At 71.0% G+C, this 113,732-nt stretch carries 101 protein-coding genes and 1 pseudogene; 51 read left to right on the top strand and 51 right to left on the bottom strand.

The window, feature by feature from the left end; translation table 11 throughout:
• Positions 1–201 (top strand): annotated as a pseudogene (locus LWF15_RS26735) (hypothetical protein); the annotation flags it as partial.
• Between the two features lie 169 nt (positions 202–370).
• Here LWF15_RS26735 and LWF15_RS26730 read toward each other — a convergent pair.
• The 5 genes from LWF15_RS26730 to LWF15_RS26710 form a co-directional block, all read right to left on the bottom strand.
• Positions 371–532, bottom strand: a complete 162-nt coding sequence (locus LWF15_RS26730; protein WP_232813699.1) for a hypothetical protein — start codon at positions 530–532, stop codon at positions 371–373.
• 29 nt (positions 533–561) lie between these two features.
• On the bottom strand, positions 562–5,634 hold the full coding sequence (locus tag LWF15_RS26725; RefSeq protein ID WP_232813698.1) for a hypothetical protein: 5,073 nt from the start codon (positions 5,632–5,634) through the stop codon (positions 562–564).
• The gene (locus LWF15_RS26720; RefSeq protein WP_232813697.1) at positions 5,631–6,497 is read right to left on the bottom strand and encodes a DUF4132 domain-containing protein; all 867 of its coding nucleotides are present in this window, start codon (positions 6,495–6,497) and stop codon (positions 5,631–5,633) included. Before LWF15_RS26720 ends, LWF15_RS26725 begins: the two co-directional genes overlap by 4 nt.
• A 66-nt stretch (positions 6,498–6,563) precedes the next feature.
• Complete coding sequence (locus tag LWF15_RS26715; RefSeq protein WP_232813696.1) at positions 6,564–7,604, bottom strand: aminoglycoside phosphotransferase family protein; 1,041 nt, start codon at positions 7,602–7,604, stop codon at positions 6,564–6,566.
• On the bottom strand, positions 7,601–8,980 hold the full coding sequence (locus tag LWF15_RS26710; protein WP_232813695.1) for a helix-turn-helix transcriptional regulator: 1,380 nt from the start codon (positions 8,978–8,980) through the stop codon (positions 7,601–7,603). Before LWF15_RS26710 ends, LWF15_RS26715 begins: the two co-directional genes overlap by 4 nt.
• A 794-nt stretch (positions 8,981–9,774) precedes the next feature.
• Between LWF15_RS26710 and LWF15_RS26705 the strand changes: the two genes are divergently transcribed.
• The 6 genes from LWF15_RS26705 to LWF15_RS26680 all read left to right on the top strand — a co-directional run bounded on the left by LWF15_RS26705 (position 9,775) and on the right by LWF15_RS26680 (position 13,837).
• Entirely contained in the window at positions 9,775–10,155 is a 381-nt protein-coding gene (locus LWF15_RS26705; RefSeq protein ID WP_232813694.1) for a hypothetical protein, read from the top strand.
• A gap of 87 nt (positions 10,156–10,242) precedes the next feature.
• Entirely contained in the window at positions 10,243–11,313 is a 1,071-nt protein-coding gene (locus LWF15_RS26700) for an acyl-CoA dehydrogenase family protein (protein WP_232813693.1), read from the top strand.
• A complete protein-coding gene (locus tag LWF15_RS26695) occupies positions 11,310–12,077 on the top strand; it encodes a PIG-L deacetylase family protein (protein WP_232813692.1) in 768 nt (255 codons plus the stop codon). Before LWF15_RS26700 ends, LWF15_RS26695 begins: the two co-directional genes overlap by 4 nt.
• 4 nt (positions 12,078–12,081) lie before the next feature.
• Positions 12,082–12,639 (top strand): class I SAM-dependent DNA methyltransferase, encoded by a 558-nt coding sequence (locus LWF15_RS26690; RefSeq protein ID WP_232813691.1) that lies wholly within the window; start codon positions 12,082–12,084, stop codon positions 12,637–12,639.
• The gene (locus tag LWF15_RS26685) at positions 12,636–13,445 is read left to right on the top strand and encodes a glycosyltransferase (protein WP_232813690.1); all 810 of its coding nucleotides are present in this window, start codon (positions 12,636–12,638) and stop codon (positions 13,443–13,445) included. Before LWF15_RS26690 ends, LWF15_RS26685 begins: the two co-directional genes overlap by 4 nt.
• Positions 13,442–13,837 carry a hypothetical protein gene (locus tag LWF15_RS26680; RefSeq protein ID WP_232813689.1) on the top strand — a complete coding sequence of 132 codons (396 nt, stop codon included), beginning with the start codon at positions 13,442–13,444 and terminating at the stop codon, positions 13,835–13,837. The genes LWF15_RS26685 and LWF15_RS26680 overlap by 4 nt, the downstream gene beginning before the upstream one ends.
• A 6-nt stretch (positions 13,838–13,843) precedes the next feature.
• On the opposite strand, the gene LWF15_RS26675 is transcribed toward LWF15_RS26680, so the two are convergent.
• Positions 13,844–14,581 carry a RibD family protein gene (locus tag LWF15_RS26675; protein ID WP_232813688.1) on the bottom strand — a complete coding sequence of 246 codons (738 nt, stop codon included), beginning with the start codon at positions 14,579–14,581 and terminating at the stop codon, positions 13,844–13,846.
• Positions 14,578–15,804 (bottom strand): helix-turn-helix domain-containing protein, encoded by a 1,227-nt coding sequence (locus LWF15_RS26670; RefSeq protein ID WP_232813687.1) that lies wholly within the window; start codon positions 15,802–15,804, stop codon positions 14,578–14,580. Before LWF15_RS26670 ends, LWF15_RS26675 begins: the two co-directional genes overlap by 4 nt.
• A 453-nt stretch (positions 15,805–16,257) precedes the next feature.
• Here LWF15_RS26670 and kdpF point away from each other — a divergent pair, with 453 nt between their 5' ends.
• The 8 genes from kdpF to LWF15_RS26630 all read left to right on the top strand — a co-directional run bounded on the left by kdpF (position 16,258) and on the right by LWF15_RS26630 (position 27,416).
• Positions 16,258–16,347, top strand: a complete 90-nt coding sequence (kdpF, locus tag LWF15_RS26665; RefSeq protein WP_232813686.1) for a K(+)-transporting ATPase subunit F — start codon at positions 16,258–16,260, stop codon at positions 16,345–16,347.
• Positions 16,347–18,011: a potassium-transporting ATPase subunit KdpA gene (gene kdpA, locus LWF15_RS26660; protein ID WP_232813685.1), complete on the top strand. Its 1,665-nt coding sequence runs from the start codon at positions 16,347–16,349 to the stop codon at positions 18,009–18,011. The genes kdpF and kdpA overlap by 1 nt, the downstream gene beginning before the upstream one ends.
• Positions 18,012–18,033: 22 nt before the next feature.
• Positions 18,034–20,130, top strand: coding sequence for a potassium-transporting ATPase subunit KdpB (gene kdpB / locus LWF15_RS26655; protein WP_232813684.1), 2,097 nt, complete (start codon positions 18,034–18,036; stop codon positions 20,128–20,130).
• A gap of 10 nt (positions 20,131–20,140) precedes the next feature.
• Positions 20,141–21,013: a potassium-transporting ATPase subunit C gene (locus LWF15_RS26650; protein WP_232813683.1), complete on the top strand. Its 873-nt coding sequence runs from the start codon at positions 20,141–20,143 to the stop codon at positions 21,011–21,013.
• Between the two features lie 8 nt (positions 21,014–21,021).
• Positions 21,022–23,571 (top strand): sensor histidine kinase, encoded by a 2,550-nt coding sequence (locus LWF15_RS26645; RefSeq protein WP_232813682.1) that lies wholly within the window; start codon positions 21,022–21,024, stop codon positions 23,569–23,571.
• Positions 23,568–24,239 carry a response regulator gene (locus LWF15_RS26640; protein WP_232813681.1) on the top strand — a complete coding sequence of 224 codons (672 nt, stop codon included), beginning with the start codon at positions 23,568–23,570 and terminating at the stop codon, positions 24,237–24,239. The genes LWF15_RS26645 and LWF15_RS26640 overlap by 4 nt, the downstream gene beginning before the upstream one ends.
• Before the next feature lie 59 nt (positions 24,240–24,298).
• Complete coding sequence (locus LWF15_RS26635; RefSeq protein WP_232813680.1) at positions 24,299–25,519, top strand: geranylgeranyl reductase family protein; 1,221 nt, start codon at positions 24,299–24,301, stop codon at positions 25,517–25,519.
• Between the two features lie 532 nt (positions 25,520–26,051).
• Complete coding sequence (locus tag LWF15_RS26630) at positions 26,052–27,416, top strand: helix-turn-helix domain-containing protein (protein ID WP_232813679.1); 1,365 nt, start codon at positions 26,052–26,054, stop codon at positions 27,414–27,416.
• Here the strand turns inward: LWF15_RS26630 and LWF15_RS26625 are convergent.
• Positions 27,307–27,993: an HAD family hydrolase gene (locus tag LWF15_RS26625; RefSeq protein ID WP_232813678.1), complete on the bottom strand. Its 687-nt coding sequence runs from the start codon at positions 27,991–27,993 to the stop codon at positions 27,307–27,309. The genes LWF15_RS26630 and LWF15_RS26625 overlap by 110 nt on opposite strands.
• Positions 27,994–28,273: 280 nt before the next feature.
• Between LWF15_RS26625 and LWF15_RS26620 the strand changes: the two genes are divergently transcribed.
• Positions 28,274–28,621, top strand: coding sequence for a hypothetical protein (locus LWF15_RS26620; protein ID WP_232813677.1), 348 nt, complete (start codon positions 28,274–28,276; stop codon positions 28,619–28,621).
• Here the strand turns inward: LWF15_RS26620 and LWF15_RS26615 are convergent.
• Complete coding sequence (locus tag LWF15_RS26615; RefSeq protein ID WP_232813676.1) at positions 28,515–29,822, bottom strand: Bcr/CflA family efflux MFS transporter; 1,308 nt, start codon at positions 29,820–29,822, stop codon at positions 28,515–28,517. The two genes, LWF15_RS26620 and LWF15_RS26615, sit on opposite strands and share 107 nt — an antisense overlap.
• Before the next feature lie 124 nt (positions 29,823–29,946).
• Here LWF15_RS26615 and LWF15_RS26610 point away from each other — a divergent pair, with 124 nt between their 5' ends.
• From LWF15_RS26610 to LWF15_RS26585, 6 genes are all read left to right on the top strand, one after another.
• On the top strand, positions 29,947–30,252 hold the full coding sequence (locus tag LWF15_RS26610; protein WP_232813675.1) for a hypothetical protein: 306 nt from the start codon (positions 29,947–29,949) through the stop codon (positions 30,250–30,252).
• Positions 30,253–30,329: 77 nt separating this feature from the next.
• On the top strand, positions 30,330–30,740 hold the full coding sequence (locus tag LWF15_RS37820; protein WP_232813674.1) for a TOBE domain-containing protein: 411 nt from the start codon (positions 30,330–30,332) through the stop codon (positions 30,738–30,740).
• 36 nt (positions 30,741–30,776) lie between these two features.
• The gene (gene modA / locus LWF15_RS26600; protein ID WP_232813673.1) at positions 30,777–31,559 is read left to right on the top strand and encodes a molybdate ABC transporter substrate-binding protein; all 783 of its coding nucleotides are present in this window, start codon (positions 30,777–30,779) and stop codon (positions 31,557–31,559) included.
• A gap of 2 nt (positions 31,560–31,561) precedes the next feature.
• Positions 31,562–32,392 (top strand): ABC transporter permease, encoded by an 831-nt coding sequence (locus tag LWF15_RS26595; protein WP_232813672.1) that lies wholly within the window; start codon positions 31,562–31,564, stop codon positions 32,390–32,392.
• On the top strand, positions 32,389–33,501 hold the full coding sequence (locus LWF15_RS26590; protein ID WP_232813671.1) for an ABC transporter ATP-binding protein: 1,113 nt from the start codon (positions 32,389–32,391) through the stop codon (positions 33,499–33,501). Before LWF15_RS26595 ends, LWF15_RS26590 begins: the two co-directional genes overlap by 4 nt.
• Positions 33,502–33,737: 236 nt before the next feature.
• Positions 33,738–34,448, top strand: a complete 711-nt coding sequence (locus tag LWF15_RS26585) for a molybdopterin-dependent oxidoreductase (protein ID WP_232813670.1) — start codon at positions 33,738–33,740, stop codon at positions 34,446–34,448.
• Here LWF15_RS26585 and LWF15_RS26580 read toward each other — a convergent pair.
• Positions 34,425–34,820 (bottom strand): hypothetical protein, encoded by a 396-nt coding sequence (locus LWF15_RS26580; RefSeq protein WP_232813669.1) that lies wholly within the window; start codon positions 34,818–34,820, stop codon positions 34,425–34,427. The two genes, LWF15_RS26585 and LWF15_RS26580, sit on opposite strands and share 24 nt — an antisense overlap.
• A gap of 193 nt (positions 34,821–35,013) precedes the next feature.
• Positions 35,014–36,564 (bottom strand): tetratricopeptide repeat protein, encoded by a 1,551-nt coding sequence (locus tag LWF15_RS37815; RefSeq protein ID WP_232813668.1) that lies wholly within the window; start codon positions 36,562–36,564, stop codon positions 35,014–35,016.
• A 516-nt stretch (positions 36,565–37,080) separates the two neighbouring features.
• Between LWF15_RS37815 and LWF15_RS26570 the strand changes: the two genes are divergently transcribed.
• Positions 37,081–38,526, top strand: coding sequence for a polysaccharide biosynthesis tyrosine autokinase (locus LWF15_RS26570; RefSeq protein ID WP_232813667.1), 1,446 nt, complete (start codon positions 37,081–37,083; stop codon positions 38,524–38,526).
• A 257-nt stretch (positions 38,527–38,783) separates the two neighbouring features.
• Positions 38,784–39,071 carry a hypothetical protein gene (locus tag LWF15_RS26565; protein WP_232813666.1) on the top strand — a complete coding sequence of 96 codons (288 nt, stop codon included), beginning with the start codon at positions 38,784–38,786 and terminating at the stop codon, positions 39,069–39,071.
• A 63-nt stretch (positions 39,072–39,134) separates the two neighbouring features.
• Here LWF15_RS26565 and LWF15_RS26560 read toward each other — a convergent pair whose 3' ends face one another.
• Both LWF15_RS26560 and LWF15_RS26555 read right to left on the bottom strand, forming a co-directional pair.
• Complete coding sequence (locus tag LWF15_RS26560; protein WP_232813665.1) at positions 39,135–40,802, bottom strand: hypothetical protein; 1,668 nt, start codon at positions 40,800–40,802, stop codon at positions 39,135–39,137.
• A gap of 566 nt (positions 40,803–41,368) precedes the next feature.
• Positions 41,369–42,466, bottom strand: coding sequence for a S1 family peptidase (locus tag LWF15_RS26555; RefSeq protein ID WP_232813664.1), 1,098 nt, complete (start codon positions 42,464–42,466; stop codon positions 41,369–41,371).
• A 238-nt stretch (positions 42,467–42,704) separates the two neighbouring features.
• Here LWF15_RS26555 and lpdA point away from each other — a divergent pair, with 238 nt between their 5' ends.
• Entirely contained in the window at positions 42,705–44,105 is a 1,401-nt protein-coding gene (gene lpdA / locus LWF15_RS26550) for a dihydrolipoyl dehydrogenase (protein ID WP_232813663.1), read from the top strand.
• 171 nt (positions 44,106–44,276) lie between these two features.
• On the opposite strand, the gene LWF15_RS26545 is transcribed toward lpdA, so the two are convergent.
• The 3 genes from LWF15_RS26545 to LWF15_RS26535 form a co-directional block, all read right to left on the bottom strand.
• Positions 44,277–44,471 carry a hypothetical protein gene (locus LWF15_RS26545; protein ID WP_232813662.1) on the bottom strand — a complete coding sequence of 65 codons (195 nt, stop codon included), beginning with the start codon at positions 44,469–44,471 and terminating at the stop codon, positions 44,277–44,279.
• 250 nt (positions 44,472–44,721) lie between these two features.
• On the bottom strand, positions 44,722–46,131 hold the full coding sequence (locus LWF15_RS26540; RefSeq protein ID WP_232813661.1) for a GH1 family beta-glucosidase: 1,410 nt from the start codon (positions 46,129–46,131) through the stop codon (positions 44,722–44,724).
• A gap of 410 nt (positions 46,132–46,541) precedes the next feature.
• Positions 46,542–46,883 (bottom strand): hypothetical protein, encoded by a 342-nt coding sequence (locus LWF15_RS26535; protein ID WP_232813660.1) that lies wholly within the window; start codon positions 46,881–46,883, stop codon positions 46,542–46,544.
• A 181-nt stretch (positions 46,884–47,064) separates the two neighbouring features.
• On the opposite strand from LWF15_RS26535, the gene LWF15_RS26530 reads away from it, so the two are divergent.
• Positions 47,065–48,729, top strand: coding sequence for an alpha-amylase family protein (locus LWF15_RS26530; RefSeq protein WP_232813659.1), 1,665 nt, complete (start codon positions 47,065–47,067; stop codon positions 48,727–48,729).
• A 54-nt stretch (positions 48,730–48,783) separates the two neighbouring features.
• Here the strand turns inward: LWF15_RS26530 and LWF15_RS36825 are convergent, their stop codons facing one another.
• Positions 48,784–49,653, bottom strand: coding sequence for a siderophore-interacting protein (locus LWF15_RS36825; protein ID WP_352396630.1), 870 nt, complete (start codon positions 49,651–49,653; stop codon positions 48,784–48,786).
• Positions 49,654–49,736: 83 nt separating this feature from the next.
• Positions 49,737–50,645 carry an HNH endonuclease family protein gene (locus LWF15_RS26515; RefSeq protein WP_232813658.1) on the bottom strand — a complete coding sequence of 303 codons (909 nt, stop codon included), beginning with the start codon at positions 50,643–50,645 and terminating at the stop codon, positions 49,737–49,739.
• Positions 50,646–50,772: 127 nt separating this feature from the next.
• Here LWF15_RS26515 and LWF15_RS26510 point away from each other — a divergent pair, with 127 nt between their 5' ends.
• From LWF15_RS26510 to LWF15_RS26495, 4 genes are all read left to right on the top strand, one after another.
• Positions 50,773–51,156: a YkvA family protein gene (locus tag LWF15_RS26510; RefSeq protein ID WP_232813657.1), complete on the top strand. Its 384-nt coding sequence runs from the start codon at positions 50,773–50,775 to the stop codon at positions 51,154–51,156.
• 103 nt (positions 51,157–51,259) lie between these two features.
• On the top strand, positions 51,260–51,496 hold the full coding sequence (locus LWF15_RS26505; protein WP_232813656.1) for a hypothetical protein: 237 nt from the start codon (positions 51,260–51,262) through the stop codon (positions 51,494–51,496).
• Between the two features lie 166 nt (positions 51,497–51,662).
• Positions 51,663–53,969 carry a polysaccharide biosynthesis tyrosine autokinase gene (locus LWF15_RS26500; protein ID WP_232813655.1) on the top strand — a complete coding sequence of 769 codons (2,307 nt, stop codon included), beginning with the start codon at positions 51,663–51,665 and terminating at the stop codon, positions 53,967–53,969.
• A gap of 194 nt (positions 53,970–54,163) precedes the next feature.
• Positions 54,164–54,472, top strand: a complete 309-nt coding sequence (locus LWF15_RS26495) for a hypothetical protein (protein ID WP_232813654.1) — start codon at positions 54,164–54,166, stop codon at positions 54,470–54,472.
• Here LWF15_RS26495 and LWF15_RS26490 read toward each other — a convergent pair.
• Positions 54,457–55,077, bottom strand: a complete 621-nt coding sequence (locus tag LWF15_RS26490) for an arsenate reductase/protein-tyrosine-phosphatase family protein (RefSeq protein WP_232813653.1) — start codon at positions 55,075–55,077, stop codon at positions 54,457–54,459. The genes LWF15_RS26495 and LWF15_RS26490 overlap by 16 nt on opposite strands.
• A gap of 233 nt (positions 55,078–55,310) precedes the next feature.
• Between LWF15_RS26490 and glgB the strand changes: the two genes are divergently transcribed.
• The gene (gene glgB, locus LWF15_RS26485) at positions 55,311–57,680 is read left to right on the top strand and encodes a 1,4-alpha-glucan branching protein GlgB (RefSeq protein ID WP_232813652.1); all 2,370 of its coding nucleotides are present in this window, start codon (positions 55,311–55,313) and stop codon (positions 57,678–57,680) included.
• Between the two features lie 46 nt (positions 57,681–57,726).
• Positions 57,727–59,697: a M13 family metallopeptidase gene (locus tag LWF15_RS26480; protein ID WP_232813651.1), complete on the top strand. Its 1,971-nt coding sequence runs from the start codon at positions 57,727–57,729 to the stop codon at positions 59,695–59,697.
• A 51-nt stretch (positions 59,698–59,748) separates the two neighbouring features.
• Here the strand turns inward: LWF15_RS26480 and LWF15_RS26475 are convergent, their stop codons facing one another.
• From LWF15_RS26475 to LWF15_RS26455, 5 genes are all read right to left on the bottom strand, one after another.
• The gene (locus LWF15_RS26475; protein WP_232813650.1) at positions 59,749–60,975 is read right to left on the bottom strand and encodes a 2-dehydropantoate 2-reductase N-terminal domain-containing protein; all 1,227 of its coding nucleotides are present in this window, start codon (positions 60,973–60,975) and stop codon (positions 59,749–59,751) included.
• A 296-nt stretch (positions 60,976–61,271) separates the two neighbouring features.
• A complete protein-coding gene (locus LWF15_RS26470) occupies positions 61,272–62,240 on the bottom strand; it encodes a tetratricopeptide repeat protein (protein ID WP_232813649.1) in 969 nt (322 codons plus the stop codon).
• A gap of 37 nt (positions 62,241–62,277) precedes the next feature.
• Complete coding sequence (locus LWF15_RS26465; protein ID WP_232813648.1) at positions 62,278–63,267, bottom strand: hypothetical protein; 990 nt, start codon at positions 63,265–63,267, stop codon at positions 62,278–62,280.
• A complete protein-coding gene (locus LWF15_RS26460; RefSeq protein WP_232813647.1) occupies positions 63,264–63,854 on the bottom strand; it encodes a hypothetical protein in 591 nt (196 codons plus the stop codon). The genes LWF15_RS26465 and LWF15_RS26460 overlap by 4 nt, the downstream gene beginning before the upstream one ends.
• Before the next feature lie 2,763 nt (positions 63,855–66,617).
• Positions 66,618–66,971, bottom strand: coding sequence for a thiamine-binding protein (locus tag LWF15_RS26455; protein WP_232813646.1), 354 nt, complete (start codon positions 66,969–66,971; stop codon positions 66,618–66,620).
• Between the two features lie 214 nt (positions 66,972–67,185).
• Between LWF15_RS26455 and LWF15_RS26450 the strand changes: the two genes are divergently transcribed.
• Complete coding sequence (locus LWF15_RS26450; RefSeq protein ID WP_232813645.1) at positions 67,186–67,983, top strand: hypothetical protein; 798 nt, start codon at positions 67,186–67,188, stop codon at positions 67,981–67,983.
• Positions 67,984–68,063: 80 nt separating this feature from the next.
• On the opposite strand, the gene LWF15_RS26445 is transcribed toward LWF15_RS26450, so the two are convergent.
• On the bottom strand, positions 68,064–69,212 hold the full coding sequence (locus LWF15_RS26445) for an acetyl-CoA C-acetyltransferase (protein WP_352396632.1): 1,149 nt from the start codon (positions 69,210–69,212) through the stop codon (positions 68,064–68,066).
• A gap of 228 nt (positions 69,213–69,440) precedes the next feature.
• Between LWF15_RS26445 and LWF15_RS26440 the strand changes: the two genes are divergently transcribed.
• The 5 genes from LWF15_RS26440 to LWF15_RS26420 all read left to right on the top strand — a co-directional run bounded on the left by LWF15_RS26440 (position 69,441) and on the right by LWF15_RS26420 (position 74,238).
• The gene (locus LWF15_RS26440) at positions 69,441–70,262 is read left to right on the top strand and encodes an Fpg/Nei family DNA glycosylase (RefSeq protein ID WP_332879933.1); all 822 of its coding nucleotides are present in this window, start codon (positions 69,441–69,443) and stop codon (positions 70,260–70,262) included.
• 71 nt (positions 70,263–70,333) lie between these two features.
• Positions 70,334–70,783 carry a methylmalonyl-CoA epimerase gene (mce, locus tag LWF15_RS26435; protein ID WP_232813642.1) on the top strand — a complete coding sequence of 150 codons (450 nt, stop codon included), beginning with the start codon at positions 70,334–70,336 and terminating at the stop codon, positions 70,781–70,783.
• A gap of 361 nt (positions 70,784–71,144) precedes the next feature.
• A complete protein-coding gene (locus tag LWF15_RS26430; protein WP_232813641.1) occupies positions 71,145–72,407 on the top strand; it encodes a coiled-coil domain-containing protein in 1,263 nt (420 codons plus the stop codon).
• A 116-nt stretch (positions 72,408–72,523) separates the two neighbouring features.
• Entirely contained in the window at positions 72,524–73,876 is a 1,353-nt protein-coding gene (locus tag LWF15_RS26425) for an AI-2E family transporter (protein ID WP_232813640.1), read from the top strand.
• On the top strand, positions 73,873–74,238 hold the full coding sequence (locus LWF15_RS26420) for a DUF952 domain-containing protein (protein ID WP_232813639.1): 366 nt from the start codon (positions 73,873–73,875) through the stop codon (positions 74,236–74,238). The genes LWF15_RS26425 and LWF15_RS26420 overlap by 4 nt, the downstream gene beginning before the upstream one ends.
• Here LWF15_RS26420 and LWF15_RS26415 read toward each other — a convergent pair.
• Positions 74,230–74,802 (bottom strand): SigE family RNA polymerase sigma factor, encoded by a 573-nt coding sequence (locus LWF15_RS26415; RefSeq protein ID WP_232813638.1) that lies wholly within the window; start codon positions 74,800–74,802, stop codon positions 74,230–74,232. The genes LWF15_RS26420 and LWF15_RS26415 overlap by 9 nt on opposite strands.
• Positions 74,803–75,392: 590 nt before the next feature.
• Here LWF15_RS26415 and LWF15_RS26410 point away from each other — a divergent pair.
• On the top strand, positions 75,393–77,078 hold the full coding sequence (locus LWF15_RS26410) for a S8 family peptidase (RefSeq protein WP_232813637.1): 1,686 nt from the start codon (positions 75,393–75,395) through the stop codon (positions 77,076–77,078).
• Positions 77,079–77,154: 76 nt separating this feature from the next.
• On the opposite strand, the gene LWF15_RS26405 is transcribed toward LWF15_RS26410, so the two are convergent.
• Genes LWF15_RS26405 through LWF15_RS26395 form a run of 3 tightly spaced genes read right to left on the bottom strand, consistent with a single transcriptional unit; the run spans position 77,155 to position 79,237 of the window.
• Positions 77,155–77,817 carry a hypothetical protein gene (locus tag LWF15_RS26405; protein ID WP_232813636.1) on the bottom strand — a complete coding sequence of 221 codons (663 nt, stop codon included), beginning with the start codon at positions 77,815–77,817 and terminating at the stop codon, positions 77,155–77,157.
• On the bottom strand, positions 77,814–78,851 hold the full coding sequence (locus tag LWF15_RS26400; protein WP_232813635.1) for a hypothetical protein: 1,038 nt from the start codon (positions 78,849–78,851) through the stop codon (positions 77,814–77,816). Before LWF15_RS26400 ends, LWF15_RS26405 begins: the two co-directional genes overlap by 4 nt.
• Positions 78,851–79,237, bottom strand: coding sequence for a PadR family transcriptional regulator (locus LWF15_RS26395; RefSeq protein WP_232813634.1), 387 nt, complete (start codon positions 79,235–79,237; stop codon positions 78,851–78,853). The genes LWF15_RS26400 and LWF15_RS26395 overlap by 1 nt, the downstream gene beginning before the upstream one ends.
• A 192-nt stretch (positions 79,238–79,429) precedes the next feature.
• Between LWF15_RS26395 and nucS the strand changes: the two genes are divergently transcribed.
• Entirely contained in the window at positions 79,430–80,125 is a 696-nt protein-coding gene (gene nucS, locus LWF15_RS26390; RefSeq protein ID WP_232813633.1) for an endonuclease NucS, read from the top strand.
• A 2-nt stretch (positions 80,126–80,127) separates the two neighbouring features.
• Positions 80,128–81,243, top strand: coding sequence for a quinone-dependent dihydroorotate dehydrogenase (locus LWF15_RS26385; protein ID WP_352396634.1), 1,116 nt, complete (start codon positions 80,128–80,130; stop codon positions 81,241–81,243).
• A 53-nt stretch (positions 81,244–81,296) separates the two neighbouring features.
• Here LWF15_RS26385 and LWF15_RS26380 read toward each other — a convergent pair whose 3' ends face one another.
• Positions 81,297–81,611, bottom strand: a complete 315-nt coding sequence (locus LWF15_RS26380) for a type II toxin-antitoxin system PemK/MazF family toxin (protein ID WP_232813631.1) — start codon at positions 81,609–81,611, stop codon at positions 81,297–81,299.
• A gap of 21 nt (positions 81,612–81,632) precedes the next feature.
• Positions 81,633–81,941, bottom strand: a complete 309-nt coding sequence (locus LWF15_RS26375; protein ID WP_232813630.1) for a hypothetical protein — start codon at positions 81,939–81,941, stop codon at positions 81,633–81,635.
• A 177-nt stretch (positions 81,942–82,118) separates the two neighbouring features.
• Here LWF15_RS26375 and LWF15_RS26370 point away from each other — a divergent pair, with 177 nt between their 5' ends.
• The 5 genes from LWF15_RS26370 to LWF15_RS26350 all read left to right on the top strand — a co-directional run bounded on the left by LWF15_RS26370 (position 82,119) and on the right by LWF15_RS26350 (position 88,215).
• Entirely contained in the window at positions 82,119–83,048 is a 930-nt protein-coding gene (locus LWF15_RS26370; RefSeq protein ID WP_232813629.1) for an FAD-dependent oxidoreductase, read from the top strand.
• Between the two features lie 92 nt (positions 83,049–83,140).
• Complete coding sequence (locus tag LWF15_RS26365) at positions 83,141–83,518, top strand: YciI family protein (RefSeq protein ID WP_232813628.1); 378 nt, start codon at positions 83,141–83,143, stop codon at positions 83,516–83,518.
• On the top strand, positions 83,515–84,699 hold the full coding sequence (locus LWF15_RS26360; RefSeq protein ID WP_232813627.1) for an RNA polymerase sigma factor: 1,185 nt from the start codon (positions 83,515–83,517) through the stop codon (positions 84,697–84,699). Before LWF15_RS26365 ends, LWF15_RS26360 begins: the two co-directional genes overlap by 4 nt.
• A 375-nt stretch (positions 84,700–85,074) precedes the next feature.
• Positions 85,075–86,901, top strand: coding sequence for a DUF1800 domain-containing protein (locus tag LWF15_RS26355; protein WP_232813626.1), 1,827 nt, complete (start codon positions 85,075–85,077; stop codon positions 86,899–86,901).
• Between the two features lie 36 nt (positions 86,902–86,937).
• On the top strand, positions 86,938–88,215 hold the full coding sequence (locus LWF15_RS26350) for a DUF1501 domain-containing protein (RefSeq protein WP_232813625.1): 1,278 nt from the start codon (positions 86,938–86,940) through the stop codon (positions 88,213–88,215).
• Positions 88,216–88,282: 67 nt separating this feature from the next.
• Here LWF15_RS26350 and LWF15_RS26345 read toward each other — a convergent pair whose 3' ends face one another.
• On the bottom strand, positions 88,283–90,163 hold the full coding sequence (locus tag LWF15_RS26345; protein ID WP_232813624.1) for a Na+/H+ antiporter: 1,881 nt from the start codon (positions 90,161–90,163) through the stop codon (positions 88,283–88,285).
• Positions 90,164–90,233: 70 nt separating this feature from the next.
• Positions 90,234–90,617, bottom strand: a complete 384-nt coding sequence (locus tag LWF15_RS26340) for an STAS domain-containing protein (RefSeq protein WP_232813623.1) — start codon at positions 90,615–90,617, stop codon at positions 90,234–90,236.
• Positions 90,618–90,829: 212 nt separating this feature from the next.
• Here LWF15_RS26340 and LWF15_RS26335 point away from each other — a divergent pair, with 212 nt between their 5' ends.
• A complete protein-coding gene (locus LWF15_RS26335) occupies positions 90,830–91,177 on the top strand; it encodes a hypothetical protein (protein ID WP_232813622.1) in 348 nt (115 codons plus the stop codon).
• Between the two features lies 1 nt (position 91,178).
• Here LWF15_RS26335 and murA read toward each other — a convergent pair whose 3' ends face one another.
• Entirely contained in the window at positions 91,179–92,462 is a 1,284-nt protein-coding gene (gene murA / locus LWF15_RS26330; protein WP_232813621.1) for a UDP-N-acetylglucosamine 1-carboxyvinyltransferase, read from the bottom strand.
• A gap of 151 nt (positions 92,463–92,613) precedes the next feature.
• Between murA and LWF15_RS26325 the strand changes: the two genes are divergently transcribed.
• The gene (locus LWF15_RS26325) at positions 92,614–93,207 is read left to right on the top strand and encodes a cob(I)yrinic acid a,c-diamide adenosyltransferase (RefSeq protein WP_232813620.1); all 594 of its coding nucleotides are present in this window, start codon (positions 92,614–92,616) and stop codon (positions 93,205–93,207) included.
• Between the two features lie 50 nt (positions 93,208–93,257).
• Here the strand turns inward: LWF15_RS26325 and LWF15_RS26320 are convergent, their stop codons facing one another.
• On the bottom strand, positions 93,258–95,459 hold the full coding sequence (locus LWF15_RS26320; RefSeq protein WP_232813619.1) for an MMPL family transporter: 2,202 nt from the start codon (positions 95,457–95,459) through the stop codon (positions 93,258–93,260).
• Between the two features lie 132 nt (positions 95,460–95,591).
• Here LWF15_RS26320 and LWF15_RS26315 point away from each other — a divergent pair, with 132 nt between their 5' ends.
• Genes LWF15_RS26315 through LWF15_RS26305 form a run of 3 tightly spaced genes read left to right on the top strand, consistent with a single transcriptional unit; the run spans position 95,592 to position 98,573 of the window.
• Complete coding sequence (locus tag LWF15_RS26315) at positions 95,592–96,971, top strand: sensor histidine kinase (protein WP_232813618.1); 1,380 nt, start codon at positions 95,592–95,594, stop codon at positions 96,969–96,971.
• Positions 96,972–96,973: 2 nt separating this feature from the next.
• A complete protein-coding gene (locus LWF15_RS26310) occupies positions 96,974–97,633 on the top strand; it encodes a response regulator transcription factor (protein ID WP_332879932.1) in 660 nt (219 codons plus the stop codon).
• A 4-nt stretch (positions 97,634–97,637) separates the two neighbouring features.
• A complete protein-coding gene (locus tag LWF15_RS26305; protein ID WP_232813616.1) occupies positions 97,638–98,573 on the top strand; it encodes a DUF4097 family beta strand repeat-containing protein in 936 nt (311 codons plus the stop codon).
• Positions 98,574–98,903: 330 nt separating this feature from the next.
• Here LWF15_RS26305 and LWF15_RS26300 read toward each other — a convergent pair whose 3' ends face one another.
• The 16 genes from LWF15_RS26300 to rho form a co-directional block, all read right to left on the bottom strand.
• Positions 98,904–99,347 (bottom strand): DUF2550 domain-containing protein, encoded by a 444-nt coding sequence (locus LWF15_RS26300; protein ID WP_269810857.1) that lies wholly within the window; start codon positions 99,345–99,347, stop codon positions 98,904–98,906.
• Positions 99,348–99,374: 27 nt separating this feature from the next.
• Positions 99,375–99,590 (bottom strand): F0F1 ATP synthase subunit epsilon, encoded by a 216-nt coding sequence (locus tag LWF15_RS26295; RefSeq protein WP_408624071.1) that lies wholly within the window; start codon positions 99,588–99,590, stop codon positions 99,375–99,377.
• A 196-nt stretch (positions 99,591–99,786) separates the two neighbouring features.
• Positions 99,787–101,250, bottom strand: a complete 1,464-nt coding sequence (gene atpD / locus LWF15_RS26290; protein WP_232813613.1) for a F0F1 ATP synthase subunit beta — start codon at positions 101,248–101,250, stop codon at positions 99,787–99,789.
• A 49-nt stretch (positions 101,251–101,299) separates the two neighbouring features.
• Entirely contained in the window at positions 101,300–102,193 is an 894-nt protein-coding gene (locus LWF15_RS26285; RefSeq protein WP_232813612.1) for a F0F1 ATP synthase subunit gamma, read from the bottom strand.
• 31 nt (positions 102,194–102,224) lie between these two features.
• A complete protein-coding gene (gene atpA, locus LWF15_RS26280; RefSeq protein WP_232813611.1) occupies positions 102,225–103,862 on the bottom strand; it encodes a F0F1 ATP synthase subunit alpha in 1,638 nt (545 codons plus the stop codon).
• 149 nt (positions 103,863–104,011) lie between these two features.
• Positions 104,012–104,845 (bottom strand): F0F1 ATP synthase subunit delta, encoded by an 834-nt coding sequence (locus LWF15_RS26275; protein WP_232813610.1) that lies wholly within the window; start codon positions 104,843–104,845, stop codon positions 104,012–104,014.
• The gene (locus LWF15_RS26270) at positions 104,845–105,438 is read right to left on the bottom strand and encodes a F0F1 ATP synthase subunit B (RefSeq protein WP_232813609.1); all 594 of its coding nucleotides are present in this window, start codon (positions 105,436–105,438) and stop codon (positions 104,845–104,847) included. Before LWF15_RS26270 ends, LWF15_RS26275 begins: the two co-directional genes overlap by 1 nt.
• A gap of 43 nt (positions 105,439–105,481) precedes the next feature.
• Positions 105,482–105,691, bottom strand: coding sequence for an ATP synthase F0 subunit C (atpE, locus tag LWF15_RS26265; RefSeq protein ID WP_232813608.1), 210 nt, complete (start codon positions 105,689–105,691; stop codon positions 105,482–105,484).
• Positions 105,692–105,774: 83 nt separating this feature from the next.
• On the bottom strand, positions 105,775–106,569 hold the full coding sequence (gene atpB / locus LWF15_RS26260) for a F0F1 ATP synthase subunit A (protein WP_232813607.1): 795 nt from the start codon (positions 106,567–106,569) through the stop codon (positions 105,775–105,777).
• A gap of 361 nt (positions 106,570–106,930) precedes the next feature.
• A complete protein-coding gene (locus LWF15_RS26255; RefSeq protein WP_232813606.1) occupies positions 106,931–107,377 on the bottom strand; it encodes a hypothetical protein in 447 nt (148 codons plus the stop codon).
• Positions 107,374–108,699 (bottom strand): glycosyltransferase family 4 protein, encoded by a 1,326-nt coding sequence (locus LWF15_RS26250; protein WP_232813605.1) that lies wholly within the window; start codon positions 108,697–108,699, stop codon positions 107,374–107,376. Before LWF15_RS26250 ends, LWF15_RS26255 begins: the two co-directional genes overlap by 4 nt.
• Positions 108,696–109,355 carry an L-threonylcarbamoyladenylate synthase gene (locus LWF15_RS26245; protein ID WP_232813604.1) on the bottom strand — a complete coding sequence of 220 codons (660 nt, stop codon included), beginning with the start codon at positions 109,353–109,355 and terminating at the stop codon, positions 108,696–108,698. Before LWF15_RS26245 ends, LWF15_RS26250 begins: the two co-directional genes overlap by 4 nt.
• Before the next feature lie 48 nt (positions 109,356–109,403).
• Positions 109,404–110,273 (bottom strand): peptide chain release factor N(5)-glutamine methyltransferase, encoded by an 870-nt coding sequence (gene prmC, locus LWF15_RS26240; protein WP_232813603.1) that lies wholly within the window; start codon positions 110,271–110,273, stop codon positions 109,404–109,406.
• A 1-nt stretch (position 110,274) separates the two neighbouring features.
• Entirely contained in the window at positions 110,275–111,384 is a 1,110-nt protein-coding gene (gene prfA, locus LWF15_RS26235; protein ID WP_232813602.1) for a peptide chain release factor 1, read from the bottom strand.
• A gap of 161 nt (positions 111,385–111,545) precedes the next feature.
• Positions 111,546–111,764: a 50S ribosomal protein L31 gene (gene rpmE, locus LWF15_RS26230; RefSeq protein ID WP_232813601.1), complete on the bottom strand. Its 219-nt coding sequence runs from the start codon at positions 111,762–111,764 to the stop codon at positions 111,546–111,548.
• 150 nt (positions 111,765–111,914) lie between these two features.
• Positions 111,915–113,732: transcription termination factor Rho (gene rho, locus LWF15_RS26225; RefSeq protein ID WP_332879931.1), on the bottom strand; the 1,818-nt coding region annotated here is incomplete at its 5' end.

Here is a 113,732-nt window from a genome sequence, read left to right as displayed (position 1 = left end):
CCCGGCCACACCAGTCCCGGCCACACCAGTCCCGGCCACACCAGTCCCGGCCACACCAGTCCCGGCCACACCAGTCCCGGCCGCACCAGTCCCGGCACCATCGGCCCCGGCACCATCGGCTCCAGCACCCGGCCCAACCACACCGACCCCGGCCACAGTCGTCCCGGGCACCCCCGTCCCGGCGCCACCAGTCCCGGCTGACGCTGTTTCCGTGCCGTCCGCCGGAGACTTGCCGGTCCGGCTAGCTGCTGCCTCGCTCATCGCCGTGCCCCTACCGTCATCGTCATTTCTGCACCGTCGTCTTCCGGCCCCAGCCGCCATCCTGGCTCAGACCGCGCCCCTGACCATGGAGCACGCTCCTCAACCGGGCTCACGCCCCGGCCCCGGTCCTGCCCACCCCGACCGAACTCGCGGCCCAGTTCATGGCCCAGTTCACGACCGAACCCGCCACCGAACTCACGGCCAAGTTCACGATCGAACGCACCGCCGAGCCCACCGCCGAGCCCGCCGCCGAACTCACGGCCGGACTCACGGCCGAACCTGCTGCTGACTCCCGAACCTTCACCGCCTCACCCCCGGACGTCCGGTCTCGAGGGCCGCCATCCGGGGCTCGTCACCGGCCAGCACCCGTTCCCAGGCGCGGCGGTACAGCTCTCGCACCGACGTGACCGGCACCGCCAGGTGAAGCGGGGACGAGCCGTCTGGCTGCAGCCCGAGCAATGGCACCTTCCAGGCCTCCAACGGCAGGCCTGGGGCCTTCACCGGGAGCCAGGCCGTGGGCAGGAACACGCTGCGCCCGGCCCGGGCCCGCTTGCCCTCGACCACCAGCCCGGCCTCGAGCAAGGCAGCCGTGGCCGTCTTCAGCACCTTCGGCGCCCACCCGTTCCACGTGCGGACGTTCTTGTCTGTCGGATCGGGCAAGGCCAAGAGCTGCAGGTACAGACGCGCGGCCTCGGTGCCGAGGTTGTGGTGCTGCGAGACCTCGGCCACCAGTTCGGGCACGCTGACCAGTGGGTCCTGCAGCCAGGCCAGCTCGGTTCCCGCGGTCGGCTCGGCCCGCACCTCGTCGATCAGCCGGGCCAGTTCACCGCTGCGGGCGATCAGCAGCGGCGCCGACTGGTAGCTGGGCAGGGCCCGGGCCAGCTCGAGCAGCGGCTCACCGCCCGCGTCGAGCTTGGCCGGGCAGACGAACACGGCCGAGTTCCAGCCCCGGCTGAGCAGATGCCCCACCTCTCCCAGCGGCACCACCTCGACCGGCTGGTTCGGCCCGTCGGAAACAGGTGGCAGACCGTAGACCTGACGCAGGCCCTCGATCCGGCTGCCGTCGCCTTCGAGGAAGGTCAGCAGCAGGTCCGGATTGGCCAGCCGCTGCTGCAGCAGGTCGTACACCCGGGGCAGGACCGCCCGGACCGAGTCGCCCAGGGGCAGCCGGTAGGCCAGCCAGAGCAGGGCGATCACCGTGTCGGCCAGATGCTTGGCCCGGAACCCGGCGTCGGTGTCGCTCTCTTCCGGCTCCTGCACCAGCTGGTTGTCCCGGACGGTGAACCGCAGGTCGGTGGTGAGCCAGGGTGTGGATTCCGGGCCGACCATGCCCTGCAGGACCGCCGCCGGATCCTTGGCTCCCGTCCACGCGCTCTTACGGGCCGCGGAGAAGTCGGCCACCAGCGCGTCGGGTACCGGCACCCGGCGCCCGAACAACTCGTTCCAGCCATCGGCCAGCCGGGCCACGTCGGGCCCCTTCTGCCACAGGTCGGCCGGGCTGTCCGGCATCGCCAGCGACAGCAGGTGCAGTCGCGCGTCGGTGGACAGCAGGCGGCTCAGACTGTCGCGGGCCGTCTTGGCCTCGGCCACCTTCAGGCCGAGCAGCTCACGCAGCGGCTTGGGCAGGAAGTTGTTCTCGTAGACGTCGATCCGGACCAGACCGGCCAGCAGCAGGGCGGCCTCGGCGCGGGTGACCCCGGTGGCCTGCGCCAGCTCTTCCACCGCCTCGGGACGCCACGGGGCCGGCCCGCGTTCGGCCAGCAACGCCAGCAGTTCGTTCAGCCGGCCCGCCCCGCCCCAGCCCCGGCCCTCGCGTGAGGCCGAGATGCCGTACCCCTTGACCGGGCCGAAATCGCCGGGCTCAGAGACATGTTCCACGGCATGGATCACCCCTCGGTAGCCACCGGCGAACCACTCGCTGTCCGAGCTGATCACGAAGGCCTGACCGCCCTTGGTGGGCAGCAGGGTGCCGAACGGGGCCAGCCCTTCCCGGGCTCCCTGTGGGGTGGTCGTCTTCTCGACCGTCAGCGTGAGCCGGCGCCAGCGCCCGTCCGCCTCGGCCAGCGGTGTCTCGGCAATGGCCGCGAGCAGCGCCGCAAGTGCGGGGCGGTCTTCGACGGCGGTGGTGACCAGCGCGGCCCGCAGGGCCAGCGCCCCGAGCCCACCGACGGCCAGCGTCCAGTCGACCGAGGTCTGGGCAACCCCGGACTCCAGCCCGGCCAGCTTCTTCGCCCCGACACCGAGCTTGGCCAGAAGGCCCTTCCGGGGCTGCCCGGCAAGGGTTTCCACCACGCCGCGGAGACTGGCGATCGCCGACTCACCGGAATTGTGGTGGCTGCCCCAGTAGTAGCTGCGGTGAGTCGTCAGCCCGCCGAAAGCCCGGCGCAGATCGGTGTCGGGCACCGAGGAGGGCACCTGGACCCCCACCGGGGCCGGTGCCGCAGGCAGCTCACCCTTCTCGCCGATCTCGGTGGCCGCCGGAGGGGGCGACGCCGTCTCGACCACCGCCGTGTTCACCGGCCGGGGCAGCGCCTCAAGCCTCTCCACCTGCGCGAGGGCGAGCTCGACCACCCCGGCGACCCCGAGAGCCAGCCTTTCACCGGTGATTTGGGGCAGGACCTTACGCACCGCCTTCTCGGCCTTGCCTCTACGGGCGGCGTCGAGCAGGGCCCGGGCCTGCTCGACGGTGATCGATCGCAGGGCTGCAGAGCCCTTCTCGTCCCGGGGGCGCAGCGCGTGCCAGAAGGCCAGCGGCGGCACGTACGCGGTGCCCTTGGCGTACTCGGAGCCCGCCGACGTGAAGTTCGCCGTGAACACCCGGCTGCCCCGGACCGAGCCGTCGGTGAAGGCCAGGCCGTGCCCGTGCCCGTCGGGCATCAGGGCGGCGGGCTCGCCACCACCCGGCATGCGGATCGGCCCGACCGCCGCGGGCCCTGGCCGGCCCCGGGCGGCACCGATCAGCGCGGGGCTGAGCCGGGCCGAGTCTCCACCGGCCGAGACCGCCTCGCAGGAGCCGTCGGCCAGCCGCACCGAACGCCAGCCCAGCAGGCCGTCGGACGTGCCGAAAGGCGTTGCCTCCAGACCGGGCTGGAGCGGGGCCAGGACACACCAGCCCTCGACCAGCTCGGCCCCCTCGCCCTGCAGACCGGCCTCGAAGAAGGCCGGCCGGGAGCGACGGCCGCCGTCGCCGGTGGCCGGGTCGAACTCGCGCCAGGACCGCCCCTGGGCCCCCTCCTCCAGCCGCCACCAGCCCGAGCCGTCGGTGGCCACCTCGCGGGACTTGGCCAGCGCCCGGTCTCCGCCCACCAGCGGGCGGCCTCCGGCCGTGCGCCCGCCCTCGGGCAACGGCAGGCTCGTACCGAAACGGCCGATGTGCTCGTAGTACAGGGACCCCGGGACGGTGAACACCTCACCCGGCCGGTTGCTCCAGTAGCCCGCCGTACCGTCGGGCCCCTCCCAGAGCACCCGCAGCTGACCATCCGTGTAGGCGACCTGCCACCGCCACGGGGTCGAGGTGCCGGGAGGCAGCCGGAAGGTGTGCCGCAGCAGCACTTCCGAAGGACCGACCACCACGGCCATCACCTTGTTGTGCAGGATGAGCGCGGGCCAGGCCTCGGTGACCGAGAACGCCGGCTCCGTCCAGCCGTTGGGATGCGGCTTCGGCACCGGGAACTCGGCCACCGCCTCTTCCAGGGCCGGCCAGCCCAGCTCGTCGACCAGGCCGATGCGCAGGGTGCCGGCCAGTGCGGCGGCGACGTCGGCCCCGGCGACCTCGTCCCGGGCCTGCGGGCGCACCCCGAAGACCTCGCCGTGCCAGACCGGCCGCATCCGGTCGAGTGCGTCGATCAGCGCGGGCAGACCACCCTCGGCCGTCTCCTGCGCGGCCTCGTCCAGCCAGCTCTCGAGCAGCGGCCGGGTGCCCCTGGTCTCGTAGAACACCCGCAGGTCGGCCAGCGGAATGCGGGTGTCCTCGGTCTGCTGGTAGCCACGCCGCCCGGCCAGGGCGTCGCGCAGCCCGAGCCGCAGCGGCTCCTGCGCCCAGCCGGCCTCGGCCAGGCAGGCCAGGTCTCGCCGGCCCGGTGACGTGTCGCTCTGCCAGCGGCCGAGCGCGAAGTGCGGCACCGGCCGCCCCTCGGGCAGCTCGACCCGCAGCCCGAGCGAGAGCACCAGGTCGAGCAGATCGAGGTCGGCGCCGTGCCCGAGCAGGGCCAGCGGCCGGTTCTCCGCCTTCAACTGCGGGGCCATCCGGCGCACCAGCTCGAGCACCTGCGCCGAGCGCCGGTGACCACGCCAGCCCTGGGAGCGCCAGGCCACCACGCGACTCAGCCAGCCGGACGAACCGTCGTGCGGCCGGGCGGCCTCGGGCTGCCCCTCGACCTCGGTCAGGCCGGCCAGCGCGCCGCAGTCGTGCAGCAGGCCGAACCAGAACTCCTCGGTCTCGCCCTGGTTGTTGCGCGGCAGCAGCCCGAGCAGGCGCCCGCGGATCGCCGGGTCCTTCTTCGAGAGCCGCTTCAGCGCCGGGGCGTACGACTTCCAGAACGGCAACGGGGCGTGCGGCAGGGCGGGCGAGTCGAGCAGCTGGGCGATCGCCTGCTCCTCCTCGGCCGCCTGGTTCAGCTTGGCGGCCCGGACCAGCCGGCGCAGATCGTCGGCCATGCCGGTGTAGGGCGGCAGTCCGCCGGCCACCCGCTCGGCACAGACCTGACGGAACAGCTCGTAGGCAGCCACCGGATCGGTGCGCTGGGCCAGGTCTTTCGCGTACTGGGTGAGCGACTTGGCGTTGAGGGCACCGCTGAAGGCGAACTCCAGGAACACGTCGCGCTGGCGGGTCTCGTCGATCGGCAGGGCGTGCATGCGCTCGGCCTCGCGGGCCTTGCCGAACATGATGGCCGCGCTCTGCTTGTTCTCGGCCGCCACGAAGGCCCGGCCGGCCTGCTCGTAGAACGTGGGCAGGAAGTGCGGCACCGAGGCCCCGAGCCGCCGGGCCAGCTCGTCGAACCCGTCGCGGGCGGCCCCCGGCCGGCTCTTGGCCTGCCGGGCCAGCCGCTCCATGTCCTTGACCAGGGCGAGCGCGTGGTGCCCGTTCTCCGGGTCGTTGATCAGGGCCCAGGCCGGGAACCCGAGCGCCTGGCGCCGGCCGGTACCGACCGGGACCGGCGGCTGCGACAGCTCGAACCCGAGGAACTCGAGCGCGAGATCCTCGGCCGGACCGAGGGTCTCGGGCACCAGCTGGACCACCGGGCGCTCGCCCAGGGCCGGGTGCCGGTAGACCCGGGCGGTGACCACGTCGGTCGCCTCGGGCTCGACGGCACCGGGAGCGGCCGGGACGATCGCCCCGGCCTCGATCAGCTTCTCGCGCGTCTGCCTGCTCATGCCGACTCTTCCTCCGTCTTGCGGCCGGCGTAGATGCGCGCGGCCATCCGCGCCCCCTCGGACCAGGCCACCGGGCCCACCTCGGTCAGCGGCACCGGCCGGGCCTGCTCGTCGACCCAGCCGAGTTCGCCCGTCCAGGTCTGGTACTCGGGTGCGTCGGAGCCGATCCAGTAGCGCGCGTCCAGCGCCCGGCCGCCCTCCCACACCCGCACCGTGGCGTAGCCGCCGCGCACCGCGTACCCCTGGGCCGCGGCCCGCCCGGTGGCGTGCCGCAGCTCGGCGAACTCGCCGTTGGCCCAGTCGTTCACCGACGTGTCCCGCGCGCGCAGCCCCGGGGGCCGGGTGGCGATCTCGCGGAACAGTTGCGCGACAACCTGTTCGACCTGCAGGTCGGCGACGAACTCGCGCAGCTCTTCCAGGTCGTCCAGGAGCACCGGGTGCGGCACGGTGACGGCTACGGAGGGCACGAACACCGTGTCACCGTCGAGGGTGACCAGCCCGACGCCCCGATCGGCATCGACGGCGCGCAGCAGGCCGACCTCACCGACCGGGGCACCGGCCTGGTCGAGCGGGCGGACCACCAGGTCACGCAGCACGCGCTGCCAGGCCGGATCGGGCCAGAGGGCCGCCAGTGCGTGCAGCGGCACCGGCAGCGAGCGGACCATCCAGGTCTCGACCTGGGCCAGGCACCGCGCCTCGTGCCGGGCCAGCCACTCGGCCACCTGGCGCAACTGCACCACGACCGGGTCTTCCTTCAACGCGGCCGGGACGCTCTTCAGCATCCGGCCGGCACCGTTACGGCACCGGACCCGCCCTTCGAGAAGAGCGACTTCGTGCCCACTCGCGGTCTTCGTCCAAGTCACGTCGCGGACGCTACCAACGCCCTCCGACAGTTTCGGCGGCCAGGCAGGTGAACGGTGGGCAGCGAATCAGACGGCGACCTGACCGTAGGTGCTCCAGCGGGCCTCGGCATCGCCCCGGCGCAGGCTGTCCACCCGGAACCGCCACTGCGGCTGCAGTCCGGGGTTGGCCGCCAGCACCGGCAGCACACTGGTGACCAACTGCAGTTCCCGCAGCCGCCGCAGGGCCGGGAACCCGGGCCAGGCCAGCACGTCCTTGCCGTAGCCGGCCGCGAACCGGGCGGCCAGGTCACCGCCGTAGTCGAAGCGCAGGGCCCCGACCGCGATCGGGGTCAGGTCCCACTCCCGCGGCCCCCAGCAGGTGGAGTCGAAATCGCAGAGCACCGGCCCGTTCTCGCCCACGATGACGTTGCCGAGGAACGAGTCGCCGTGGATCAGGCCGGCCGGCAGCAGCGGCTCCAGCCCGCTCAGCGCGGCCAGTTCCTCGGCCACCGCATCGGTCTCGGCCTGGAGGAAGGCCAGGTCTTCTCGCGGCAGCGGCCCGGCCGAGGCGATCCGCCGGCGGATCCCGGCCACCGGCCCCCAGCGCACCAGCGGCGACCGGGAAGAGGACTGCACCGGCAGGGGGCCGGTGTTCTGCCCGGGTACCGAGGGCTGCCGACGGCTCCGGCCCCGGCGGGCCGGGACGACCGGTGCGGCCGGAGCCTCGATCGGCACCGCGTGCACCGCCTTCAGCAGACCGGCCAGGTCTTCCGGGGTCGGGTCGCGCACCGGCCGCACGTCGTGCCAGACCGTGACCTCGTGGCCGTGCACGATCATCGGCTGGTCGGCCGCCTGGGCCAGCCGCACGGCCGGCACCCCGTGCCGTTCCAGCAGACGGGCCACGTGCACCACCCGCTGGGCCCGGTCGCCCACGGCGGCCGACCCGGCGATCCGGACCACCACCCCGGCGTGAGGCAGCCGCAGCACCGCGTTGTTGGTGAACTTCAGGACCGTGTGACCCCGGGGATCGAGGCCGAGGATCCGGCAGGCAGCCGTCACCGTTGCGGTGATCTCGGCCGGATCCAGTGCCGGACGGCTCAGCCCCGGACTGGTTTCGGCGTGGGTCACGAGACGAGGACCTGCTCTATCCGCCGCCCCAGGTCACGGATACCGTCGCCGCCCGGGCCCCGGTCGGGGCAGCTCAGGGCCAGCTCGCCCAGCGGGGCGAGACGGTCGGTGACCCGGCGCGAGCGCAACCGGTGGGCGTGCTCCAGGGCCAGCTCGCCGTACTCCAGCGCGGCCTGGCTGTCCTTGGTGAGCAGGCAGGCCGTGGCCAGCGCCCCCTGCTCGAACGCCAGGCTGCGGGCCATGCCCTGGTTGCGGCGGGCGACACTCGCCTCGAGCGCGCGCCGGGCCGGGTCGGCGTAGACCTGGTTGGTGCGGGCGATCGCCAGCTGCGTCATCCCCTCCAGCGCCATCACGTCCAGCTCGTGGAAGAACTGCACCCACGGCTCGGCGTCGGTGTCCTCGGCCCGGGAGAACTCGTCCGCGGCCCGGTTGAGGTGGGTGATCGCCTGGGCCTCGTCGCCCATCTCGGCATACGTCCAGGCGATGTTGGCGCACAGCATGGCCACCGTGCGGCGGGACCCGGAGTCCTGCGCGGCGAGCTGGCCGAGCTGGAAGAACCGCAGCGCCTCGCTGACCCGCTTGCGGTGCAGGTAGACCCGGCCGGCCCGGTAGAGCACGTTCGCGGTCAGCGAGGGCACCTTGGCCTGACGGGCGAAGTCGAGCGCGAGCGCGAGGTGGCGCCCGGCGACGTTGTAGAGGCCCACGTCGAACGCGGTCCAGCCGGCCAGATTGTGGACGTCCGCGGCCGCCACCCGCAGTCGGGTGCCGGTGGCGGGGCGGCTGGGGAGTTCACAGAGCTTGTCCACCCAGCGGGCGTGCGCCGACACCGCGTCGCGGCAGGCCCCGCCGCCGAAGCGGTAGTCGAGGTGGCGCAGCTGGGCGGTGACCGCCTCGGCCTGCTCCACGTCCTCCGGGCCGACCTGCCCGGGCAGAGGGGTGGCGGCGGCCGGGACGGAGGCCCACTCCGACGACAGCTCGCCGGCCGTGCCCACCGTCACCTCGGCCGCGTAGGCCAGCAGCGCGTGCCCCCGGGAGTCGTCCTCGTGGTCGCTGCGGGTCTGGGCCGGCACCAGGTTCTGGTCCAGCCAGGTGGCCGTGTCGTTGTCGTAGGCCAGGCCGAGGTAGCCGCGGGGCACGCCGAAGCCGTCGGCGACCCGGCAGAGCACCTCGTAGGCCATCACCCGGCGGCCCCGCAGGACCTCGTAGACCTCGGAGGACGACATCCCGGTGAGGGCCGCGATGGTCCGCTGCGAGGTGCCGTGCTTCTGCAGCAGCCGGAAGACCGTGCCCAGGTCGCGGGCGGCGAGCGCCCGGCGCATGTCGAGGCGCTCCCAGACCTCGTCGGCGGGCAGTGGACTTCTTGGTTCCACGTTCATCGCTCGACTCCTGTTTCCCCGTTTTCCCCGTCTTGACCGACGGTAGGGGATCCGTCACGGATTGGCTAACGACTCGAAAAGAATGTAGCCAAGCCGACTAGCCCGGCTAGGCAGTCGATGAATACATCCGCTTTGTCCTCTATAAAACGAGTCGTCCCGTGCCTGGCCGGACCGCCTCACCCGGCCGCCTAGCCGGGCAAGTCGTCTCCGGTAGGCAGAACGAGGAGCCGAGCCGTTCCACACGGCGGCTGTACGCCGCCGCCTGCCGGGAGCAATGCTTCTCAAACAGCGCCGGGACGGGTGACAGTCACCCGCCGACACCCTCCACCCGTCCCGGCGCCGGTACAGAAGTCCACACAGGTGAGTCGGTAAGACAGCGGCGAGCCCACGGGGGGCTCGCCGCGCCGGCACCAGCCGGCCGACCGCGACTGCGGTCAGCACCTTGCCACTGGGGCATGCAATATCAGGGACACCAGGCCACGCCCGGTGCACCCCCGGAGCAGCTTCCGTACGGCGACCGGACGATGCCATCCAGCCGTCGGTGACGGTGCAGGTTCGGGCGAAAACACCGGCAACTCCCGGCCTGCACCCAGTGACCCTGGGTCGAATGCTGACACCGCCGGGGCCGTCGGAGGACCGCCCGTCCGGAGCAGTTGCCGACCGGCCGTAACGGGAGACGGCCTTTCTCCGATAGCGCCCCCAGTGACTCTTTGCCATTCGAGATGGCACCGATTGATGGCAGGAGTGACACCAGCAGTGAGCAGCACCGATCAGCAGGTCACGGAGGTCCGGTCATGAGCCAGGTGAGCAGCAGTACAGGCACCGTCGGGGGTGTCTCGACGGGCTACGGCCCGTTCCGCGAGAGCGCGGTGACGATCAACCTCGAGGCCTGGACGGGACGCCTCACCTTCGACGCGAAGAACGGGCGCGGCTGGCGCGTCGGCACCGTGGTGGTCGACGTCGACCTGGCCGACCTGACGATCACCTACGGCACCCGCAAGCGGGCCGTCATCGACCGCGGCGACTTCCGCGACTGGCTGCTGCGGCCGGGCAGCCCGCTGCCGGTGGACGACGTGCTGTGGAAGAGCGAGGCCGACGGCATCTACATCGTGATCGGCGGGCTCACCTACGCGGTGCCGGACTTCGTGGTCCAGCGCCTCGACAACGTGATCTGAGACGGGCGTCGTCCCGGGCCGCCCGGCCCGGGCGCCCGGGGACATCTGAACGGGCCGGTTCCCCCGGTGCGCGTCAGGATTCAGTGCGTGGGAGCGCTGAACGGTTCGATCCTGACAACACCTCAGGAACAGGTCGGGGCCGCTACGGAAAGCGTGCTCTCCGTAGCGGATCGGCCACGCACGGGGAACATCGACCGTTCCGCCGCGGACTCCGCCGAGCGGGTGGCCGAAGCCGTGCGCGATCTGGCCGGCCGGCTCGATCCGGCCGGGCTGACCGGCCCGCTGCTGCCTCTGTGGCAGACGCTGGCCGCTCTGGGGCACTCCGACCTCTGCGTGGCCCGGCTGGCCGAGGGGCACATCGACGCGCTGCGCATCCTGGCCGAGGCAGGCCGGGAACCGGCCCCCGGCGCGGTCTACGGCGTCTGGGCGTCGGCCTCCGGCGGTACCGGCCTGAAGGCCAGGTCCACCCCGGAGGGCTGGAACGTCGAGGGAACCATGCGGTTCTGCTCCGGCGCCTGGTTCCTCGACCGGGCCCTCACCGTGATCTCCACCGACGCCGGTCCGGTCCTGGTCGACGTCGACGTGCGCCAGTCCGCCCTGACCCGGCGCGAGGACACCTGGCCGGCCGTGGGTATGGATGCCACCCGCAGCGTCGACGTGGAGGTTCACGACCTGGCCGTGCCGGCCGGCGCCGCCGTCGGCGGGCCGGGCTTCTACCTCGAACGGCCCGGTTTCACCCTGGGCGGCGCCGGAGTGGCGGCCGTCTGGCTGGGAGGCGCCCACGGCGTCCTCAATTCGATCCTGACCACCGCCGACCCCGACCGGGCCAGCCCCCACCACCGGGCTCATCTGGGGGCCATGGCGGTGGCCATCGCCTCGGCCGACGCGCTGCTCAGCAGTCTTGCGGGGCGCGGGGAACCGCTCGACCTGCCCGACATGACCGCCGCCCGCTCGGCGGTCGAGGCGGCCGTGACCGAGGTGCTCACCCGGGCCCCCCGGGTGACCGGCCCGAACGGCCTGTGCCGCAACGCCCGGATCGCGCACCAGCTGGCCGATCTGGAGATCTACGTGCGACAGCACCACGCCGAGGCCGACCACGAGCTGGCCGGGACGCACCTGCTCCGGACCGGCACCCTGCTCGGCCGGGCCTTCCGATGACCGATCAGCTTCCGGCCGCCACCGAGGTCACCGCACCGGGCCTGCCGCCCAGCCGGTGGCGTCCCCGGCTGGAGGCCGCTCCCAGCCCTCGCCTGCTGCCGGTCACGGCCGGCGATCCGGTCACGGTCATCGCCCCGCACCCCGACGACGAGTCGCTCGGCGCCGGCGGTCTGCTGCACCGTCTCTCCACCGCGGGCTGCACCCCCACCGTCGTCATCGTGACCGACGGCGCGGCGGGCTATCCGGGGGCCACCCCCACGCAGCGGCGTGAGCTCGCCCGCAGCCGCCGCCGGGAGACGTGGGACGCGATCCGCCAGCTCTGCCGCAAAGGCGCCCAGCCGGTGTTCTTCGACATCCCCGACGGGGAGGCGAGCGCACACGAGGCGGAGGTGACCGAGCGCATCGCCGCCGTCCTGCCCGGCAACGGCCTGGTGCTGGCCCCTTGGCCGGAAGATCCGCACCCGGACCACCAGGCGGTGGGCCGGGCCGCCCGGCTGGCCGCCGCCCGGACCGGGGTCGAGCTGTGGCAGTACCCGATCTGGATGCGGCACTCGATCCAGCCCGACGACCCGCGCGTCCCGCTGGCCGACCTGACCGTGGTCTGTCTCTCCACGGCCGAACGGCAGGCCAAGCGCCGGGCCATCGAGGCCCACGCGAGCCAGTTGCGCTCCCCCTTCCCAGATTTCGGTCCAGTGCTGCCTGAGCACGTCCTGGAACTGTTCGCCGACGGCCTGGAGCCGTTCTTCGTCCCGAGAAACTCCTAGATCCGTGCAACCGACCGATTTCGAGAAGCGTTACCAGGAGAACAGTGACCCCTGGGACTACCGCGGATCCTGGTACGAGCGGCGTAAGTACGCCCTGACCGTGGCCTCGCTCCCCCGGGAGAGGTACCGCCTGGTGTGGGAACCGGCCTGCTCCATCGGTGTTCTCACCCGCCTCCTGGCCGAGCGGGCCGATCGCGTGATCGCGTCGGACATCAGTTCCACCGCGGTCGCGCACGCCCGTTCGGGCGAGGTCCCGCCGAACGTGGAGTGGGACGTGGTCCGTCTGCCCTCGGTCTCCGGGATCACGGACGCCGACCTCGTCGTACTCTCCGAGATCCTCTACTACCTGGACCCTTCCGATCGCGAACGGGTACTGGCCCAGGCCTGGGACACCCTTGCCCCGGGAGGTGACCTGATCGTCGTCCACTGGCGGTCGTCCTCCGAGGACACCTACCTCTCCGGCGACGAGACCCACACCTGGCTGCGGGCCCGGCCCGGCTGGCGGCACCTGGTCACGCACGTGGACGAGGAGTTCGTGCTCGACGTCCTCAGGAAGCCGTGAGACCGGGCGGTCTCGTGGTGGTCGTGCCGGCCAAGGACGAGGAGGACCTGGTCCCGGCCTGCCTGGAGGCGGTGATCACCGCGGTCACCGGTATCCGCATCCCCACCGCAATCGTCCTGGTCGCCCATCGCTGCCAGGACGCTACCGAAGCGGTTGCCCGCCGGGCCTTCTCGAACCTGCCCCGGCTGGTCGAGGGCCTGGTGGTCCCCGTCGCGACCGGCACGGTCGCCACCGCCCGGGCGACCGGGACCATGGCCGGGCTCGGCGAACTGGCCGCCTACGGCATCCCTTTCGAGCAGACCTGGCTGCTGTCCACCGACGCCGACAGCGTCGTCCCGGCCGACTGGGTGCGGCGCTACCTGCCCTACCTGGGTTCCGGGGCGGCCGGGGTCACCGGGATGGTGCGGGTGAACGGCTGGGAAGCCGGTCCTCCTCTGGTCAGTTCCCGCACCAGCGAGGCCTACCGCCGGATCGTCACGGCCGGGCTGCACGTCAACGGTCACGACCACGTCTACGGGGCCAACCTGGCCGTGCGGGCCGACGCCTACCTGGAGGTCGGCGGCTGGCCGGAACAGGTGCCGGGCGAGGACGCGGCGCTGATCGCGGCCGTGCGCCGACGCGGGTTCCGGGTGGTGAGCGCGCCGGAGGTGGTGGTCACCACCAGCGGCCGGACCCAGGCCCGGGCCCCCGGCGGGCTGGGCGCCCTGCTCGGCCGCATCGTCGCCGACCACTCCTCCACCCCGCACCCGGCGGGTGGCCGGAATGCACGAATCATCCCCAGACAGGCACTACGCTCCCGCTCATGAAGTCCCCCGGGATCCTGATCGGCAGCTGGTTCGTGGCCGGCGCCGCCCTGACGCTGGCCGGCTGCAGCGACTCGTCCTCGGAGACCAAGCCCGACGAGGCGGCTCCCAGCCCCGCCGTCACCCAGGGGCCCGCCGACTGCGCCACCGGCGCCGACCTGGCCGGCCGGCTCAGCGATCCGCGGATCACCCAGGTCCAGATCGTGGGCGACTGTCACAGCGTCGCGATCAGCACCGGCCTGGCCGACGACGAGGCCGACCTGGCCCTTCTGGTCTGCGACTCGGCCGCCGAGCTGGCCTACGCCGATGCAGCGATCACCGGCGTCCAGGTCACCGGCGAGGCCGGCACCGAACTGGCCACCGGCGCCCGCGACAAGCCCTGCGCCGCAGCCTGACCGGCCTCAGAACGCCGGCCGCGCCACCAGCCGCAGGTCCGGCCCGGACCGGGCGATGTCGAGCAGCTCCAGCCGCAGGATGTCGGCCATCGTGCCGATCCCGGCGTCGAGCAGGCCGCTCTTGCCCGACCCGAGCAGGGCCGGGGCCACGTAGTTGATCACCCGGTCGACCAGGCGGGCGGCGATGAACGAACCGGCCAGGGTGGGGCCGCCTTCCAGGAACACGGCCCGAACTCCCCGTTGGTACAGCGCCTCCAGCAGCGCCGGAACCGAAAGCCCCTGTTCGGCCCGAGGTATCCGGATCACCTCGGCGCCTTGCAGATGACCGGCAGCGGCGTCCGGGGCCACCGCGATGATGGTCGGTGCGGAAGCGTCCAGAACCTTCGCGGACGCGGAGGTGCGGGCATTGGTGTCGACCACCACCCGGTAGGGCTGCCCCTCGGTCCGGACCGCCGACAGGTCCAGCCGCGGGTCGTCGTTCCCCCGCACCGCGAGGTTCGGGTCGTCCGCCTGCTGGGTGCCCGACCCCACCACGGTGGCGTCGCAACCGGCCCGCAGCAGGTGCACCTCGGCCCGGCTGGCCGCACTGGTGATCCACTGACTGGTGCCGTCCGCCGCGGCGATCCGGCCGTCCAGGGTGGCCGCGAACTTGTACACCACGAAGGGCCGCCCGAGCGCGTTCACCGCCGCCCACTCGTCCCGGCCGACCAGATCCGCCACCGAGCCGCCGAGAGTCAGCGTCACTGCGATCCCGCCTGCACGGCCCCGACCAGCGACTCGCCGAACTCGATCACCCGCCGGTCGGCGATGTCCTGGTCGGCCGCCACGTCGGTCATCGCCTGCAGTTCGTCCAGGGTGCGCCGCGACCCGGTGTCGACCGCGATCTCCAGCGCCTGGCTGCCCACGTCCACCGCCTCGTCGATCCGCCGCAGCATGGCCAGCGCCTTGGACTTGCGGGCCATGTGCAGCCCGCGCTCGCGCCGGTACTCCTGCGGCCACTCGGTCAGCGCCCGGTCGTAGGAGTCCACCGCGTCCTGCGCCCGGCCCAGGGTGATCAGCACGTTCGCCCGCTGCGCGGCCACGTACCCCTCGGTGCACCACTCGGCCAGCGACCACTGGTCGGCCACGGCCGGCCCGGGATCCTCCTGCACCAGGTCCAGCGCGTCGTCCATGGCCTGCAGGGCCCCGGTCTCGTCGCCCTCGATGGCCAGCCCGGCGGCCCGCTGCTGGGCGGCGGCCGCCCGGATCCGCGGCGCCGAGCCGGCCCGGCGCTCGGCCGCCTCGCCCAGGCCGATCGCCAGCGAGGACTCCTGCCCCGCGGCGGCCTGCTGGGCCCGGCGCATCAGCGTGTACGCGGCCAGGTCGCTGTTCTCGCTGGCCTGGGCCCACTCCACGGAGCGCCCCGTCCAGGCCCCGCTGCGCACCGACTGACCGGCGTCCTCGAACAGCCACCCCTGGAACTCCGCGTAGAGGGTGGCCAGGTCGAACACCCGACGCCTGAGGTCCCCCCGAGCGGACCCCAGCATGTCCTGGACGTTCGACACCTGCTCCCCCACCGTCGCGATCAGGCGCCCCGGGCCGAGCATCGAGTCGGAGCGGACCAGCGAGGCCCGCAGGGTGGTCAGCTCGTCGATCACCTGCGCGCTGACCGGCAGCGAGGGCCGGACCGCGCCGCGCCGCCCCTCCGGCAGCGGGGCCGGGTCGAACTCGGTCTGCTCACCGGTGCCGAGGAAGGCCTGGAAGCGGTGCACCGACTCACGGCTGGCCCGGCTCAGCGCGGTGTCCAGCGCAGCCTGCATCTCCGGCAGCGGCTCGATGTCGGCGCCGCGCGCCTCCCAGTTGCTCACCGTGCGGACCGCCACCCCCAGGTGGTCGGCGAACCCGATGACCGTCATCCGCAGCGCCCGGCGCAGCGCCCGGGTTTCCCGCCCTGTCCAGCGTTCGACCGCAATCACACGCCGCTCCATCTCCTCGGACCTCCCGGCCTTGTGGGCCGAGCCGGTTCCCGAAATCCCGAATCAGGTTAAGTCGGGTTTGACGGATTCCCCAGAGCCATTGCATTGCCGTTGCCATATCCGTCACCGCGCGTAACTGACGGTTACCGAGGCGCACGTTTGAAGCGCTCGACCACTCCCTGTCAGCACGCCCTTGTGGCGCGCATCACGCCAGGTCAGGACCCGGATGCGAGGGCTCTGGGCCGAGGCGTCAAGAAGCTGTCGGGATCTTTGCAAAACCAGTCAAGAGACTGTCAACGCATCTGCCCTTCCCGAACGCGCAGAGGTGTGCTGGTGGAGCCCGGCAGGAAGCCGGGCGACCCGCAATCCGAGTGAGGGATCAGCAGTGCTTGACCTGGTGTACCTGGTGGTGACCGGAGCGCTCTTCGGCGCCCTGGCCCTGATCGTCCGAGGGGTGGAGCGACTGTGACCCTCGTGAACCTGGCCGGCCTGGTGATCGCCGCCGGCCTGACCGTCTTCCTCCTGGCCGCCCTGCTCTTCCCGGAGAAGTTCTGATGAGCTCAACCACCGCGGGCGTCATCTTCGTGGTGTCGCTCGTCGTCGTGCTGGCGGCCGTGAACCGGCCGGCCGGCGACTACCTCTACCGCGTCTTCACCTCCACCCGGCACTCCCGGCTCGAGCGCGGCCTGTACAGGGTGATCGGGGTCGACCCGGAGGCCGAGCAGCCGTGGGGCGTCTACGCCCGCAGCGTGCTCGCCTTCTCCCTGGTCTCCCTGCTCTTCCTCTACCTGCTGATGCGCCTGCAGGGCCGGCTGCTGCTCTCCCTCGGGTTCGACGGGGTGGCCCCCGACCTGTCCTGGAACACCGCGGTCAGCTTCGTGGCCAACACCAACTGGCAGGCGTACTCGGGTGAGTCGACCATGGGCCACCTGGTGCAGATGACCGGTCTGGCGGTGCAGAACTTCACCTCCGCCGCCGTCGGCATCGCCGTGGCCGTCGCCCTGACCCGGGGCTTCGCCCGGAGCCGGACCGAGCACCTGGGCAACTTCTGGGTCGACCTGGTCCGGATCTGCCTGCGCGTCCTGCTGCCCGTCGCGGCAGCCGCGGCGATCGTGTTCATCGCCGGCGGCGCGGTGCAGAGCCTCTCGGCCGGCACCGAACTGCAGACCCTGGCCGGCGGCGCCCAGACCGTTCCGGGTGGCCCGGCGGCCAGCCAGGAAGCGATCAAGCTGCTCGGCACCAACGGCGGCGGCTTCTGGAACGTGAACAGCGCCCACCCGCTGTCCAACCCCACCACCTGGACCAACTGGCTGCAGATCTTCCTGATCCTGCTGATCCCGGTGAGCCTGCCGCGGGCCTTCGGCCGGATGGTCGGCAGCACCCGGCAGGGCTACGCGATCCTCGCCGCGATGAGCATCATCGCGCTGGCCAGCATCGTCCTGCTGAACCTGAGCAACGGCCTGGGCGGCGGCAACACCGTCCCGGCGGCGGCGGGCGCGGCCACCGAGGGCACCGACACCCGCTTCGGCGTGCTGAACTCGGCCACCTTCGGCGCGGCCACCACGCTGACCTCGACCGGTGCGGTGAACTCGTTCCACTCCTCGTACACCTCGTTCGGCGGCGGCCTGACCATGCTGAACATGATGCTCGGCGAGATCGCGCCCGGAGGCACCGGTTCCGGCCTCTACGGGATGCTGGTGATCGCCGTGATCACGGTGTTCGTGGCCGGCCTGATGGTCGGGCGCACCCCGGAGTACCTGGGCAAGAAGATCGGCTCCCGCGAGATCAAGTTCGCCTCGCTGTACCTGCTCACCACCCCCGCGCTGGTGCTGGTCGGCACCGCGGTGGCGATGGCCGACAGCACGGCCCGCGAGTCGATGCTCAGCGCCGGGTCGCACGGTTTCTCCGAGGTGCTCTACGCCTTCACCTCGGCCAGCAACAACAACGGCTCGGCGTTCGCCGGGCTGAGCGCCAACACCGGCTTCTACAACACCGCCCTGGGCATCTGCATGCTGCTCGGCCGCCTGCTGCCGATCATCTTCGTGCTCGCCCTGGCCGGTTCGCTGGCCCAGCAGAGGCCCACCCCGGAATCGGCCGGGACGCTGAAGACCTACCAGCCGCTGTTCGTCGGGATGCTCGTCGGCGTGGTCCTCGTCGTCGTGGCCCTGACCTTCCTGCCGGCCCTTGCTCTCGGCCCGATCGCCGAGGGACTGAGCTGAGAACCCCTGAGGGACTGAAGAGATGACTGCCACCACCACCGAACGCCCGCCGGCGCAACCGGCCCGCTCACGGACGTCCAAAAACCTTCTCGATCCGGCCCAGCTGGCGGCCTCGGTGCCGGACGCGCTGCGCAAGCTCGACCCGCGCACCCTGTGGCGCAACCCGGTCATGCTGATCGTCGAGATCGGCTCGGCCTTCACCACCGTCCTGGCCGTCGCCGACCCGTCGGTCTTCGCCTGGGTGATCACCGGCTGGCTCTGGCTCACCGTGATCTTCGCCAACCTGGCCGAGGCGGTGGCCGAGGGCCGCGGCAAGGCCCAGGCCGACACCCTGCGCCGGGCCAAGCAGGACACCACCGCCCGGCGCCTCACCGGTGACACCGAGACCGTCGTCGCAGCGACCGAACTCAGGCTGGGCGACGTCGTCGTGGTCGACGCCGGCGAGGTGATCCCCGGTGACGGCGAGGTGGTCGAGGGCATCGCCAGCGTGGACGAGTCGGCCATCACCGGTGAGTCGGCGCCGGTGATCCGCGAGTCCGGCGGCGACCGCTCGGCGGTCACCGGTGGCACCCGGGTGCTTTCGGACCGGATCGTCGTGCGGATCACCCAGCGGCCCGGCGAGAGCTTCGTCGACCGGATGATCAGCCTGGTCGAGGGCGCGAACCGGCAGAAGACGCCGAACGAGATCGCGCTCAACATCCTGCTCGCCTCGCTCACCGTGATCTTCCTGATGGCGGTGGCCACGCTCCAGCCGATGGCCGTCTTCGCCGTCGGGGAGCAGGGTTTCGGCATCGACGGGGTGGTGATCGACTCCGGCGGGGTGACCGGCATCGTGCTGGTGAGCCTGCTGGTCTGCCTGATCCCGACCACGATCGGCGCCCTGCTCTCGGCGATCGGCATCGCCGGCATGGACCGCCTGGTGCAGCGCAACGTGCTGGCCATGTCCGGCCGCGCGGTGGAGGCCGCGGGGGACGTGAACACCCTGCTGCTGGACAAGACCGGCACGATCACCCTGGGAAACCGCCAGGCGAGCGAGTTCGTGCCGGTGCACGGCGTGGGTGTGGCCGAACTGGCGGATGCCGCCCAGCTCTCCAGCCTGGCCGACGAGACCCCCGAGGGCCGCTCGATCGTGGTGCACGCCAAGCAGGCCCACGGGCTGCGGGAGCGGGACGTGCACGACGCCACCTGGATCGAGTTCACCGCCCAGACCCGGATGTCCGGCGTGGACATCGGTGAGCGGCAGTTGCGCAAGGGGGCGACCGCCCAGGTCACCGAGTGGGTCCGGACCAATGGTGGACGGGTGCCGGCCGACCTCGCGGGGATCGTCGAGGAGGTCTCCACCTCCGGGGGAACGCCGCTCGTGGTCGCCGAAAGCACCCGGATCCTCGGGGTGATCCACCTCAAGGACGTGGTGAAGCCGGGCATGCGCGAGCGTTTCGACGAGATGCGCCGGATGGGGATCCGCACGGTGATGATCACCGGCGACAACCCGCGCACCGCCGAGGCGATCGCGAAGGAGGCCGGGGTCGACGACTTCCTGGCCGAGGCCACCCCGGAGGACAAGCTCGCCCTGATCCGTAAGGAGCAGGAGGGCGGCAAGCTGGTCGCGATGACCGGCGACGGCACCAACGACGCACCGGCCCTGGCCCAGGCCGACGTCGGCGTGGCGATGAACACCGGCACCTCGGCCGCGAAAGAGGCCGGGAACATGGTCGATCTGGACTCCGACCCGACGAAACTCATCGAGATCGTCGAGATCGGCAAGCAGTTGCTGATCACCCGGGGCGCCCTGACCACGTTCTCGATCGCCAACGACATCGCCAAGTACTTCGCGATCATCCCGGCCATCTTCGCCGCGGTGTACCCCGGCCTGGACACCCTGAACATCATGCGGCTGGACAGCCCCACCTCGGCGATCCTGTCCGCGGTGATCTTCAACGCGGTGGTCATCGTCGGGCTGATCCCGCTGGCCCTGCGCGGGGTCCGGTACCGGCCCTCCGACGCCGCCGGCCTGCTGCGCCGCAACCTGCTGGTCTACGGCCTCGGCGGCATCGTCACCCCCTTCGTCGGGATCAAGATCATCGATCTGCTGATCTCGGCGATCCCCGGAATCTCCTGAGGAAACGGAAATGCGACTTCCATCGTGGATCGGCCAGCACCTGGCCGCGGTACGCGTCCTGCTGGTCCTGACCGTGCTGCTCGGCCTGGCCTACCCGCTGCTGATCACCGCCGTGGCCCAGGTGCCCGGCCTGAAGGGCAAGGCGAACGGTTCACTGCTTGAGGACGAGGGTGGGCCTGTTGGTTCCGCCCTCGTGGGTCAGGCTTTCGTGGACTCCGAGGGGTCGGCCCTGCCGCAGTACTTCCAGTCCCGGCCGTCGGCGGCCGGGGACGGCTACGACCCCCTCTCCACCAGCGCCTCCAACCTCGGGCCGGAAGACGTCGTCGACACCCTGAGTGCCGACGAGGAGAACGCCTCGCAGAGCCTGCTCACCCAGATCTGCTCGCGCAGCCTGGCGGTCGGCGAACTGGAGGGCGTGGACGGTTCCCGCCCCTACTGCACCCCTTCCGGGGTGGGCGCCGTGCTGGGGGTGTGGCACGCCGACGGGGCGACCGGCCCGGTCACCCGCGTGGTGAGCCTGAACGAGGCCTGCACCACCCCGTTCCTGGCCCGGTACCAGGGCGTCGAGGTGGAGTGCGCGAAGCCGGACACCGAGTACACCGGCTACGTGACCACCCCGGTGCGCGGCGACGCGCCCGACACCCCGGCCGTGCCGGCCGACGCGGTCACCGCCAGCGCCAGCGGCCTGGACCCGCAGATCAGCGTGGACTACGCCGGCCTGCAGGTCGCGCGCGTGGCGCGGGAGCGCGGCGTGGACACTGGCGAGGTGCAGAAACTGGTGAAGGAGTACACCGCGGGCCGGGGGCTGGGGTTCATGGGTGAGCCGGGCGTGAACGTGCTGGAGCTCAACCTGGCCCTCGACGCTCTCGACAGCAAGGCGTAGGCGTAGGCATGGCGGGGCAGCTGCGGGTGCACCTGGGGGCCGCCCCCGGGGTGGGCAAGACCTACAAGATGCTCGAGGAGGGACATCGGCGCCGCGAGCGCGGCACCGATGTCGTGGTCGGCTACGTCGAGACCCACGGGCGGGCGCAGACCGAGGCGATGATCGCCGACCTCGAGGTGCTCCCGCGGCGCACCGTCAGCTACCGCGACACCACGTTCACCGAGATGGACGTGGACGCGGTGATCGCCCGGGGCGCGGAGGTGGTGCTGGTCGACGAACTGGCCCACACCAACGTGCCGGGTTCGCGCAACGCCAAGCGCTGGCAGGACATCGAGGAACTGCTGGACGCCGGGATGACGGTGCTGACCACGGTGAACGTGCAGCACCTGGAGTCGGTCAACGACGTGGTCCGGCAGATCACCGGGGTGCCGCAACGGGAGACGGTGCCGGACGAGGTGGTCCGCCGGGCCGACGCGATCGAACTGGTCGACATGGCGCCGGAGGCGATCCGGCGGCGGATGGCGCACGGCAACATCTACCGGCCGGAGAAGATCGACGCCGCCCTGGGCAACTACTTCCGGGTCGGCAACCTGACCGCGCTGCGTGAGCTGGCCCTGCTCTGGCTGGCCGACAAGGTCGACACCGAACTGGTCCACTACCGCGAGACCCACGACATCGGTGACACCTGGGACGCCCGGGCCCGGGTGGTGGTGGCGCTGACCGGCGGGCCGGAGGGCGACACGCTGATCCGCCGGGCGGCCCGTCTGGCCAGCCGGTCCCGGGGGGCCAACCTGCTGGCCGTGCACGTGGCCCGCAACGACGGGCTGAGCGGCGGCAGCCATGCCCATCTGGTGGCCCAGCGCACCTTGGTGGAGGACCTCGGCGGCACCTACCACCAGGTGGTGGGCAACGACATCCCCCGGGCCCTGCTCGACTTCGCCCGCGGGGTGAACGCCACCGAACTCGTGCTGGGCGTGTCCCGGCGTGGCTGGCTGCAGTCGCTCTTCTCCACCGGCGTCGGGGTGACCACCGCCAACGGCGCCGGGGCGATCGACGTGCACCTGGTCACCCACGCCGAGGTGCACCGGGGGCGGCAGGCGCCGCGGCCCGAGAGCGCGCTCAGCCGCGGTCGCCGACAGGCCGGGCTGTTCCTGGCCACCGTCGGTATCGCCGGGCTGACCTGGGTGCTGACCCAGCTGCGGGACCAGGTCTCGCTGGACAGCGACGTGCTGCTCTATCTGGCCGCGGTGGTCGTGGTGGCCCTGGTCGGCGGGCTCTGGCCGGCCCTGGTCGCGGTCCTCCTGGGCACCTTCCTGCTCAACTTCTTCTTCGCTGCGCCGCTGTACCGGGTCACCATCGCCTCCGGCGAGAACGTGCTCGCCCTGGCCGTCTTCCTGGTGGTGGCGATCGCGGTGAGCGCCACAGTCGACCGGGCGGCCCGGCGCACCCGGGAGGCGGCCAGCGCCCGGGCCGAGGCCGAGACGCTGTCCACCCTGGCCGGTAACGTGTTGCGGGGAGCGGAACCGCTGCCCGCCCTGCTCGGCCAGCTGCGCGAGACCTTCCAGTTCTCCGGGGCGACGCTGCTGCGCCGCCGGCCCGACTCGGCCCCCAGCCCTGACCTGCAGCACGACCCGGGTGCGTGGCAGGTGGTGGCCTCGGTCGGACGGCCGCTGGCGGCGCCCGGCGAGGGCGACGCCGAGGTACTCATCGACGAGGAGATCTCCCTGGTGCTGTGCGGGCACCCGCTGGCCGCCGCCGACCGCCGGGTGGTGCAGGCCTTCGCGGCCCAGGCCGTGGTGGCGCTGCGCCACCAGGAACTGCGCGAGCAGGCCGCCGCCGCAGGCCCGCTGGCCGAGGTGGACCGGATGCGCACGGCTCTGCTGTCCGCGGTCAGCCACGACCTGCGCACCCCACTGGCCGCGGCGAAGGCCGCGGTCGGCAGCCTGCGCGCCCCGGGCGTGGAGTTCAGCCCGGACGACCGCCAGGAACTGCTGGCCAGTGTCGAGGAGTCGCTGGACCGGCTGACCCGGCTGGTGGACAACCTGCTGGACATGAGCCGGCTGCAGGCCGGGGCGCTGGCGATGACCCCGCAGCCGACCAGCATCGCCGAGACCGTGGCGATGGCGCTGGACGACCTCGGTCCGGAGGGCCGGGCGGTGCAGGTGCACCTGCCGGAGGAGTTCCTGGAGGTGGACGGCGACCCCGTGCTGATCGAGCGGGTGCTGGTCAACCTGCTGCGCAACGCCCTGCGGTACAGCCCGGCCGACCACCCCCCGATGATCGTGGTCAGTGCCCACGCCGGAGCGGTGGAGACCCGGGTGATCGACCGCGGCCCGGGCATCCCGGCCGAGCTGTGGGACGACGTGTTCCTGCCCTTCCAGCGGCTCGGCGACCGGGACAACGGCACCGGGGTCGGGCTCGGCCTGGCCCTGTCCCGCGGGCTGACCGAGGCGATGGGCGGCAGCCTGACCCCGGACACCACCCCCGGCGGCGGACTGACGATGATCATGAGTCTGGTCCAGTCCGAGCAGTCGTCCCAGGAGGTTGAGCCCGCGTGACCCGGATCCTGGTGGTGGACGACGAGCCGCAGATGATCCGGGTCCTGCGGATCAACCTGCTGGCCCGTCAGTACGAGGTGGTGACGGCCGGCACCGGGCAGGCCGCCCTGGACGCCGCCCGGCAGGACCACCCCGACATCGTGGTGCTCGACCTGGGTCTGCCCGACCTGGACGGCGTGGAGGTGATCCGGCGGCTGCGCGGCTGGACCCAGGTGCCGGTGATCGTGCTGTCCGGCCGGGCCGACAGCCACGACAAGGTCGACGCCCTGGACGCCGGGGCGGACGACTACGTGACCAAGCCGTTCAGCGTGGACGAGCTGCTGGCCCGGATCCGGGTGGTGGCCCGCCGGCAGGGTGCGGGCGAGGCCCCGGCGCCCGACGTGCGGATCGGCCGGTTCCGGATCGACCTGGTGAACCACCGGATCGAGCCGGACGAGGTGCACCTGACCCGGACCGAGTGGCAGCTGCTGGCCGCGGTGGTGGCCGAGCCCGGCAAGCTGCTCAGCCAGCGCTACCTGCTGGAGAAGGTCTGGGGCCCGACCTACCGGGCCGAGACCCAGAACGTGCGCCAGTACATGGCCCAGCTGCGCCGCAAGCTGGAGACCGACCCGACCCGGCCCGCGCACCTGCTCACCGAGCCCGGCATGGGCTACCGCTTCCAGCCCTGAACTGCGACTTAGGTCTTCCTGACCATCGGGCGTTCAGCCGACCTGGTTAGCATGCGCCAATGCACGCCAGCGGGATCGAGCAGGACGGCCGGAACGGGTACGACGTAGTGGTGGTGGGCGCGGGCCCGGCCGGCAGCAGCGCGGCCGCGGCGGCCGCCCGGCTGGGGGCGCGCACGCTGATCGTCGACCGCGCCCGCTTCCCCCGCTACAAGACCTGCGGCGGCGGGCTGATCGGGGTCAGCCTGGCCCAGCTCGCCGAGGTGGACGTACCGGTGCGGCAGGAGATCGTGCACGCCTCCTTCACCCACCGCGGTCAGCAGCCGGCCCGGCGCTCGGCCCGGCGGCGGGTGCTCAGCCTGGTCGACCGCAGCGAGTTCGACGCCGCCCTGCTGGAGCACGCAGTCTCGTTGGGCGTTCAGGTGCGTTCCGGGGTCACCGTCACGGCCGTCACCGAGGACGCGTACGGCGCGCTGCTGTCCAGCTCGGACGGCCCGATCCGGGCGCGCTACGTGGTCGGCGCCGACGGCAGTGCCAGCCGCATCGCCCGACACGTCGGCGTGTCGCTGGGGCAGGTCGACCTCGGGCTGGAGTACGAGCTGAAGGCGGCCGAGCACCACCGGCAGGCCTGGGCCGGGCGGGTGCACATGGACTGGGGCCCGATCCCCGGTTCCTACGGCTGGGTGTTCCCCAAGGGCGACACGATCACCGTCGGGGTCATCGCCCGGCGCGGCACGGCCGACGAAGCACGTTCCTATCTGAAGACTTTCGTGGAGCAGCAGGGCCTGGCCGACGCCGAGGTGGTGCACGACTCCGGCCACCTGACCCGCTGCCGCACCACCGACTCCCCGCTCGGCCAGGGCCGGGTGCTGGTCGCCGGCGACGCCGCCGGCCTGCTGGAACCGTGGACCCGGGAGGGCATCTCCTACGCCCTGCGCTCGGGCCGGATCGCCGGGGAGTGCGCGGCCAAGGCCGCCGGGCCCAACGGAATGCCGCCCAGCATGGGCGATCTCAGCCGGGTGGTGCGCGACTACACGATGCGCATCACCCAGGAACTGGGGCCCGAGATGGCTGCGGGACGGGCGTTTCTGCAGGCTTTCGAGCGTCATCCCGCGGCCATGCACGCCCTGCTCACCCGCACCCCGCTGGGCTGGCGCGAGTTCCAGCGCCTGGGCCGCGGGCAGACCGACGTGGCGCGGGTGCTGCGTTTCGCCCCGGCCCGCTGGCTGCTGCGCGGCCTGAGCGGCCAGCCGGTGGCGAACCCGGCCTCGAACCCCGCCTGAAGCCGATTCGAGGCAGCTGACCGGCTTGAATCATGCTGAAACGCACCTGAAACCGTTCTGAACGCCGCTGAACCGCTCTGGCCGGGCCTGAAACAGGCCAGTTCTCGTCAGTGCGCTCAAGAGGACACTACTGCTGTCCCCTTGTGCGGCCTGCCAACGATGTCGCGTAACCCACTGCCGCTGGCAGCATCTCCGACCGGCAGCCCATCCGCCGGGCGCCCACGAGCCGGCGGGACCGCGGTGACGGACAGCCGCCAAGAGCCCCACCGCGGCCCCGCCCACCAACCGGCGGCACTCGTCATAGGCACGACACGCCTGCTCATCAAGGCTTTGCCGGACTACTCACCAGGAACCCGGTAGGAATTCCCTGGACAGGTGGTCAGACGGAGCGCGCCTCGGCGGCGCCACCTCGAGCAAAAGGGCCGAATTCGGGCTTACCCTTTTGTACAGGGTTGCATATTGTGATGACAGCAGCGTGCGCACGCCGCTCGGGCGGGCACGGTGCGACTGGACCTTTGATGGGAGGCCAGCCATGCCACAGCCGTTGCGCGACCTCGACCCCGACGCCTCCCGGCTCGCCCGGTTCGGTGCCTGCCTGCGCACCTACCGCACCCAGGCGGGCCTGGCCCAGTCCCAGCTCGGCCGGCTGGTGCACGTCAGCGGCACACTGATCGCCAAGATGGAGCGGGCCGAGCGCCGCCCGCAGCCCGACGTCGCCCGCCGTCTCGACGAGGTGCTCGGCGCCGAGGGCGAACTCGTCCGGCTGGCCTCCGCCGCCCTGGAGTTCGACCTGGCCGAACGCCGCATCGAAACCCGGCCGCGCAGGCTGGATTACGGGCTGGGCCTGGTCACCGCCGACGGCCCGGGGATCAGCGCACTGCACCGGCTGGCCGATCTGTACGACCTGCCCGACGACGGCCCGGTGCGCAGCATCGACGAACTGCGCCGGGCCACCGACGAACTCGTCGGCGAGCGGCTGAATTCTCAGTACCGGCAACTGCTGTCGACTCTGCCCGGCCTGATCCCGGAGCTCACCCGGGCCCTGATGGCCCAGCACACCGAGGCGAACCGGCAGGAACTGGCCCAGATGCTGGTGCAGGCCTGGCGGGCCGCCGACGCGGTGGCCGCCAAGCTCGGCCTGCACGACCTGTCCGGCCGGCTCATCCACATCATGGGCTGGGCCGCCGCGCAGACCGGCGAGCCGTTCAGCGTGGCCGCCACCTCCTACGTGCGGGCCGAGTCGTTCTTCCTGGGCCGCGAGCCGCGGGCCGGGCGGGTGATGCTGGAGCGGGCGGCCGACGCGGTGAAGGACCGGCCGCACGGGCGCCCGGCCGAGATGCTGGCGCAGTACGGCGCGCTGCACATGCGGGCCGCCATCGCCGCCGCCCGGGCCGGGCTCACCCAGCAGGCCTGGGACCACCTGGACGAGGCGAAGACCACGGCGGCCCAGGTGCACGAGGGCATCTGGGCCGGTACCGCGTTCGGCCCCGAGTCGGTGCGGATCCACGAGGTCTCCACCGCGGTGGAGCTCGACGCCCCGCAGATCGCCCTGGCCACCGCCCACAACTGGGCTCCCCCGGCCACCCTGCCGGCCGAGCGCCGGTCGCACTTCTACGTCGACCTGGCCCGGGCCCAGTTCGCGATCGGCCACCACGACGACGTGCTGGAGACGCTCCGCTCGGCCCAGCGGATCGCCCCGCAGAACGTCCGCGTCGACCCGGACGTGCACAGCACCCTCACCGCCCTGGCCGGGACCAGTTCGGTGAGGGCGGCGGCGGTGGAGGGCTTCACACGTGAGGTGCTCGCTCCGGCGGGGATGCGAGCCCCGGCTGCCGGGGTCCCAGCAGGGCCGGCAGCTCCCGTAGCGAGCCGACCACCCAGTCGGCCGTCCGCCTGACCTCGGCGTCGTCGGCCCACAGGTGGCCCCAGGGGCCGCGCCGCACCAGGGCGGCGTGGAAGCCCTGGGCCCGGGCCGGGATGACGTCGAAGTCCCGGTGGTCGCCCACGTAGAGGATCTCGTCGCGCTCACCGGGCGCCCACCCGGCCATCCAGTCGAAGTAGGCCGGGGAGGGCTTGATCAGGCCGAGGTCGCCGGAGACCATCACCCCGTCCGCCGGCAGGTCGAGCTCGCGCAGCAGGTCACCGCACCGGGCCGACTGGTTGCCCGAGACCCCGACCCAGTAGCCGGCTGCCCGCAGGGCCGCCAGGGCCGGGCGCACGTCCGGGTAGAGGTCGCTCTCGCTGATCTGCTCGCCGCACCCGGCGTCCTCCCGGCGCTGCCGTTCCGCCGGGATGTCGAAGCCCGGGCGGAAGTACTGGAAGGTCTCGCCGTTGTCGCGCCCGCCCACCACCACGGCGCCCATCACGGCGGAGAAGGTGTGCCGGGGCACCCCGATCCAGTCCGCCCACCGGCCCCACTCCGACGTGTCGTCCAGAAGCGTCTCGCCAACGTCGAACACGACCGAACGGATCATGTTTCTCGCGCCTCCCTGCGGCTTCACCCTCGTAGCACCATCTGGTGCTGATTCTCCGATCAGGTGAGACAGCATCGCCCGTCGACAAAGGTGCAATGAGGACATTCGTCCTGTCCTCATCGAACGGATGACTCCCGTCCTCATCCGTATGACCCTGGTGGTGTGGCCAAGCAAACGGGGGTTGGCCACCCTAGATCGGCGAGGCCAGCGGTTGGGGACCATCACCCACCGTTGGTCTCGCCCTCCCAGGCGTTTGGGGAGCCGGGCTCCCCATGAGGGGATGAGTGCGGCCATGGGTGCCGAGATGGAGATGCGGGCCGATCTGCTGAACCGGGAGTTGCGCGAACGGGGGCTCGTGCTGCTCGATGTCAGCGAGGACATGATCGAACCGGACGTCCTGGTGGTCTACCTGCACTCGCAGGCCGGCCAGTGGCAGGACGGTACGGCCAGCCGGATGATCCGGGCCCTGCCCGACATCGTCTCGGTCACGCCCAGCGAGCAGTCGCCGGCCATCCTGCGGGTCAGGATCTCTCCGCGGCGCCGGTCGCGGGGTGGGCTGCACCGCTCCGACCGCTGGGTCGACTGGGTCGAGCACTCGACCCCGCGCCGGGGTCCGCGCCGCCACTGACACCGGCCCGGCCGACCAGCAGCAGCATCAGCACCGAGGCCACGAAGAAGCCGCTCATCAGCGCGGCCATCGGCAGCAGGGTGCCGTAGCCGAGCAGCCCGGTCAGCGGGGTCACCGCGGCCCCGCACAGGAAGGCCAGCCCACCGGCCAGGGCGGCCGCCGTGCCCCGCGAGCGCCGTCCCGCCTCCTGCGCCAGCGCGGTGGCCGAGGGGATGGTCAGCCCCATGCCACCGACCAGCACGGTCAGCAGCACCCAGGTCATCGCGAGCGGCGGCGGCTCCCCGTTCACCCGCTCGAACAGGGCCCCGCCGAGCACGCCCACCGCGGCCACCGTGGACACGCCCATCCCGGCCGCCCGCAGCCGCTCCGGGCCGACCCGGCCGACCAACTGGCGGAATCCGATCGTGGCCGCGGCCATCGCCCCGGCGTTGACCGCGAAAATCGTGGCGTAGGTGCTCTCGGAGATGCCGTAGACCTCCTGCAGCACGAACGACGAGCCACCGATGTAGGTGAAGAACCCGCAGACCACCACGCTCTGCAGGACCACGTGCCGCATGAACGACCAGTCGCTGCCGAGGTCGGCCATCCGGTGCAGGGTCGCACCGAGACCGCCACCGTGTCGCTCGGTCTCGGGCAGGGTCTCCGGAATGCCGAACAGCACGGCCAGCACCATCAGCCCGCCGAAGCCGGTGAGCACGAAGAAGATGGTGCGCCAGTCCCCCACCGCCAGCACCGCGCCCCCGGCCGCCGGAGCGATCACCGGGCCAAGGAAGACGATGGCGGCCAGGGTGCCGTAGCGGCGGGCTGCCTCGGCCGGCGGATAGGCGTCGCCGACCACAGCCCGGCCGATCGCGATGCCCGCCCCCGCCGCCAGCCCCTGAACCAGTCGCACGGCCACCAGGACCGGCCCGGAGGGCGCGAGGGCGCACAGCAGCGAGGTGAGCGTGAAGACGACTGCGCCACCCAGCAGCAGGCCGCGTCGGCCCCGCCCGTCGCTCACCGGGCCGAGCAGGATCTGACCGGCGGCCATGCCCACGATGAACGCCGTCAGGGTGAGCTGGGCGACCGCCGCCGAGGTGCCCAGCGAGACCTGCACGGCGGGCAGGGCCGCGACGTAGGAGTCGGTCGCGATCGGGCCGACCCCGGTGACCACCACCAGGGCCGCAGTGACGGGCGCGGCGGCGGTACGCAAAGACGGCACCGTCCCGAAGCTACCTCACGGTCAGGCACACCCCACGCTGTGCGAGGGACGCCCGGCCAGGATGCATCAGGGGTTCACCGGTGGAACATCGCTGCCGCCGATGTCCACCCCGGATTCTTGACCCATGCCGCATCCCCCCGCCGTCGGGCTGTTCCGGGTTCCGCCGGGATCCCCTGACCCACGACGGCGCCGGGCCCGGATCGAGATCGCCCTGTGTGCCGGCGCCGAGGGGTACGCACTGCTGGACACCTTCGACCTGGACGACAGTCTGCGCGGCGAGGAGGAGACCCTCGAGACCGTGCGCTCACTGGGCCGGCGGCACGGTCTGCACGCGCTGATCGTGGCCGGGCCGGTGTCCCGGGAGCGGATCGACGAGCTGGCCGACGAGATGCAGGTGATCACGGTACGGGTGCCCAGCACCCGCCTGTGAGGAATCTAGCGGTTGAACTAACCGCATCAGCGGAGCTACAGCCCTGATCAATCCGCTTCTGCGGCTATGCTCGCCTCGTGCCCCTCTTCCGGATCCGCCAGGCCGCCGAGCTGCTCGGCGTCAGCGACGACACCATCCGTCGCTGGGCCGACTCCGGCCGCCTGCCCACCACGGTGGACGAGTCCGGCCGGCGGGCGGTCGAGGGCGCCGAGCTGGCCCGTTTCGCCGAGCAACTGGCCCACGAGGCCCCCACTGCCGACCCGGAGGAGCGCAGCCGGTCCTCGGCCCGCAATCGCTTCGGCGGGCTGGTCACCCGGGTGGTCCGCGACACGGTGATGGCCCAGGTCGAGATCCAGGCCGGCCCCTACCGGGTGGTCTCACTGATGAGCCGCGAGGCCGCCGACGAACTCGGCCTCGAGCCGGGGGTACTGGCGGTGGCCTCGATCAAGTCCACGAACGTGGTGGTCGAGGTGCCGGACGCGCAGTGACCGCGCGCCCGTTCAGAACATTCACGGAAGAAGACCATGCGCAGATTCCCCTCGCTCGCCGTCGCTGCCGCTGCCCTGCTGGCCCTGGCCGCCTGCGGAAGCACGGACGATTCACCCGGCAGTGCGAACAGCTCCAATTCCGGCCCCTCGGGTGAGATCACGGTGTTCGCGGCCGCGTCGCTGACCGAGTCGTTCACGAGTCTGGGCAAGGCGTTCGAGGCCGAGAACCCCGGCAGCAAGGTCACGTTCAGCTTCGGCCCCAGCTCGGGGCTGGCCGAGCAGATCACCGCCGGCGCGCCCGCCGACGTGTTCGCCTCGGCCTCGGTCAAGAACATGGACCAGGTGGTGGCCGGAGGCGGCGCCACCGACCCGGTCACCTTCGCCGGCAACACCCTGCAGATCGCCGTCCCGGCCGACAACCCGGCCGGGATCGACGCGCTCGACGACCTGGCCGGCAAGGGCGTGAAGGTGGTGCTGTGCGCCGAGGAGGTGCCCTGCGGGGTGGCCGCCCGTGAGGTGTTCAGCAACGCAGGACTCACCGTCACCCCGGTCAGCAACGAGGTCGACGTGAAGTCCACCCTGTCCAAGGTCACCCTGGGCGAGGCCGACGCCGGCCTGGTCTACGTCACCGACGTGCGGGCCGCGGGCGCGAAGGTGCAGGGCATCGAGATCCCGGCCGACGTCAACGCCACCACCGACTACCCGATCGCACCGCTGACCGACAGCAAGAACGCCGAGCTGGCCGATGCTTTCGTCGACTTCGTGCGGTCCGACGCCGGGGTGGCCGAGCTCGAGGCCGCCGGCTTCACCAGGCCCTGACCTTGACCGTCACCTCGCGGGTCCGGGAGAGCGGGCGCTCCCCGGACACCCGCACCCCGTGGCCGATCGCACTGCCGGCGGCGGTCGCGGTGTTGTTCCTGCTGCTTCCCCTGCTCGGACTGCTGCTGCGAACCCCCTGGGCAGATCTGCCGCACCTGCTGTCCAGGCCGGAAACCCTTCAGGCACTGCGTCTCTCCCTGACCACCGCCACCGCCGCGACCGGGCTCTCCCTGTTCTTCGGGGTGCCGCTGGCCTGGGTGCTGGCCCGCAGCCCGCGCCGGGGCATCAACGCGTTGCGGGCGATCGTGACGCTGCCGCTGGTCCTGCCTCCGGTGGTGGGCGGGGTCGCCCTGCTGGTGGCCTTCGGCCGCCGCGGCTTCTTCGGCCAGTACCTCTACGACTGGACCGGCTTCTCCCTGCCCTTCACCGTCTGGGCCGTGATCATTGCCGAGACCTTCGTGGCCATGCCATTTCTCGTGGTCACGGTGGAGGGTGCGCTGCGCGGCGCCGACCGCGGCCTGGAGGAGGCCGCCGCCACCCTCGGCTCCCGGCCCTTCGCCACCTTCCGCCGGGTCACCCTGCCGCTGATCTGGCCCAGCCTGGTCGCCGGGAGCGTGCTGACCTGGGCCCGGGCGCTGGGCGAGTTCGGCGCCACGATCACCTTCGCGGGCAACTTCCCCGGCCTGACCCAGACCATGCCGGTCCACGTCTACGAGACCATGCAGAGCGAACCGGACGCCGCGGTCGCCCTGAGCCTGATCCTGCTGGGGGTCTCGGTCGCGGTGCTGGCCCTGCTCAGAGACCGCTGGATCGGCAGCGGGAGCCGACTGTGACCGACCAAGGCCCACAAACGTCCATTGTCGGACTCGACGCCGATGTGACCGTACGCCGCGGCACCCTCGACCTGCACGCGCAGTTCCGCGTCGCCCCCGGCGAGGTACTCGCCGTACTCGGCCCCAACGGCGCGGGAAAGACCACTCTCCTGCGCACTCTGGCCGGGCTGCTCGCTCTGCGCGAGGGCAGGGTCAGCGTGGCCGGAACTACCTGGGACGAGCCGTCCTCCGGTGTCTTCGTGCCCGCCACCGACCGGCGAGTGGGGTTGGTGTTCCAGGACTACCGGCTCTTTCCGCATCTCAGCGTTCTCGACAACGTGGCATTCGCCGAGCGCGCGCGGGGAGTCCGCCGAGGTGCAGCCCGCGCTGCTGCCCGGGAAGTGCTGCGCCAGATCGACCTTGAGGCCCTGGCGGACCACCGGCCGGGGCAGCTCTCCGGCGGTCAGGCCCAGCGGGTGGCGCTGGCCCGGGCCCTGGCCTCCGGACCGGCGATGATGCTGCTGGACGAGCCGCTGGCGGCCCTGGACGCCCGCACCCGGCTGGAGATCCGTGCCGAGCTGCGCCGACGGCTCAGCGCGTTCGCGGGCCCGAGCATCGTCGTCACCCACGACCCACTGGAGGCGCTGGTCCTGGCCGATCGCATCCTGGTTCTCGAGGAGGGCCGGATCGTGCAGACCGGGACGCCCTCGGAGGTCGCCCGCCGGCCGGTCACCGAGTACGTGGCTCGGCTGATGGGGCTGAATCTCTACTCCGGCCGGCTGGCCGATCCCGAGCTGGGGCGTATCGATCTGGACGGCGGAGGGGAACTGGTGGCGGCCGCTGTGCCGGCGGGACTGCAGAAGGGCGACCGGTTGCTGGCGGCCCTGGCCCCCACCGCGATCTCCCTGCATCTGGGCGAACTTCCGGAAGGCTCACCGCGCAATGTCTGGGAGGGCACCGTCAGCGGCGTCGAACTGCTCACCGACCGGGTGCGCGTGGCGGTCGAGGGGTCGCCGGCCGCCCTGGTCGACGTCACCGCCGCTGCGGTCGCCGATCTGCGGCTGGCCCCCGGTCTGCGCGTGCGACTGTCGGCCAAGGCCGGTGAGGTCACCGCCTATCCGGCCCCCTGAGCCCCCACCTGCGGACATGACCGGGTGCAATCGGGCGGGTACGGATCCCTTCAGTCACGTAAGCGGGCTCGGTTAACAGTCCTGAGCAACCCCTCAGTAGAGTCCGACCCCCCGCCGACCTGCGGATTGGGCGGATCGGGCGGTCAGCGTCGAACATGGAGGACGCCGGTCGGTACTTGAAGATCGTACGGACCAGACCGGACGACGAGAGCCTGACGGGCGGGATGAGGGGCGGGATGCAGGAGGGACCGGGCCACGACCATCCGCCGGGCGAGAACCCGGACGATCGTCCGCTGCCTCCTGGCCAGTCCGGCCGCACCGACCGGCCGGTGCGCCACTACGGGCCGGTGCCCCGGGTGCGCGACCGCGACACCTGGCAGATGAGCTTCGGCGGGGCCACCAAGAGCGACGAGTCGTTCGTGGTCAGCCTGGCCGAGCTGGAGAAGCTGCCGCGGGCCGAACTCACCGCGGACATGCACTGCGCGGGCAAGTTCACCACGCTCGACAACGTGTGGGAGGGCGTCTACGCCCGCGACGTGGTCGAGGCCTATCCCCCGCTGCCGGGCATCACCAACGTGATCGTCTACGGCCAGTACGGCTACAGCGCGAACGTACGGCTGGACGATCTGCTGGCCGACAACGCCCTGCTGGCCACCCATCAGGACGGCGCGCCGCTGTCCCCCGAGCACGGTTTCCCGGTCCGGCTGGTGATCCCGCACCTGTACTCGTGGAAGGGCCCCAAGTGGTTCCGCGGCTGGGAGTACCTGCTGCAGCCGCGCCGCGGGTTCTGGGAGGAGCGGGGCTACCACCTGCGCGGCCAGGTGTGGGCCGAGGAGCGCTGGTCGTACCAGGAGACCCATCCCAACCGTCTGCCGTCCCAGGCGCCGCCTCCGGGCCGCCGGGGCGGCCCGGACGACCGGCCGTCAGGGCAGGAATACGCGGGCTGAGCCGGCTCCGGGCGTGTACCGGCGTACGGCCCGCACCGCTAGGGCCAGGCCGATCACCAGGGGTACGAGCAGATCGGCCTCGGTGACGCCGCGGGTGGGGGCCAGCAGCACCAGGACCGTGCCTTCGCGGGGTTGGCTGACCCTCAGCCAGATCACGCTGCAGAGGACCAGCCCGAGCCCGGCCGACACCGAGGGGGCGCGGCTGCGGGTGAAGGCCACGGCCAGACCGGCCAGGATCAGGAGCACGCAGGCGAGAAGCATCCGGGGCTCCTGGCCCAGCACCTCCACGGCGTGCCGGAGCTTGGCCCAGGCCTGGCCCGGGCTACGGGGCAGGGCCTCGAGGATGCGGCCGGCGAAGACGTCCACAGGCACCGTCCCCCTCTCCCGTGCCCCGGGCAGTGTTCATCGACCAGGGAACCAGGGAACTGGACCATGGGCAGCCGGACCCGGGATCGGCTGACGCCCCGGTCGGCGCGGGACCGGGGCATCAGCCGACATCTGGGGTAGGTCGTCCGGTGGTGGCCCGCGCGGTGTCGGCATGCGGACGCGGGCCACTCCGGTCGGGTCAGCCGGCCAGGTAGTGCTCCACCCGGGCGGCCAGTTCCTCGGAACCGGCGACCCGGACCGGCTTGCTGGCCGTCATCACCCGGATGCGCCGGGCGATGGCCCGGGTGCGGGCCGAGCGCACGCCCGACATCGCATCCAGGGCCTGTGACCAGGTGGCCACCGCGTCGTCGTGACGGCCCAGCCGGGCCTGCACGTCGCCGAGGTCGCCGAGGGTGATCGCGTGCGCCCGGGGGAACCGGGATCTCTGCCGGCTCTGCACCGACCGTTCGAAGGCCTCCTGGGCACCCCTCAGGTCTCCGAGGTCGCGCAGCACGCACCCGGACTGATGGGCCAGCGAGGCCTGACTGACGAAGAACACCCGGTCCGGCTCGACGTCCGAGGCCGAGGCCGAGGCCAGTTCCGCCTCGGCCTGCCGGAGCGCCACCATGGCGGCCGGCCGGTCTCCGGCCACCGCCAGGGCCCGGGCCTGCCCCATCGACAGCAGCGCCCGCTCGCGCGGGACGGCCCGCTGGTAGCGGGCACCGCTGACCGCGGCTGCGGCCAGGTCGAGGGAACGGTCGGGCTGCCCCAGGTCGAGCACCTGCCGGGACATCGCCCGCAGGGCGAATCCGGTCAGCGGGGCGTCGCCGGCCTCCGCTGCCAGTTTCACCGCGATCGATCCGGCCCACTGCGCGGTGGCGTGCTCGGCGTCGTCGTACGACATCCACCCGGCCAGGCAGGCCAGTTCCGCGGCCGCGGCGAACATCTGACGCCGTACCTCGTCGTCGGCGAACCGCCCGTGCAGGAAGGCGGACACGTCGGAGGTGAGGTACTGCAGCACGGCGGTGCGGGCGTGCCCACCACCGCGGCGGTGGTCGACCCGGCTGAAGAACGAGACCGTCTCCTGCACCGCCTCGACATCGCTGCGGCCCACCGTGACGTGACCGACCTGGGGTTCGGGAGCGTGCGCCCGGGCCGTGACCCAGGTGCTCTCCAGCCCCTCAGGAGGAGCGCAGGCCAGCGACGGGGAGACCGTGGGGGCCCCGCCCTCGGGCACCTCCGGCACCCGCAGCTGGACCAGCGGATCGGTGCTCCAGTCGGGCGCCCCGTTCGCCTGTGGGCCCGAGGGCCCACCGGGACTGCTCACCGGCTGCAGCTCCGGACCGGACGGCCCGGACACCCCCAGCTGGTCCGGCCGACGCCGGGGACGCAGCCGACCGGGGGCAAGAGTGCGGTCACGCACCGAGGTGCGTGGCCCGCGGCCTGCGGGCTCGGCCGAGACCGCGGCCGCCCGGGTGGCCCGGACCGAACGTCCGGCCCCGGCCGCCGGCCTGACCACCGGGGAGATTCCCGGTGCCGAGGCCGCCGCTGCCGCCGAGGACGAGGAGGGTGACTTCTCTGCCGAACCACGCCGCCGCCCGGCCGCCGCCCGGGCCGCCGTACCGGCCTGGATCAGCAGCCGGAATCGCTCGGCACTGGCCCGGTCGGCCCGGGCCAGGGCGGTGTCGAGCACCGCCTGCAGCTCGGGCATCGGCTCGATGTCGGCCCCTCGGGCCTCCCACTTGCTCACTGTGCGGGTGCCGACACCTAGGTATTCGGCAAATCCCACCACTGTCATTCTCAGGGCCCGGCGCAAAGCCCACGCCTCGTGCCCTGTCCAGCGTTCCACCGTCATCACGATGACCCCCGTCAATCGCGCAAATATGGTCCGCCGACACCTACTGCGCGTGCAGTAATTGTCAGCATAGGCACGAATTAGCCGCTTTCTCCAGCCGCTGGGAGAATTGGTTTGCAGGTGCACCGTGGGTGCAGTGCCACTGCGCACCTCCACCCACACCCGACGCACACCGACACTGCACCGTGCAATAACTCGGTCCCGGCCCACCATTCACGACGTAAATGCGCAAGCCGTCCCGGTCGATCGACCAGCATTCCATACGGGCGGTATTCGACTGCCCGAAATACCGATCCGGGGCTGGCCCGAACGGATTGCCGCAACGCACGTGAAGGGCCTTTCGCCGCGGATAGCATGAAGCCGCCGTTCAGCGCTGAACAGATGTCCGGACATTGCCCTGGGGGAACGCGCGTGACCATCGTTCAGTACCTGCACGTCCTGCGCCGGCAGTGGCTGGTCGTGCTGCTGCTCACGGCTCTCGGCGTGGGGGCGGCCTACCTCTACACCGACCGGCAGGTGCCCACCTACTCGGCCACCGCCGAACTGTTCGTCGGCAACGGCAGCGAGTCCCGCACCGGCGACGTCACCCGGATGAGCCAGGGCAGCTCGTTCATCCAGCAGCGGATCAAGTCGTACGCCGACGTGGTCACCAGCCCGGCCGTGCTCACCAAGGTCTCCCAGGGCTACGGCGTACCGGTCAGCGCGGGCCAGATCAGCGTGACCGCCCCGGCCGACACGGTGCTGCTCGACATCACCGTCACCGACACCGACCCGGCCCGGGCGGCGGTCATCGCCAACGGCATCGCCGAGCAGTTCCCCGGCTACGTGGCCCAGCTGGAAAGGCTTCCGCAGCAGGCGGCTTCACCGGTGCGGCTGTCGGTGATCGAGCGGGCCACCGAGCCCTCCGCCCCGGTCTCGCCGCGGGTCCCGCTGAACCTGGCACTCGGCCTGCTGGTCGGCCTCGGCCTGGGCATCGGGGCCGCCGTGCTGCGTGATGCGATGAACACCTCGGTGACCGCCGTCTCGGACATCGAGAAGCTCACCGGGGCAGTGCCTCTGGGCGTGGTGCCGTTCGACCCGGAGACCAGCCGGCAGCCCCTGGTCGACGGGGACGAGCACGGCGCCCGGGCCGAGGCCTTCCGCACCCTGCGCACCAACCTGCAGTTCGCCGACGTCGACTCCCCGCCCCGGGTCATCGTGATCACGTCTCCGCTGCCGGACGAGGGAAAGAGCACCTCCGCCTGCAATCTCGCGCTCACCCTGGCGCTCGGCGGAGCCCGTGTGGTGCTGGTCGACGGCGACCTGCGCAAGCCCAGCGTGGGCCGCTACCTGGGGGTGAGCAGCGGCGCGGGCCTGACCACGGTGCTCGCCGGCCGGCACGAACTGCGCGAGGTGGTCACCGTCTACGGCCGCGACATGCTGGCCGTGCTGCCCTCCGGCCCCACCCCACCGAATCCCTCCGAGCTGCTCGGATCCCAGCAGATGGCCGACCTTCTGGCCACCCTGGCCGAGCACTACGACGTGGTCGTCGTCGACGCTCCCCCGCTGCTGCCGGTCACCGACGCCGCCGTGCTCTCCGCCGCCGCCGACGGCGCGGTGCTGGTCATCCGGCACGGTCGCACCCGCAAGGAAGACACCACGCGCGCCCTGCAGGCCCTGGACGCGGTGAACGCGAAGCTGCTGGGCTCGGTGCTGAACTTCGCCCCGAAGCGCAAGCGCGGCAATGGGTACGACGGATACGGCTATGGCTATGGGTACGGCGAGGCCCCCAAGTCGACCGCCGGCACGCCGGGTGCGCCTCAGGTGCGGCCGGCCAGCGTGACCCTGCCGGAGAACAGCCCGGCGCCGACCGCCTGAGCCAGACCCGAGCCGTACTTCAGCAGCCGCTCAGCCGCCCCAGCCCCCCAGCCCGGTCCGGTCACGGTTCCGTCCCCCATGATCCGAGGGGGGCCGCGCCCGGTCCGGCGGGATCGCGGACCTGAGCGGCCTGCCTGATTTGCCGCCGAGGTTCAGGCCGAAGACCGCACTTGCCCTCGCGGAGGGTCAGGAGTGGTGCACGGACCGTGCCATCCGCCGACATCGTGGGGCGTCAGCTACTCCCGCACCCTGAAGACATGGCGGGCGTGACTCTTGATCTGCGCGATGCCGGGGGTGCCCCGGTGACGCTGGAGCTGCGCATCTACCGCGCCTATGTGGAGTGCTGGATGGGCGGGGAGTGCCATGCCGTGTTCGACCGCGACGCCCTGCGCCGCTGGCTCGCCCGCCCTAGTGCGGCCCTGAGTTATGACGGGGTGAGCTGGGTACGCACCTACCGGGGGTCGGTGGCCGTGGTGGTGGACGGGGTGGTGCCGCGCTGGCCTCTGGCCGATCACGTGCTGGACGGTCTGCGCTCGCGGATCTGAGGGGCAAAAGGTGAAGGGCGCGAGCCTCCGGTGGGGAGGTCCGCGCCCTTCGGCAAGCTGTGGTCAGCCCTTGGGGCCGGTGACCTTGAGGTCGGTCAGCGTCACGCCGTAACGGCCGTCGCTTCGCAGTGCCGGACCAGTGACCCAGATCAACCAGTACTGGTGGGCCCCCTCCGACGAGGCGTCGAACGTGACCTTGCCGGTCTTCTCTCCCTGGGGAACAACCTTCTTCGAGAAGGCGCCGAGGTCGCTGGAGGTGTACTCGTCACCGGCCCGCAGCCCCACCGTCACCGGCGCACCGCCGACGTCGAAGCTCACCGAGGAGACCTTCTTGGCACTGCCCAGGTCGAGCATCAGTCCCACGCCGTCTTTCAGACCGGCGAAGTCCTGGGCGTTGTAACCCTCGGACTTGAAGACACCGCCGCCCTTGACCTCGATGCCGCTGTCCCTCTCGGCGAAGGACGAGGCCTCGAAGTTGAGCGCCACCGTCGGCGCAGCCTGCGTAGCGCTCGCCGAGGGCGTGGGCGCCACAGACGCGCCGGCGTTCTTGGCAGCATCGTCCGGCCCGCGGTTGCTGTACAGCACCCCGCCCACCAGACCCCCGATGACCAGCACAACCGCAGCCAGCAGAGCCCACCGGGTGGACTTGGACGGGCCGGGGTTGGTCGGCGGAGCCTGGTGCTGGGGCGGCGCGGTGGGCATGCCGACCGAGCCCATGGCGCTGACCGGCATCGCACCGGTGGGCACGTTGGGCTGGTAGGCGTAGCCCGGCTGCGGCACGTACCCCTGCGGCGCATAGCCCTGAGGCACGTACCCCTGGGGCGCGTAACCCGGCTGCGGCACATACCCCTGCGGCGCATAACCCTGGGGGTAGCCCTGGGCCGGGTAACCCATCGGCACACCCGCAGTGCCGGGCGCGGGCATCGACATCGGGCCGGTGGGCGGCTGCTGCGGGGTGGGCGCGGTCTGGGGCGTGCTGGCCGGGTCGGCCAGCGGGATGCCGGCCGTGTGCGCCCCGTGCTTGCGCCCCTTGCGCTTGCGGCTCTTGGCCGCCGGACGAGCGGGCGGCGGCGGAGCGGCGTGGTCGACCTGGGTCTGCGAGGTGCCCGGGGCACCCGGCTGGGTGATCGCACCGCTGGTGGGCTGGGCCAGACCGGGGGCCTGCATCGCCCCCGTCATCATCGAGGGCGGCAGGGGCGGGGCCATCACGATGGCGCGCGTCATCGCCTCGGCGGCGCGCCGCCGGGCCAGCACCTCACGCGGCACGAAGGCACCCGTGTCGGGGGTACGCACCGAGCGCGGGCCGCCCTGCGGTGACGGCGTGCCGAAGGCCGGCGGACCGCCCAGCGGATTACCGGTGGGCGGCGACACCGGCGAACTGGCCGGGTCGGGCACGTAGGCGTGCGGCTCGGTGGAGTCGGCGCCCGGGGTGGGCAGCGATCCGGAGGCCGGGCCCTGCGCGGGCTCGCCGGAGGACGACGATGAGACGGATGCCATATTCAGCGGAGCTCCCGTGGCCGCGAGCGCGGCGCCGACCGAGGCGGCGCTGAGCTGGAGGCCGGTGTCGGTGAGGTCTCCCGTCACATCCGGCAGGCCTGCGGTGGACAGCAGTTCGGCGGCGCCGGGCTGGGCCGCCCGCACCGTCGCGTCGGGGTCGGGGCTGAGCGAACCCGCCGCTGCTCCCGCCGCCTGCATCGCCTTCGAGGTCTCGTCCTCGCCGATCAGTCGCACTGGTCCCGAACCATCCGATGAGCTGGAAAACGACGCGTCAGTAGAGGTGGAGCCGATCAGATCGGTGCCCGCGGAGGTTCCGAGCAGCCCGGGATCGTGAGCCGTCCCGGCCATCGTCGAGGCGTACTCCAGTGTCCCGGTGTGTGACTCAGCCGCGTTCACTCCCTCGATGAGCGGGTTGCCCGATTCCTGCGACCTGCGCGCCGGCTCCGACAAGGCAACGCTCCTTCCCTCTACCGGGTACTACGGTACGCGACAGCAGCGATCCACCCGAACCGGATCGCCCCGGCCGCGTGGCTTTTGTCCGATCAATTCCCTGCGGAACGCGCTGCGTCCCACCTGAGCCTTCGGCTCTGACGCAGGAGACCCCTGGGTCGGTTGCGTCGGGAGGGACATCTTCGGGGTCAGTCTTCCAGTCCCCCGCCCCGGGGACGACCAGGCTATGCCCGTCATACCAACGGGTGGCAACCGGCAGCAGAAAAGTGAGGACGCCGGTGGTCAGGGTTCACCGGCGTCCTCACGTAGAGGCCCCCTAGATCGGATCGGTCAGGACGACGTCACCGACGTCAGTAGATGCTCACCCCGTAGGCGCTCAGCGCCTCCGGCACCGGCTGGAAGTAGGTGACCCCGCCGGAGGAGCAGTTGCCGCTGCCGCCGGAGGTCAGCCCGTAGGCCACGGTGCCGGCGTACAGCGAGCCGCCGCTGTCGCCGGGCTCGGCGCACACCGTGGTGCGGATCGTGCCGGTGACACTCCCCTCGGCGTAGTTGACCGTCGCGTTGAGCTGGGTCACCCGGCCGCTGCGCAGACCGGTGGTGCTGCCGCTGCGGTAGACGGTCTGCCCGACGGTCGGCGTCCCGGCGCTGGCGATGTCCTGCGAGGAACCGTTGTAGAGGTTGACCGTGCCCTCGCGGGTGATCGTGCCGGTGTACTGGACCAGGCCGTAGTCGTTCCCCGGGAACGAGGAGCCGGCGTTGCGCCCGATCAGCGTCCGGCCGTTGCCCCCGGCGTACCAGGTGCTGATCGACCTGGTGCAGTGCCCGGCGGTGAGGAAGTAGTCCGTCGTGCCGCGGCGCACGTTGAACCCGAGCGAGCACCGGCCGCTGGTGGGGCCGTAGATGGCGGTGCCGCCGTTGATCCGGGTGCTGAACTCGCCCGGCACCCGCTCCAGGGTGGCCTTCGCCCCGAGCTTCGCCACCGCGGCCTCGACCTTGGCCAGCCGGGCGCCCTTGACCGTGCTGTCCGCGCTGACCAGGACCCGGTTGGACGCCGGGTCGACGGCCCAGGAGGTGCCCGGGACCTTGGCCGTGCGGTTGAGCTGCTTCATCGCCGCGGACAGCTCGGCGGTGCTGTTGCCGACCAGGCGGGCCGTGGCGCCCTCGGCCCGGGCGGTCGCCAGGGCGGCCTCGGTGGTGACCGCGGCCTTCAGCTTCCCGCCCTCGTAGTAGACGCCGGCGCTCGCCTTCCCGAGCTTGGCCAGCAGGGCGTCGGCGGCCTTGTCCTGGGAGACGGAGGCCTGCTGGGCCACACTGACCGGGGCGAGACGGCTGGTGCCGCTCGTCTCTTTCTGGGTGGCCGAACTCGCCGGAGCGGCCAGCGACACCACGACCATGGCGGAAGTGGCGAGCGCGACAGACGTGCCGGCGAGCAGACGACTGGGTTTCACGGTGGATCCTCTCGGCAGACGCGATGGCAGAGCCATGTCAGGGAACACGTCCGGTATGACCCGGAAGATGCCCTATGTTCCGATTTGCCGAACGAAGATCACAAGGGTTCAACGCCAGAAAGTAACTCGCCGGTCACAAAGCGCACGAAGAGCGGCCCACCCAGCGCCGGACGGACGCCGTACGCCACACCGGGACCTGCGCGGCGCCCGCCGCCGGAGGTCACTAACGTGTATGGACATGCCTGGTCATTACGACGTCATCGTTCTGGGAGCCGGCCCCGGCGGCTATGTCGCCGCCATCCGTGCGGCACAACTCGGCAAGCGAGTGGCCATCGTCGAGAGCAAGTACTGGGGCGGTGTGTGCCTGAACGTCGGGTGCATCCCCTCGAAGGCGCTACTGCGCAACGCCGACCTGGCGCACACGATCTCCTCCGAGGCCAAGACCTTCGGGATCCAGATCGAGGGCCAGGTGACCTTCGACTACAAGGCCGCCTTCCAGCGCAGCCGGTCGGTGGCGGACGGCCGGGTCAAGGGCGTCCACTTCCTGATGAAGAAGAACGGCATCGACGAGCTGAACGGCTGGGGCACGTTCAGCGATGCCCACACCATGCAGCTGAAGCTGAACGACGGCAGCACCGACAGCGTCACCTTCGACAACTGCATCATCGCGGCCGGCGCCACCACCCGGCTGCTGCCCGGCACGTCCCTGTCCGAGCGGGTCGTGACCTACGAAGAGCAGATCATGACCTCCGAGCTGCCCAAGAGCATCATCATCGCGGGCGCCGGCGCGATCGGCATCGAGTTCGCCTACGTCATGCGCAACTACGGCGTGGACGTGACGATCGTCGAGTTCCTCGACCGGATCCTGCCCCTGGAGGACCCGGACGTCTCGGCCGAACTGGCCAAGCGCTACAAGAAGGCCGGGATCAAGCTCCTCACCGGCACCCGGGTGGACTCGATCGAGGACGGCTCCGGCCCGGTCAGGGTCACCGTCACCAAGGACGGCAAGCAGCAGGTCCTGGAGACCGACAAGGTCATGCAGGCCATCGGTTTCGTCCCCCGGACGAAGGGCTACGGCCTGGAGAACACCGGCGTCAAGCTCACCGAGCGCGGCGCCATCGAGGTCGACGACCACCTGCGCACCAACGTGCCCGGCATCTACGCCATCGGTGACGTGACCGCCAAGCTGATGCTGGCCCACGTGGCCGAGTCGCAGGGCATCATCGCGGCCGAGACGATCGCCGGGGCCGAGACCATGACGCTCGACTACGCGATGATCCCGCGCGCCACGTTCTGCAGCCCGCAGGTCGCCAGCTTCGGTTACACCGAGGCCCAGGCCCGCGAAAAGGGTTACGACGTCAAGGTGTCCAAGTTCCCCTTCACCGCCAACGGCAAGGCGCACGGCCTGGCCGAGCCGGTCGGCTTCGTGAAGCTGATCGCCGACGCGAAGTACGGCGAGCTGATCGGTGGCCACCTGATCGGGCCCGAGGTCACCGAACTGCTGCCGGAGCTGACGCTGGCCCAGCAGTGGGACCTCACGGTGCACGAGATCGCCCGCAACGTGCACGCTCACCCGACGCTGAGCGAGGCGGTCAAGGAAGCGGTGCACGGCCTGGCCGGGCACATGATCAACTTCTGATCCGGCTCTCGAGCGGCCGTGACCCGGAAGGGTTGCGGCCGTTCGGCTTTTCCGGCCGGGACACGGGGACAAAACAACAACGGCGACACGTCTTCGTGTCGCCGCATCATCATGGGCGCTGCGTCACTGGCGCGCCTCGAGGGTTGTCGTGCTGGGAACTACCGGTACCGGTCAGTGGCTGACGGCCTGGTTGTTGAGCAGGCTCTCCAGCTCGGCGATCTCGTCCTCGGTGTGCCGGCTGAGGATCGCGTCGAGTTCCTGACGCTCGGCCGGGGTGCTGTAGCTGGCCAGTTCCTCGGCCAGGCGGCGGGAACGCTGCCGGACCATCCGTCGCTCGGCGAGCTGGGTGCGCAGGTTGTTGATCATTGGTGCCCTTCGGTGGGTTTCCTCCGCGACTTCCGCGGGGCGGCGGTTGCGCCGCCACTTCAGTGAACGGCACTCCCCGCCCCGGTATTACCGGTTCGGGATGTGACGTCGCCCTCACACTGAGTTGTCCAGACAACTGGACAGGTGAAACCCACCAACGAAAAAGCGGTTTCGGTTTTTGCTCGAAACCAGATCAAAACAAAGGACGCGGGTGGGCGCCTGAGGCCCACCCGCGTCCTCAATCACGCACTTACCCGGACACCGAGTCCCGCCAGGACTGCACGTGCCCGCGCAACCAGTGCGCGCTGTCCTTCAGGGTGCGCTCCTGGGTCTGGTAGTCGACCCGGATGATGCCGAACCGCTTGTCGTACCCGTAGGACCACTCGAAGTTGTCCAGCAGCGACCAGACGAAGTAACCCCGGACGTCGGCCCCCTGGGCCACCGCCTCGGCCACTGCTTCGATGTGCGACTTGATGTACGCCGTGCGCTCCGGGTCGGGCACCGAACCGTCCGCCGCCACCTCGTCCGGGAACGCGGCACCGTTCTCGGTGATCACGATCGGGGTGCCGGGGTAGTCCCGGGACAGCCGCACCAGCAGCTCGGTGAAGCACTCGGGAACGATCTCCCAGCCCATCGCCGTCACCGGACGCCCCCGGCCGATGTCCCGGGCGACGAGGGCGCCGTCCGAGTCCACCGGGGAGCCGTTCTCGTCCAGGTGAGAGATCAGCCAACCGGTGTAGTAGTTGACCCCCAGCACGTCGATCGGCGTGCTGATCGCCTCGAGGTCCCCATCCTCGATGGGCAGCACGGCGTTGCGGCGGGCCAGGTCCTCGACGACGTCGGCCGGGTAGCTGCCCCGGAAGAGCGGGTCGAGGTACAGGCGGGAGTTCAGGCCGTCGGCGCGGCGAGCCGCGTCCACGTCCTCCGCACTGTCGGTGGCCGGGTGAGCCGTACCCAGGTTCAGCGTGATCCCCAGCTTGATCTCCCGGTCGCCCGCCGCCTCACGCAGGCGCTGGGTGGCCAGACCATGGCCGAGCAGGAGGTGGTGCACCGCACGAATGCCGGACGGGAAGTCCTTGTGGCCGGGCGCCTGCGCGGCGTACGCGTACCCCAGCATGGCCGAGCACCAGGGCTCGTTCAGCGTGGTCCAGTTGCTCACCCGGTCGCTCAGCTGCTCGAACATCAGCGCCGCGTAGTCGGCGAACCGGTAGGCCGTGTCCCGGTGCGGCCAGCCGCCCGCGTCCTCCAGCTCCTGCGGCAGGTCCCAGTGGTACAGCGTGACCCAGGGGTCGATGTCACTGGCCAGGAGCTCGTCCACCAGACGCTGGTAGAAGTCCACCCCCTTGGGGTTCAGCGGCCCGCTGCCGCCCGGCTGCACCCGCGGCCAGGAGATCGAGAAGCGGTAGGTGTCCAGCCCCAGGCTCTTGATCAGGGCCACGTCCTGCGGCATCCGGTGGTAGTGGTCGCAGGCCACGTCACCGTTGTCGTCGCCGACCACCTGGCCCGGGGTGTGCGAGTAGGTGTCCCAGATCGACGGTGTGCGGCCGTCCTCGGCCGCCGCCCCCTCGATCTGGTAGGCAGCGGTGGCGACACCCCAGCGGAATCCGGCGGGCAGCGTGAGTGACGTGCCGTCGGCGGGCTGGGCGAGCGTGGTGTCCATGTCTCTCCATCGGGGTAGGACGACGCGTAGGGGCGATCGGCGGCACAGCCACCGAAGCGCCCCAAACATGCGTTCTACATCCCCGCCCGGGGGCCGGACCAGACCTGCGGGCCCGCAGATTCACCACGACCCGGGCCATTGCGCATCAGCGGCCGGGACGGAACTATTGGTGAACCCGTGTCGCACGCGCCCGGGAAATTACCCCGGGTGAGTGACCGGCCCCGTACATTGCGCATCGCCGAATGCCCGGCCCGCATCTTTCCGTCACCCACCGTGAATAACCGAACAGCAATCTGCAGCCACAGGATCATCCCGGTGAAATCGACAGGAATACCGGCAACATCGGCGAGAACAGAAAAGCTGTCCGGACAATTGTGTGTCCGGACAGCTTTTCGAAATACTTGCGGGCCCTAGAGCTGACCGGGCGCCGGAACCTGTGGGGCACGGACCGGCGGGGCCGCCGCCGAGGTGGCACAGACCTCGGCCAGCGTGCGCATGAACTGCGGGTGCAGGCGCGCGGCCTGGTCCATGCTCAGCTTGAGATCGGCTGCCGCCCGGGCGTTCTCAGGGTCTGCGACCAGACGGTCGATGGCGATCTTCGCCCACCCGTCAAGCTTGGCGAGGTGCTGGAACACGGCTACCAGCGCGGGCGTGGCCGGCTCCTCGAGGGCGGTGGCGGGTGCGGAGTTCGCCGCCGCCTGCATGACGGTGAAACGGCGTAGTGCCTCGTCGACCAGCTGTGTCGGGTCCATCGCGGGTTGACCCCCATCTCCTTCTCTGTCGTCACGGCCTGCCGGGAGCCGGACGAAGGCCTTTCTCAACCCTCGCGCATCTCCAATGACCGCATCACAACAGTACGCCTGGCGAATCAAGTTCGTGCCCGTCATGGATGTGAAAACGCGGAAGTTGCCCGGAAGTGATAGATCCGCATTCATGCGGATCACGGACACGGCGGACCTTTGGTGGAAAACAGCGGTGGTCTATTGTCTCGATGTCGAGACATTTCTGGACTGGAACGACGACGGCACCGGCGACCTGGCCGGGCTCGCCCAGCGCATCGACTACCTGGCCGACCTCGGGGTCACCTGCCTGTGGCTGATGCCCTTCTACCCCACGCCCGAGCGGGACGACGGCTACGACATCACCGACTTCTACGGGGTCGATCCCCGCCTGGGCACCCACGGCGACCTGGTCGAGGCGATCCGGACCGCACACGACCGGGGCCTGCGGGTGATCGTCGACCTGGTCGTCAACCACACCTCCGACCAGCACCCCTGGTTCGTCGAGGCGCGCAGCTCGAAGGAGAGCAGGTACCGGGACTGGTACGTGTGGGTCGACGAGCCGCCGGCCGGGAAGCAGCCCGAGCCGGTGTTCCCCGACCAGGAAAACAGCGTCTGGACCCTGGACGAGCAGACCGGGCAGTACTACCTGCACCACTTCTACCGGCACCAGCCCGACCTGAACGTGACCAACCCCGAGGTGCGCGACGAGATCGCCCGGATCGTCGGGTTCTGGCTGGCGCTGGGGGTCTCCGGGTTCCGGGTGGACGCCGTCCCGTTCTTCATCGACCCGCTCGGCGAGCCGTCCGGGGCACTGCCCGATCCGCACGAGGTGGTCCGGCACCTTCGGGCATTCCTCAACCGGCGCACCGGCGACGCGATCCTGCTCGGCGAGGTGAACGTGCCCTACGAGCAGCAGCTGGAGTTCTTCGGCGGATCGGAGGGCGGCGAGCTCACCCTGCAGTTCGACTTCATCACGATGCAGAACATGTACCTGGCCCTGGCCCGTCAGGACGCCGCCCCGCTGGCCAAGGCGCTGCAGGAGCGGCCGGCGATCCCGCCGGAGTGCCAGTGGGGCACGTTCGTGCGCAACCACGACGAGCTGACCCTGGACAAGCTCAGCGAGTCCGAGCGGCAGGAGGTGTTCGACGCCTTCGGGCCCGAGAAGCGGATGCAGGTCTTCGGCCGGGGGCTGATCCGCCGGCTGCCCCCGATGCTCGACGGCGATCCCGACCGGATCCGGATGGTCTACAGCCTGCTCTTCACGCTGCCGGGCACGCCGGTGCTGTTCTACGGCGAGGAGATCGGGATGGGCGAGAACCTCGACATCGGCGACCGGAACTCGGTGCGCACGCCGATGCAGTGGACCAGCGGGCCGGGCGCCGGCTTCTCGATCGCCGAGGACCTGACGGCGCCGGTGGTGACCGGCCGCTTCGGCCCGGAGCAGGTCAACGTGCAGGCGCAGCGGGCGGATCCGGACAGCCTGCTAACCTTTGTGAAGCTGCTGATCTCGCGCTACCGCAACAGCCCGGAACTGGGCTGGGGCGAGTTCGCGGTGCTGGACCAGCCGCACCCCGCGGTGTTCGCCCACCGGGTGACCTGGGAGGACGAGACGCTGGTGGCACTGCACAACTTCGCCGCCGAGAAGGTGAGCGTCCCGCTCGACCTGGGCGATTCCGTCCGCAACTGCGACCTGATCGATCTGCTCGGTGACCAGAACACAACAGTGGACGATCGGGGTCGCCTCGAGGTGGAACTCGGGCGTTACGGCTACCGCTGGCTCCGGGTCGCCCGGCCCGGTTCCCGCCGGCTGCTCTGAAACGGGAGCGGGCGCGACCACCCGTGGTGGTCGCGCCCGCTCCGGCCGGAGGTCTCAGCCCTCGGACTGCTCGATCTTCTGGTTCCAGTCGCCCTTCACCGCGCGCCACTCCTCGTCGTTGGCGCCGATCCGCCAGTAGCCGGAGATCGACAGACGCGCCTGCTTCACGCCGCGCTCGCGCTTGAGGAACCGGCGCAGGTCACGCACCCCGGCGGCCTCGCCGTGCACGAACGCGTGCACGTCGCCCTCCGGAAACGGCAGCCGGGTGACCGCCTCGACCAGGGCGACGCCGGGAGCCCGCTCGGTCTCCAGCACCCAGGTGACCTGGACGCCGGCCGGGGCGGTGAGCTTGAGCTCGGAGGCCGGGTCGTGGATCTCGATCAGGGCGTGCCCGACCGCGTTCTCCGGCAGCACCTCGAGCGAGGCGGCGATGGCGGGCAGGGCGCTCTCGTCACCGGCCAGCAGGTGCCAGTCGGCCTCGAGGTCCGGCGTGTAGCCGCCACCCGGGCCGGCCAGCCAGATCTGGTCGCCCGGCTTCGCGTCCCGGGCCCACGGACCGGCCAGACCCTCGTCCCCGTGCACCACGAAGTCGATGGTCAGCTCGCGAGCGGCCGCGTCCCAGCGGCGAACCGTGTAGGTACGGTTCTGCGGCCACTGTTCCTGGGGCAGCGCGCCCCGGATCGTCTTCATGTCGAACGGCTCGGGGTACTCCACCCCGGCCCGCGGGTAGATCAGCTTCACGTAGGCGTCGCTGAACTCGTTCATCTCGAACTGGGCCAGGTCGTCACCGGTGAAGACGACGCGAACCATGGTGGGGCTGAGCTGCTCGGTGCGGGCCACGGTGATCGCCAGCGTCGAGCCGCCCCGGCCCTCGCCGCGACCGCCGACCCGGTTACGAACCCCTTCGGCCATGCGCGAGACCATGGACATGCGGGTACCACCTTCCAAAGTGAGGTATGCCTAACCTAACAGCGGAATCTGTGGACCACCGTCTCAGTTCGAGACGGTCAGGCGGCCGAGCGCCACCGGGCCCGGTCGTCGCCGTCCTTCACACTGCAGGTCAGCTTGTCGCCGTCGGAGTCCTCGGCCTTCGCCCCCTCGGGGGAGCAGAACGCGCCCGGGGTCTCCGCCTCACCATTGTTGCCCTTCGGAGCCGGCTTCTTGTCGTCGGCCCCCTTCTCCCCCTTCTCCGGGGCGGCCACCGCGCCGGAGGTGGGCACCCGCTGCTCGGGGCAGCTCTTCAGGACGCCGCTGATCGCCGCCTTCTCGGCCTTGGTGACCCAGTTGCCGTACTTGGACTTCACCGCGACCTGCCGGGCCACGTAGTCGCAGCGGAACGCCTTGCTCGGCGGCAGCCAGGTGGCCGCGTCGCCGGCCCCCTTGGCCGAGTTGGTCGGCCCGTCGGCGGCCAGCAGGTTCAGCGGGTCGTTGGCGAACTCGGTGCGCTTGGCCTCGCTCCAGGCGAAGGCGCCGGTGACCCAGGAGTTCTGCAGCGCGACCACGTGGTCGATCTGGATCTCGGAGGCCTCCGCCTTGCGGAACTCGATGCTCTTGCCGGTGTACCGGTCCTGCAGGGTGCCGCTGACCACCACGCACTTCTTGGTGCCGTCGCGGAACTTCTCCCCGGTGAGGTCCCGCTTCAGCACGTCGTTGCGCTGGTCGCAGCCGTTGCGGTCGACGTCCTTCCAGGCACTGCCGAACTCGTCGCGGTCGTACCCGGTCTCCGCCGCCCGGCCCTTCACCGACAGGGTGCCCAGCACCTTCGTGGCCAGCGGGCCGTCGTTCTGGTCCTTGACCGACGCGCCGGAACCGGCGTCGGTCGCCTCGGCACTGCCCAGGTCGACGTTGCAGGCGCTCAGGCCGAGAGACAGGACGAGGGCCGACAGGGCCGCGACACCGGACCGAACAAGATTCACATCCGGCACGGTATCGCCGTCCCGGACGCCCCGCTCGTCACGACCTGTCGCGTCTGTGACGGGATCACCGGATTGGTGGTTCACCCGATCTGGCGAACAATGGGAGCCACCGAGGGAAGGACTGGGGATGGGTGACAACACCACACTGATGGTCGTGGTCGGGTTCGTCGCGGTCCTGCTGCTGGTCGCGGTGACGCTGCTGGCCGTCGGGCTCTTCGTGATCTACCGCTACCGGGTGCCGCTGCATGGCATCGCCACCATGGCGGCCTCGTTCGCCTACCTGATCAGCCCGGTCGACGCGGTGCCGGAGGCCGTGGTCGGGCCGTTCGGCATCCTCGACGACGCCGGGGTGGTCACGCTCGCCGCCTGGTACGTCTACCACCTGATCCGGGCCCGCCGCACGAACATGCCGATCCGCAAGGCGGCCGGCATCGCCCTGCGCGACACCGCCCAGCAGGAGTTCCGCCGCAAGAACGAGCTGCGCCGCCCGGATCGCGACCTCAAGGGCTGAAACCGCCCGGCGCAGAACGCTCCTGACCGACCAGAACGGCCCTCAGGCGGGCATTAGGCCAACCACCGGACATGTTGTGACCAACCGAGTACGCTCTGTGGTCATGGAGGAGCTGATCCTGTCCGGGTTCGTCGCCGTGCTCGCCGGCGGCTACATCGCCACCGGCCGGCTGAGCCGGGCCGCCCGTCGCCGGCGCGACGCCAGGGCGCTGCGCAGCCATGTCCTGGCCGAGGTCGAGGCCGGGCGCCGCCGACTCGACGAGGAGGTCGTGGCCGACGTGCTCAGCTGGTGCGACGAAGTGGCCCAGACCGGCCGCGACGTTCCCCTGACTGTTCGGTAGCCGTCCGGCCGACTGGGCGGATCCAGCGGGACCTGCTTGACTGCACCCGAATCACGTGACCCAGAGCAATCGTTCAACACCACTCTGTAGCCAAATATGGGTACGGTAGGGCGCTCAGGCCGGTGAAGGAGTGCAATGACAAGGCGGCGCATTCGGTGACCCAGACATGACCCTGACCCAGTACCTGAAAGTCCTGCGACAGCACTGGCTGATCGTCCTGGCCCTGGCGGTCCTCGGCGTGGCCGCCGCCACGGCCTACACCAGCCGGCAGACGCCGATGTACCAGGCCCAGACCCAGGTCTTCGTCTCGGTGCAGGGCCCGGGCGGCGGCGACACGCTCAACGAGCTGTCCGAGAGCAGCACGTTCAGCCAGCAGCGGGTCAAGTCCTACGCCAGCATGGCGACCAGCAGCGCGGTCACCGAGCCGGTGGTGCGGGACCTGCGGCTGCCGTACACGGCGGCCGTGCTGGCCGGCCAGATCGAGGCCAGCCCGCAGCTGGACACCGTGCTGATCGACCTCACGGTCACCGACGCGGACCCGGCCCGGGCCGCGGCGATCGCCGGCTCGGCCACCCAGCACCTGCAGAAGGTGGTCGGCGACCTGGAGTCCAACGGCGGGAGCAGACCGTCCTCGGTCAAGCTCACCGTGACCCGGCCGCCGGTCGAGCCGCAGACCCCGGTCTCCCCCCGGGTCCCGCTGAACATCGCGCTCGGGCTGCTGCTCGGTCTCGGTCTCGGCGTCGGCGCGGCGGTGCTGCGCGACCAGCTCAACACCACCCTGCGCGGCAGTTCCGACGTGGAGCAGCTGACCGGTTCGGTGCCGCTGGGCGTGGTGCCGTTCGACGCCTCGGCGCCCAAGCAGCCCCTGGTCACCGCCGACGCGTTCGGCGGCCGGGCCGAGGCGTTCCGCACCCTGCGCACCAACCTGCAGTTCGCCGACGTGGACCGGCCGCCGCGGGTGATCGCGGTGACCTCCGCCCTGCCCGACGAGGGCAAGACCACCACGGCCTGCAACATCGCCCTGACCCTGGCCCAGAGCGGCGCCCGGGTGATCCTGATCGAGGGTGACCTGCGCAAGCCCGCCGTGGGCAAGTACCTGGGCATCAGCAACGCGGCCGGGCTGACCAACGTGCTCGCCGGTCAGCACGACCTGCGTGAGGTGGTGGTCGGTTACGAGCGCGACCTGCTGGCCGTCCTGCCCTCCGGGCCGACCCCGCCCAACCCCTCGGAACTGCTGGGCTCGCAACAGATGCGGCACCTGCTGGACACGCTGGCCCAGCACTACGACGTGGTGGTCATCGACGCCCCGCCGCTGCTGCCGGTCACCGATGCGGCACTGATCGCCACCGCCGCCGACGGGGCGATCCTGGTGATCCGGCACGGTCGCAGTCGGCGCGAGGAGGCCGAGCGGGCGCTCAAGGCGCTCGAGGCGGTGAGCGCCCGGATGCTCGGTACCGTGCTGAACTTCGCCCCGCGCAAGAAGGGCCGCAACGGTTACCAGGGCTACGGTTACGGGTCGGCGCCCGCGGCTTCGGCTCCGGGTCAGCAGCCCGAGACCACCTCCCGGCGGGCCCGGCGTGGCGGCAAGGACGAGGTGGCCGCGGCTCCGGAGCGGATCGTCCTGCCCGATGCCGGCGCAACCTCCCTGCCGCTCGAGCCGGTTTCGCCCGAAAGTCCCGACGAGCCGGGTGGTTCGGGGTCGGGTCCCGAGAACCAGAGGACGCCCGGGGGCACCGGGGTGCCGGCCGGTCGCCCCGGTGGGCCCAACGGTTTCGTGAACACCTCGGAGCAGTGGGCGCCGGACATGGGCTGGGCCCCCAGCCCTTCTGACGGCTGGGCTCCGATCGCCGACTCCCCCAGCGCCGGAAGCCGCGCTCCGCAAGCCTCTTCGACCGGGGGCATCTCGGTCTTCGGCGGCCTGTCCTCCACCGGCCCACTGCCGGTGGTGACCACTCCGGGCACCGACGGGCTGGCGGTCGTCTCCCGGGCCGAGGGTCTGGAGGTGCTGCGCACGGCCGAGCCGGAAGGTCCGGCGCCGCAGGTGATCCCCCAGCGCAAGCCGGACCGCCTGGAGGTGCACCACGACACCGCAGTCAGATCGGCCCGCGAGGTTCCGGAAGAGCTTCGCCTGCAACCACTTCCGCCCGAGACCGGCTACCGGGCGCCGGACACCGCCCCCAAGGGCATCCCGCTGCCCGTCGAGAACCCGGCCGCCTGGAGTCAGACCTCCTGGTTCGCACCCGAACCAGCACCCGAGCCGACTCTCGAGCCGGCACCCGAACCCGCACCGGCGGCCCAGGACGACAGCCGGGAGGGGTTCGAGGAGATCCCCCCGCTGCTGGTCGACCTGCACACACCGCCGGAGCTGGACCTGCTGGAGGACGAGCGTGAACTGCTCATCCCGCCCCAGTCGGTGATGCCCCACGTGCCCACCGGCGTGCCCCGTCACCACCGGTCCAAGCGCTCTATCTGAACTGTTCGACAGAACGCGGTGTGGCACTCAGTGCCGCACCGCGTTCTCGCGTCCATGGGCCGAACGCTCGCGAGATCCGCTGAGCCCGGCCTGAGAAGCGTTGCGTGACAAACCGGATTCACCCTTCCCCGCACCCTTTGCCGCCCCTAGGATGAACGGAAGATGTCGACGCGGACACTCCCGGAAGGAGCGACATGAACGCCGTATTCGGGGCCCTTCTGGCGCTCGTCGCCTCCGTCCTGTACGTGACCAACCTGCTGCTGGGCGACTACGCCCTGCTCTGGTTGCCGTCCCTGCTGCTGGTCGCCGGCCTGGCCCTGCTGCTGCGCAACCGCCGGGACGACGAGTCCGACCAGAGCGGGCCGGAGTTCTGCGCCACCTGCCACGACTCGGGCACGGTCTACACCGCGGAGTGGAACGACTGGCGCCGTTCCGGCCCGATCCGCAGCATCCGTGAGCTGTGCCCCGCCTGCGAGGGCGTACTGCCTCAGCGCCAGGCGTGAGAAGGCTTCTGCCGCAGCCGGGCCCGGTCCCGGCGCAGGGCCGGGCCCCGGAACAGCAGGGGTGCGCAGAAGTCCTCCACCGCCGCCTGTAGCCGGCCGAAGACCTGCGGGTGCCGGCCGCCCCGGTGCGGATCGGGCAGCTCGTCGTCGTCCTCTTCGTCCCGCGGCGCCGACCCCCGGTTGGCGTCCAGTTCCTCCACCAGCCACAGCAGCCGGTCAGCCAGATCGGCACTACGAGGCGGGGTGCGCCCGGCCGCCGCCAGCCACTGCGCGGTGCGGGCGGCGTGCAACAGCGTGAACGTGCGCACCTGGGCCGACGGGCGCATCTCGATCACCCGGCCGCGCTGGGTCTGCGAGGCGGTCAGGATCACCGTCGAGGCGCGGATGTCCTCGACCTCCAGCGGTCGCGACCCGTGCGCACCCCCGGCCCCGCCGTGACTCTCGACCCAGGAGGCCGAGAAGTCGCAGATCCCCGCTCCGGGGACCGCCCGCGTCCCTCGGCTGAAGAACTCGACCCCCTCGCCGAGGCGACCGGCGAGCAGCCGTTCGGCTCCGGGAGAGCGGCAGATGTTGGCGGTGCAGACCAGCAGCACCCGGGGACCCATGCGTCGACCCTTCGTCGGAGGTGAACCGGCCGCGGCCCGCCGCACCGAATCGTTACCTTGATCAACTCGAGCCGCTCGGCGCCGGCGGCAAGGCCCTGACCACGGCAGTGAGGCGCAGGGTGAGCACGAGATTACTCCAAGTAGGGGATCTGCGCGCCGGGATCGACCTCACCCGGCGGGCCCGTGGGCAAGGCGCCATGCCCCCTCGCCCGATGCGTGCCAGACTTCCCGACATGGCACAGTCTCCGACTTCGCAGACCCCCGTCGAAGCGAGTACCGAAGCGCTGGCCGGCGCCGAAATCGTCGTGACGTCCACGGTCAAACCGGTGGATTCCGACGTTCTGGCCAAGGTTGCGGGCGGCGCCTACTACAACCCGCACTCGGTGCTGGGCGCGCACCCGTACGGCGGGCGGGTCACCGTCCGCACGCTGCGCCCGCTCGCCACCGAGGTCGCGGTCCTCACCGAAGACGGTGAACGGCACCCGCTCTCGCACGAGCAGGACGGCATCTGGGTGGGCGTGCTCGAGCGCGCGACGGTGGGCGACTACCGCCTCGTGGTGCGCTACGACGACGAGGAACAGACCCTCGACGACCCGTACCGTTTCCTGCCCAGCCTGGGCGAGATCGACCTGCACCTGATCGCCGAGGGCCGGCACGAGGAACTCTGGCGCGCCCTGGGCGCCCACCCCCGCCGCTTCCCCGGCCTGATCGGCGACGTGGAGGGCACCTCCTTCGCGGTCTGGGCGCCGAACGCCCAGGCGGTGCGCCTGGTTTCGGACGTCAACAACTGGGACGGCCGCGGTCACTCGATGCGCAGCCTGGGCGGCTCGGGCATCTGGGAACTGTTCGTCCCCGGCCTGGGCACCGGCACCCGCTACAAGTTCGAGATCCTCGGCCAGGACGGCCACTGGCGGCAGAAGGCCGACCCGATGGCCTTCGCCACCGAGATCCCGCCGCTGACCGCCTCGATCGTCACCGAGTCGGGCTACGAGTGGAACGACTCCGCGTGGATGGCCGAGCGCGCGCAGCACGAGGCGCTCAGCCGCCCGCAGAGCACCTACGAGGTGCACCTGGGTTCCTGGCGGCAGGGCCTCTCGTACCTCGAACTGGCCGACCAGCTCGTCGGTTACGTGCAGGACCTGGGCTTCACCCACGTCGAGTTCCTGCCGGTGGCCGAGCACCCGTTCGGTGGTTCCTGGGGCTACCAGGTCACCGGCTACTACGCGCCGACCTCGCGGTTCGGCAGCCCGGACGAGTTCCGTCACCTGGTCGACCGGCTGCACCAGGCCGGGATCGGCGTGATCATGGACTGGGTGCCCGCGCACTTCCCGAAGGACGAGTTCGCCCTGGCCCGGTTCGACGGCCAGCCGCTGTACGAGCACGCCGACCCGCACCGCGGCGAGCACCCCGAGTGGGGCACGCTGATCTTCGACTTCGGCCGCACCGAGGTGCGCAACTTCCTGGTCGCCAACGCCCTGTACTGGCTCGAGGAGTTCCACGTCGACGGCCTGCGGGTCGACGCGGTGGCCTCGATGCTCTACCTCGACTACTCCCGCAACGCCGGTGAGTGGACGCCGAACAAGTACGGCGGCCGGGAGAACCTGGAGGCCGTGGCCTTCCTGCAGGAGGTCAACGCCACCGCCTACAAGCACCACCCGGGCGTGATGATGATCGCCGAGGAGTCCACCGCCTGGCCCGGCGTCACCCGGCCCACCCACCTGGGCGGCCTGGGCTTCGGCCACAAGTGGAACATGGGGTGGATGCACGACTCCCTGGGCTACGTGTCCAAGGACCCGGTCCACCGCCAGTACCACCACCACCAGATGACGTTCTCGCTGATGTACGCGTACAGCGAGCACTTCGTGCTGCCGATCAGCCACGACGAGGTCGTGCACGGCAAGGGCTCGCTGCTGGGCAAGATGCCCGGCGACCGCTGGCAGCAGCTGGCCAACGTGCGCGCCTACCTCGCCTTCATGTGGTCGCACCCGGGCAAGCAACTGCTGTTCATGGGCCAGGAACTGGGCATGGAGCGGGAGTGGTCCGAGGAGCGCAGCCTGGACTGGTGGCTGGAGGACGCCCCCTGGCACGTCGGCCTGCAGCAGATGGTGCGTGACCTGAACCGGATCTACCGGGACCGGCCCGAGCTCTGGGAGGCCGACAGCGACCCGTCCGGCTTCCAGTGGATCGACGCGAACGACAACCAGCACAACACGTTCTCGTTCATCCGCCGCGACGCGGCCGGCAACCCGCTGGTGGCGGTGGTCAACTTCTCCGCCCAGCCGCAGGAGGGCTACCACCTCGGGGTGCCCTCGGGCGGGCGCTGGCTGGAGATCCTGAACACCGACTCGGAGAACTACGGCGGTTCCGGCGTGGGCAACCTGGGTGCGGTCGACGCCGTGCCGGTGCCCTGGCACGGTCAGCCGTCGTCGATCACGCTGCGGGTGCCCCCGCTGGGCGCGGTCTGGCTGGTGCCGGAGTCCACCCCCGAGGGTGGCTGGCCCAGCGGCAGCGCGCCCGAGGTGCACCACGAGTCCGGTCCGGGCTTCACCCCGCCCGCGATCACGTCCGAGGCCGCGGCGGAAGACGAATCAGCGCAGGGCTGAACCCGGGTCCTGTCCGGATCGGGGGGTTGGTCGATACGCTCGGGCGATGACGTCCGGTATCGAAACCGAGCAGCTCAACCCCTCGATCAGGCCTCAGGACGACCTGTTCCGGCACGTGAACGGGAAGTGGCTGGACACAGCCGAGATCCCCCCGGACAAGTCGGTCTACGGCACCTTCCACCGGCTGCGCGACGAGGCCGAGGCCCAGCTGCGGGTGATCGTGGAAGACGCAGCGAGCGCCTCCGGTTCCGCCGCGCCCGGCAGCGAGGCGCAGAAGGTCGGCGACCTGTACGCCAGCTTCATGGACGAGGCCGCGATCGAGCGCCTGGGCACCGCCCCCATCGCCACCGACCTGGCCCTGGTCGAGGAGATCACCGACCTGGCCGGCCTGGTCCGGGCGTTCGGGGTGCTGGAGCGCTCCGGCAGCGGCGCCCCCTTCGGCTACTTCGTCAACAACGACGCGATGGCCTCCGACCGCTACGTCATGTACCTCACCCAGGGCGGGCTCAGCCTGCCCGACGAGTCCTACTACCGCGAGGACACGTTCGCCGAGATCCGCACCGCGTTCCTCGGCCACGTCACCCGCATGCTGGTGAAGGCCGGGATCACCGACGAGGCCGGGGCGGCCGGCGCGGCCGAGCGGATCATGGCGCTGGAGACCCGGCTGTCCCGCTCGCACTGGGACCGGGTGACCAACCGCGACGCCACCAAGACGTACAACAAGGTCGACCGCAAGGGCCTGGAAGAGCTCATCCCCGAGTTCGACTGGACCAGCTGGATCGACGCGCTGAACGTGCCGCAGAGCGCCTTCTCCGAGGTCGTCGTGCGCCAGCCCAGCTTCTTCACCGCGCTCGGCAAGGCCCTCACCGAGGTGCCGCTGGCCGACTGGAAGACCTGGCTCACCTGGCGCACCGTGCACGGTTCGGCCACCCTGCTGAACGCCGAGCTGGTGCAGGAGAACTTCGACTTCTACGGCAGGACCCTCACCGGGGCCACCCAGCTGCGCGAGCGCTGGAAGCGCGGCGTCGGGCTGGTCGAGGGCTCGCTCGGCGAGGCGGTGGGCAAGCTCTACGTGGAGGCGCACTTCTCCCCCACGGCCAAGGCCCGGATGGTCGAGCTGGTGGCCAACCTGGTCGAGGCCTACCGGCAGAGCATCACCAAGCTCGACTGGATGAGCGCCGAGACGCAGGAGCGCGCCCTGCAGAAGCTGGACAGCTTCACCCCCAAGATCGGCTACCCGGACAAGTGGCGCGACTACTCCAGCCTCGAGATCCGGCCCGGCGACCTGGTCGGCAACGTGCGCCGCGCCGGTGACTACGAGATCGCCCGGGAGATCGAGAAACTCGGCAAGCCGGTCGACCGCGACGAGTGGTTCATGACCCCGCAGACGGTCAACGCCTACTACAACCCGCTGATGAACGAGATCGTCTTCCCGGCCGCGATCCTGCAGCCGCCGTTCTTCGACGCCGAGGCCGACGACGCCGCCAATTACGGTGCGATCGGCGCGGTGATCGGGCACGAGATCGGCCACGGGTTCGACGACCAGGGCTCCAAGTACGACGGCTCGGGCAATCTGAACGACTGGTGGACCGACACCGACCGCACCGAGTTCGAGAAGCGCACCAAGGCGCTGATCGAGCAGTACGACGTGCTCGAGCCCCGGCAGACGCCGGGTCACCACGTCAACGGCGCGCTCACCGTCGGCGAGAACATCGGTGACCTGGGCGGACTCTCGATCGCGCACACCGCCTACCGGATCGCCCTCGACGGGGCCGAGCCCCCGGTGCTCGACGGCCTGACCGGCTGGCAGCGGTTCTTCGTCGCCTGGGCCCAGGGCTGGCGCAGCAAGGGCCGCGACGCCGAGGTGATCCGCCGGCTCACGCTCGACCCGCACTCGCCCGAAGAGTTCCGCTGCAACGCCGTCGTGCGCAACATCGACGAGTTCCACGAGGCGTTCGGGGTGCGCGAGGGTGACGAGCTCTGGCTCGAACCCACCGCCCGCGTGCACATCTGGTAGCTCGCTCCCGAAAAGGGCCGATCACCTCTGGTGATCGGCCCTTTTCGGATGTCACCGGCCGAGCTGGCGCGGGATCCAGGGCCGGCGCCCGCCGCGCCGGCGCGAGGGGTGGTTGGCGCCCGGGTCGGTGCGCACGTCGCGCACCTCTCCCCCGACCAGGCCGCTGCGCCCCGAGCCGTCGGTCTCGACCACCGGCTGCGGGGTTTCGTCAATCATGGACGTCTCTGGGCCCGGAACGTCGTCGGCCTCCGGGATCGCCGGCCTCGGGTTCTCCGGGGCGGGCTGCGGCCGGGTGCGGTACTCGCTCTGGCAGCCCGCCTCGTCCTCGCCGAAATCCGTTGCGTAGTAGTGCGGCCCGCTGGCCAGCATGCTCAGCGCCTCCATCTCGGCGTCCAGACGTTGCTCGAAACCCGAGTTCACGCCGACCACCGCGCTGAGCAACGGCATCGGCAGGCCGAGTTCCTCGGCGAAGCCCAGGAAACCGCGGGTGTCGCTGGGCAGCTGGTGACCGCTGTAGGGGGCTCCGCCCCAGATCCCGTACTCCGGGTTGAGCGATCCCTCGGCCGAGGTCGCCACCATGCTCGCCACCTCGTCCGGGTCCAGGCCGAGCCGGTCGCAGACCCGCCAGATCTCGTTCCAGAAACTGATCTTCGTGGCGTTGAACAGACTGTGCGCGCACTTCACCATCTCAGCCTCGGCCGGGTCCTCGAGCAGGCGCATCTGCCCGCCCGGCGGGACGATCGGGTTCAGCACGTCCCGCACGGCGTTGACCACCCGCTCGCTGTCGGCGCCGATCACGGTCAGGGGCGGGCGCACCGTCTCCAGCGCGTGCCGCCCGGTGCGGCCGTTCCCGGCCCGGGAGTCGAAGTGCGGGCTGGCGGCGATGCTGAACCCGGTGCCCTCGCGGCGGCCGGAGTGCAGCTCGACCAGCGGGCGCACCAGGTCGCGGGTGGTGCCCGGAGGAACCGTGGAGCGCACCACCACGGTGTGCGGAGTGTCGGCCCGGGCCATCGCCCGGCCGATCAGCTCCGCCCCGGAGGCCACGTCGGCCAGGTGGTGCCGGCCGGCCTCCACCCGGGTGGGTGTGCAGAGGAAGATGAACGACTCCGGCTCCCCGGCCAGGTCCAGGTCGCGCCGGGCGTCGAGGCCCTCGTTCACCAGGACGGCCACCCGGCGCGGGTCGATGTCGACGAACGTGACCCGGTGGCCGGCGTGCCCCAGGGCCCGACCGGTCGCGGCGCCCACCGTGCCGGACCCCACGATGAAGATGCGCGACATACGACCCCTCCAGGCCCGGGCCGAACCCGGTGAGCATGACAACGATAACGACTTACTGTTATCGCCCGATGACATGGAGTCACGGGATGTCGTCATCTAACCTCGGCGCAGGCGTGATGGCCCGGTGCGCAGGCCCGACATCGGCCAGAATCCGGCGAACGGAGGGTCGCTCGGTCGCCCGCTCGCCAGACATTCCGCAGGATGGGCGGACATCGGTGACCGACCGGTGACCAACCAGAGACGGTGCCGGTCCCCGCGAAGGGGCCCGACACCGTCCACTGTTGGAGAAAAGCCGATCAGAACAGCGCGTTCGCCAGCGCGATGCGGGCCTTGCCGACCCGCGGGTCGTCCTTGCCCACCACCTCGAACAGCTCGACCAGGTGCACGCGCACCGCGTCCCGGTCGTCTCCCGAGGTGACCCGGACGGTGTCGATCAGCCGGGCGAAGGCGTCCTCGATGTGCCCGCCGAGCACGTCCAGGTCGGCCACCACGATCTGGGCCTGCGGATCGGCCGGGTTCTCGGCGGCGGTCGCCCGCGCCTGGTTCAGGTCCACCCCGCTGGTGCGCTGCATCAGCTGCACCTGGGCCAGGCCGAGCTTGGCCTCGTCGTCGGCCGGGTTCTCCTTCAGGGCCTGCTGGTAGGCCGCGATCGCGGCGTCCAGGTCGTCCCGCTCGATCGCGTCGTAGGCGGCCTGGTGCAAAGGCGGCAGCGCCTCCTCCTCCGGCTCCTCCTCGCCCTCGCCGGCCGGCTCGGCGGCCAGCCGCCCGGTGACCCCGTTCGCCTCGGCCACCCGCATCAGCTCGTCGAGCACCGCGCGTACCTGCGGCTCCGGCTGCGCCCCCTGGAACAGCGGGATCGGCTGGCCCTTGAGCACCGCGAACACGCTCGGGATGGACTGCACCTGGAAGGCCTGCGCGATCTGCGGGTTGGCGTCCACGTCGATCTTCGCCAGCAGGATCCGGCCGCCGTACTCCGCGGCCAGCGACTCCAGCACCGGCGAGAGCTGCTTGCACGGACCGCACCAGGTCGCCCAGAAGTCCAGGACGACCGGGACGGTCTGCGACTGCTGGATGACGTCGGTCGCGAAACTCGCGTCCGTCGTGTCGATGACGAAGGAGCCCGGCGTCGCCGCCGGGCCGTTCGAGGCGCCGCCACCGGCGCCCGAGGGCGCGGGCCGGGCGGCCAGCGCCCCGAGATCCACTGCACCGCGCAGGTTGAGCGAAGGCCTGCCCGCGCCCGCGCGCATCCCCGGCTGGTTCGTCATCGAGGGTTCCTTTCTCCTTGCCCCGACATATGAGTCACTACTTCACCACGGCCTTGACGTCGCCCTTCTCCGCGGCGACGACCCGGATCCGTTCCTTCGAATCCTTGGCCGGTACGTGCAGCACCACAACCTCCACCGCAGAACGGGTGAAGGACTCGGCGAACTGCAGTTCGTCCTTCTCCCCGGCGAGCGCGGCCAGGTCGGCGTCCTTGACCTTGACCTTGCCCGAGTCCGGCTTGACCTTGACCGTGTAGGTCTGGCGCAGCTGCCCGACGACCAGCGCACCACCGTCGTCGGTGCGCATCACCATCGGGGCCTCGTCGGCGGCGGTGTGCCTGCTGCTCACCGTCGCCACCTGCTCCAGGCCCTCCTCGTCGGCGGCCAGCTGCTGCAGCAACTGGTCGCTGTACTCGCTGCGGCGGAAGTTCTCGGCGCCCTTCCCCTTGCCCTTGCCGTTGAGGTAACCGGCGAAGCCGTCGATCGCTTCCTCGGGCGAGAGCAACAGGTCGTCCGTGTCGGCGGCGAGCACCGAGCCGTCCTGCGCCGTCTCGGGCAGGCTGGCCCCCGGCAGCATCATCGTCTCGGCCCACAGGCCGTACGGGTCGCGGGCCGAGTCCGAACGCAGCACGCGTACAAGGTATGTGGAAGCCTGCTCGCTGCGCCCGACGGCCAGGAAGAACCGCGGCCAGGCGGCATTGCGCGGCACGATCAGCGCCTCGCGGGTCACCTCGGCCGCGGCGCCGAGCTTCTTGCCGAGCTCGTCGGCGACCCGGGCCTGGGCCAGCCGGATCTGCAGGTAGGGGCCGGTCAGCCGGGCATCGGCGGTCTCTTCGGTGTCCTTGGCGCTCACCCCGGCCGCAACCGCGGAGTCCACCGCGTCGAGGATCGCCTTCGCCTGCCCGGCCTCGACCACCGGATACACCTGGGTGTCAGCCGCCGGCGCACTCACCACCAGCGGCTCCTGCCCGCAACCGGCCACCACGAGCGGGGTGAGCAGAAGACCGAGGGCGGTCCGGCGCCGGATCACGACGCCCTCCTTCCCCGCGCCCGCGACCAGAGCACGGCCGAGCCGACCAGCCCGGCGACCAGAAGGACGACGCCCACCGCGATCCAGGCCGGGGCGGAGTTCTCGGGTTCCTGGCCCGACCAGGTCAGGGTGACGTTCTCGGGGGCGGGCCGGGAGCCGTCGGTGGCGATCACCAGTCGCCACTGCCCGGAACTGGTGTCGGGCCAGCTCAGCTTCGCCGACCCCGGACCGAGCGCACTCACCGCCCAGACGTCCGCGCTGGCCGGGTCGAGCACCTCGGCCTGGTCGCGGCCGGAGGTGGTGGTGATCAGCGTGCCGGTCTCCCGGTCGAGCCCGGTGATCCGGTCGGTCGCGCTCTCGCCCAGGTAGGCGTCCACGTCCGAAGCGCGCCCGATCCCGACGAACACCGGATCCCCGGCGGCCCCCGACACCTGCACCTGCAGCCGCGGCCCGGCCAGGGCGAGCGCGCCGACCTCGGTGGTGACGAACTTCTGACCATGCGTACCGAGCGTGCCCACGACCACATCGCTGGGGGCCCAGACCGTGGCCTTGAGCCCGCCGACGGCGAGAACGACACCACCCGCCACAACGATCAGGGCGGCAAGAATGCGCGCAACCAGTCCGAGTTTTTGCTTTTGGACGTTTGTGCTGGCCAACGCTGTCGACGCAGCCGAGTCGGTGGCGGGGTTCGCGGAGGTCGTCCGACTGCCCGGCCTGTCCTCCCCGGCCACCGGCAGACCGCCCGGGGCCGTCGCCGTAGAGGTTTTCGGCGTGGCTGCGGGCCGGGGAAGACTGATCTGCCCGGTCTCGTAAAGCTTGCGCTCGCGACGGGACGCGAACACCGGCTGCGCCGGGACCGGCGCCTTCCCACCAGCGCTCGCCCCTGCAGCAGGCTCCGCCGGCTTCGGCAGAGCCTCCGGACCAGCCGAGCTCGCGAGCGAACCGCCCACAGCCTGCCCCAGCCCGGCCTCCTCCCCACCCTGTGCGCCGACCTTCGGCAAACCCCGAGGCGCCGTGTCCGGAGCAGAGCCGGTTCCGCTGACCGCCACCACCGACGCTGAGTCGGGGGCCGGTGTGCGGCCCAGGGCCAGACCGTCTGGTGCAGTCGCTCGCTCTGCTCGCTCTGGGACCGGGGGTGCCTCGACCGAGCTAGCACTCGGACCGGCGGCGGATTTCGCAGTCGAGGTCGGCCCGGTTTCTGGAGCAGACGCCACCTCGGCGCTCGAAGCCAAGCCAGCGCGCTGACTCGGGGCCGAGCCTGTGTTCCCGCCGAGGGAGGAGCCAGCATGCGCACCAGAGGCCGAACCAGCGCTCTCACCGGCGGCCGGGCCCACAGTCGAAGTCGGCCCAGTCGCTGGCGAGGAATCCACCTCAGCGCCGGGAGCCGAACCAGCACGCTTACCCGGCGTCGGACCAGCACTCGGACCGGCGACCGAGCCCGCGGTCGAGGTCGGCCCAGTTGCCGGCCCGGACGCCTCATCCGCGCTGGCAGCCGCGTCGGCACTCCCGCCAGAGGACTGGCCGGCGCTTCGGCTTGGTGCCGAGGCACCCGCCGACGAGGTCACGTCCCTCTCCGAAGCCGAGGCCAAGCCCTCAGCCGAGGACGAGGCCGCATTTCTCCCCAGAGCCGAGACGGGACTCGATGCGAAAGAAGGTGGGGTGGAAGCGGGCCGACCCGCATTCAGAGCCGGGTCAGCACTCTCACTCGGGGCCGGAGCAGGGGGCGCGCCAGGGACCCTGTCCCCAACCGGAGCGACGCTCTCACCTGAGCCCGAGGCACCATCCCTGCCCGAGAACGAGGCCGCGCCCTCACCCGAGGACGAGAACGGGGCCGCGCCGGGGGCTGCACTCCCACTCGAAGCCGGAGTAACACCTCCACCCCAAGCCGGGGAAACATCCCCCGCCGGAGCCGAGGAAGTCTCCCCGTCCAGGGACGAGGTGGCACGTCGACCCGGAGCCGAGGTGACACTCGGCCCCGCTGAAGGTGGTGTGGATGGGGGCCGGTTTTCGCCCGGTGCCGAGGTGGAAGGCTCACCCGGAGTCGGTGCGGTCCTTCCACCAATAACTGGGGCAGTAGTCCCGCCCGGGCCTGAGGTGGGTGTCGCCGCTGCGGTAGGTGACGTGGTCGGGCTAGCACTCCCGCCCGGGACCGAGGTGGCACTCGGCTCCCCGGTGGAGGTGGACGCCGAGGTGGGTGCCGGAGCCACAACAGGTCCCGACGCAACGGCAGGTGATGTGACCGGGCTAGCACTCCCGCCCCTGCCCGAGGTGACACTCGGCTCCCCGGCGGGAGTCGACGGCGAGGTGGGTGCCGAAGCCACGACAGGACGTGTGCCCGGGGTGGCACTCCCACCCGGACCCGAGGTGACACTCGGCTCAGCGGCGGGTGCCGGAGCCGAGGCAGGTCCTGACGCCATGGGAGGGGCCGACGCCACGGCAGGTGGCGTGGCCGGGGTGGCACTCCCACCCGGGCCCGAGATGAGGCTCGGCTCTACGGCCGGTGTCGGAGCCGAGGCAGGTCCTGGCGTTGCGGCGGGTGATGCGGCGGTGGGCTGGAGGCCGGTCAGGGCCGAGGTTGGGGGCGGGGTTGGGCGCTGGGGCAGGTCGGTTACGGGACCGGACGCTGGCGCAACCTGGGGCGGGCGGGGTCCGGGTTCTTCCGGCTTGCGGTTGGTCTCGGGTGCTGCCGCGGCCTGGTCGCTGCCGGTGGTCGAAGTGGGCCCGCCGTCGGCTTCCTTGGCCTGCTCAGCCTTGCCTCCCCGGCCCAGGCGGCCGAAGAGGCCGGGCAGGTGGGAGACAACGGGGAGGTGGGGGAGGTTCGGCAGGCTGGGGACGCCGGGGATGAGGTGGCGTCTCTTGGGTTCCGCGTCGCCTGTGGCCGGCTGCGGAGCATCGGCGATGGGGCTGTTTTCGGCCGGAACGGCTGCGGTCTTGTGGCCAACTGCGGAGCTGTCACCGGTCTGGGTAACTGCTGCGGGGCTGTCGGCTGCGCTGCGACCCGCTTCTTGAGCGGGGAGCTCGGGGGAAGGCGTCTCCTGCGCCGCGCGGCGGGCGGCCTCGGTGTCGGGGAGGGCGATCTCGCGGGCCTGGCGCTGTTCCAGCGACATCCGCCAGACGGCCCCGGTGGTGGGACCCAGATCGCTCGGAGTGGCGGGGCGGCGGAAGGCGCCGCTGCGTTCGGGGCTCGCCTCCCCCGAGGCGGGGGCGCTGGGCTGTGTGTCCGGCTCGCCCGGGCTGTGGTGCACCGAGAGTTCTTCGGTGCCCTCGGGCGCGGTTCCGGGGCCGCCCGGGCGGGCGGATCGGGGCAGGCCGGAAGGATTGGTGTGGCTGTCTGACATGGGCGCTCCGGATCAGTCGGTGGCCACCGGCGCCTCGCCGGTGACCGGGCCGTCCTGGCCTTGGGAGTCTGCGCGCTCGCCGAGGGCGGCCTCGAGCCGGTCGATCTTGGCGCTCATCTCACCCGTGTAGCCCGGGCGGATGTCGGCCTTGAGCACCAGGGAGACCCGGTTGCCGTGCTTGCCCACGGCTTCGCAGGCGCGTTTGATCACGTCCATGCACTCGTCCCACTCACCCTCGATCGTGGTGAACATGGAGTCGGTGCGGTTGGGCAGACCGGAGGCGCGCACGACGGCAACTGCGTCGGCCACCGCCGCGGACACTGATTCGCCGGCCCCATTGGGCGCGACCGAGAACGCGAACAACACGCCCTCCACCCTAGCCGCAGTTGCCGGGCAAATATTTCGCGTCCATAACAACCACGGCCTGAGCTGCGGCGTTGTGACGCCCGCCGCACCTGGTGCGCAGTCGTCAAGCCGGCCCCGCGGGCGGCGTGGCTAGGCTTTGGGCAACGGCTGGTCGACGGCCGATCGATGACCGCGCAATGGCCGAGCAATAGCCACTGAGGGGCAGAGGCTTCGGATGGCACTTCGATTCAATCCCGCGCCGGGCTGGCCGCCGCCGCCCGAGGGCTGGGAGCCACCGGAAGACTGGCAGCCCGATCCGCAGTGGCCGGCGGCTCCCGAGGGCTGGACCTTCTGGGTGCCCGAAGAGACACCGGCCAACCCCCCGGAGAAGCCGGCGGAGTCCGGGACGCCGGCCATCTACTGGTCCACCCCGGAGCCGCCGCACACCTGGACACCGGTCCCGGGGCACACCGCAGAACCCCAAGAAGCACACCACCAGCCACCGCCCGGCCCGCAGGTCCCGTCCACGCAGGCCGGCCAGCCCTTCTTCCCGAGCCTGACCGGTGACCCGAGTATCTGGCCGAACCGGTCGCCGGTCCGGGGATTCCAGCGCAGCCAGGTGGTTGCGCTGGTGGCCACGCTGGCCGTGGCGCTGGGCTCGGTCATCCCGTTCGTCAGCTACGAAGAGCCCTCGTTCCTGCGCACCTGGCAGATCCCTACGGGCGCGCTGGCGTTGTCCTTCCTCTTCGGTGCGGCGCTCACCGCCCTGGTCGTGCTCACCCGCCGGGCCGGGCTGCGCACCGCGGCCTGCCTGAGCCTGCTGGTTCTGGCCCTGCTCGGGTTCTGCGCCTACCTGATCTTCACCGTGCTGGGGCTCACCAGCGGCATCGAGACGACGGCCACGTTCCACGGCGGCGTCTTCCCGGGTACGCAGACGGTGCACTGGTCACCCGGGATCGGCATCGTGCTGTGCATCGTGGGCACCGCGGTCACCGCCGTGCAGTCGGTCCTGATCCTCCGCGACCCGAGCTGACCCGAGCCGACCCGGACCAGCCCTCCCAGCAGGCCCACATACGTCCTCAAACCAAACTGCGCAACCCCCGCCCGCGAGCGCTACGGAGCCACCCGCAGAATCAGCGCGTCACCCTGGCCGCCCCCGCCGCAAAGGGCCGCCGCCCCGATTCCTCCACCTCGGCGCTTCAGCTCCAGAGCGAGGTGAAGCACCACCCGCGCCCCTGACATCCCGATCGGATGCCCCGTGGCGATCGCTCCCCCGTTCACGTTCACCTTCTCGGGGGCGATTCCCAGCTCCTTGGTGGAGGCCAGGCCGACCGCCGCAAAGGCCTCGTTGATCTCCACCAGATCCAGGTCGGACACCTCGAGCCCCTCCCGGGCCAGCGCCTTACGGATGGCGTTGGCCGGCTGCGACTGCAGCGAGGAGTCGGGCCCGGCGACCTGGCCGTGCGCCCCGATCTCGGCGATCCAGGTCAGGCCCAGTTCCTCGGCCTTGGCCCGGGACATCACCACCACCGCGGCCGCCCCGTCGGAGATCGGCGAGGCCGAGCCCGCGGTGATCGTGCCGTCTTTGCGGAACGCCGGGCGCAGGCGCGCGAGCTGCTCCAGCGACGTGTCCGGGCGCACCCCCTCGTCGGTGGCGAAGACCAGCGGGTCACCCTTGCGCTGCGGGATCGACACCGGAACGATCTCGTCGTCGAACACGCCGTTCTTGGCCGCCAGCGCCGCCTTCTGGTGCGAGGCCACCGCGAACGCGTCCATCTCGGCGCGGCTGAACGCCCGGTCGTCGACGTTGGCCGCCTCGGTCAGGGCCCCCATCGCCTGATCCGTCCAGGCGTCGTACAGACCGTCCAGGTCCATGTGGTCCTTCATCAGCACGTCGCCGTACTTGAAGCCCTCGCGGCTGCCGACCAGCAGGTGCGGGGCCCGCGTCATCGACTCCATCCCGCCGGCCACCACGATCTCGACCTCGCCGGCGCGGATCAGTGCGTCGGCGGTGGCGATTGCGTTCAGCCCGGAAAGGCACAGCTTGTTGATCGTGATCGCCGGCACCGTCATCGGGATGCCGGCCTTGGCCGCGGCGATCCGGGCGGGGCCCTGGCCGACCCCGGCCTGCAGCACCTGCCCCATGATCACGTAGTCGACCGCGGCCGGGTCGACGTGGGCCTTCTCCAGCGCACCACGGATCGCCACGGCCCCGAGCTCCGGCGCCGCGAAGTCGCGCAGCGACCCCAGCAACCGGCCCATGGGGGTACGGGCCCCCGCAACAATGACGGACGTCGGGCGTACGTTCTGGTCGGTCACGGCATCCTCGCTCGACTCGACTCCCACAAACCGGGGCTGCGTCCCCAACTTAACAACCGCGGGCCGGAAGGGAATCCACCGCTGTCGCCGACCGGTTGAAAGACCTGCAAGCGCTTCCACGAATGCACCGGCACTGCACTCAGCAGCCGGCTTCACCCACCGGAGAACACCCTGCCCGAAGGTCACACCATCCACCGGCTCGCCCGTGATCTGGACGAGCTCTTCACCGGCTCCGTCGTGCGCGCCAGCGCTCTGCAGGACAAGTTCGCGGTCGGGGTCGCGATGCTCGACGGCAGCACGGTTACCAGCACCGACGCCTGGGGTAAGCACCTTTTCGCGCAGGTGGCCCCGGCCGGCGAACGGCCGAAGGTCTGGCTGCACGTCCATCTCGGCCTCTACGGCAAGTTCCCACACGGCAGGGGGCCGGCGCCGGCCCCCTGGGGCCAACTGCGGTTACGGCTGGAGAGCGAGCAGGGGTGGGCCGACCTGCGTGGGGCTACCGCCTGCGAGCTTTTGGACGAGGTGGCGCGGCAGCAGGTCATCGGCCGCCTGGGTGCCGATCCGCTTCGGCGACGAGTCGATCCGGACCAGCCGCTGGCCCGGATCGCCAGGTCGCGCACGCCGATCGGCGCGCTGCTGATGGACCAGGCGGTGGTGGCCGGGATCGGCAACGTCTACCGGGCCGAGATCCTGTTCCGGCACGGCATCGATCCGCACCGCCCGGGTCACGACGTCACCCCCGAGCAGTGGCGGGAACTGTGGGCCGACCTGCAGGTGCTCATGCGCGCCGGGGTACGCAGCGGCAAGATCGTGACCACCCGGCCGGAAGACCGCCCCCGCGGTCGGCGCACCGCCTCGACCGTCCGGCGCGAAGACTCGCACTACGTCTACCGGCGGGCCGGCGAACCCTGCCGCACCTGCGGCACCCCGGTGGCCACGGAGGCGATGGTGGCGCGCAATCTGTTCTGGTGCCCGAAGTGCCAGCCGGAGTGAACGGCAGGCCCGGTGGCACAGCTCACCGCACTCCCCCTCCGGATCCGGAACAGCACGCCTACGCTGGCCGTATGACCGAGGTGACCACCCCCATCGCCGGGCAGCTCTTCACCACCATCGACCACGTCGGGGTCGCGGTGCCGGACCTCGACGCCGCCGTCGCCTACTACCGCGACGTGCTCGGGATGCGCGAGACGCACCGCGAGGTCAACGAGGAGCAGGGGGTGGCCGAGGCGATGATGGCCGTCGGCGATTCCGGCGTCTGCGTGCAGCTTCTCGCCCCGTTGGACGAGACTTCGACGATCGCGAAGTTCATCGGGCGTTCCGGCCCGGGCCTGCAGCAGATCGCCTACCGGGTGCAGGATCTCGACGAGGTCTGCGCGACGCTGCGCCGCCGCGGTGCCCGCCTGCTGTACGACGAGCCGAAGCGGGGCACGGCGAACAGCCGGGTCAACTTCATCCATCCGAAGAGTGCCGGCGGCGTGCTGGTCGAGCTGGTCGAGCCCGCTGCTGGTCACTGAGCAGTAGGCCTGCAGTGGGCCGCGGTCACGGCCGCGGTTACGGCCGCGTCAAGATCCGGTCACGGCGATCGCTTTCCGTGGATGACCTTGAAACACACCGTAGGATCACTCTTCGCGGACCACGCCCTCGACTCCATCGACCAAGGCGGCGACGACGCTTGCGGCCATCTTCGGCAAAGGCACGGTCGGAGTACCCTGCCTGACACCGGGTGATGACTCGGCGTTCGCGGTGCGGCGAAGCGCGGGCGGGCGGGCACACCAGCAAACTCGAGGTTCAGGAACGTCTAGGCCCGGGCGGCGGGCCGTCAGGGAGGACTGAGTAGTGGCCGGCGAACAGAGCCCCCATGGATTCCAGATCGTCATGCGTGGTTTCGACCGCGCGCAGGTGGAGGAACGCATTGCCTCCCTGGAGTCCTCCCTGCGTGATGCCAGAGCCCGCGTCGAGGAGCTCGACACCCGGGCGCTGAAACTCTCCGGCGAGGTGGCCGAGGCCCACCGTCAGCTGCGGGAGGTGGAGCGGCCCTCGTACAGCGGTCTGGGCTCGCGCATCGAGCAGCTGCTGCGGCTGGCCGAGGAGCAGGCCAGCGACGTGATCGCGGCGGCCACCAAGGAGGCCGAGGAGACCGTGGCCCAGGCCCGGGTGGAGGCCGCCCAGCACCGCACGGCCGCCCAGAACGAGGCCGCCGAGACCACCGCCACCGCCCAGCGGGAGACCGCCGAGCTGCGCCGCACGGCCGGCAGCGAGGCCGAGGACATCGTCGCCACGGCGACCCGCAAGTCCGACGAGATGCTGGCCGTCGCCGAGCGCGAGGCGTCGAAGCTGAAGTCGGTCACCGAGCACGAGACCTCGGAGAAGCGCACCACGGTCGACCGTGAGCTGGCCCGGCTGCGGGCCACCGCCGAGCGGGAGGTCACCGAACTGCGGGCGGCCACCAAGCGGGAGACCGACGAGGCCCGCGGGCACGCCAAGCGCGACGCCGAGGAGCTGCGCTCCACCGCCAAGCGCGAGTCCGAGGAGATGCGCGCGGCCGCCACGGCGACCCTGGAGCAGGCCCGCGACCGGGCCGAGCAGATGAGCACCGACCTGGAGGTCAAGCTGGCCGCCCGCCGCGAGGAGGCGGAGCGGCTCGACGCCGAGCGGCACGAGCAGGCCGTGGCCCAGGCCACCCAGCTGGTGGCCGAGGCCGAGCAGCGGGCGGCGGCCGCCGAGACCCGGGCCGGGAAGGCCGTGGCCCAGGCCGAGGCGGTCCGGCGCGACGCCGACGAGCACGCCAAGACGCTGGTCGGCAACGCCCGGCGCAACGCCGACCAGGTGATGGCCGAGGCCCGGGCGCACGCCGACAAGGTGCTGTCCGAGGCCAAGGGCGAGGCCGACCGCAACCGCCGGGCCGCGCAGCGTCAGGTCGACGAGCTGATCCGTCAGCGCGACAGCATCACCGGTCACCTCGACCAGCTGCGGGCGCTGCTGGGCAACACCATGCCGATGAACGCCGGCGCGCTGGACAAGGTGGCCCAGGCCGCCTCGCACAACCCGCAGGACGAGCCGGCCGGTGAGCAGGGCCAGGACGGCGAGCAGCGCACGATCGTGCTGCCGGACGCGGCTCCGGCGGGCTCCAAGCGGTAGAAGATCACTCACCGAAACGCCGCCCGGTCCAGTACCGGGCGGCGTTTCCGCGTTTGGGTGAGAATGCTCGGGCCCATCAAGATCACGCCCGCAGTCCACGGAACGGAGACCTCGCGGTGCCAGAGCAGCCGGAGCCCGAAGAGAAGTCCACCCTCGGGGCCGAGCCCCCGGCTTCGGAGCCCGCACCGGTGGCCGGTCCCACCCCGCAGCACCCGGCCGGCGAGCCGGTCGACACCGAACCGGCCAACACCGCGCCGGACAACGCCGAGCTGGCCAACGCTGAACCGGTCAAGGTCGAGCCGGTCAAGCGTTCGGGGGTGAACGCACCGCAGACCCGCCCGGCCGGGGGACGGCCGTCCCGGGGAGAGAGCAAGGCCGAGTACCGCCGGCGCACCCAGGGCAACCCGCGCTACGGCCGCCCCGGACCGCCGATCAACCGGAACGGGCCGTTCTACTTCGGTTTCGTGGCCACCATCGGCGGTCTGCTGGCCTGGCAGCTGATGAAGATCGTCACCGACCTGTCGCAGACCATCACCCTGGTGGTGATCGCCGTGTTCCTGGCCGTCGGCCTGGACCCGCTGGTGCGCTTCCTGCAGCGGCGCGGGCTGAGCCGGAACTCGTCGGTGGGCATCGTCTGCATCGCCGTGCTGAGCCTGTTCGGCGGCTTCGCCGCGATCGTCATCCCGGACATGGTCGACCAGGCCACCGAGCTGATCGACTCGGCGCCGGACCAGATCGACAACCTGACCAAGACCCCCTGGATCAACGAGCTGAACGCCGAGTACGGCGTGATCGACAACCTGAGCCAGCAGATCCGCGACCGGGCCAGCAGCGGCGACACCGTGATGCAGGTGTTCGGCGGGGTGCTCGGCGCCGGCCGGGCCGTGCTGTCCGGTCTGGCCAGCACCTTCACCGTGCTGATCCTGACGCTGTACTTCCTGGCCTCGCTGAACTCGATCGCCGAGGCCGGCTACCGGCTGGTGCCGCGCTCGCGCCGCGACCGGGTGCGCCGGCTGGGTGACGAGATCCTGCGGCGGATCGGCGGTTACGTGGCCGGGCAGGTGGCGGTGGCCACGATCAACGCGGTCGCCAGCTTCGTGATGATGACCGTGCTGGGCATCCCCTACGCCGCGGTGCTGGCCTTCGTGGTCGGCCTCCTCGGCCTGATCCCCCTGGTCGGCGCCACGATCGGGGCGGTCATCGTGATCATCGTCGGGCTGTTCCAGTCGCTGCAGGTGGCGATCGTCGTCGGCGTCTACTACCTGATCTACCAGCAGGTGGAGAACTATCTGATCGCCCCGCGGATCATGTCCCGCACGGTGGCCGTACCCGGGGCCGTGGCGCTGATCGCGGCGTTCGGCGGCGGGGCGCTGCTGGGGGTCCTCGGGGCGCTGATCGCCATCCCGATCGCCGCTGCGATCCTGCTGATCATCCAGGAAGTCGTCATCCCGCGTCAGGAGAGAGCATGACCCGCGTACTGCACATCGCCCTGGCCGAGGACTGGGCCCAGGCCCGGACCGCAGGCCGCTACGAGATCTCCACCCGGGGCGTCACGCTGGCGCAGGAGGGGTTCATCCACTGCTCCACCCCGGCCCAGGCCGAGGGGGTGCTGAAGACCTTCTACGGCGACCTGCCCACCGAGCAGCTGCGCCTGCTGGTGGTCGACCAGGAACTGTGCGCCCAGCAGGGCACGCCGATGCAGTGGGACGAGGTGCCCGGCGCCGAACGGCCCTTCCCGCACTTCTACGGCCCGATCCCGGTCTCTGCGGTGGTGGCCGTGCTGGAGTTCACCGGGCCGGAACTGCCCGACGTGAGCGGCTTCCTAGACTGAGGGCACCTCGGACAGCATGTCCCGCAGCTTCGCCAGGCCGCGGTGCGCGTTGCTGCGCACCGTGACCTCGGAACACTTCAGCAGCACGGCGATCTCGCTGTCGGGCAGCCCCTCGTAGTGCCGCAGCACCAGCACCGCCCGCTGCTTGGCCGGGAGCCGGCGGAGCAGGGCGATCAGCTGGTCGCGCTCGGCCCGGTTCTGGGCGCCGTCGGCCGAGGGGGTGTCCAGCACCAGCACCGAGTCGGTGGCCCGCTCGCGCCGGGCGGCCCGCCGGAACCACGAGGTGCAGGCGTTGACCACCATGCGGCGCACGTAGGCGTCCACGTCGTGCGCGGCGCTCACCCGGGACCACTGCAGCAGGGCCCGGCCCAGCACGTCCTGCACCACGTCCTCGGCCAGGTAGGGGTCGCGCAGCAGACCGCGGGCCAGGCGCACCAGGGCGGGCCCGCGGGTGGCCACGAACTCCTCGAAGACCAGCGGCGCGGGCATCGCGTGCTCGACCACCGGGCCGGCGGCAGGGCCGAGGCCGGCATCGTCTGCCGAAGCGTCGACAGGCTGCTGCACGACCACATTCCCCTCGCAGATCTCACCGATGACCGGCCCGACGCCGGCGCCCCCCAGGGACCGGCTCCCACACGCCGCGTCCCGCACAATCGGGCGCCAGCCTAACCGGATCGGACGACAGTCTGTGTACAGAGCTGGTCTCAAACAGGGATTCGTTCGGCACTTATCGGGCACGAATAACAGTGAGTGACCAGTTGTCGGTGAAGCCGTCACACCCCGGAGCCGGGCTCGTCCGGCTCACCTCTACAGAGTCCGGGGACCCGGAGCTGATACATCCCGGACATCTTCGGCGCCCGATCGGTCCCTACCGTGATCACCCCACCACGTCCGGTCAGAACCCTCCTCACCGACCGTCCACCGACGGTTACCCACGTCAGAACACGTCTCTCGTCACAAAATTGTTCGCCATTGTTCAGTCCGCGCGAAAGAACCTGTATAAAACATGCCGGTATGTGAACTGCTTTGCCGCTTTTGATCCATTCCGATGGATCTTCCTCAGCAGCCACGTCCGAGGCACCGCCGGTACTTCAGCAGCATCCAGCTCGTCCGTTCCACCCCGCGCACTCCCCCGCGACGAAGGGACCGAATCGATGCGACAACTGGGCGTCTATCTGGTGACGGCGATCACTGCCGTCGCCGGAACCGCACTGGTGGCCTCCACCCCGGCCGCGGCCGCTCCGGCGCCCGTGGCCCAGAAGGCCGCGGCGACCGACTACATCGTTCTGCAGGAGGCCGGCGGCACCCTGGCCGCCAAGGCCGCGGTCGAGAAGGCCGGCGGCACGGTGGTCTCCGAGAACGCCGCGCTCGGCTACGTGGTCGCGCGCAGCGACAAGGCCGGTTTCCAGAGTGCGGTGAACGCCGACGCCTCGGTGCTGGGGGCCGCCCCCGACGAGGTGATCGGCCGAGCGCCCAAGGCGAAGAAGGCCGACGCCGCGAAGATCGAGCTGCTGCGGGCCCAGTCCGGCGCGCAGGGGGGCACCGCCAAGGGCGGCGGCAAGACCTCCAGCAGCGAGCCGCTGGCCGACCTGCAGTGGGACATGAAGCAGATCGACGCCACCCCCAAGGGGTCCTACGGCAAGCAGCCCGGCAGCAAGAAGGTCCTGGTCGGGATCATCGACACCGGCGTCGACGGCAGCCACCCGGACATCGCGCCGAACTTCGACAAGAAGCGCTCGCGCAACTTCGTCACCGACATCCCCGAGATCGACGGGGCGTGCGAGGTGGCCGACTGCAAGGACCCGGCCGACGTCGACGACGACGGCCACGGCACCCACGTCGCCAGCACGATCGGCTCCCCGGTCAACGGCCTCGGCATCGCCGGTGTCGCCCCGGAGGTCACCCTGGTGAACATCCGGGCCGGTCAGGACTCGGGCTACTTCTTCCTGCAGGCCACGCTCGACGCGCTCACCTACGCCGGCGACATCGGCGTGGACGTGGTCAACATGAGCTACTACGTCGACCCGTGGCTCTACAACTGCACGAACAACCCGGCCGACACGCCGGAGCAGCAGAAGCAGCAGCAGGTCGCCCGCACCGCGGTGCAGCGGGCCGTCGACTACGCCCGCCACAAGGGCGTGCTGCCGGTCGCGGCCGAGGGCAACGAGAACCACGACCTGACCAAGTCCCGCACCGACGCCACCTCGCCGAACTACCCCGAGGGCCAGGCCCACACCCGCACCGTCGACGCCTCGTGCCTGAACGTCCCGGCGCAGAGCAAGGGCGTGGTCACGGTCAGCTCCACCGGCCCGAGCAAGCGCAAGGCCTACTACTCCAGCTACGGGGTGACCGACGTGGCCGCCCCCGGTGGTGACGTGTACGACACCCCCGACCAGAAGCGGAACTTCGGCGCCGGCATCCTCGCCGCCTACCCGAAGCACCTGGCCGTGCTGAACGGTGACATCGACGCGAACGGCGAACCGACCAACGCCGCCGTGGTGAAGTCCTGCAAGGGCAAGGTCTGCGGGTACTACCAGTACCTGCAGGGCACCTCGATGGCCTCGCCGCACGCCGCGGGCGTGGCCGCCCTGATCGTCAGCGAGTACGGCAAGAAGGACCGCAGCGGTCTGGGCCTGAGCCCGGCCAAGACCGAGGCCAAGCTGCTGAAGTCGGCGGTCGAGACGCCGTGCCCGACCCCGGCCACCGTGCAGTACACCCGGATCCTCCCGGACGGCACGGTCGCGCAGAGCACCTCCACCTGTGAGGGCCCGAAGCACGACAACGGCTTCTACGGTCACGGCATCGTCAATGCCAAGGCCGCGGTGACCGGAAGGCTCTAACTGCAAGGGCACCACGAACTGAGGACGTCGGTGGGCACCCATGGTGCCCACCGGCGTCCTCAGTTGTTGATCGGGTTTACCGGGCCCAGTACACGCTGACCGGGAGAACCAACAGCACTACCGCGACCAGCCAGACGTTGAACACGACCAGTGCGGCCCCGGCCAGCGCTGGCAGCCGACGGCGGCCGAGCTCGACGCTCAGCACCAGCAGACCGAGCATGGCCAGCCAGGTGAGTGGGCTGTGCGGCAGCCCCAGGTCCTTGCCCAGCGGCTCGTGAATGCTCTGGGCGCCGAGCTGGGAGATGTACCAGTAGGCCAGGAAAGCGCGAAAAGCCCACCAGGACGGGCGGACCGCGCGCAGGAAGTCCCGCAGCCCGGGCCACCAGCGGCGGTCGGCCAGGGCCGCACCGAACTGGTACCGGACGTCTTCCCGGATCACGTCGAAGGCCCGCGACAGACCACGCGCGAACGTCCAGGAACGACCGCGGGGCAGGCGGATGCGCGGACGGCGGCCCAGCCCGGCGGCGCTGCGCAACTCGGCGGCATACGTCGCCGGCAGGCCGAACATGTCCACCGCGGTGGTCGGCTGGTCCTGCTGCACGGCCATCGTCTCGGTCAGGTCGGCGGCCAGGCCCTCGGTGAGCTCGGCCACCGCGTCGGCCGGCAGGTCGGCCAGTTCGGCCCGCACGGCGTCGACGTAATCTCCTACGGCGTCGGTCTTCTGCGCGATGGTGCTCATGGCGCCTCATCCCCCGGGATCGGCTCGGTGTCGGGCAGTGTGTTGGGCACGGTCGGCGGCGTGACCGGGTACTGCATGCGGCTGGGAGCGGTGGCGTCGCGCAGGTTGCGCAGTACCGGATTGCCGAAGCCGTCGTCCTCGGCGTTCAGAGTCTCCTTGAGCGGGTAGACGTTGTAGCGCAACTGCTCGTCGGCGGTCTGGGCCGGAGCCACCTGGATCTGGTTGTTGAACTCCTCCTCGTACCAGAGCTTCTCCGAAGGAACGAGCGGCCGCCCCTGGTCGTCGAACAACTGCACGTCTTTCAGCAGATTGCCCTCGGCGTCGTAGGGGAAGATGTTGCGCACCAGCTCGCCGTTGTTGAGAACGCCCTCGTTGGAAGACACTTCGACGTAGCCCGCCATAGTCTCGCTCTCGCTGTCAACGGGCTGAGCCCAGGACAGCAGTGAGGCGACCCCGAGGAACAGGGCGATCCCGGTGGCCAGATTGGCCGCCCGGGTCAGACGGATGCTGATCCGGTTGCGCAGGGCCAGGTTCCGGCGGCCGACCTCGATGCTGGCGATCATCAGCACCAGGCACAGCAGCCAGCCCGCGATCCCTTCCGGCGCCCAGCTCTCAACCCCGCTGACCACCTGGATCAGCTGATACACCACGTATCCGCGTAGAGCCCACCACAACGGCAGGCAGGTGACGCCGAACGCCCGCACGTCCGGACCGATCGGCTGGGCATCGAGCCAGGTGACGAAAGCCTGCTTGCGGCGGTCGATCTCAGCCAGCAAGCTGAACCGGCGCGGCGACGGCTTGGGCTCGTCGACCCGGGCCGGCAGCCCGGCCGCCGCTCGCAGCTCCGCCGCATAGACCTCGGGCCGGCCGAACAGTTCGTCGGGCAGGGCCGTGCTCTCGGCCAGTGCGTCGGCCAGGTCGGCCTCCAGCCCGCCGGTCAGCTCCTCGATCTCCTCCGGCTCCAGATCACTCAGAGCCTCGCGCACCGCGGCCACGTACTGCACCGGGCCGGGCGCCTCGACCACCGCGCTCATCAGTTCCCCTCCGAAGCGTTCGCCCACCGGCGGCCGGCCAGGGGCACCGTCTTGCCCGACGAACTGCCCGGCTCGGCCAGGAGCGCGGTCATCGTGTCGGCGAATCCGGCCCAGGTCTGCCGCTGGGCGCCGAGTTCCTCACGCCCGCGCGGCGTGATGCCGTAGTACTTGCGGTGCGGGCCCTCGTCCGAGGGCACCACGTACGAGGTCAGCGAGCCCCCGGCGTAGAGCCGGCGCAGCGTGCCGTAGACCGAGGCGTCGCCCACGCCCTCCAGCCCGGCCGTGCGCAACCGGCGGACCACGTCGTAGCCGTACCCGTCCTCCTGCGCGACCACGGCGAGCACGGCCACGTCGAGCACCCCCTTGAGCAACTGCGTCGTGTCCATCCCTCTCCTCAGCCCGTGATCCGCGAACCGGCCCCTGCCCACTGCCGCGGCACAGAAGGTACCGCGCATTGCGCAGTAGTGTCCACGATGCGGGAGCGGATGTCGGCCGGCCCAGCTGAGCCGGCCGGTCCGGCCCGCGCGGGATGCCCGGTTGCCGACGTCCGGTCCGGGTTCCAGCTACGCTCGTCCACCGTGCGTCTGGTTATCGCTCGTTGTTCCGTTGACTATGCCGGGCGGCTGACCGCCCACCTTCCGCTCGCCACCCGTCTGCTGATGGTGAAGGCCGACGGCAGTGTGCTGGTGCATTCCGACGGCGGCTCGTACAAGCCGCTGAACTGGATGAGCCCGCCCGCCAAGCTCTCGGTCGCCACCCCCGACGAGACGGCCGCCGAGGCCGGGGTGGTCGAGGTCTGGACGGTGCAGAGCGCGAAGACCGACGACCGGCTGATCGTGAACCTGCACGAGGTGCTGCACGACAGCACGCACGAGCTGGGCGTCGACCCGGGCCTGGTCAAGGACGGGGTCGAGGCGCACCTGCAGAAGCTGCTGGCCGAGCAGGTGGAGCGCTTGGGCGAGGGCTGGTCGCTGGTCCGGCGCGAGTACATGACCGCGATCGGCCCGGTCGACCTGCTGGTGCGGGACTCCGGCGGGGCCTCGGTGGCGGTCGAGATCAAGCGACGCGGCGAGATCGACGGGGTCGAGCAGCTCACCCGCTACCTCGAGCTGATGAACCGCGACCCGCTGCTCTCCCCGGTCAGCGGCGTCTACGCCGCCCAGGAGATCAAGCCCCAGGCCCGGGTCCTCGCCGAGGACCGCGGGATCCGCTGCGTGATCCTCGACTACGACGAGATGCGCGGCCTGGACGATGTGGAGACCCGGCTTTTCTGATGCTGTACCGACTTGTCTTCAAGCACCTGCTGGTCCGGGTCCCGGCCGAGACCGCGCACCACGGCGCCTTCGCCCTGATCCGCCTGCTCGAGCGCGTCCCGGCGCTGCGCACCCAGTTCGAGAAGCTGCTCGCCCCGGGCGACGAGGTGCTGCGCACCCGGGCCCTCGGCCTGGACTTCCCCGGCCCGCTCGGCCTGGCCGCCGGCTTCGACAAGGACGCGCTGGCCCCCGACGCGCTGGCCGCGATGGGCTTCGGCTTCGTCGAGATCGGCACGCTCACCGGCCGTCCCCAGCCCGGCAACCCCAAGCCCCGGCTGTTCCGGCTGCCCGCCGACCGGGCCCTGGTCAACCGGATGGGCTTCAACAACCACGGTTCCACCGCAGCCGCGGTCCGGCTGAAGAGCCGTCAGGGGCACGCCCTGGTCGGCGCCAACATCGGCAAGTCCAAGGTGGTCGGCCCGGCCGACGCGATCGAGGACTACGTGGCCAGCGCCGCCCGGCTCGGCCCGGTGGCCGACTATCTGGTGGTCAACGTCAGCTCGCCGAACACCCCCGGGCTGCGCGACCTGCAGGCCGTGGCCTCGCTGGGCCCGCTGCTGAGCGCGGTTCGGCGCACTCTCGATGCATCCGCCCCGGCCGGCCGGGGAACCGGTACCCGGCGGGTGCCGCTGCTGGTGAAGATCGCCCCCGACCTTTCCGACGAGGACGTGGACGCGGTCGCCGACCTGGCCCTGGAACTCGGCCTGGACGGCATCATCGCGACCAACACGACCATCTCCCGGGCCGGCCTGAACACCCCAGCCGACCAGGTGGAGGCGCTCGGTGCGGGCGGCCTGTCCGGTCCGCCAGTGGCCGAGCGCGCGCTGGAGGTGCTGCGCCGGCTGCGCGCCCGGGTCGGCGACGACATGGTCCTGATCGCGGCCGGCGGCATCATGACCGGCGACGAGGCCTACGAGCGCATCCGGGCCGGGGCCACGCTGGTGCAGGCGTACACCGGATTCATCTACGGCGGGCTGCTCTGGCCCCGTCAGGTGCAGCGGCGGATCGCGGAAAGGCTTCGCGCCGACGGGTTCTCGTCGGTGAACGAGGCCGTGGGAGCCGACACAAAGGCGGGCTGACCGACGTCCTCGATCTGTGGACGTAAGCCAGCTCGCCGACCGACGAAGGCGGCTCAGAGGCTCATAGCGATCCTCAGGCCGTCTTCCACATCTCGCATCGTCGGTGCCGTCAGCACACCCATGTGCCGCTTCAGCTCGTCGTGGAACAGCTGGACCAGGTCGTCGCACAACGCCCAGCCGACCAGAGGATCGTGAGCAGACAGTGGCACGACCGTAGGCGCCGCCGCTTGTTTGTCGGTGGTCGTGATGCGCACCGCCAGAACCGTGTCCAGGTTCCCGTTGCGGTGGTTGTTCGACACGACCAACCACGGCTTGTCGCCGTGCCCCACATCAGCCATGTAGACGTGGTTGCGGATGGGCTTGAGCAAAGTTCCCCCGAAAGTGACGGATCAGTCGTCGGTGCTGGAGCGCCGCCGGCGCGCACGCAGAGCCTGCTGGTAGCTGATGGTGTCGGCGTCCTCCTGACGCTGGGCGGCCATGTCGACGTACGCCTGCTCGAGCACGGCCTCGTCGAGAGCCTTCACCCCGAGCTGCACGAGCGCGGTGAGGGTGGTGGCTTCCGACTTCGCGGCCGAATGACCGGCCAGATGGGTGAGGGCGTAGTTGTAGGTGGAGCCCGGGGTACGGGCGGCCTCGACAGCGTGGATCAGGTTCTCGTCGAGGGGCACGTTCTTGCGGATAGGTGCGGTCGTGCTCATGAGTCAGATAGTGACCCAGAATGTGAGTCACTTCAACCTGAGTAGGCCGGACGGTGAGGACCCCAGCCGTCCCGGCGCAACGGAGGGCACCCTGGCCTCCCCAGACGTTTTCTGCCTAGACCCGAATGGTGGACGTCAGGTAGCACGCTGACACCCGGTCACGGCACCATCCCTCTTATGGCTGCACGGATCACCGTCATCGGCGCGGGTGTCATCGGCTTGTCCTGCGCGGTCCGGCTGGCCGAGGCAGGACATCCGGTGGACGTGATGGCCCGGGAGATGCCGCTGGAGACCACCTCGGCCGTGGCCGGGGGACTGTGGCAGCCGTTCCTGGCCGAGCCCGCCGACCTGGTGGCCGGCTGGGCGCAGGCCACCTATCACGCACTGTCCCGGCTGGCCCAGGAAGACGAGACGGGCGTGGTGCTGCGGCCGGGGTACATCGTCGGGCTTTCCGAGCGGCCGACCTGGGCCGACGGGCTGCCTGTCGACCTGACCTACGTGAATCATCCGCACCCCCGGCACCGCGGCGGTTGGCACCTCACCGTGCCGATGGTCGACATGACCGTCTACCTGCCGTATCTCGTCGCCCGCCTGCAGGCCGCGGGCGGCACGCTGACCCGGATGCCCCTGAGCGCCCTGCCGGCCCGGGGTCTGGTGGTCAACTGCACAGGGCTGGCCAGCCGCGCCCTGGCGGCCGACCCGAGCGTCTACCCGGTGCGCGGCCAGGTGCTGCGGATGTCCAACCCGGGCATCACCGAATGGTGGGCCGACGACGCCGATCCGGACGTGCTCACCTACGTCCTGCCCCACGCCCGGCACGTGGTCATCGGGGGTACGGCCCAGGAGAACGACTTCGAGACCACCCCCGACCAAGCGCTGGCCGCGCAGATCCTTGAGCGGGCGAAGGAACTGGTGCCGGCGCTCGAGCGGGCCACCGTGCTCGCCCACCGGGTCGGTCTGCGGCCGGCCCGGCCCGCGGTCCGGCTGGAGACGGTACGAGGCGCCGAGGGCACCACGATCCACTGTTACGGCCACGGCGGCAGCGGGGTCACGCTTTCCTGGGGTTGTGCCGACGATGTGCTGGCCCAGGTCTCCGCACTGACGTAGAAAACTTCCCGAGGGCTGTCGATCGGCCCGGTCCTGGCTCGTCATCACTGCGAACCAGACCTGCCCGTGCGACGACGAAGGGAAAGAACGTCATGCGCTACACGCTTCTCATGCACGTCTCCGAAGAGGCCGCCCAGGTGCTCCCGCCCGAGGTGATGGAAGCGGGCCGGCAGGCGATGCGCAGCTACGCCGCCACCCTCCAGGCCGCCGGGGTACTGATCGCCGCCGAAGTGCTCCAGCCCTCGTCCGCCACCACCACGATCCGGGTGGTGGACGGGTCGCTGCAGGTGCAGGACGGCCCGTTCGCCGACACCAAGGATCAGCTGGCCGGAACCATCGTGATCGATGTGGCCGACCTGGATGCGGCGATCGCCTGGGCCCGGGAGGCGCCGCAGGCGCAGTGGGGGTCGGTGGAGATCCGGCCGGGGGCCGTGCACACGGTGGCCGGAGTCTGGACGCCCAACACGTGAGCGAGGAGGCGCGGGCGGCGGCCGAGCATGCCGCCCGCTCCTCCTACGGCCGGCTGGTAGCGCTTCTGGCCGCCCCCACCGGGGATCTCGCGTTGGCCGAAGATGCCCTGGCCGGGGCCTTCGAGGCGGCGCTGCGCCACTGGCCCGCTCAGGGAGTGCCGGACAACCCGGAGGGCTGGCTCCTGACCGTGGCCCGCAACCGGCAGCGCGATGTCTGGAAGTCGGCCGCAGCCCGTACCTCGGCGCCGATCGACGAGGGGGACGCCACGTACGACCCCCTGGCTGACCACGATCCTCTGGCCATCGGCGAGCGCCGCCTCGAACTGCTCTTCGTCTGCGCCCACCCGGCCATCGACCCGGCCGCCCGTACCCCGCTGATGCTGCAGGTGGTAATGGGTTTCGAGGCGGCCGAGATCGCCCGGGCGTTCGCTGTGCCGTCGTCCACCATGGCCCAGCGGCTGGTACGGGCCAAGCGCCGGATCAAGAACACCCGCATCCCGTTCTCCGTGCCGGACCGCCGGGTGCTGCCGGAACGCCTGACCGCCGTGCTGGAAGCGGTCTACGGATGCGCCGCGATCAGCACCAGCGCCGGCGAGGCGCGGTACTTGGCCGTGACGCTGGCGGCGCTGCTCGAAGACGAGGCCGAAGCTTGGGCGCTGGCCGCGCTCACCACCCTTACCCTGGCCCGTTCTCGTTCCCGCACCGGCACTTTCGTGCCCCTGGAACAGCAGAACCCGGCCGAGTGGGACTCGCAACTACTTGATGAAGGGGAAGCGCTACTGCGCAGGGCACGGCCGTCCGGCCCGCCGGGACGCTTTCAGTTGGAGGCCGCCATCCAGGCGGTGCATGTCGACCGCCGGCGCACCGGAAGCACCGACTGGGCCGCGCTGAACATTCTGTACACGGCACTTCTGGCGGTGGCCCCCGGGCTCGGCGCCAAGGTTGCGGCGGCGGTAGTCACAGGACGGCTGCACGGCCCCGAGGCGGGCCTGGCTCAGCTGCCCGCGTCGGGAGTAGAGACTTTTCAGCCCTACTGGGCGGCCCGGGCGGATCTGCTCGCGCGGGCCGGGCGGGAGGCCACCGAGGCGTACCGCCGAGCGGCCGATCTGGCCGAACTGGCCGGCGACGAGAACGGGGCGCAGTTCCTGCGTTCCCGGCCGGCGCCGGGTTCCGGATCGTAGCCTCACCGCAAGGCCGCCGAACACAGCGTCACCCAGCCACAGCAGGGCGCAAGATTCGTGCGGTCGCCGCTCACCCTCGTCATTAATTTTTCCGGCTCCTGCGGCCCTCCAGCACCAAGAAAATACGCACTTTCATTAACTCGGCTTAAGGTTTTCACAGGGTTGCCGAGGGCTTCGCATTCTGCGTTGAGTGCTTCTTGACGCTGGTTTGACTTAACCCGTAACCGCGCGCTCACCAGCACATTTCCGCGGCTCAACCCCCTTAGTCGGATGCCGCTGGTCAATGGTTGCCCCACTTGGCGAAAAACTTGTAAGTTTCCTGCGACTTCACACGATGCCCCGTCCCCCGGGCGCGGTTGCAGGAGGAATACACGGATGACAGAGGGCTTTCCGCCGGCTGGTGAGAACACCGGTGACCAGGCGGGCCAAAAGGTCTCCGCGGAGAATTCGTCCGCACCCCTCACCCGCCCCCGGCGCACGAGTGCACCGGCGCGTCCACTGGTCGCGGCCGGCGTCTCGCGGCGCAGCATGCTGGTCAGCGGGGCCACCGCCGTGGCGGCGGCGGGCGGCACCGGCTACCTGCTGATGCGGGGCGGGGGCAGCGGCAGCGCCACGGCCGCCGCCACCCTGACCACCGAGCAGGCCGTCGCCGGCAGCGCGAGCACCGGCGCGGGCCTGACCACGAGTGCGGGCACCGGCGCCGCGGTCTCCTCGTCCGGCGCCTCGGCGACCGTGCTGCACGGTTCGTCCAAGGCCGCCACGCTCACCGGTACCACCGGTGCGGCCGCCGCCGCCAAGAAGAAGATCAAGGTCGACGCCGACCTGCTGATCGGCCGGGCCACCTACGGGCGCACCGTGGCCAGCGACCGCTCGATCGAGCGCCTCGGCGCCTCGGCCTGGCTGGAGCGCCAGCTGCGGCCGGCCAAGATCAAGGACCCGAAGGGCCAGGCCGTCGACGCCCAGTTCCCGGACCTGCGCTGGAGCATCGCGCAGACCCGCAGCGGCCTGAAAGTGGGCGCCTGGGACGTGATGATGGACGTCTGCGCCAATCACCTGGGCCGGGCGCTGTTCTCCAGCCGCGAGCTGTACGAGGTGATGGTCGACTTCTGGTCCAACCACCTGAACATCGCCTGCCCGAGCAGCGACGTCTGGGACACCCGGCACCGCTACCAGATCGACGTGGTCCGCAAGCACGCCCTCGGCTCGTTCGAGGACCTGTTGCTGGCCAGCGCCTTTCACCCGGCGATGCTGACCTTCCTCGACGCGGCCAACTCGACCAAGGACGCGCCGAACGAGAACTACGCCCGTGAGCTGCTCGAGCTGCACACGGTCGGGGTGAACGGCGGCTACACCGAGAAGGACATCCAGCGCTCGGCCCTGCTGCTGACCGGCTGGACGTTCTGGGACGGCAAGCGCAAGTACGAGCCGCAGCGCCACTACACCGGCCGGATCAAGGCCTACGGTTTCAGCATCGCCAACGCCGACGCAGCGAAAGGTCAGGTGGCGCAGCGCAAGTACCTGCGTTATCTGGCCCGGCACCCGAAGACGGCCCGCAACATCGCCACCAAGCTGGCCACCCACTTCGTCTCCGACAGCCCGCCCAAGTCGCTGGTGACCAGCCTGGCCAAGGTGTACACGAAGAACGACACGGCGATCGTTCCGGTGCTGCGCGCGCTGTTCAGCTCGCCGGAGTTCGCCGCCTCCAGCGGTGAGAAGATCCGCCGGCCGATGGAGCAGGTGGTGGCCAGCGCCCGGGCGATCGGGGTGAAGAACGGCTCGAACGGCAAGGCCCTGCTGGACCTGTACTACGTGGTCAAGGACGCCGGGCACGGTCCGCTGGGCTGGTCGATGCCGAACGGCTACGCCGACCGGGCGGCCTCCTGGCAGTCGCCGGCCGGGGCGCTGCAGGTGTTCAACTCCACCACCGCCATGGTGCACGGCTGGTGGCCGAGCAAGATGTCGCTGCCCGGGCCGGAGAAGCTGCTGGGCAAGAAGCCGACCACGCGCGCCGGGGTGATCACCGCGGTGGGCAAGAAGATCTTCGGCCGCAACCCGACCAAGCGCGAGCGCTCGGCCGCGGTCACCCTGCTGAACGGCACCAAGCTGCCCAAGACGTTCAACGCCAACTCCTGGGAGCAGCACGAGACGATCGCGCTGACCGCGACGCTCTTCCTGTCCGCCCCGGCCCACCTCTCGGTCTGACCGCCGGTCCGTCTGAACAGAACGGTTGCAGAACTGATGACGACGATGATCCCGCAGACGCCGGAGCAGATGCTCGACTGCGGTTGCCCGGAGAACCGGGGCGTCTCCCGGCGCACCCTGTTCCGGATGGCCGCAGTGGGCGGACTGGCCACTGCCACCACGGTTTCCGGGGCCACCCTGGCCTTCGGCGCCCCGGCCGGCACCGGCACTCTGGTGGTGCTCTCGCTGCGCGGCGGCTTCGACGGCCTGTCCGCCGTGGTGCCGCTGGGCGACCCGGCCTACGCCAAGGCCCGCCCGGGCATCAAGGTGGCCGCCGGGCAGTCGAAGAAGCTCGACTCGATGTTCGGCCTGCACCCGGCCATGGAGCCGGTGTTCAAGCTGTTCGACAACGGCACGATGGCCGCGGTGCACGCCGTGGGCCAGGCCGACCCGACCCGCTCGCACTTCGAGGCGATGGCCGAGATGGAGCGCGCCGCACCGTCGTCCAGCCTGCGCACCGGCTGGATCGACCGCACCCTGGGCAGTCTGGGCGACCTCGGTGGTTTCGCCGGCACCCAGGTCGGTTCCGGCTCGCTGCCGGACTCGATGATCGGGCCGAACATGAAGTTCGCGATGAACTCGATCGCCGGGGTGAAGCTCTCGGTGGCCGAGGACCTGGTGCCGCTGTCGCGCTGGCGCTCGGCGATGAAGACCCTGCACACCGGGGCCGCGCCGGAGCTGAAGGCGCCGATGACCAACGCCCTGGGCGCGGTCGGCCGGATGGGCAAGCTGCAGAAGAACGCCGGTAAGTCGGCCAAGGACCTGGGTTATCCGGAGAGCGGGCTGGGGAACGCCCTGCACGACGTGGCCCGGCTGATCAAGGCCGACATGGGGCTGCGGGTGGCCACGGTCGACTACGGCAACTGGGACATGCACGTGAACCTCGGCAAGTCCGACGGCGGCTGGATGTTCAACCAGCTGCAGGAGATGAGCAAGGCCCTGGCCGCGTTCGCGGCCGAGCTGGGCACCGACGGCCTGAAGCGCACCACGCTGATCACCCTCAGCGAGTTCGGCCGCCGGCTCGAGGAGAACGGTTCCGGCGGGCTCGACCACGGCCACGGCAACGTGGTGCTGGCCCTGGGCGGCGGCCTGAACAAGGGCGTGCACGGCCGCTGGCCCGGTCTGGGCGCGGCCAAGCTGGTCGACGGAGACCTGGCCGGGACCACCGACTACCGCTCGATCGTCTCCGAGGTGCTGAAGAAGCGGGTCGGCGTGGACTCCACGACCGACATCTTCCCCGGTTACAAGCCCAAGACGGTTGGCTTGGTCAAGTAGCCGAGGGTCGCTGGAGGGACGGAGCCGGACTGTGAGGGGTCCGGTTCCGTCCCTCTGTCATGAGGGTTCAGCCCAGTTCGGAGTCCACGTAGCACCAGCGCCACCACTCGCCCAGCTCGATGCTGCGCATCACCGGGTGCCCGCTGCTCTCGTAGTGCGCCTGGGCGTGCCGCCGGGGTGAGGAGTCGCAGCAGCCGACGTGCCCGCAGTCCAGGCACATCCGCAGGTGCACCCAGTGGCGCTCGCCCAGCTCCAGGCAGTCCGGGCAGGCGTCCGGCCGGGAGGCCGGGGCGACGGTGAGCGGGCGGTCCTGAAGGTGCGAGCAGGCCCCGGGTTTCGGCGCGGTGAGCATCGAGGACTGTTCCGCCGCGGACGGTCCGGTGCCGGTGGAGAAGCCGTCGAGCATGGCCTCCTCCTGGTCGATCCGTTCCAGCACCCGCTCGACCAGGTCGTGCGGCACCGAGCCGTCACGGCGCACCCGGGCGGTGACCTGCCGCTCCGCCTCGAGCATCTCGACCCGCAGCCGGTGGAAGGTGGCGGCCGGGGTCTCCTGCGCGTTCTCGTTCGAGCCCAGGCGTTCCCAGGCCGCGTTGGCCACCCGCTCGCCCCACGACTCCAGCGTCTGCACCACGTCCGGCGCGTCCTCCGGCCGACGGGTCGCGGCCAGCCGGTCCAACCCCGCCTCGGCCGCCTGCTGCTGGAGCAGGGCCTCCTGCAACGCGTCCTGGGCCGGATCCGGGCCGGCCACCTTCAGCCGGCGCACCAGCCAGGGCAGGGTGGTGCCCTGCACCAGCAGCGATCCGGCGACCACGGTGAAGGCCGCGACCACCAGGGCGGGCCGGCCCGGTACGTCTTCCGGGATGGTCAGGGCGGCGGCCAGGGTGACCACCCCGCGCATCCCGGCCCAGCCGACCAGGGCGACCTCCGGGACGGTCGGGCCCGGCTGTCGCCGGTTCAGGCGGCCCAGCAGGTAGACCGCGGGGAACACCCACAGGCCGCGCACCACCACCACGGCCAGCAGCACGGCCAGGCTGAGCACCAGCACATCGGTGTTCGGCGTCGACTCGTCCTCGATGGCCGCCGTGACCAGGTCCTTCAGCTGCAGCCCGATCAGCAGGAAGATCGCGCTCTCGAGCAGGAACTGCACGGTCCGCCAGATCACCCGCTCGGTGACCCGGGACATCGCCGACTGGATCTCGGTGGCCCGCTGCCCGAGCATCAGCCCGGCCACCACCACCGCGATCACCCCGGAGCCGTGCAGCTGCTCGGCCCCCAGGTAGGCGGCGAAGGGCACCAGCAGCGAGACGCTGGTGTCCAGCACCGGGTCCTCGACCTTGCGGCGCATCAGCGAGACCAGCTGGGCCAGGACCCAGCCGACCAGGACGCCGCCCAGCACCGCCCAGAGGAAGTCCAGCCCGATCGAGAGCACCCCGACCGAACCGGAGACCGCCGCGATCGCGCTGCGCAGGGTGACCAGCGCGGTGGCGTCGTTCAGCAGGCTCTCGCCCTCCAGCAGCGACACCACTGAGCGGGGCATCCGGACCCGGCGGGCCACCGCGCTGGCGGCCACCGCGTCCGGCGGGGCCACCACCGCACCCAGGGCCAGCGCGATCGCGAACGGCACGTCGGGCAGGACCAGCTTCACCACCAGCGCCACCACCAGGGCGGTGACAACCACCAGCACCACTGAGAGCAGCCCGATCTCGTTGCGCTGACGGCGCAGGTCGATCAGCGGGGTACGCACGGCCGTGGCGTACAGCAGCGGCGGGAGCAGCCCCTCCAGCACGATGTGCGGTTCCAGCGGGAGCACCGGCATACCGGGCACGAACGACAGGATCAGACCGGCGAAGGTCAGGAACAGCGGCGCTGAGAGGGCCAGCCGGCCGGCCAGGGCCGCCGTTCCGGCAGCGATCGCAAGGAGAATGACAAGTTCGACCGCCAGAGACACCGCGGGATCATCTCACGGTGTCGTCCGGGGCCTGAGAGAGAATTGAGGACGCCGGTGAGGGCCGGTTCGGTCAGCCCACCAGGGCGGCCGGCCGGATCGAGGAACTCCAGGTCACCCGGGCCACCCTGAGCAGCCGGAGCTCACGGGGACGGACCCCGGTGAGGACCAGTTGGCGGCCGGCCTGACGGGCCCGCCGTGCGGTGCCGACCAGGACGCCCAGCCCGGCCCCGTCCCAGATCTCCAGCTGGTTCATCTCGACCACCAGCTCGTCGCCGCCCTGGCCGCCGTCGACCGCCTCGTGCAGCGCCGACCGGGCGGCCGGGGCCGAACGCGCGTCGAGGCGGCCCTTCAACCGGACCAGGGTGCCGGGACCGGGTACCTCGATGCTCAGCCGAGGGCCCGGGGCCGGATCCATCGGTGCGCGCGGTTCCGGTGGCCGCGGTGGTCCGGTCATCATTCCCATCTCGTGCTCCCCCCAAGTCGCCCCGCCCGGTGCCGCCGGTTTGCGCGTGGTCCCACTCCCAGGGAGGCCGGACGTCACAGAGCGTCGGGCTACTGTGACACGGAAAGCCCGCTGAGCACAGCACCGACCCGCCTGACTCAGGCCCGGAGGTCCTCGGCGACGGCCGGTGGCGCCGGATCCGGCCGGACGAGGACACTGGTGCCATGTTGTACGGCGACGGCACCTCCTACCTGTTGTCGATCCTCGTGGTGCTGGCCGGTTTCGGCGTGATGATGCTGTTCCTGCGCTGGACCTTCAGCTCCGGCAAGTCGCTGGTGGAACGGCGGCCCCGGCAGGGCGGCGAGAACGAGTACGGGTTGTTCGTACCGGTCGCCGCCCCGGCCACGATGATCGAGGGCGAACAACTGCGGCTCCGGCTCGAGGCCGGCCAGATCCGCGCCAAGCTGGTGCAGACCAAGGACGGCCCGCGCCTGATGGTGTTCGAGCAGGACGAGAAGATCGCCCGGGCCGTGCTCGCCGCGCCCCCGCCGCCGCCCTCGACCGGCTTCTAGGTCAGGAGGCCGCCGGGGCCTCGTTCACCTCGAACCGGCGCACGTCGGCGCCGAGGGTGCGCAGGGCGTGGTCGAACCGGTCGTACCCCCGGTCGACGTGCCCGGCCTCGTAGACGATGGTCTCGCCCTCGGCCACCAGCCCGGCCAGGACCAGCGCGGCCCCGGCCCGGATGTCGCTGGCCTCGACCGGCGCACCGGAGAGCTTGGGCACGCCCCGCACGAACGCGTGGTGCCCGTCCATCCGCACGTGCGCGCCCAGCCGGGCGATCTCCTGGACGAACCGGAAGCGGGCCTCGAACAGGTTCTCGGTGATCATCGCGGCACCGCCGGACACCGCGCACAGGGTGACCATGAACGGCTGCAGGTCAGTCGGGAAGCCGGGGTAGGGCAGGGTGGCCACGTCCACCGCCTTCGGCCGCTCGGCGCCCTTCACCCGGAAGCCGTCGGCCAGGGTGATCACCTCGCTGCCGGCGTCGACCAGCTTGTCGATCACCAGCTCCAGGTGCCCGGGCTCGCCGTTGTGCACGATCACGTCGCCGCCGGTGATGGCGGCCGCGAACGCCCAGGTGCCGGCCACGATCCGGTCCGGCACCACACGGTGCTCGACCGGCGAGAGGCTGTCGGTGCCGATGATCTCCAGGGTGGAGCCGGCCACCCCGTCGATCTTGGCGCCCATCCGGCGCAGCATCCGGCACAGGTCGACGACCTCGGGCTCGCGCGCCACGTTGTCCAGCACCGTGCGCCCGTTCGCCAGGACGGCCGCCATCAGCAGGTTCTCGGTGGCCCCGACGCTGGGGAAGTCCAGCCGGATCTCCGCCCCGCGCAGGCCGCCGGGGGCCTCGGCGACCAGGAAACCGTGCTCCACCGCGATCTTCGCACCGAGCGCCTCCAGGCCGGAGACGTGCATGTCCAGGCCTCGTGAGCCGATCGCGTCACCGCCGGGCAGGGCCACCTGGGCGGCGCCGCAGCGGGCCAGCAGCGGGCCGAGCACGCTGATCGAGGCGCGCATCGCCCGCACCAGGTCGTAGTCGGCCTTGTGCCCGGGCACCGCCGGGGTGGTGATCGAGAGCATGCCGCTGCCGTCGACGTAGTCCACCCCGCAGCCGAGCCGGGTCAGGAGTTTCACCATGATCCGGACGTCGAGGATGTCGGGGACGTCGACCAGCGTCGTCGTCCCCTCGGTCAGCAAGGCGGCGGACATCAGCTTGAGCACGCTGTTCTTCGCGCCGGCCACTCTGACGCCGCCCTGCAGCGGCGCTCCACCCACGATCCGGAAGGCTTCCACGACACGGCATCGTATTGCCGATCCGGCCGGTGTGGCCCACATCCGGGCAGGGGTTACCGCCCGTGCGTCCCGCAGCATTCTGCGTACTCACAGGTGAAGCCCATATCGCTGGGCCCGGCCCGGGCGTTACGGGTTCTCGTAGGCTGACCGGATGGTGAACCTGACCCGGATCTACACCCGGACCGGCGACGACGGCACGACCGCGCTGGGCGACTTCAGCCGGACCTCCAAGAACGACCCGCGGCTGATCGCCTACGCCGACTGCGACGAGGCCAACAGCGCGATCGGGGTGGTCCTGGCGGCCGGCGGCGAACTGGACCCGCAGATCGCCCGGCTGCTGCGCCGGGTCCAGAACGACCTCTTCGACGTGGGCTCGGACCTGTGCGTGCCGCTCACCAGCACCCCGCCCAAGCACGAGCCGCTGCGGATCACCGCCGACTACGTGGAGCGGCTGGAGGCGGCCTGCGACGAGTTCAACGCCGCGCTGCCCGCCCTGCGCTCGTTCATCCTGCCCGGCGGCTCGGTCGCCTCGGCCTACCTGCACGTGGCGCGCACGGTGACCCGGCGGGCCGAGCGCTCGGTGTGGGCCGCCCTGGAGGCGCACGGCACGGCGGCCGACGGCGGCGTCAACCCGCTCACCGCCAAGTACCTGAACCGGCTCAGCGACCTGCTCTTCATCCTCTGCCGGGTGGCCAACCGGGAGTCCGGCGACGTGCTCTGGGTGCCCGGCGGCGAGCGGGACTGAACAACAGCAACGGCTCTTCCCACATCGGGAAGAGCCGTTGCCGGGGTCGGTCAGTCGTGCAGGGCAGGCACCCAGCGCGGCTTGCGGTGGGCCCGCTCCCCCAGCACCGCCAGCACGGCCGGCAGCAGGATCCCCCGCACCACGGTGGCGTCGATGAACACGGCGGTGGCCAGGCCCACGCCGAGCTGCTTCATCTCCAGCACCGACATGGTCGCGAAGATCGCGAACACCGCCACCATCACCGCCGCGGCACTGGTCACCGTGCCGGCGCTGCGGGCCACCCCGAGCCGGACCGCGTCCTTCGGGCTGTTCCCGGCCCGCCAGGCCTCCCGCACCCGGGAGACCACGAACACGTGGTAGTCCATCGACAGGCCGAACAGGATCACGAACATCAGCAGCGGCAGCCAGGCCGCGATCGTGCCGATCGAGGTGAAGTCCAGCAGGTCCTCGGCCCAGGTGTTCTGGAACACCATGGTCATCACGCCGTAGCCGGCCCCGACCGAGAGCAGGTTCAGCACCACGGTGGCCAGCGCCAGCGACGGCGAGCCGAACGAGAGCACCATCACCACGAAGGTCAGCACCAGCACGAACCCGACCACCGGCAGCAGCCGGCTGTCCATCCACTCGCTCAGCTCGGTGCCCTCGGCCACCCCACCCAGGTGCACCTCGGCGCCGGGCACGCCGGCCAGGGCCTTCTCGACCACCGGGACCACCTGCTCGCGCACGGTCTCCACGGCCTGGCCGGCCCGCTCGTCCGAGACGTCGAACGGGATCGGCAGGTGCATCACCGAGACCGTGCCCTCCGCCGAGGTCTGGATCTCCGGTGACTCCCCCGCGACCTGACCGGTCCCCTGGGCGGCGGGCCAGGCGTCCTCAAGCGCCGAACGCACCTGCGCCGCGCTGTCGGCCGGCGCGCCGACCACCATCGCGATGGTGGAGCCCTCCTGCGGGAACGCGTGGGTCATGGTCATCGTGGCCCGCACCTGCGGCACGTCCTGCGGCAGCGACTCGACGCCGGCCAGCGAGGTGCGCATCGAGGCGGCCGGGACCGCCAGGGCCACCAGCAGACCGGTGGCGGCCAGCGTCCAGATCAGCGGGCGCCGGGTGACCGCACCGGCCAGCCGGCCCCAGGGCCCGTCGATGCTCGCCTCGCGGCCCACCCGGCGGCCGATGAAGGGCAGGCGCAGCCGGTCCACCTTGTCGCCGAGCAGCGACAGGATCGCCGGGAGCACGGTGGCCGAGGCGATCACCGCGATCCCGACCACGATCATCGCGCCGATCGCCAGCGACGTGTACAGCCCGCCGGCCACGAGCATCCCGGCCATCGAGACCACCACGGTCACCCCCGAGATGATCACCGCCCGGCCCGCCGTGCGCCCCGCCACCTGGATCGTCTCGCGCACCTCGAGGCCGTGCGCCCGCTCCTGCCGGGCCCGCCGGATCACGAACAGCGCATAGTCCACCCCGACCGCCAGCCCGATCAGCAGCACCATGCTCTGGGTGTTCTGGTCGACCTTGTAGGTCTGCGAGATCAGTGCCGTCAGCCCGAGTGCGGTCCCCACCGCCGCGACCCCCAGCAGCACCGGCACGAAGGCCGCCACCACCGAGCCGAAGGCCAGCAGCAGGATGGCCAGAGTGACCGGCAGAGAGAAGATCTCGGCCTTCTTCAGGTCGTCCTCGATCTGCTCGCCGACCCCCACGTTCAGCGAGCCCTCACCGGTCTGCCCCACCTCCAGGTCCGGGTGGGTGGCGGCCAGCCGGTCGGTGATCGGCAGCATCGCCTCGGCGGTGCCGTCGATCCGGTCGGAGTCGTCCACCTCCGCATCGAGCTCGACCGTGGCCAGCATGGTCCGGCCGTCGGCGGAGACCACCGGCTCGCCGATCGAGGCGACCCCCGCCACCCCGGAGAACGCCTGGCTGATCTGCTCCCCCAGGTCGCCCACCTGCTCGTCGCTCAGCGTTCCCCTCCGCGCGCTGATCACGACGTGCTCGGTCGGACGGTCCCCGAAGTCGGCTCCCTCCAGCAGTTCTGAGGCCTTGCGCGAGTCCCCGACCAGCTGCTCGGCCCCCGTCGACGTCTTCAGCCCGCCCCCGAGCATCACGACGCCGGCCGCCACCACCAGGAGCGCGGCAAGAAGAGTGACCCACCGATGGCGGGCGCACCAGGAGGCGACGGACCGGCCTCCTCGTCCCACCGGCTTCTGCGGTGGGGGAACGAGACGTGAACGTTCCGAGTTCGTCGTTGTCGTCATGGTGATCAGCCTCGGGCCGGCGCGCTCCAAGATCACTGGTGCGTCCCCCTCGATCGGGGGTGGGGTTATCCCCACCCCCTCGGGGGTGGCTCCGGTATCCCCACAGCGTGCTCGGCGGCCTACCTTGATGGGGTGATCAAGCCAACCGACAAGGCGCTCGTCGCCCCCGGGTTCGATCTGTTCGACCCGGGCGAGAAGTGGTGGCTGTGGGGCCTGCCCACCGCCTCCGGGGCCCGCCAGGCCGTGGGCTGGTGGCTGCGCGGGTGGCCCGCGGTCTGCCACCTGACGCTCGACATCCTGGTCGCCGTCCCGTATCTGGCCCTGACCGTGCTGATGCTGGTGTCGGTCGTGCTGGTGCCGGTCTTCGGGATCGGCCTGCCGATGCTGCTCGCCGTCCTGGCCTGTGCCCTGGTGGCCGCCCGGCTGGACCTGTTCCGGCTGCAGGCGCTGGCCTACACCCGGCTGGAGTGGATGGGCCCGTCCCCGGCGGCCCCGAAGCGTTCGTTCTGGCGGCGCGGGCTGCTGGGCGGGCCGCAGTGGCGCTCGATGGCCTGGGTCTCCATCCAGGCCTGCTGGGGCCTGGTCACCGGCACCCTGGTGGTCTGCTTCGCCTCGGTCACCCTGGCCCTGGTGCTGGCCCCGGTCTACGTCTGGTTCCTGCCCGGCGCCGAGATGTACTGGCCCTGGGGCGGAACCACGTCCGGGCCGTGGTGGCTGCTGCTGGTGTTCTTCCTCGGGCTGGTCGGCCTGGTCGTCACCCCGCTGACCGCCACCGGCCTGATGGCGCTGAACGTGCTGATGGCCCGTCTGCTGCTGACCCGCCAGCCGCGCTCGGAGGAGGTGCGCCGGCTCAACCAGCGGGTGCAGACCCTGACCCGCACCCGGGCCGCGGCGGTGGACTCGGTGGAGGCCGAGCGCCAGCGGATCGAGCGCGACCTGCACGACGGCCCCCAGCAGCGACTGGTCGCCATCGCGATGGACCTGGGCCTGGCCAAGGACCGGCTGAACCGCGACCCGCAGGGCGCCCGCGACCTGATGGACAAGGCGCACAGCGCGGCGAAGGAGGCCGTGGTGGAGATGCGCCAGGTCGCCCGGGGCATCCACCCGCCGATCCTGACCGACCGCGGCCTGGACGCGGCCCTGTCCGCCCTCGCGGCCAGCGCCCCGGTCCCGGTCAGCGTGCAGACCGTGCTGCCCACCCGGCCCGACCCCACGGTCGAGGCGATCGCCTACTTCTGTGTCAGCGAGGGCCTGACCAACGTGGCCAAGCACGCCCGCGCCCGGCAGGCCCGGGTGCTGGTCAGCGCGGTCGGCGAGTGGCTGCGGATCGAGGTCGAGGACGACGGGGTGGGCGGCGCCCAGCCCGGCAGCGGCGAGGGTGGGGGCACCGGTCTGCGAGGGTTGGCCGACCGCGTGGCCGCGATCGACGGCGCTGTGCACCTCTCCTCACCGGCCGGCGGCCCCACCGTGCTGACCATTCATCTGCCCCTCACCCCCGGGAGTCCGTCGTGAGCATTCGAGTCGTGCTGGCCGAGGACTCGGTCCTGCTGCGGGAGGGCCTGCTGCGCCTGCTGGCCGAGACCGGCTTCGAGGTGGCCGAGGCCTGCCCGGACGGCGACTCCTTCCTGAAGGCGGTCGAGGCGCACCGGCCCGACCTGGTGATCGTCGACGTGCGGATGCCGCCCACGTTCACCGACGAGGGGGTGCGGGCCGCCCTGGTGGTGCGCCACCAGTACCCGAAGATCGCCGTGGTGGTGCTCAGCCAGTACGTCGAGGAGAACTACGCCACCGAGCTGTTCGCGGCCCGTTCCCGGGGCATCGGCTACCTGCTGAAGGACCGGGTGGCCGACGTCAGCGAGTTCGCCGAGACCCTGCGCCGGGTCACCGACGGCGGCACCGCCCTCGACCCGGAGGTGGTGGCCCAGCTGTTCTCCCGGGCCACCCGCAAGGATCCGCTCGGCCGGCTCACCCCGCGTGAGCGTGAGGTGCTCGGCCTGATGGCCGAGGGCCGCTCCAACACCGCCATCGCCGCCGCCCTGGTGATCGGCGAGGGCGCGGTGGAGAAACACGTCTCGAGCATCTTCGGCAAGCTCGACCTCCCCCCGGCCGCCCAGGACCACCGCCGCGTCCTGGCCGTCCTCCGCTGGCTCGGTTCCCAGGCACAGGAGTCCTGAAGACATGCCCACGACGACTTTCGAACCCGGCTCCCCCGAGGCGAAGGCCGAGCAGGAGCGACTGGCGGCCGCGGCGCGCCGGCGCAGCCCGTGGACCGGCCCGGTCCGGATCGCCACGGTGGTGCTCGGGGCCGGGGTGATCGGGATGGGCACGATCAGCGTGGTGACGCTGTTCGCCACCCGGGTCAGCACCGAGTCCCTCACCGTGACCGACCGGATCACCGCGATGCGGGTGGACGTGGAGTCCGGCGACGTGGTGATCCGAGACGGGGCGCCGGGTGATCCGGTCACCCTCGAGGTGCGGACCACCTCGTCGCTGACCGACGCCCGGTGGACGCACTCGGTCCAGCAGGGTGTCCTCGCCCTGGAAGGCGGCTGCAGCGGTGGCTGGCCGATCGACAACTGCTCGGTCGACTACCAGGTCGTCGTGCCCCCCGACGTGAAGGTGGACGTGACCACGGGCGCCGGCGACGCCACGGTCACCGGCCTGACCGGGGCCACGAAGGTGCGCACCGGCTCCGGCGACATCCGGCTGGGCACCATCGGCGGCGACATCGAGGCCCGTACCGGCAGCGGCGACCTGCGCGCCACCCAGCTCGACTCGGCCCGGGCCGAGCTCCGCACCGGCTCCGGCGACCTGTCCGCCGACTTCACCGCGCAGACCACCCAGGTGCGCGCCCGCACCGGCTCCGGCGACATCCGGACCTCGTTCAGCGTGGCGCCCCCCACCGTCGAGCTGCGCACCGGCTCCGGCGACGTCGGGGTCAGCCTGCCCCAGGACGGCACGTCGTACGACGTCACCGGGCACACCGGCAGCGGCGACCGGAAGATCGACGTCCCGACCGGCAGCGCGAAGAACCGGATCTCGGCCACCACCGGCTCCGGCGACGTGCACATCGGGTTCGACTGGAAGGTCTCGTCCCGGCCCTCGAACGGCTGATTTCACGCCGGACCAGCAGGCCTGCGGATAGTTGACGGCTTGACCGCAATTCCGGCGGAAGAAATGGGACGGAACGTGTTTCAAGACCCGCGCACGGGGTATCACTAAGGGCGAGGAGTGGCGAAACCGCGAGATCCGAGGAGGCGGAGCCTACAACTCAGCCGCAAGGCGCCGAGGTCCTGCCGCCGAGAGGGACACCCGTTCGCGGGTGAGGCGGGAGGGCGCAGCAGATGGCGGGCCAGGTCGTCCACGCCGATCAGGTGGGTCAAGCGTGTGGGCGGCCCGGCCAGGCTGATGGTCGAGGTCGAAGCACGAACAGCCGGTGTGAACTCACGCGCTGAACGGTTGCATGCCGGGCGGTGCGGATTCCAGCCAAGTGGCGAATCCGGTGTAGTCCGACCGCGTCATGGCCAGCTCGACGATCTCCGGATCGTCCAGACCGTAGGTACATCGAACGATCACTGCCCCCGGCAGGATCGAGTGCACGTCCTGCTCACCGGGCTGCTTCCACTCCAGCAGATCGAGCTGCGAGCGGATCAGCACCCGAGTCGGTCGTGGGCTGACCGTGAAGATCCGGAACCACTCGAGGCGGTCCTCCCCGTACCGCGCGACGCCCAGGATCCAGGCGCTCGCGCGGCGGGGGTGCTCGCGTCTCAGCGAGCAGTCGAACGTGGCGCCGTTACGGGCCAGAAGGTAACGGCGCAGGATGAACAGAGCAAGGACCAAGCCGAACAGGACGAGGAGGGCACCCAGAATCTCGAGCGGGGCTACCAACTGTCCCAACTACGGCCGGGCCCGGACTCAGCGGGCCGAGTCGGGGACGAGGCTCGCGGTGTCGGCGACCACCGTCACCCGGTCGTGGTCGATGGAGAGGAACCCACCGTCCTCGACCTGGGCGATCACGGTCTCGCCGGCCTCACCGCGGATCGTGACCCGACCGGGGGCGAGCAGCGCCAGCGTGGGCTCGTGACCGGTGAGCACACCGATCTCGCCCTCGCTGGTCCGGGCGATCACCATCCGGGCCGCGCCCGTCCAGACCTTCGCCTCGGCACTCACCAGTTCTACCTGGAGCGGCACGACGGTTCCTCCGTGTTCCTCAACCCGTCACCCGCTCCGAAACGTGGGTGCGAGCGCTGTCGACACAATATCGGCTCTGTCGAGCCGGATGCGGGGGTCGGCCCGACCGGGCCGGCCCCCACACTCGATGACCGGATCAGGCGCCGGTCTTCTTCTGGATCTCGGCCCACTTGCGCTCGACGTCGTCCAGGCCACCGCACATGAAGAAGGCCTGCTCGGCGACGTGGTCGAACTCGCCGTCGCAGATCCGCGTAAAGGCGTCCACGGTCTCGTCGACCGGGACGGTCGAACCCTCGATACCGGTGAACTGCTTGGCCACGTAGGTGTTCTGCGACAGGAACCGCTGGATCCGGCGGGCCCGGTTGACGACGATCTTGTCCTCCTCGGACAGTTCGTCGACACCCAGGATCGCGATGATGTCCTGCAGTTCCTTGTTGCGCTGCAGGATCTGCTTGACCCGCACCGCGGTGTTGTAGTGGTCGGCCCCGATGTACCGCGGGTCCAGGATGCGCGACGTCGAGGTCAGCGGGTCCACGGCGGGGTAGATACCCATCGACGCGATCTCGCGGGAGAGCTCGGTGGTCGCGTCCAGGTGCGCGAACGTGGTGGCCGGGGCCGGGTCGGTGTAGTCGTCGGCCGGCACGTAGATCGCCTGCATCGAGGTGATCGAGTGACCCCGGGTCGAGGTGATGCGCTCCTGCAGGAGGCCCATCTCGTCGGCCAGGTTCGGCTGGTAACCCACGGCCGACGGCATACGGCCGAGCAGCGTGGAGACCTCGGAACCGGCCTGGGTGAACCGGAAGATGTTGTCGATGAAGAGCAGCACGTCCTGGCTCTGCACGTCGCGGAAGTACTCCGCCATCGTCAGGGCCGAGAGGGCCACGCGCAGACGCGTGCCCGGCGGCTCGTCCATCTGGCCGAAGACCAGCGCGGTGTTCGGGAGAACGCCGGCCTCTTCCATCTCGACGATGAGGTCGTTGCCCTCACGGGTGCGCTCACCGACACCGGCGAACACCGAGACACCACCGTGGTCGCGGGCGACCCGGGCGATCATCTCCTGGATCAGCACGGTCTTGCCGACGCCGGCGCCACCGAACAGGCCGATCTTCCCACCCTGCACGTACGGGGTGAGCAGGTCGATGACCTTGATGCCGGTCTGGAACATCTCGGTCTTGGACTCGAGCTGGTCGAAGGCCGGGGCCTTGCGGTGGATCGGCCAGCGCTCGGTGACCTCGAAGGTGTCGTCACCCTCGAGGTTCAGCACCTCGCCGATCGCGTTGAAGACGCGGCCCTTGGTGACGTCACCGACCGGGACGCTGATCGGCGACCCGCTGTCGGCGACGGACATGCCACGGACCAGGCCGTCGGTCGGCTTCAGGGCGATCGCGCGGACCAGGTTGTCCCCGATGAACTGGGCGACCTCCAGCCACAGCCGGATGTCACCACCGTTCAGCGTGTAGTCGATGTACAGGGCGTTGTACATCGCGGGCAGCTGGCCCTGCGGGAACTCGATGTCGACGACGGGGCCGATGACCCGGGCCACCCGGCCGACGCCGGCCTGGCCGCTGGTCGCACCCGTTTCGGTGACGGTGGCGGTCATTTGACTCTTCTCTCTGTCATGGCTTCAGGTGACTCGGACACGGCGGGCATCAGCTGGCGAGCGCGTCGGCGCCGCCGACGATCTCGCTGATCTCCTGGGTGATCTCCGCCTGGCGGGCCTGGTTGGCCAGCCGGGTGTACATACGGATCAGTTCCTTGGCGTTGTCCGAGGCGGACTTCATCGCGCGCTGGCGGGAGGCCAGCTCGCTGGCCGAGGCCTGCAGCAGCGCGTTGAAGATCCGGCTGTTCACGTACTTCGGCAGCAGCGCGTCGAGCACGTCCGCCGAGTTGGGCTCGAAGGCGTACAGCGGCAGCTTCTCGTCCGGGGCCGGCGGCTCGATCGAGTCGACGACCTCCAGCGGCAGCAGCCGGATGATCTCCGGCTGCTGGCTCACCATGCTGACGAACCGCGTGTAGACGACGTGGATCTCGTCGACGCCGCCGTCCTCGTAGTCCTTGACGAATGCCTCGACCAGGGTGTTGCCGATGGTGTCGGCAGCTTCGTAGGTCGGGGCGTCGGAGAAGCCCGTCCACTCCCCCGCGATGTCACGCTTACGGAAGCGCAGGAAGGCGACACCCTTGCGTCCGGTGACGTAGGTGACCACCTCCTTGCCCTCGGCCGTGAGGCGCTCGCGCAACTGCTCGCTCGCCTTCAGCGCGTTCGAGGAGTAGGCGCCCGCCATACCGCGGTCGGCCGTGACCACCAGGATCGCGGCGCGGCGGACGTTCTCCTTCTCCGTGGTGAGGATGTGGTCCACGTCGGAGTAGGTCGCGACCGCCGACACCGCACGGGTGATCGCCTGTGCGTACGGGGTGGAGGAGGCCACGGCCGCCCGCGCCTTGGAGATACGCGACGAAGCGATCAGCTCCATCGCGCGGAAGATCTTCTCCAGCGACGCGGTCGACCGGATCCGGGCCCGGTAGACCCTCTGCTGCCCTGCCATCTGGCTCTAGCTCCTTATGCCGGTGGCGTCGTCAGTGGCTCTGCCGGACGATCTTCTCCTGGGAGATCTCGCCGTCCGCGGTCGCTTCGTACTCCTCGTCGACGGTGCCCACGATGCCTTCGTCGGAACCGGCCTGGAAGGTCTGCGCGAACGCCTCGACCTCCTTCTCCAGGCTGGCCGCGGTGTCGTCGCTGAACTGCAGCGTCTCGCCGATCGTGCTGAGCACGTCGGTGTTGCGGCGCAGGTGGTCGAGGAACTCCTGCTCGAACCGGCGCACGTCACCGACCTCGACGTCGTCGAGGTAGCCGTTGACGCCGAGCCAGATCGAGACGACCTGCTCCTCGGTCGCGTAGGGCGAGTACTGCGGCTGCTTGAACAGCTCCATCAGCCGCTGACCACGGGCCAGCTGCTGCTTGGAGGCGGCGTCCAGGTCGGAGGCGAACAGGGCGAACGCCTCGAGCGCGCGGTACTGCGCCAGCTCGATCTTGAGCGAGCCGGTGACCTTCTTCATCGCCTTGGTCATGGCCGAGCCACCGACCCGGGAGACCGAGATACCGACGTCGACCGCCGGGCGCTGGTTGGCGTTGAACAGGTCCGACTGCAGGAACAGCTGGCCGTCGGTGATCGAGATGACGTTGGTCGGGATGTAGGCCGACACGTCGTTGGCCTTGGTCTCGACGATCGGCAGACCGGTCATCGAGCCGTGGCCCAGCTCGTCGGACAGCTTCGCGCAACGCTCCAGCAGACGGGAGTGCAGGTAGAAGACGTCACCCGGGTAGGCCTCACGGCCCGGCGGACGGCGCAGCAGCAGCGACACGGCGCGGTAGGCCTCGGCCTGCTTGCTCAGGTCGTCGAAGACGATCAGGACGTGCTTGCCGGCGTACATCCAGTGCTGGCCGATGGCCGAGCCGGTGTACGGGGCGAGGTACTTGAAGCCGGCCGGGTCGGACGCCGGGGCGGCGACGATGGTGGTGTACTCCAGCGCGCCGGCCGCCTCGAGCGAGCCCCGGATCGACGCGATGGTCGAGCCCTTCTGGCCGATCGCGACGTAGATGCAGCGGACCTGCTTGTCCGGGTCGCCGCTCTCCCAGTTGCGCTTCTGGTTGATGATCGTGTCGATCGCGATCGCGGTCTTGCCGGTCTGGCGGTCGCCGATGATCAGCTGGCGCTGGCCGCGGCCGATCGGGGTCAGCGAGTCGATCGCCTTGATCCCGGTCTGCATCGGCTCGTGCACCGACTTACGCTGCATGACGCCCGGCGCCTGCAGCTCCAGGGCCCGGCGGCCCTCGGAGGCGATCTCGCCCAGGCCGTCGATCGGCGCACCCAGCGGGTCCACCACGCGGCCGAGGAAGGCGTCGCCGACCGGGACGGAGAGAACCTCTCCGGTCCGCTTGACCTCCTGGCCCTCCTCCAGGCCGCTGAACTCACCGAGAACGACGACGCCGATCTCGTTGACGTCCAGGTTCTGCGCCAGGCCGAGCGTGCCGTCCTCGAACAGCAGCAGCTCGTTGGCCATCACGCTGGGCAGGCCCTCGACCCGGGCGATGCCGTCGGCCGCCTCGGAGATGATGCCGACCTCTTCGCGGCTGGCCGTGTCCGGGTCGTAGGACTGTACGAAGGCGTCCAGCGCGTCCCGGATCTCGTCCGGACGGATCGTCAGCTCCGCCATCTGGATCCCCTGCTCTCTCGTCGTTGTCCGGCGTGAGCCGGGCCGTGGGTCTTCTTCTTTTTCTTGCTACTTACCTATGCCTGTGTGCGTACATCATCGCGCGCCGCGGCGCACAGCTGTGACCAGGTGGTCAGCAGCTGTGCGACGGGTCAGCCTGCGATGGTCCGCCGGGCCGTGTTCAGCCTGCTCAGCACCGTGCTGTCGATCAGCTCACCGGCCACCATGATCCGCAGCCCACCCATGACCTCGGGGTCGAGGTCGAGGTTGATGCGGATGTCACGGCCGTAGAGCCGGCGCAGCGCCGTGCTCAGCCGGGCCCGCTGGCCCTCGGTGAGCGGCGTGGCCGCGACCACGTCCGCCACCAGCTGCCGCCGACGGGCGGCGGCAGCCTCCAGGAACTTCTCCAGCACCTGCTCCACCCGGCGACCTCGCGGGGAGGTCACCGCCTGGGCCGCCAGGCGCAGGGTCTCCGGAGCCACCTTGCCGACCAGCAGCTGGTGCACCAGCTGGCGCTTGCGGTCGGAGCCCGGCGTCCGGATCGCGAACGCGTCCCGCAGCGAGACGTCACCCGCGATCGTGCGACCGAAGCGGAACAGCTCGTCCTCGACCCGGTCGAGACGCTCGGCCCGCTCGGCGCCGAAGAGCGCGGCGGTGACCGCCAGGCCCTCGAGCGCCTCGGTCAGGTCCGAGGAGTCCGACCACTGGGAGCGGACCAGTCCGGAGACCAGGTCCAGGGCCGGCCCGGAGACTTTGCCCTCCAGCAGCCGGGCCGCCAGGGCGGCCCGGGTCTCGGCCGGCCGCGACGACTCGGTCAGGGCCCGGCGCAGGGCGGCGTTGGAGACCACCAGGTCGGTGACCGCGAACAGGTCGTCCGCGAGCCGGGCCGCGTCGGTACCGACGGAGTTGAGCAGCATCTCCAGCCGGTCCTGCCCGGCGGCGAGCGCCACCCGGCTCGGGCCCTGCATCCGCACCTGCGCCGCCATCAGGAGACCCGGCCCGAGGTGGGGGCCGTCTCGGCCTGCTCGAGCTCGTCCAGGAAGCGGTCGATCACCCGCGACTGCCGGGCCGAGTCCTGGAGGGACTCACCGACGATGCGCGAGGCCAGGTCCGTGGCCAGGGCACCGACGTCGGACCGCAGCTGCACGACCGCCTGCTGCCGCTCGGCAGCGACCTGCTGCTGGGCGGAGGAGACGATCCGGGCCGCCTCGGCCTGGGCCTGCTCCCGCATCTCCGCGACGATCTGCGCACCCTGGGTGCGCGCCTCCTCGCGGATCCGGCCGGCCTCGGCGCGAGCCTCGGCCAGCTGGCTCTGGTACTCGTCCAGAGCGGCGGCAGCCTCGGCCTGGGCCTGGGCCGCCTTCTCGATGCCACCCTCGATCTCGGCCGTACGCTCGGCGTAGACCGCCTCGAGGCGAGGCACCACGTACTTCTTCATCACGTAGTAGACGATCGCGAAGAAGACGAGGCTGAGGATCAGTTCCGACGGGTGCGGAACGATCGGCAGCTCCGAGCCCCAGCCAGTTGCGTGGCCAACCTCTTCGGCGTCACCTGCTGCAATGAGCGGTTGTGCAATCACAGTGTCACCCTCCTTCCCGTCGGGTCAGCGGAAAAAAGGATGGTCACTCGCGGAAGAGGAAGGCGAAGACCAGACCCAGCAGGGCCAGCGCCTCGGTCAGGGCGAAGCCGGTGAACGCGATGGTCTGCAGCACGCTGCGGGACTCGGGCTGACGGGCCACACCCTGGATGTAGGCGGCGAAGATCAGACCCACGCCGATGCCGGGGCCGATCGCGGCGATACCGTAGCCAAGGAATGCGATGTTGCCGGTCATTGCAGTTTCCTGCCTTTCGGGTTGTTGCCTGAGGGGCTCAGGCAGTTGTCAGTGCGCGTCCGACGACGGGCACCGGCGGAAGATCAGTGCTCGTCGGCGACGGCACCGGCGATGTAAACGCAGGCCAGGAGCACGAAGACGTACGCCTGGAGGCACTGGACGATGACCTCGAAGCCGAACATGACCAGCGAGAACGCGTAGGCGAAGACGCCGGTCGCGTTGAGGAAGAGGCCATCCGCCTGGAAGAGCAGGTATTCGCCACCGAGGGCGAAGACCATGAGCATGAGGTGCCCGGCGAACATGTTGCCGAACAGTCGCAGCGCCATGGTGAGCGGCCGGTTGACCACGTACGTGAGGAACTCGATGAACCACACCAGCGGGACGACCCAGGCCGGCAGGCCCGAAGGCACGAAGCTCTTCAGCCAGCCGATCGGGCCGTGCTTACGGATACCGACCGCGTGGTAGGTGATGTAGACGATCGCGGTGAGCACGATCGCGTAGCCGATCCGGCTGAAGGTCGGGAAGTTGATGAACGGGACGATCCCGGCCAGGTTGTTGATCAGCACGACCGTGAAGAGCGCGAACATCAGCGGCAGGAACGGCTTGAAGTGGTCCGCGCCGATGATGTCGCGGGCCAGGCCGTTACGGACGAAGCTGTAGGCGCTCTCGACGTAGAACTGGCCCTTGCCGGGCACCAGCTTCATGTTCCGGGTCAGCACCAGCAGCACCACGGACAGGACGACCGCGATTGCCGCGAAGACGACCATCGACCGGGTCAGAGCGAAGGCGCCGTCCCCGATCAGGGGCTGCCAGAACTCCACCTCACTGGGCGCGTGGAAGCCTCCTTCGCCTCCACCACCGGCGGCCACGTAAGTCACGGTCGCTCCTCCAAGCTCAATGCTTCGTTGCGGATTCAGCCATTCAGCCCGAGAGGCCTGGCGGCAGATCGTGCGGTACCGGCCAGGGCCGATGGGCGGCCCTGGGGTGTTACAAGCTCTGTGGTTTGTTACTCGTTCAGCTGCGTTACGGGTTCGGGGGAAGACGGGCTCGGGCGTTGCAGCTCGTAGCCGGCGGAGACCTTCAGCGGGCACTCCGCAGTCATGGCGGGTGCCCTCAGCAGGGTCTACTCGTCATCCATCTGGCTTGACACTATCAGTCATGTAGGGCGGTTCTGCCGCCACCCCCCAGCAAGGGCTCAAGAACCCCTGCTACGGGTGCAACGGGCAGCACCCGAACGGGTTAGTCGCGTGCATCCCTGTCGTCGTACAGCGGCTGACGAAGCTTGAGCGCTCCGCGCATGTGACCTCCGATCCAGCCCACCAGACCGGCCCCGAGACCGGCCGCGGCGGCCGGGCCGACCAGCCAGGCGGTCTCGTCGAGCAGCAGGAAGGCGGCCCACATCAGGCCGATGACCAGCGAATACGTCATGAAGGCGAGGCCCATGCCGAGCCACGGCTCGGTCATCCGGAGCTGGAAGTGCAGCATCGTGGTGAAGGTCAGGGCAACCAGCGCGAGCCCGGCCCCGAACAGGGCGGAGACGCCCTCGTCACGGCCCACGACGAAGGCCCCGGCACCGGTCAGACCGCCCAGCACAAGAGCCGGGACGAGTGCTGCAAGCCACAGCGCGGTCACCGGCTCGGCGGCCCGGGAGACCTTCCGGCCGGACTTCACGTCGGACATATTCATGATCCGTTCATTCCTGAGTTCACGCCGGCACCGCTACGGTGCGTGTCCGGTCGGTCATCGCGGTCTTCCGCGGACCCACCGGGCCCCTCAGCCGAACGAACCTGACGGGCAGCCGGTTTCGTGACTCCGGTCGCTCCCGGGGAGTCCGGGTCGGCCGGGGGCCGCGGCAGGGCCGGGTCGGCCGGTATGACGACAGTTGCGGAGCGTTGCCCGGCGCCGGGTACGGCGGTGGCCGCCATCTGCCGCCAGCGCCGCGGCCCGATGGTCAGGACCAGCGCGCAGATCACCGCGGCCCCTCCGACCAGTAGGGCCGTGGCCGGGGGCACCAGGGCGAACAGGGCCACCCCGAAGCCGACCGTGGCCGTCCAGAAGTAGAGGATCAGCACCGCGCCGGCATGGCTGTGACCGAGGCTGAGCATCCGGTGGTGCAGGTGCAATTTGTCCGGCTGCCAGGGCATCTTGCCCGCCCGGGTGCGCCGCAGGATGGCCAGCAGCAGATCGATGAGCGGTAGCGCCAGCACGGCGAGCGGCAGCACCAGCGGCATGAAGGCCGGGACGATCCGGATGTCCTCCAGCTGCGAGGGCTCGACCGTGCCGGTGATCGCCACCGTGGAGGTGGCCATCAGCAGGCCCAGCAGCATCGAGCCGCTGTCGCCCATGAAGATCCGCGCCGGGTTGAAGTTGTGCGGCAGGAAGCCCAGGCAGGAACCCACCAGGGCGGCGGTGATCACCGAGGCCAGCGAGGCGTAGTCGCCCGGCGACGAGTTCACCGCCAGCGCGTAGGAGTAGATGAAGAACGCCGTGCCGGCGATCGCCACCATCCCCGCGGCCAGGCCGTCGAGGCCGTCGACGAAGTTCACCGCGTTGATCGTCACCATGATCGCCACCACGGTGACCACGATCAGCAGCATCCGCGACGGGATGAAGGTGCCGAAGATCGGCAGCGAGATCAGCTGGATGCCCTGCCAGGCCATGATCCCGGCGGCCAGCATCTGCCCGGCCGCCTTGGTGACCGCGTCGAGCTCCCAGAGGTCGTCGAAGACCCCGAGCAGGCAGACCGCGCCGGCCGAGAGGAGCACCACGTAGGCCGTGCGGCCGGCGAAGACCGCCTCGAAGAAGGGCACCTGGGACGCGGTGAGCATGGCCACCGCGATGCCGAAGTAGATCGCCGCGCCGCCCAGGCGCGGGATCGGCACGGTGTGCACGTCCCGCTCACGCAGGGCGGTCACCGCTCCCACCCGCCGGGCGATGCGCCGCACCGCCGGGGTGGTCAGGTAGGTGACCGTGGCCGCGATCAGCAGGACGAAAAGGTAACCCCTCACTGCGCCGCCTCACCCAGACCCAGGGTCGCCGGGACCACCGAGCGCAGGTCTTCCAGAGTGACCGCCCCCTGGCGCACCACCCGGGGCACCGGCGCCGTGCAGTCGACGATGGTCGAGGCCACGCCGAGCTCGGCCGGGCCGCCGTCGAGGTAGACCGCCACCGAGTCGCCCAGCATGTCCTGCGCCTGCTGACAGGTCAGGGCCGCGTCGTGGCCGGTGAGATTGGCACTGGAGACCGCCATCGGCCCGGTGCGCTCCAGCAGCTCCAGGGCCACCGGGTGCAGCGGCATCCGCAGCGCCACCGTGCCGTTGGTCTCGCCCAGGTCCCACCGCAGGGTGGGCATCGAGCGGGTGATGATGGTCAGCGCGCCGGGCCAGAACGCCTCGGCCAGCGCGCGGATGTCGGCGGTGATGCCGGCCGCGATGCCGTCCAGGGTGCGCACGTGCGGCACCAGCACCGGCGGCGGCATGGCCCGGCCGCGGCCCTTCGCGGCCAGCAGGGCGGACACCGCCTCGGCGTCGAAGGCGTCGCAGCCGATGCCGTACACGGTGTCGGTCGGCAGAACGACGAGATCACCTTCCGCGACGACGTCGGCAGCTTTGGCGATCCCGCGCGAACGCTGGACCTCCAGGGCGCAGTCGAAACGCACACTCACCCCCCGAGTGTGGCACTACCTGGGCCCGGAACGCTCATTCCCGCCCGCTCAGCCCGCCCTACGGGCAACCAGAGCACGGTCACGGCCGGTCAGGTCACGCTGCGTGTTCACGTCGATCCACTCCGGTGTGGCGGTGAGCGCGCGGCCCCCGGCGCCCTGGACGTCGGCATGCTCCATCACCAACAGCCCGCCCGGACGCAGCAGCCCGGCGGCGGCCGCGACCACCCCGCGCGGGATGGCCAGACCGTCGTCCCCTCCCCCGTACAGCGCCAGTACCGGGTCGTGGTCGCGCACCTCCGGCTCGGTCGGTTCCGCGTCCGGCGGGATGTACGGCGGGTTGGCCACCACGATGTCCACCGCGCCGGCCAGATCGGCCAGCAGGTGCTCGTGGGCGCGCACCGCGTCTCCGGCGCGCAGCTCGACCCGCGAGCCCAGGGCCTCGATGTTGCGCCGTGCCCACTCCACCGCGGGCGGATCCAGCTCCACCGCCACCACCCGCGCGTCGGGCACCTCGTCGGCCACCGCCAGCGCGATCGCCCCGGAGCCGGTGCACAGGTCCACGATCAGCGGGTGCTCGAGCGCCACCCCGGCCTCGATCGCCAGCCCGGCCACCCACTCGGTCTCCACCCGGGGCACGAAGACCCCCGGCCCGACCAGGAGTTCGAGCCGGCGGAAGCCCGCCGAACCGGTCAGGTGCTGCAGCGGAACGCGTTTCGCCCGCTGCTCGAGAAGCCCGGCCACCCGGGCGTTCTCGTCGCTGCTCAGCTGGTAGCCGAGGATCACCCGGCGGGCCAGGTCGCGGCGTTCCACCCCGAGCCCGTGGGCCACCAGGATGTTCGCGTCGGCCGACGGCGAGGGCACGCCGGCCTCGGCCAGAGCGGTCACCGCGGCGGCGAGAACGTGCTTCAGCTCGGGCATCTCAGTTCGCGGCCTGCAGCGCGGCCAGCTGGGCGCTCTCGTCGGCGTCCAGGCAGGACTGGATCACCGGGCCGAGCTCGCCGTCCAGGACCTGGTCGAGGTTGTAGGCCTTGAAACCGGTGCGGTGGTCGGCGATCCGGTTCTCCGGGAAGTTGTAGGTGCGGATCCGCTCGGACCGGTCGACCGTGCGCACCTGCGAGCGCCGGGCCTGCGAGGCCTCCGCCGCCGCGGCCTCGACCTGGATGGCGTGCAGCCGGGCGCGCAGGATCCGCATGGCCTGCTCCTTGTTCTGCAGCTGCGACTTCTCGTTCTGGCAGGAGGCCACCACCCCGGTGGGCAGGTGGGTGATCCGCACCGCCGAGTCGGTGGTGTTGACGCTCTGGCCGCCCGGTCCGGAGGAGCGGTACACGTCGATCCGCAGGTCGTTGGCGTCGATCTCGACCTCGACGGCCTCGTCCGGCTCGGGCAGCACCAGCACGCCGGCGGCCGAGGTGTGGATGCGCCCCTGGGACTCGGTGACCGGGACCCGCTGCACCCGGTGCACGCCGCCCTCGTACTTCAGCTTCGCGAAGATGCCCTCGCCCGGTCCGGGGGTGCCCTTGTACTTCACCGCGACCGAGATGTCCTTGTACCCGCCCAGGTCGCTCTCGGTGGAGTCGAGGACCTCGGTACGCCAGCCGTTGCGCTCGGCGTAGCGCAGGTACATCCGCAGCAGGTCGCCGGCGAACAGGGCCGACTCCTCGCCGCCCTCGCCCGCCTTGATCTCCAGGATCACGTCGCGGGAGTCGTCCGGGTCGCGCGGGATCAGCAGCCGGTGCAGCCGCTCGCGGGCGTGCTCCAGCGCCGACTCCAGCGCCGGGATCTCCTCGGCGAACGCACTGTCCTCGGCGGCCAGTTCGCGGGCGGCCTGCAGGTCGTCCAGGGCGCTGCGCCACTCCTCGTGGCCCGCGTGCACGGCCCCCAGCTCGGCGTACCGGCGCCCGAGCTTGCGGGCCCGGCCGGCGTCGGCGTGGATGGCCGGGTCGGCGAGCTGGCGCTCCAGCTCCTCGTACTCGTACAGCAGCGGCTCGACGGCCGCCTGCGCGGACTCGTCCGGGGTGAGCTGGGCCATGTTCGCCTTCTTCTGAGGTGCAACCGAAAAAGCAACCACCAACGGACGTCGGACGCCCCTACGGAGGCGGGTCACCCGTCCATTGTTGGAAAGTACCTACGGACAAACGACGACGCCGGTCGCCGCCCCCGCGAGAGGGGCCACGACCGGCGTCTGCTCGGCTACTTGCCGGAGTCCTTCTTGCCGTACCGCTGCTGGAAGCGGGCGACCCGGCCACCGGTGTCCAGGATGCGCTGCTTGCCCGTGTAGAACGGGTGGCAGGCGCTGCAGGTCTCGGTGGAGATCTGACCGCTGGTGGCGGTGCTGCGGGTCTCGAAGGTCGAACCGCAGGCGCACTTGACCGTGGTGGCCACGTACTGCGGGTGGATGTCGTTCTTCAACTGTCTCTCCTCAGTCTTGCCGCCGGGTCGTGCGGCACGGGGCGCGCCGCTCGTGAACCGGAGCCTTGAGTAAGTCTGCCAGAACAGCAGACGGGAGCCATAACCGCGGATCCCCCGGGAGCATTCCCGCCGGGAGATCCGCGGTCGGGGCTATTCGCCGCTGGGCGAGGTCTTCTGCACCTGCATCAGGAACTCGGCGTTGCTCGAGCTCTTCTTGGTGCGGTCGAGCAGCAGCTCGATGGCCTGCTGGGGCTCGAGGGCGCCCATCACCCGGCGCAGGCGGTAGATCACGCCGAGCTCCTCCTTGCCCATCAGGATCTCTTCCCGGCGGGTGCTGGAGGCGTTCACGTCCACGGCGGGGAAGATCCGCTTGTCGGCCAGCTGGCGCGACAGCTTCACCTCCATGTTGCCGGTGCCCTTGAACTCCTCGAAGATCACCTCGTCCATCTTCGAGCCGGTCTCGACCAGCGCGGTGGCCAGGATGGTCAGCGACCCGCCGTGCTCGATGTTCCGGGCGGCGCCGAAGAACCGCTTCGGCGGGTACAGCGCGCTGGAGTCGACACCACCGGACAGGATCCGGCCCGAGGCGGGGGCGGCCAGGTTGTAGGCGCGGCCCAGCCGGGTGATCGAGTCGAGCAGGACGACCACGTCGTGGCCGAGCTCGACCAGGCGCTTGGCCCGCTCGATCGACAGCTCGGCGACGGCCGTGTGGTCGTCGGCCGGCCGGTCGAAGGTGGAGGCGATGACCTCACCCTTGACCGTGCGCTGCATGTCGGTGACCTCTTCGGGCCGCTCGTCGATCAGCACGACCATGAGGTGGCACTCGGGGTTGTTGCGGGTGATCGCGTTGGCGATCGCCTGCAGGATCAGCGTCTTGCCGGCCTTCGGCGGCGAGACGATGAGACCGCGCTGGCCCTTGCCGATCGGCGCCACCAGGTCGATGATCCGGGTGGAGATGATGTTCGGCTCGGTCTCCAGCCGCAGGCGCTCCTGCGGGTAGAGCGGGGTGAGCTTGTTGAACTCCGGCCGGGCGCGCGCCTCTTCGGGGGCGCTGCCGTTGACCGTGTCGAGCCGGACCAGGGCGTTGAACTTCTGCCGCTGGTTGGCCTGCTCGCCCTCGCGGGGCTGGCGGACCGCCCCGGTGACCGCGTCACCCTTGCGCAGACCGTACTTCTTGACCTGGCCGAGCGAGACGTAGACGTCGTTCGGGCCGGGCAGGTAGCCGGAAGTACGCAGGAAGGCGTACGAGTCGAGCACGTCGAGGATGCCGGCCACCGGGACGACCACGTCGTCCTCGCTGACCTCCGGCTCGTCGACCCCACCGGGCTCGCCGTCACGACCCCGGCCGCGCTTGCGGTCCCGGAAGCGACGGCCCCGGCGACGGCCCCGGCCGTCCTCGTCGTCGTCCTCGTCGTTGCTGCTGCGACGCGGCTGGGAGTTGTTGCGGCCCTGGCTGTCCCGGCTGCCCTCGCGGTCGGCGTCCTTGGCGGCGCCGTCGCGGTCGGCGGGCCGGTTGCCCGAACGGCCTTCGGAACGCTCGGCCCGCTCGGCCCGGTCCGGACGCTCGGCCCGCTCCGTGCGCTCGGCCCGCTCGGTGCGGTCGGCCCGCTCCGTGCGCTCGGCGCGGTCGGTGCGCTCAGTACGGTCGGCCCGCTCGGTGCGACCCCGGCCGCGACCCCGGGTGGGGCGCTCGGCGGGAGCCTCGGCGGCCTCGACGGGCTCGGCGACCGGCTCGGCCACCTTCGCCGCGACCTCGGGCTCGGCGGCGGCCGCAGCCGCGGCGGCGGCCCGGCTGCGACGGCCGGAGGTGCCGGTGGCCGGGGCGGCGGGGGCCTCGATCAGGGCCTCCTGCGCAGGCTGCTCGGCCGGCGCCTCGGCGGCGGCCGCAGCGGCGGAGGTACGGCGGGTGGGGGGCGGGGCGCCCCCCCCGGGGGCCGGCCCGCGGGGGGGGGGGGGGGGGGGGGCGGG

This window comes from Kineosporia rhizophila (assembly GCF_021277265.1).
Lineage (GTDB): Bacteria > Actinomycetota > Actinomycetes > Actinomycetales > Kineosporiaceae > Kineosporia > Kineosporia rhizophila.
This window is presented reverse-complemented; position numbering and strand designations above follow the sequence as displayed.

What these genes read in the sequence shown, in the direction of transcription:
- LWF15_RS26275 (WP_232813610.1), bottom strand. Translation starts at nt 104,845, where the DNA reads ATGGCGGCGCAGGTGCGGATGCAGGGCCCGAGCCGGGTGGCGCTCGCC.
- LWF15_RS26395 (WP_232813634.1), bottom strand. Translation starts at nt 79,237, where the DNA reads ATGGACACGACGCAGTTGCTCAAGGGGGTGCTCGACGTGGCCGTGCTC.
- kdpB (WP_232813684.1), top strand. Translation starts at nt 18,034, where the DNA reads ATGACTGCCACCACCACCGAACGCCCGCCGGCGCAACCGGCCCGCTCA.
- LWF15_RS26705 (WP_232813694.1), top strand. Translation starts at nt 9,775, where the DNA reads ATGAGCCAGGTGAGCAGCAGTACAGGCACCGTCGGGGGTGTCTCGACG.
- LWF15_RS26365 (WP_232813628.1), top strand. Translation starts at nt 83,141, where the DNA reads ATGCGCTACACGCTTCTCATGCACGTCTCCGAAGAGGCCGCCCAGGTG.
- LWF15_RS26405 (WP_232813636.1), bottom strand. Translation starts at nt 77,817, where the DNA reads ATGAGCACCATCGCGCAGAAGACCGACGCCGTAGGAGATTACGTCGAC.
- atpD (WP_232813613.1), bottom strand. Translation starts at nt 101,250, where the DNA reads ATGACCGCCACCGTCACCGAAACGGGTGCGACCAGCGGCCAGGCCGGC.
- LWF15_RS26680 (WP_232813689.1), top strand. Translation starts at nt 13,442, where the DNA reads ATGAAGTCCCCCGGGATCCTGATCGGCAGCTGGTTCGTGGCCGGCGCC.
- LWF15_RS26420 (WP_232813639.1), top strand. Translation starts at nt 73,873, where the DNA reads ATGACCCGCGTACTGCACATCGCCCTGGCCGAGGACTGGGCCCAGGCC.
- LWF15_RS26320 (WP_232813619.1), bottom strand. Translation starts at nt 95,459, where the DNA reads ATGACGACAACGACGAACTCGGAACGTTCACGTCTCGTTCCCCCACCG.
- LWF15_RS26305 (WP_232813616.1), top strand. Translation starts at nt 97,638, where the DNA reads ATGCCCACGACGACTTTCGAACCCGGCTCCCCCGAGGCGAAGGCCGAG.
- LWF15_RS26565 (WP_232813666.1), top strand. Translation starts at nt 38,784, where the DNA reads ATGGCGGGCGTGACTCTTGATCTGCGCGATGCCGGGGGTGCCCCGGTG.
- LWF15_RS26620 (WP_232813677.1), top strand. Translation starts at nt 28,274, where the DNA reads ATGAGTGCGGCCATGGGTGCCGAGATGGAGATGCGGGCCGATCTGCTG.
- lpdA (WP_232813663.1), top strand. Translation starts at nt 42,705, where the DNA reads ATGCCTGGTCATTACGACGTCATCGTTCTGGGAGCCGGCCCCGGCGGC.
- atpE (WP_232813608.1), bottom strand. Translation starts at nt 105,691, where the DNA reads ATGACCGGCAACATCGCATTCCTTGGCTACGGTATCGCCGCGATCGGC.
- LWF15_RS26545 (WP_232813662.1), bottom strand. Translation starts at nt 44,471, where the DNA reads ATGATCAACAACCTGCGCACCCAGCTCGCCGAGCGACGGATGGTCCGG.
- LWF15_RS26625 (WP_232813678.1), bottom strand. Translation starts at nt 27,993, where the DNA reads ATGATCCGTTCGGTCGTGTTCGACGTTGGCGAGACGCTTCTGGACGAC.
- LWF15_RS26410 (WP_232813637.1), top strand. Translation starts at nt 75,393, where the DNA reads ATGCGACAACTGGGCGTCTATCTGGTGACGGCGATCACTGCCGTCGCC.
- LWF15_RS26325 (WP_232813620.1), top strand. Translation starts at nt 92,614, where the DNA reads ATGGTGAACCTGACCCGGATCTACACCCGGACCGGCGACGACGGCACG.
- LWF15_RS26255 (WP_232813606.1), bottom strand. Translation starts at nt 107,377, where the DNA reads ATGAATATGTCCGACGTGAAGTCCGGCCGGAAGGTCTCCCGGGCCGCC.
- LWF15_RS26635 (WP_232813680.1), top strand. Translation starts at nt 24,299, where the DNA reads ATGCACGCCAGCGGGATCGAGCAGGACGGCCGGAACGGGTACGACGTA.
- LWF15_RS26500 (WP_232813655.1), top strand. Translation starts at nt 51,663, where the DNA reads ATGACCCTGACCCAGTACCTGAAAGTCCTGCGACAGCACTGGCTGATC.
- LWF15_RS26370 (WP_232813629.1), top strand. Translation starts at nt 82,119, where the DNA reads ATGGCTGCACGGATCACCGTCATCGGCGCGGGTGTCATCGGCTTGTCC.
- prmC (WP_232813603.1), bottom strand. Translation starts at nt 110,273, where the DNA reads ATGCCCGAGCTGAAGCACGTTCTCGCCGCCGCGGTGACCGCTCTGGCC.
- LWF15_RS26475 (WP_232813650.1), bottom strand. Translation starts at nt 60,975, where the DNA reads ATGTCGCGCATCTTCATCGTGGGGTCCGGCACGGTGGGCGCCGCGACC.
- LWF15_RS26340 (WP_232813623.1), bottom strand. Translation starts at nt 90,617, where the DNA reads ATGACCGGACCACCGCGGCCACCGGAACCGCGCGCACCGATGGATCCG.
- LWF15_RS26400 (WP_232813635.1), bottom strand. Translation starts at nt 78,851, where the DNA reads ATGAGCGCGGTGGTCGAGGCGCCCGGCCCGGTGCAGTACGTGGCCGCG.
- mce (WP_232813642.1), top strand. Translation starts at nt 70,334, where the DNA reads ATGACCGAGGTGACCACCCCCATCGCCGGGCAGCTCTTCACCACCATC.
- LWF15_RS26470 (WP_232813649.1), bottom strand. Translation starts at nt 62,240, where the DNA reads ATGACGAACCAGCCGGGGATGCGCGCGGGCGCGGGCAGGCCTTCGCTC.
- atpA (WP_232813611.1), bottom strand. Translation starts at nt 103,862, where the DNA reads ATGGCGGAGCTGACGATCCGTCCGGACGAGATCCGGGACGCGCTGGAC.
- LWF15_RS26490 (WP_232813653.1), bottom strand. Translation starts at nt 55,077, where the DNA reads ATGGGTCCCCGGGTGCTGCTGGTCTGCACCGCCAACATCTGCCGCTCT.
- LWF15_RS26480 (WP_232813651.1), top strand. Translation starts at nt 57,727, where the DNA reads ATGACGTCCGGTATCGAAACCGAGCAGCTCAACCCCTCGATCAGGCCT.
- modA (WP_232813673.1), top strand. Translation starts at nt 30,777, where the DNA reads ATGCGCAGATTCCCCTCGCTCGCCGTCGCTGCCGCTGCCCTGCTGGCC.
- kdpA (WP_232813685.1), top strand. Translation starts at nt 16,347, where the DNA reads ATGAGCTCAACCACCGCGGGCGTCATCTTCGTGGTGTCGCTCGTCGTC.
- LWF15_RS26430 (WP_232813641.1), top strand. Translation starts at nt 71,145, where the DNA reads ATGCGTGGTTTCGACCGCGCGCAGGTGGAGGAACGCATTGCCTCCCTG.
- LWF15_RS26375 (WP_232813630.1), bottom strand. Translation starts at nt 81,941, where the DNA reads ATGAGCACGACCGCACCTATCCGCAAGAACGTGCCCCTCGACGAGAAC.
- LWF15_RS26505 (WP_232813656.1), top strand. Translation starts at nt 51,260, where the DNA reads ATGGAGGAGCTGATCCTGTCCGGGTTCGTCGCCGTGCTCGCCGGCGGC.
- LWF15_RS26510 (WP_232813657.1), top strand. Translation starts at nt 50,773, where the DNA reads ATGGGTGACAACACCACACTGATGGTCGTGGTCGGGTTCGTCGCGGTC.
- LWF15_RS26450 (WP_232813645.1), top strand. Translation starts at nt 67,186, where the DNA reads ATGGCACTTCGATTCAATCCCGCGCCGGGCTGGCCGCCGCCGCCCGAG.
- LWF15_RS26645 (WP_232813682.1), top strand. Translation starts at nt 21,022, where the DNA reads ATGGCGGGGCAGCTGCGGGTGCACCTGGGGGCCGCCCCCGGGGTGGGC.
- LWF15_RS26710 (WP_232813695.1), bottom strand. Translation starts at nt 8,980, where the DNA reads ATGAACGTGGAACCAAGAAGTCCACTGCCCGCCGACGAGGTCTGGGAG.
- LWF15_RS26350 (WP_232813625.1), top strand. Translation starts at nt 86,938, where the DNA reads ATGACGACGATGATCCCGCAGACGCCGGAGCAGATGCTCGACTGCGGT.
- LWF15_RS26530 (WP_232813659.1), top strand. Translation starts at nt 47,065, where the DNA reads ATGCGGATCACGGACACGGCGGACCTTTGGTGGAAAACAGCGGTGGTC.
- LWF15_RS26585 (WP_232813670.1), top strand. Translation starts at nt 33,738, where the DNA reads ATGCAGGAGGGACCGGGCCACGACCATCCGCCGGGCGAGAACCCGGAC.
- LWF15_RS26355 (WP_232813626.1), top strand. Translation starts at nt 85,075, where the DNA reads ATGACAGAGGGCTTTCCGCCGGCTGGTGAGAACACCGGTGACCAGGCG.
- glgB (WP_232813652.1), top strand. Translation starts at nt 55,311, where the DNA reads ATGGCACAGTCTCCGACTTCGCAGACCCCCGTCGAAGCGAGTACCGAA.
- LWF15_RS26445 (WP_352396632.1), bottom strand. Translation starts at nt 69,212, where the DNA reads ATGGGCCGGTTGCTGGGGTCGCTGCGCGACTTCGCGGCGCCGGAGCTC.
- LWF15_RS26610 (WP_232813675.1), top strand. Translation starts at nt 29,947, where the DNA reads ATGCCGCATCCCCCCGCCGTCGGGCTGTTCCGGGTTCCGCCGGGATCC.
- LWF15_RS36825 (WP_352396630.1), bottom strand. Translation starts at nt 49,653, where the DNA reads ATGGTCTCGCGCATGGCCGAAGGGGTTCGTAACCGGGTCGGCGGTCGC.
- LWF15_RS26630 (WP_232813679.1), top strand. Translation starts at nt 26,052, where the DNA reads ATGCCACAGCCGTTGCGCGACCTCGACCCCGACGCCTCCCGGCTCGCC.
- LWF15_RS26540 (WP_232813661.1), bottom strand. Translation starts at nt 46,131, where the DNA reads ATGGACACCACGCTCGCCCAGCCCGCCGACGGCACGTCACTCACGCTG.
- LWF15_RS26670 (WP_232813687.1), bottom strand. Translation starts at nt 15,804, where the DNA reads ATGGAGCGGCGTGTGATTGCGGTCGAACGCTGGACAGGGCGGGAAACC.
- LWF15_RS26285 (WP_232813612.1), bottom strand. Translation starts at nt 102,193, where the DNA reads ATGGCAGGGCAGCAGAGGGTCTACCGGGCCCGGATCCGGTCGACCGCG.
- LWF15_RS26335 (WP_232813622.1), top strand. Translation starts at nt 90,830, where the DNA reads ATGTTGTACGGCGACGGCACCTCCTACCTGTTGTCGATCCTCGTGGTG.
- LWF15_RS26725 (WP_232813698.1), bottom strand. Translation starts at nt 5,634, where the DNA reads ATGAGCAGGCAGACGCGCGAGAAGCTGATCGAGGCCGGGGCGATCGTC.
- LWF15_RS26495 (WP_232813654.1), top strand. Translation starts at nt 54,164, where the DNA reads ATGAACGCCGTATTCGGGGCCCTTCTGGCGCTCGTCGCCTCCGTCCTG.
- prfA (WP_232813602.1), bottom strand. Translation starts at nt 111,384, where the DNA reads ATGGCCCAGCTCACCCCGGACGAGTCCGCGCAGGCGGCCGTCGAGCCG.
- LWF15_RS26650 (WP_232813683.1), top strand. Translation starts at nt 20,141, where the DNA reads ATGCGACTTCCATCGTGGATCGGCCAGCACCTGGCCGCGGTACGCGTC.
- LWF15_RS26295 (WP_408624071.1), bottom strand. Translation starts at nt 99,590, where the DNA reads ATGGTGATCGCCCGGACCAGCGAGGGCGAGATCGGTGTGCTCACCGGT.
- LWF15_RS26535 (WP_232813660.1), bottom strand. Translation starts at nt 46,883, where the DNA reads ATGGACCCGACACAGCTGGTCGACGAGGCACTACGCCGTTTCACCGTC.
- LWF15_RS26695 (WP_232813692.1), top strand. Translation starts at nt 11,310, where the DNA reads ATGACCGATCAGCTTCCGGCCGCCACCGAGGTCACCGCACCGGGCCTG.